This window comes from Xanthomonas hortorum, assembly GCF_024339125.1.
Lineage (GTDB): Bacteria > Pseudomonadota > Gammaproteobacteria > Xanthomonadales > Xanthomonadaceae > Xanthomonas > Xanthomonas hortorum.
This window is the reverse complement of record NZ_CP101417.1, coordinates 4,694,948-4,807,954: the sequence shown is the minus strand read 5'-3', so window position 1 is coordinate 4,807,954 and position 113,007 is coordinate 4,694,948. Positions and strand designations below refer to the sequence as shown.

The following is a 113,007-nucleotide window of genomic DNA, read 5'->3' as shown; positions in this document are numbered from 1 at the left end:
GCGCTGGCCGGCGGGCGCCGTTGCCAGGACCGGGCGTGGCGGCAGATCGTCAACATCCTCGACGCTCAGCGCCGTGGCTGCGACCTGTTCGACATCGACGAGCTGCGCGAGGAATACAGCCCGGACGCGTTCGCCAACCTGTTGATGTGCGAGTTCGTCGACGACGGTGCCAGCATCTTCCCGCTGGCGATGCTGCAGCCGTGCATGGTCGACAGCTGGGTCGAGTGGGGCCAGGACTACAAACCGTTCGCCGCGCGCCCCTACGGCGATCGCGCGGTGTGGATCGGCTATGACCCGGCCGAGACGGGCGACACCGCCGGCCTGGTCGTGCTGGCGCCACCGCAGCAGCCTGGCGGCAAGTTCCGGCTGCTGGAGCGCATCCAGTTCCGGGGCATGGACTTTGCCAAGCAGGCCGCCGAGATCGAGCGCATCACGCGCCGGTACTGGGTGACCTACATCGGCATCGACACCACCGGCATGGGCAGCGGCGTGGCGCAGCTGGTGAAGCAGTTCTTCCCGAATCTGGTCACCTTCAGCTACTCGCCCGAGGTCAAGACGCGCCTGGTGCTCAAGGCGTTCGATGTGATCCACAACGGGCGACTGGAGTTCGACGCCGGCTGGACCGACGTGGCGCAGTCGTTGATGGCCATCCGCAAGACCATGACGGCCAGCGGCCGGCAATCCACCTTCACCGCTGGCCGCTCGGAAGAGACCGGCCACGCGGACCTGGCGTGGGCACTGTTCCACGCGCTGCAGAACGAACCGCTGGAAGGGCGCACCGCGCGCAATTCCGGCTTCATGGAGATCTCTTGATGTTGACCGACCAGCTGCCCGCCACCGCGCCAGCAGTGCCCGCACGCACCGAGGCGTTCACCTTTGGTGACCCGACGCCGGTGCTCGATGGGCGCGGCGTGCTGGACTATCTGGAGTGCTGGCAGAACGGGCGTTGGTACGAGCCGCCCGTGGCGCTGGATGGTCTGTCCAAGACCACGCGCAGCAATCCGTTCCTGCAGTCCGGGCTGATCTTCAAGCGCAATATGCTGGCGCGCACCTTCAAGCCGCACCGGTTGCTCACGCGCGAGGCCTTCGAGCAGCTGTCGCTGGACTGGATCACCCTGGGCAATGGCTACCTTGAGCGGCGGCGCAACCGCATGGGCGGTGCGTTGTCGCTGGCTGCGCCGCTGTCCAAGTACATGCGGCGCGGCATCACCGAGGGCGAGTACTTCCAAGTGCGCACTTGGCACGACGAACACGTGTTCGAGCCGGGCAGCGTGTTCCAGCTGCGCGAAGCCGATGTCGATCAAGAACTCTACGGCCTGCCCGAGTGGATGCCGGCCATGCAGTCCGCGCTGCTCAATGAGTCGGCCACGCTGTTCCGCCGCAAGTACTACAACAACGGCTCGCACGCCGGTTTCATCCTGTACCTGACCGACCCGCAGCAGAGCCAGGAAGACGTCGATGCGCTACGCAACGCCATGAAGGGCGCCAAGGGGCCGGGCAACTTCCGCAATCTGTTCCTGTACTCGCCCGGCGGCAACAAGGATGGCCTGAAGCTGATCCCGGTCAGCGAGGTGGCGGCCAAGGACGAGTTCAGCGGCATCAAGGGCATCACCCGCGACGACATGCTGGCCGCGCTGCGGATCCCGCCGCAACTCATGGGAATCGTGCCGCAGAACGCTGGCGGTTTCGGGTCGATCCGCGAGGCCGCTGCCGTGTGGGCCGCCAACGAGCTGGAACCTCTGCAGGCCCGCATGTTGAAGATCAATGACTGGGTGGGCGATGAGGTGATCGCGTTCACCCCCTACGCGCCGCCAGCGGCGGCGTAATCCTTTCCCACCGCAAGACCACGCAATGCTCAAGAACCTCCGTTGTGGTGAATGCGCCCGCCTGCTGTGCAAGGCCGGTGCCTTCGATGAAATCCAAATCAAGTGCCCGCGTTGCGGCACGCTCAATCACCTGAAGGCCGAGAGCCTCACCTCCGATCGCCGCGAGCGAATCCAAGAAGGCTCTCACCATGAAAAACCAGCTCCTACAGGGCGACGCCCTGACCATCCTGCCCACGCTCGAAGCCAATTCGTTCGACGCGCTGATCACTGATCCGCCGTATGCCAGCGGCGGTCTCACTGCTGCGGCACGGGCCAAGCCGCCATCGCAGAAGTACGTCCAGGGCGGTGGCGCGCAACTGCATGCCGACTTTGTTGGCGACGAGCGCGACCAACGCTCGCACCTGAAGTGGATGCACCTGTGGTTGTCCGAGTGCGCGCGCGTGCTCAAGGACGGTGCGCCGGTGCTGCTGTTCACCGACTGGCGGCAGCTGCCGCTAACCACCGACGCGCTCCAGATCGCCGGCTTCACCTGGCGCGGCATCACTGTCTGGGACAAGACCGAGGGCGTGCGGCCGCAACTGGGGCGCTTCCGCAATCAAGCCGAATACATCGTGTGGGGCAGCAAGGGCAACATGCCGTTGGATCGCCGTGCGCCGGTGTTGCCGGGTGTCATCCGTGAGTCGGTGCGTAAGGCCGACAAGCATCACCTGACCGGTAAGCCCACCGAGTTGATGCGGCAGCTGGTACGAATCTGCGAGACGGGTGGGCGCGTGCTCGATCCGTTTGCTGGCAGCGGCACTACGTTGGTGGCTGCTGAGCTGGAAGGCTATTGCTGGACCGGCGTGGAGAAGACTGAGCACTATGCTGAGGTCACCAATAACCGAATTTCTCAGATGTAAGCACTACAAAAAATCGTAATGATTATTTAGCCGCCCTCCGGGGCGGCTTCGTTCTGCTGAAATATCGGAGTCCACTGCTGCTGCTCAATCTTTTGTTGCTTCTCGACTAGCTTGGGCATGTGTTTTGCAATCATTCCTGAGTAGTCAAGCCGACCTTCAGGGCTAACCGGTAGTCGTGCATGCTCTCGCAGTGCATTGACCACGCGCAAGGCCGTTTCGGCCAAGGTTCCATACTCGATTTGTCGCACGAGGATCGGATAATCATCGAAATCGGCCTCCCAGGCAAGTCGATCTTGCACCAACAGCTGAGCATTTGGGATGGCAAAAACGCGATCTAATAACGTGACGGGAATGGAGCGCCAGTTCACGTCTAAGGATCCAAGCTCCAACTTGGGTGACGAAACTCTTGCGACTAATTGCCCGTCAGCGTCAAAGACGCCGTCGTCATACATGACATCAATACAACCGCCAATGTATCGATCAAGGATCGCCCCAACTGTCACAGCTAGGTACCCAACGTCCGCGTTTTTCTGTTGCCGATGAAGCCACCACGAGAGTGTGGTGGGAATGCTTGCGCCGGCAAGTGATCCTGCAAGCGACGCGACTGCCGCGATTACGCCTATTGTTAAAGGTTCGCTCATAGATTCATCCGTCTGATTTCGTGGCTAGCTCATTAGTGACAAGGGTTGTGATGGTTGTAGGTCTTATGTCGCTCAGCGCGTCGCGGCATTGCGCAAGGTGATGAGACGATATTGACCGCCATCGCCATAGCGCGGTCCTTTCTTGTCGATCTCGGCGCACAGCCTGTCTTTGCCACAGGCAACGAGGTTGGCACGTGCGAGACGATCCAGAAATGCGATTTCAGCCCGGCGCTGTGCCGCCTCTGTCATAGCCTCCTTCGTGCTGTAAAGCGCGTAGCCTGCGACGATCACACTCATGACGCCTGACACCAGCAGGGCAAGTGACGCGATCCACATGCGCCGCGTTGTCGTTGTTTCCAGGGAGTGCTGTGCCTGTGTATAGCGCTGAGTGGCCTGCTGGACCGCCTGCTCTGCATTTGCCATCTTCTTGTTGAATCGCTCGGCCACCGGTTCCAGCGTCTGCGTCAGCGCCTGATTGCTCAATTGCGTCAGCCGGGGAAGTGCGTTCTCAACCACACGATTGACGCGCTGATCGGCGTTTTTGACCGCGATCTGAAGCAGCTGCAGCTGCTCCCGGACTAGATCTTCCAGTGCATGCTCTCGCCGCTGCAGCGCCCCGATCACCGCTGCCATCGCCTTGATCGATTCTTTCATTGCGCGTTCCGACTCGTTGGCATCGGGCAGCTCTGAGGTGTTCTGCATGTCCATAGTGTTCTCTTGATGATTCGACTCGCTGCACGTGTTCCGGCTATCCGCCGCCACCACCACCGCCACCAGCACCTCCACCCCCACCGCCGTCTCCGCCACCACCGCCGTCACCCTGTGGCCCGCTTTGCATTGCGGGATTGTTGGCGAACTGCGGCAGCGTCATTACCATCACCGGGCCACGGCTGGTCTGGACCTCTGTCGAGACGTCCATGCCCAGCGCCTGGCGTGCAGTCACCTGCTCCTGTGCTTCCTGCTGCGCCTTGGCTTCAAGATGTTCGTGGCCCTGCTGTGCAAGGGCATTGCTATGCGCGCTGTTGGCGACCCGGCTCAATGCCTGTTCGATCGCAAGATCGTTCTTGGAATCGAGGGCGTACAGCAGATCATCCACATCGGGATCGCCGGTGATGTTCTTGCGCGTAGGCGGTGCCCGATCGTCCTGCTCGCCAGCCGTTTGCACAACAGTGCTATCGGCATCGCGTTGCGGCGCAGCGCGTGTCGGTGCGAGCCCCGGTTGTCTCATCGCAGAGGGGCCATTCGGATCGTACCCATCACGAAGTTCCAACTCGGTAAACGGCTGCTCACCACGCTCCATACGCGCCTGCCGTGCTTCTGCGACGCGGGTTTCTGTTTCCAGATCCTGTTCGATCTGGATGCGCAGCTCTCGCATGGAGCGCGTTATTTCCTCCCAAGAGTCCGGATCTGCGAGTACAGCGATGGCAGAAGAATCCTGCTCATCTGCCTGGGGCACAGAAAGCGGCTGGCGCGCTCCGGCCGTGTCGGTGGAGCGGCCAGCGGCCGGCATGTCCAGCGATGGCCCTGCCGCTTGCACGAGGTGGCCGGACAATGGCAACGCTGCAGGGGTATCTGGTGCTTCCTGTGCTGGTGCCTGCGGCATCCGCGCCAGTTGGTCGTCGCTGCGTTCTGCGGCAACCGGTGTGGCGAGTGGTGGCGCGGTAGGCGGATTCGCTACCTGGGCCAGGTCCGCGTGCACCGCCTCACGCTGGTGCGCAGACGCATCGTGGTGCGCATCCGAGGCTTGCGCCGTGGTCGGCTGCTCGCGGCTGTGCAAGTCCGCAACCTGCTGCAGATCTGCCGGCGATGTCGGCGCGATCGCCGCGCTCTGCGCTGTCTGTTGCGGGGCTTCGTGCGAGCGCTCTTCCTGCGCTTGTTGGCCTTGCATCCGCTGCTGCGCTACGTCGGTTGCATGTGCTTGCCCATGCTCTGCCTGCTGCTTCTGGGGCTGTTGGGCGACGTCATCCTGGGTAGACCGTTGCTCGGGTTCACGCGGCGATGTGCCTTGAGTATGGAGCGGCGGCTCGCGCAAGACGCCGTCCTTCGCCGGCTCCTGCTCGCGTTGTGGAGCCGCTTGGGCTTGCAGAGGCGGTTGCTCTGGATGTTGCACATCCTGCGCCTGGAGACGTTCTTGCTGGCTCTGCTGGGCATCCTGGGCTTGGCGTGTTTCCTGCTCGCGCTGTTGCGTCTCCTGGGCTTGTTGTTGCGACTGTTCGCGCTGTTGGGTGTCGTGTACTTGGCGCTGCGCCTGTTCGCGTTGCTGGGCATCCTGTGCCTGGCGTTCTTGCTGCTCCAGCTGTTGCGACTCTTGCTGGCGAAGCTCCTGCAATGCATGCGCCTGCAGCGCTTGAGAGGACTGCGCCCGATCCTCCTGTGAGGTTTGCTCCTGCAGCGCGTGTGCGCGTGCCTGGGCCAGCTGCTGGTCTTGCGTCTGGCGTTCCTGCTGATCGCGTTCTTGACGCGCCTGGGCAGCGCTGGCTGCCTGCATTCGCACCTGCATATCCATCACCAGTTGTGGGCTGGAGGATGCGTTGGAGCTAGAGGTGTCGCTATCTGCCGATCCGTCGGTTGGGCGCGACATAGAGGCCAGCTGTTGTGTGGGGGCGCCGGGCTGCTGCCGCGCCTGCACCTCCTGCAGCGCTTGGCGGATGTCCTCGGTGCTGGTGAGCGCTGCAACACGCTCTACACCATCGGGGCCGCGTTGCAGATGGGCAATCGGGCTATCGGCGCCGAACTGACCGCCCGGCCCGCGCTGCAACTGCATCGCGCCATCGCCGGCAAGCCCCTCTGCCTCGCGGGTGCGCTGGGTCGCCAGTTCGATCGCTTCGCGCCATTGCGGCTGCAACTCCGTTCCGACGATGCGGTAGCGGTACAGCGTCTGCTCGCCCTGCAGCTCCTGCGGCGATTGCTGGATGGCAGCGATCGCCTGGGTCTGTTCGGCAAGCGCCGGCTGCAGCATCGCGCGCGTGGTGTCCAGTTCCAGCACGCGATTGCCATCGGGCGGGTCACCGTTGGTGGTCCATCGGCCCTCGATGTCGCGGTAGTAGTGCTGGCCGTTCGAGGCGGTCAACGCATCCGGGTCGGGCAACGCCTGCAGCACTGCTGGCGACATCGGCAGCCCGTCGGCGGCCCAGCCGCTGCGGTGATGTGCCAGCTCATAGCGCGCGGCGATCGCGCCCGGACTGTTGGCGATGTTGCGCGCGATGATGTCCTGGGCCTGCGCGTCCAGTTCAGCCGCGCGGGGCGGCAAGGCGGTTTCCTGTACGTAGCTGCCGCGATCGTTGGCGCCGGAAATCTCGGTCTTGACCTGGCGATGCCAATGGCCGTCCGATGCGTCACGCCGCCAGTCGGCAGTGCTCAGACTTGGCCGGTCTGTGGCGTTGGCAGGCTGGCGATACGGATCAGCGGGCGCCGGCGCATCTTTGAGGGCCAACGCTGCGGCGGTATTGGTGGCCTGGTAGTTGAGCTCGCGGGCCTTCTCGTAACTGGCAACGATCGGCGTGGAGGTGGGGTTGTTCACTCCGTCGCGGGTGGTGTCGGCTATTCCCTCGCGCGCCCAGGCGCGGCCATCGAAGGACCAGTGCGTCCCGTCGCGATCGGTCTGTTGGTAGATGGCGCGGTTGTCGAGCAACTCAGCAGCCTTCTCGCCAGCCTTGGTCATGAAGTAGGCATCGGCTGCGATCAGCACCATCGGCCCGGCGCCCGAGCTACCCAGTGCGTAGGCGGCAGCGGTACCGCCTGCCCAGCCACCGACATTGCGGCCGGCGAAATGCGCCAGCTCCGATTGCGCGGCGAGCGGGTTGTCCTGGCCGAGGAAGCGTGTGGCGCGTTGACCGGTGACGACGGTATCGGCAGCGGTAGCGAGCAGGCCGGCGCCGCGCAGTGCCTGGCCTGCCGACAGGTCGCCTGCGAGCAGCTCGGCAGTGGCGAAGCCGCGCTGCGACAGCGGGGTGTATGGCTGGGGTGCGGCGCCTGCTACTTGGCGAATGCTGCGAGCAGCACCGCCGATGTTTGACGGCGTGTCATCCAGCACTTCCTGGACCAACGCCGCATTGGACCGCGATAACGTCACACGGCCGGCCTGTTCTGCGTGGGCGATCGCCAAGCGGAACTCCTCGCGCCCAGCGATCTCGCGGACAACCGGGTCGCCTGGGGCTGCGACTAGATTGGACGAGGTATCCTTTGCGGCGCCGATCACCGCGCTAATCCGATGCTCCGAGTGGGTGATGGCGGCCCATTCGGATTCCACCTCACTCATCGAACGCAAGGCTTTTAACTGTCCCGCATGCTCTGCGCTGTACTGCTTGAGATCGGAAAATGTTCTCTGGTTCTGCGCGTTGGCCTCGACCTTGGTCAGTCGATCCGGCGTGGTCGTGAAGACATCGCCGTTGATCAAAGCAACCTTGAGGGTGTCTTGCAGTTCGGTGACCTGAGTGGCGACTTTCTGTAATGCTATTGGATCGCCATCGAGTGCAGCTAAGCCATCACTTGTGTCGGAGATGCTGTTTAGCGTTTCGACGATACCCCGTGTATATGAGCTGCGTGTCCTTCCTCGGTGCGGCGAAGTTTCAATAGCCTCAGCTAGCTTTCCGTCCACAGGCAAATAAAGGCGGTTTACCGAAGTATGCTCGTCAATCAGTCCATGGTTGACCAACTCCACCAATAGAGGGTGTCGTTGTATAAGGCTCTGCTCAATAACGTGGTGGCTTTGCAGGATGACACTGTTGGCAGGCATGTCCCTCGATCCTTAAGGTGCGTATAAAGTCGATTGACTTAACAGTCTGCAGCGTCGCTCAGCCAGACGCCGCGCGAATTGCGTCCCTTCCCAAATCCGTGTTCGATCAGTGCGTCTCGAAACAAGCGATCACAGATAACAAGCCCGCCGTTATAGGGTGTCCGGAAGACATGGGTAGCGCCTAGAACTTCTTTTCTAAAGGCGAGGCTGGCTCCCCCAACCAAACTATAGTGCTTACCTTTAGGGTAGCCCTCGGTTAGGATTTTGACTGTGGATGCTTCTTCGTCAAGCGCATCAATCTCCCTAACGACCTCGCAGAAATAATGTGGCGCGGCCTGCGATCCGTCATAAAGAGTGAATTCACATTTCGCAAAGGAAAACGCTTCTGAGTCAATTGACTCGAAAAGCTTTTTCAATGGGTCGGATACGAGCCAGTAACCTCGAAAACTTGAGTCGAGATCATTGACCATTTGATCCGGCTGACCCTGGCGCAAGCGAGGTATATCTCTAAAGCCTTTAATTCCGCTACTTGATTGCTCAAGGCTTAAATGTGTGGGCAGAGGGAAGTCTGCTTTGTTCTCGAACACTACGCCGTGGCCTTGGCTTCCACGCATGTCAGGACCGAGGGTGTAGAACTCGCCTTTCTGAGGCCTGCTCCCTGCGACTTTTCTGGCTTCGTTCATATTCATGGCCTCAATTCTCTCATCCATCGGGCACCGCTTGAAGCGCGGTCAGGTAGGACCCTGCACCTACCGTGTTGAGCCACGCCCAAGCTCAATGCGGCCGTCCAACGGCACCCCGGCGTGATGGCGCTCCGGCCCTAGGCCCTCATGTTGCCCGGCTTCTACAGCGGGCGCAGTAGGAAAACTCCGACGTCTGCAAATGGTGCTGCCCCTGGCGCGCGCAATCGTCGCCCCGCCACGCCTGCGGTCTTCATGCATGGTTTTCGCTGCACCCCTGCGGGGTAGGCCTGGGCCGCGCTGCTGCTACCGATCCGTGGGATTCAAGGGGGCCTCTCTTCCCTGCAGATCCCTGCGCGCCCGAGGACTCTGCGGGCGGGGCGCGGCCGCGTTCCGTGGCCAGGCCTCCCGGTGCGTTTCGTCAAATGACCATCGGAACCAGGTAATCGGTAATCCGCGAGCCGAAACAGGGTCTAAGGGACTGATGTCAATGGGAAATTCGGGATTACCTTTTGGGGTGATTTAAGGTAATCGGCACCCCATGGAAAAGTTATGTGATTGAAATTGAAGGATATTTTTTGGGAATGGGATTACCTCCCCAAAAGGTAATCCCATTACCTCTCAATTACCCTTTAATTACCTTTGATATTTTCTAATAAGTAATTGATAAATATGGAAATATGTGCATTGCTGGAAGCGGATTACCTAGATTACCCCCTTCCCGTGGTCATCTGAAAAATTGAGATTGGAGCGCGCTAGAGTGGGCTGCCACACCACTCGCTACGACCGATTCCCCGCAATGTCGCTGACCCACGATGCTCCGCAGGCAAACCTCGATCCCGTCGACGCGGCGGGCGGGAAGCGCTGGTGGGTGGTAGACCAGGCCGTGGCCATGCTCGAGCGCGGAAGCCAGTTGGCCAACAAGCACGGTGGTCAGCAGCACACCATATATATGTCGGTTACTGCTGCATGAGCGCGATCGATGCCGGCGATGAACCTGTGCTGCCGCCTGGCTTCCGCTGGGACAGGCCTTGGCGGGGCGCGATGGGGCCGGTGCCGCCCGGCGAGCCCTTCGCGCGTTTTGTCCAGCGCGACTGCAGTAGCTTCGATCAGGGGCGACGTGGCACCGTTATGTGGGCCACGCGGCACGAGGCGAGGATCCGAGCTGAAGTGGCCACCCGGATGCCGCGCTAGCTAAGCTTCAGTCCGCAATATTCGGGGGCAGCGGGATTTGTGTTGTGTCGATCTGTTCGCCGGCCTGCCAACCTCCGGTCTGACGATCAATGTGAAGCAGTCGGGCGCCGCCGCGCTTCGCGATGAGTAACAGGTCGATAGTGCCTTTCCACGAGCGCGTACGTTCCGGCTTCCTGCCGCGATGGAACACTACGATTCGGTCGAAAGTATCGGCGACCAGCTGCCGGGCCTTGATGCGCGCGTCATAGTCGAGTGCCTCGACTCCTGCGACGAGGCATGCCCACGCCTTCGCGGCGGCTGGCTCTGGGGATAAGGCGACGGCCGCCAACTCGTGCTCCAACGCCTCTACTCGCTTCTGCTGCTCTGCCAGCTCGGCCTCAAGCTCACGTGCGCGCCGCATGAATGCCGCCGGCGCCTGGCCGGCGTCCGAAGCCAGTAGGGCATCGGTGATCTTATCTATCCGAGTCGCGGTATCCGAGACCTGCACACGAGCAACGGTCAGCTGGCCGACGATACCGTCTGCGCGATTCCCAAAGTCTAGAAGCCTAGACAGGTTCATTTGGTCGGCGCAGAAGGTCACCAGGGCGTGCTCGATCGGGACGACGCTGCAGCTGCCGGCGACGGGGCAGCCGCCTCCTTGGGAGTTGCTGACGCAGATCAAGCGCCGATGGCCATCTTGGGGGCGTCCATCTTCCCGGCGACCACGCGTCATCAAGTTCTGAGCCACCATCGCCGCTCCGCAGTAGCCGCAGAAGGCAATCCGCATGCCAGTGATGAGCCCTGGAATCTCACCAGTGCCCTTGCGGCGTGAGCGTTGCACCGTCAGGTGCTGCAGGTCGGCGAACTCCGCAGGCGAAAGCAGGGCAGGGTAGTAGTTCGCCAGACGATATTCCTGCCCGTCGACCTCCAGCACCTTTTCCCCAATCAAGGCTCTATTCCGCACGATTCGGTATAGCTGCTGCGAGGGGTTGCCGCCGTTTGTGATCTGCAACCCCATATCAGTCAGGGTTCGCATAATTCGCACTGCACCGTGTCCCTCGCGGAACATCCTTACTGCAATGCGCACCGCTTCCCCGCGCTCAGGCGCAATTTCAAAGTGCTGGTCAACCAGACGAAGCCAATGCGGATCCTTGCCGTTGCGCACGAGTCCTCGCCATGTGCCGGCCATCCAGCCCTGGCACTGCCGATGAATCGCTGCGCGCACGCGTTTGCTCTTTGTATCGGACTCCTCGTGCGCACGGATCATGATCAGGAGGCTGTACACCAGATCCATGGGCTGGGCCTTGAGCCCTTCGCGGTTGTACTCGCGTCCGTCGCTCGCGGTCACGACGGTGATGCCGGCGTTGATGATCTGGGCGAGTTGCGCTTGGGCCTGGATAGGCTCCGCGCGGCTGAGGCGGTCTAGCCCTTCAACCACCAACACCGACCCTGCGGGGATGCGCCTGTCATCGATCGCCTGCAGGAACAGGCCAAGGGCGCCACGTGTTACATGGCGCTGGTGGTATGCCGACAGTCCAGCGTCTTGCATCGACAACTCGGAATCGAGCGTCATGCTGTGCTCGGCCGCCCAGCGCCTCGCATATTCCATTTGTCGATCAGCGCTGCTGCCGGCGGCCTGCTTCGGGTCGCTAAACCGCAAGTAGCTGTAAACTTTGGCCTTTATAGCCATAGCGCCAGGTGTCGTCGTGTCGGATAGCAGAAGTATAGGGTTTATATCATTAGGCTGCCCGAAGGCGCTCGTCGATTCCGAACGCATCCTCACCCAGCTGCGCGTGGAGGGCTACGACATCGTGCCCAGTTACGACGCCGCCGACGTGGTGGTGGTTAACACCTGCGGCTTCATCGATTCGGCAGTAACCGAGTCGCTGGATGCGATCGGCGAGGCGATGAACGCCAACGGCAAGGTGATCGTCACCGGCTGCCTGGGCAAGCGCCCGGAACAGATCCGCGAGGCCTATCCGCAGGTGCTGGCGGTGTCCGGCCCTCAGGACTATCAAAGCGTGATGGAAGCGGTGCATGCGGCATTGCCGCCGCGCCACGACCCGTTCGTGGATCTGGTGCCGGACTACGGCATCAAGCTGACCCCGCGCCATTACGCGTACTTGAAGATTTCCGAAGGCTGCAATCACCGTTGCAGCTTTTGCATCATTCCGTCCATGCGCGGCGATCTGGCCTCGCGCCCGGTCGATGAAGTCCTGCGCGAAGCCGAGCGCCTGGTGCGCGGCGGGGTCAAGGAGTTGCTGATGGTCTCGCAGGACACCTCGGCCTATGGCGTGGATCTGAAGTACGTCGAGCGCCCGTGGCGCGACCGCATGTACCAGACCCGCATGAAGGCATTGTGCGAAGGTTTGTCGGAGCTGGGCGTGTGGACGCGCCTGCATTACGTCTATCCGTACCCGCACGTGGACGATGTGATTCCGCTGATGGCCGAAGGCAAGCTGCTGCCGTACCTGGACATCCCGTTCCAGCACGCCAGCCCGCGCATCCTCAAGCTGATGAAGCGGCCCGGTGCGGTGGAAAAGACCTTGGAGCGCGTGCAGCGCTGGAAGGCGATGTGCCCCGAGATCACCGTACGCTCGACCTTTATCGTCGGCTTCCCCGGCGAGACCGATGCCGAGTTCGAATCCCTGCTCGACTTCCTGGATCAGGCCCAGCTCGATCGAGTCGGTGCGTTCGCGTATTCGCCAGTGGAAGGGGCCAGCGCCAACGCATTGCCGGATCCGGTGCCGGAAGAGCTCAAGCAGGAGCGGCTGGCGCGTTTCATGGCCAAGCAGGCAGAGATTTCCGCCGCGCGGCTGGAAGCCAAGATCGGCAGCGTGCAGCAATGCCTGGTCGACCTGATTGAAGACGATATCGCCGTGGCCCGTTCGCGCGCGGACGCGCCGGAAATCGACGGCCTGGTGCATATCCAGAACGGCGGCGAGCTCAAGTTGAAGATCGGCGACCTGGTCGATGTGGAGATCACCGACAGCGATGAGCACGATCTGTTCGGCGATGCATTGCCGGCCAATGCCCCGATCCAGCAAGGACGGTCGTTGAATCTGCAGATGGTGTAACCGGTCAGGTGTCGGGACACCGCGGTCCGTAGGAGCGCACTTTGTGCGCGAAGAGGCGTTATCGATAACGCCCCATCGCGCACAAGTGCGCTCCTGCACGTCAGCGGATGGCGATCACGCGGCTACTGGCTCGCGTAATCCACCGACACCACCACGAAGGTGTGCTTGCCGGACGGTAGCTGCGCTTCGAATTCGTCATCCACGCGTTTTTTCAGCAACGCGCGCGCCAGCGGCGAGTCGATGCTGATCCAGCCGCGTCCGGCGTCGGTTTCGTCCGGACCGACGATGCGGTAGTGCAGCAGGTCGCCGCTGTCGGCGTCTTCCAGCTCGACCTGCGCGCCGAAGAACACCGCGCGCGGGTCGGTCGGCGCGGTATCCACCACGCGCAGGGCTTCCAGCCGTTTGCTCAGATAACGCACACGGCGGTCGATCTCGCCGAGCTGCTTCTTGCGATAGGTGTATTCGGCATTCTCCGAGCGGTCGCCTTCTGCGGCGGCTGCAGCCAGCGCGCGCACCACCTCTGGCCGACGCACGCGCCAGAGATCTTCCAGCTCGGCCTTGAGCCGGGCATGGCCATCGGGCGTGATCAGCGCAGTGCTTTTTTCGGCAGGCGGGCGCCAGCGGCTCATGGGCGGTGTGTCGGTCGGCGGGGACGCGATGCTAGCGCGCATGACCTGCTTGCGCATCTGCCGCCGCACAGCGAAGCTTTGCGTTCTCGGACACGGACGCCGTCATGCTACTGATGCCGCTGCACAAAACCTGGTCGCGCCAGAACATTCCTTGGGTGACGCTGCTGCTGGTGCTGATCAATGCGGCGGTCTACCTGGGCTATCAGCGCAAGGACGACGCTTTGGTCGAAAATGCGGTGCGCTATTACGTCGACTCGGGGCTGGGTGCGTTGGAGGCGCAAGCCCATGTGCGCTATCTGGAGCAAACCCGCGACGCCAAGCTCCGCGCCGCGCGCAAAGCCAAATTGGACAGCGTGCCCACACGCCAACGCATTGCGTATCTGGCGCATCTGACGATGAACGATGTGGCGTTCGCGCAGGCATTGCGCAGCGGCACGCTGTTCAAGGACGAGGAGCGTTTGCGCGAATGGCGCGTATTGCGTGCGCCCTACGACGCGCGCCTTTCCAAGGTATTTACGCTGCGCCATCTGCAGCGTAGCTCGGAGTGGTCGCCGGCACGGATGCTGACGGCGACATTTCTGCATGGCAGTTTCGATCATCTGCTGGGCAACATGCTGTTCCTGCTGGCGCTTGGCACCTTGCTGGAAGGGGCGATCGGCAGCGGCTGGTTTCTGCTGCTGTATCTGCTCGGCGGGTTCGGCGCCAGCGCGGCCAGCCTGTGGTGGCGCTGGGGCGAGCCAGGCGGCGGGTTGGGCGCATCCGGTGCGATCGCGGCATTGATGGGCGCGTTCTGCGTGGTCTGGGGCCGGCGCAAAGTGCGGTTTTTCTACTGGTTTTTCGTGGTGTTCAACTATGTGCGCGGCCCGGCGATTCTGCTGTTGCCGCTATGGTTGGGCTGGGAGCTGTACAGCCTGTTGTCGAGCGACAATGCCGCGGTCGCCTTCGAGGCGCATGCCGGCGGGTTGGTCAGTGGCGCGCTGCTCGGTGCCTTGCTGGTGCTGCTGCGGCGCACTCGTCCCGCCTTCATGGAAGAGAGCGATGCAGTGCTGGTGGACGATCGCTGGGAGCGTGCGCAGCGGCATCTGGGGCGCATGGAAAACGTGGAGGCTGAGCGCCTATTAGCCGAGTTGGCTGGCGAGCAGCCGCACAATCTGGAGGTGGCACTGGCGCGTTATCGCACCGCACGCAACGCGGGCCATCGCCAGGACAGCTTGCGGCATGCGCAGACGCTGTTGCAGCTGCAGACGCATCACGCCGAGCAGACGCGCATCCAGCTGGCGGTCGCTGCCGAGTTGAGCAAGGCCAAGATTGATTGCGCGCTGCCGGCACGGCTGGCCTTGATCGGTGCGTGCATGCGCAATGGGTTGCTGGCCGACGCCGAGCGGCTGTTGAAAGAATGCGAACTCAGCGCGTCGCGCGCGGAGTTGGCGCAGCACTGGTTCGTGCTGGCCTTGCGCCACGGCGAGCTGCAGGACGGCGCGCAACGTACGCGCTTGTTGCAGCTTGTGCTGGAGCAGTTTCCGGAGCAAGGCCAAGCCAACAAGGCGCGCTTTCTGCTCGACAATGGGTGAGCCGGTTTGGCTCGCTGGCTTGCTGTGACAAACCGACCATTAGCGCCTATCGATTGCAGAGCGGGTGCTCTGCGGTTTGGCTGGAGGGCCCTTGCCCGCCCACCGTCGCGGGACACGCCGCAAGTACGTCCGTGTAGGCTCTTACGCGGCATCCATGCCGCGTAAGGTCCCGCGACGGTGGGCGGGCAAGGACCAGTCGGGATGGTTGGTATGCATGGTCTTAAACAAAGCAACCGATCAACTCTCTGGTGCGGTGTCCTCACCGATTGCGGGACCGTGTGGCGGCATGGATGCCGCCACCGAGCCTACATGGACGTACTTGCGGCGTGTCCCGCGAGCGGTGAGGGCACCGCGCCCTCGGTGATGCGGGTTTGCTGGAGGGCCCTTGCCCGCCCACCATCGCAGGACACGCAGCAAGTACGTCCTTGTAAGCTCTTACGCGGCATCCATGCCGCGTAAGGTCCCGCGACGGTGGGCGGGCGAGGACCAGTGGAGATGGTCGGTTTGGATGTTTTCAATAAAGCAGCCGACTAACTTTCTGGTGCGGTGTCCTCGCCGCTTGCGGGACCGTGTGGCGGCATGGATGCCGCCACCGAGCCTCCAGGGACGGATTCACGGCGTGTCCCGCGAGCGGTGAGGGCACCGCGCCCTCGGTGATGCGGGTTTGCTGCAGGGCCCTTGGCCGCATGGTCGCGAGCAGTACACGCCGCGAGACTGTCCGATGACGGAAGATCCGATTAGCTCCGTCAAAAAATTTGCCAGCCACTCAAGCCGGTTGAATCGCCACCGCTTTCAGCGCCGCTTGCAGCTTCGCGCGTAGTGCATCGTTTTCGCACTGATCAAGGGCGTTTTGCAGCACTGCACGCGCCTGGTCATCGCGGCCGAAACGTTCGGCCAGCAGCAACCCTGCGTCGAGCGACCACGTTGGTAGCATCACGTCGCGCGGCCATGCGCCGATGGCTGCTAGCAGGCCGTCGGTCGCCAGCTGGAATTGCCCGGCCATCTTGGCGCGCTCGGCCAGCAGCGTGGCTTGCTCAGGCGTCAGCGGTGTAAATGCGGGATTGCTATCCAATGCTTCGCGTTGCAAGGCGAGCGCACGGCGCTCCTGTTTTTCCTGCAGCAAGCGATTGATGTAGTGGCGCGTGTGTTCGTGCAGTTCGTCGTTGCGATGATGTTGGCGCAGCAGACGCTGATACAGCTCATGCACGGCAAGGCTCACCGCGCGTGATCGCACCGCGCCGCGCAACGCTTGAAAGGCTTCGTCGGCATGTCCGTCGCGCAGGTACTGCTCTGCTTCGTCTAGCAGGCGTTGATCCGGGTCTTCGCGCTCGACTGCCGCGCCACTGCTGGGCACATAGCCGAGTTCTTCGTGGTACTGGTACACCAGATAGCCCATCAGATGGAAGCTGGCGAACAGGCTCCAGATCGAGGCAATCACAACGGTCGCTTCCCGTACGACCGGCGGCAGATATTTCACCGCAATGAACACCGCTGCCGTGCCGCTGCCCTGGATCACATACAGCAGGCCGTATGCGGCCAGGTACGGCCAGCCGATGCGCAGCGCCATGTCGATCGACACTGCCGGGTTGAGTGCGCGGCGCAGGCTGCCGTCGATGGCCAGCGCAATCATCATGCCGGGCAGCAACAGCTGCACCACCAGATACGCGATGGTCAAGCCGGGCTTGCCGCCCAGTACGCCTGCGGCACCAATGACGATGCCCAGCGCAAGCGCCAGCAGAATCAGCCTGAGTACGGCGCTATCGAACGTGTTGTAGCCGAGTCGCGGTGCGTCGGCTTGCCCATCTGCGCTGTGGCGCAGGATGTCGAAGGCATAGGTGTAGGTCGCCATGCCCAGCACGCCGGCGATCAGCAGTTTCAGGATGCCTGGCAACACCAGCAGCGCGCTGCACAGGGTCAGCGCAATCAGCGCGTACAGCGCCGAACCGCGCAGCGGGTAGGTGGCGATGGCGGGAATGCGGGTCCAGAACGGTGCCGGCGCGGCCTGCACTGCAACCTTGCGTGCGCGAAAACGGTCTTCCATGACGCTCCCAAAGCGTGTGATGTGAAGGGATTGTGCGGTGGTGCGCGTCGCCGTGCAATTGGGATGTAACGGCGCCTGCCTGTTGAGTCCGGTGATGCACGGCAGCGGGTGGGCCTTGGCGCGTTGCCGTATGCGGAACGACACGAACTGCCCAAGGTTGGGTGCCGGTATCGACGGTTCAGTGGGCCGTGCGCTATCGAAGAAAGCGGCTGGCTCGAGGAGCACGTGATGGCAATTAGGGAACCTCTGAACAACGCACCACAGATACGCGACACTACCCGCCTGATGTTGAGGAGTGATCCATGCAACTGACGTTCGGTGACGCTGAGGGCCTGGGCAAGCGCAAGCAGACCCGGCGCGAGATCTTTCTGGCCGAGATGGAGCAGGTGGTTCCGTGGCAGCAACTGCTCGGTCTGATCGCGCCGCACTATCCGGTATCGGGCCGGCCAGGTCGGCAGCCGTACGCACTGGCGACGATGTTGCGGATTCATCTGCTGCAGCAGTGGTATGCGCTGAGCGATCCGGCGATGGAAGAAGCACTGCACGAGATCCCGACCTTGCGGCGGTTTGCCCAGCTCGGTGGCTTGGACAACGTTCCGGACGAGACCACGATTCTCAACTTTCGGCGCCTGCTGGAGACCCATGGCCTTGCCGCGCGGATGCTGGAAGCGGTCAACGCGCATCTGGCGCGCAAGGGCCAGAGCCTGCGGTCGGGCACGATCGTCGATGCGACGCTGATCGCGGCGCCCAGTTCGACCAAGAATGCCGACAACGCGCGCGACCCTGAGATGCATCAGACCAAGAAGGGCAATCAGTGGTATTTCGGGATGAAGGCGCACATCGGCGTGGATGAATTTTCCGGGTTGGTGCACCACGTCCATTGCACAGCCGCCAACGTCGCCGATGTCACGGTGATGCACACGTTGCTGCATGGCAAAGAAGACAGCGTGTTCGGCGATAGCGGCTACACCGGTGCGGACAAACGCGAAGAACTGCAGGCCTGCAAGGCTGCATTCTTCATCGCCGCCAGGCCCTCGACGATGCAAGCCCTCGGCAACAAACGCGAGCGTGCTCGGGAAAGACGTTGGGAACACTTCAAGGCCAGCGTGCGCGCGAAGGTGGAGCATCCATTCCGGGTGATCAAGCGCCAGTTCGGCTACACCAAGGTCCGCTATCGCGGCCTGGCCAAGAACACCGCGCAGGTGCTGACCTTGTTTGCGCTATCGAACCTGTGGATGAAGCGAAAGCAGTTACTGCCGACGATGGGGAACGTGCGCCTGTAACCCGGGCAACACCCTGCAAACGCGCCGGAAACGGCAAAAAAATCGAGGATCTGAGCGCCGTCAGCCTGGTCGATGTGGTTAGGCTCATCCTCCGATGCCGTTGATCAGACCATCCTTAGAGGGTTTGCAAAGCGGTGCCGGCGTTGCGTATGGATATGTGGTCGCGACACATTGCCGGTCGCGCGAGCATTGCCGACGTCGCGGTCGTGCGGTTCGTCATCCTGATGACGTACGCACTTCCGTGCTTCAGTCGACAGTGCCGCGTCGCGGTCTGAATGACCGGCAGCGTGGAATCATTGGCCTAGTACGTACTGATCGCAATGCAGGCCTTTACATGTCGATATGCGACACGTGCAGTGCTTTAGTAGATGACGTAATGCTCCGGATCTTGGTGATCGGTAGACTGTCGACCCGCCGCAGTCACTGCGGATCTTTCGAGCGACCAGACGCGCCACGTTCGTGGCACCACCGTCGCTCGCATCACAAGGAGTGTCGCTTGAATCCATCCGCCACCGGCAACCCGCAGGTTCGCATTCGCAGCATCGATGTGCTGTCGGACAATTGGTATGTGCTGCGCAAGGTCACCTTTGATTTTCAGCGCAAGGACGGCCGCTGGCAGACCCTGTCGCGCGAGGCCTACGATCGCGGCAATGGCGCCACGATCCTGCTCTACAGTCGTGCCAAACAGACGGTGATGCTGACCCGCCAGTTTCGCCTGCCGACGCTACTCAACGGCAATGCGGACGGCATGCTGATCGAAGCTTGCGCCGGCTTGCTTGACCAGGACGATGCGCTGACCTGCATCCGCAAGGAAACCGAAGAAGAGACCGGATATCGCATCGACAACGTGCGCAAGGTGTTCGAGGCGTTCATGAGCCCTGGCTCAGTCACTGAGCGCCTGTACTTTTTCGTCGGCGAATACTTCGATGGCGACAAGGTCAGCGACGGCGGCGGTGTCGAAGAAGACGGCGAAGAGATCGAGGTGCTGGAACTGCCGCTCGATACAGCCCTGGCGATGATCGGTTCAGGCGACATCGCCGATGCCAAGACCATCATGTTGCTGCAATACGCCAAGTTGCATGGCGTGTTGGCGTAGCACGATCTCGTGCGCCGCGCGAACGTTTGTCTTTGGCGGTTCCTCAGCGTGTCGCTATTTGCATGCAATGCGCTTGCGCACAGATACGACGCTGCCGCAGACCTGAATTTTGCGGCGGTCGACGCAAGCGATTCTTGTTGCTTGCGTGGCAAAACGTGCCGAGTGCAGGTTCCGCTCTTGAGTAGTGCTGGGTGCAAAGGCGCGCAACTCACCGCATCATGAATCCATGCTCAAAGATCAGCGCACACGTCGCAGCACTTTGTCCTGATCCTCTGGCGGATTACCGCTGTGGCAATTGTGGCCATCCTGGGCCAGGGCGTAGTCGGTGCGATGCGCATGGCGATCGGAGACGGTGTCTTGTTCGATGCGAAACCCGTAGATATTGGGTCCGATCATCGGATCATTGGGGTCTTCGAAGCTGAGCATTAGGCAGCTGCCGCCTATCTGGTCAACCCACCAGGATCCGACCATGGTTTTGGGTGCGGCATGTCGCGCGGCGCCAGCGATGCAGGTCGTCTTCAATGTGTAGCGTCGGCTGTTGTCGCTTGGTTTTCCTGTCTTGTGGAGAACAAGATCGGCGCGGACGGCTTGGCAGTCTTGCGTGTAGGGCTGCAGTTTGCCGGTATAGCGGCCGGTAAGCAGGTGCTGCTGTTGTAGCGGCCACGCGTCAGTTGGAGCTGGTTGCCGGGCAGTGGCCGTTGCCGCCCAAATAACCGTGCTTGCAGTCAGACAGCGGAACAGCAGTATTGTTGCGTCCTTGCTCATTGGTGTTGTCTTGTCTTTTTGTGTGTGTGGCCCCTCAGCGCTTCCCACCAAAAATACTGCCGAAAATACCGCGCACGATCTGCTGGCCGATCTTGTTGCCCACCGTGCGCGAGATCTGCTTGGCCATCGCTTCGAGCATGCCCTGGCGGCGGCTGGTGCCGAACACCGCGTCCTTGACCGCCTTGCCAAAGCCGCTGTCTTGCGCGTCGTCATCCTCGCGGGTGCGCGCCGGTGGTGCGGCGTTGTGCTCGGCCACTTGTTTGACGCGGCGCGCGAGCAGTTCGGCGGCCGATTCTCGGTTGATGGCGGTGTCGTAGCGGGTGCCCACTGGGCTGGCCGCACGCACCTGCGCGCGTTCGGTCTCGCTGATGGTGCCCATGCGGCAGCGCGGTGGGGCGATCAGGGTCTGCTGCACCGGCGCGGGCACGCCCTTGCCTTGCAGCGGCGACACCAGCGCCTCGCCGGTGCCCAGGCCGGAGATCGCGGTTGCCACGTCGAGCTTGGGATTGGCGACGAAGGTCTGCGCCGCGGTCCTGACCGCCTGCTGGTCGCGCGGGGTGTAGGCGCGCAGCGCGTGCTGCACGCGATTGCCGAGCTGGCCGAGGATGTTGTCCGGAATATCGTCGGGAAACTGCGAGCAGAAGTACACGCCCACGCCCTTGGAACGGATCAGCCGCACCACCTGTTCGATACGCTGCACCAGCGCGGCGGGCGCGTCGTCGAACAGCAGATGCGCTTCGTCGAAGACGAACACCAGCTTGGGCTGTTCCAGGTCGCCCACCTCGGGCAAACGCTCGAACAGTTCCGACAGCAGCCACAGCAAAAAGGTGGAATACAGCTTCGGCTTGAGTACCAGTTGGTTGGCCGCCAGGATGCCGATCACGCCGCGGCCGTCCGGTGCCACGCGCATCAGTTCGGCGAGCTCAAGTGCGGGTTCGCCAAAGAACTGCTCGCCGCCGTCCTGCGCCAGACGCAGCAAGGAGCGCTGGATCGCGGCCACCGATTGGCTGGAGACCAGCCCGTAACTGGTGGACAGCTCCTTGCGTTCTTCCACCACCAACGCCAGCAGCGCGCGTAGGTCGTCCAGATCCAGCAACAGCAGTCCACGGTCGTCGGCCAGCTTGAACACGATGTCCAGCACGCCGGACTGGATGTCGTTGAGTTCCAGAATGCGCGCGAGCAGGGTGGGGCCCATCTCGCTGACGGTGGTACGCACCGGGTGCCCTAGCTTGCCGTACAGATCCCAGAACACCACCGGGTTGGCGGCCGGCGCGTAATCGGTGATGCCCACTTCCGTGGCGCGCTGCAACACGCCGGCTGCGCCGTCGCCTACCACTGCAAGACCAGCCACGTCGCCTTTCACGTCGGCCAGGAACACCGGCACGCCCAGCCGCGAGAAGCCTTCGGCCAGGGTCATCAAGGTGACGGTCTTGCCGGTACCGGTGGCGCCGGCGACCAGGCCGTGGCGGTTGCCGAAGCGTCCTTCCAGCATCACCGCGATGTCGTCGGTGACGCCTTTGCCGAGCAGGAACGAGGCCATTGCGCAGATCCGGGTGGGGAAAACGCGATTCTATCTGGCAATGCTCGCCGGCAATCCCGGTGGGGCATCGTGGTGGCACAGCGAGTCCGCATGCTGGCGCGAGACGTCAAAGAGCCATGCCGCCGGGCAACTCGCAGGAGCAACGGGCGCGACTCACGGGAACCAGCCAGCAGCCATTCCAACCACTTAATCCATCGATCAATCTAACGGCCCACTGACCCTGCCGGCGGTGCCGCCTTGCCCCGGTGTCGCCCCGGCGGCTACCCTGCCTGCCTTTCCGCTGTACTGCCTACGATGCCGCTCGCTCATTTTGCTTTGCGCCCATGGCCGGTCCTGGCACTGGTGGCGCTGATGTCTGTCGTCCCCGCTGCCCATGCCATCTCCAAACGCGACACGGAGAAAGCCGCCGTGCTCGATACCCGCATGGCCGCCGCAGAAAAGCGCTACCGCGACGCGCTGGTGCTGGTGAACAACTCCGACCCCAAGGGCACTGCCGAAGGCGATGCCGCGTTGGAGGACATGGAAGACGTCATCGACGCCTGCATCAAGCAGCGCGGCTGCCTGGTCGCCAATCAGCTGGCCACCTACAAGCGCCTGCTGAAGGCGCGCGCAGACGCCGAGGCCCCGGCCGCCGAAGACCCGGAAGACGACGACAGCTTGCTGCAGGCCGACCCGGACCATTTGGGCCCGGCGAACAACGGCGTGCCAGAAGCCGCACGTGCGGCCACGCTGCTCAACGACCAGCGCCACGATTTCGACAAGATGGTGCAGTACAACCCGGCGGTGCAGGCCGGTATCCGCCGCTGGCTCACCGACATGCGCCCGGCGCTGCTGACCAGCTACGAGAACTACAGCAACCTGCGCGGGGTGATGTGGCCGGAATGGCAGAAGCGCGGCCTGCCCGAAGCGCTGCTGTTCGGCATCATGGCCAAGGAATCCAATGGCAAGGTGCACGCCAGTTCGCGTGCCGGCGCGGCCGGGCTGATGCAGTTCATGCCTGCTACCGGGCGTCGTTTCGGGCTGGGCCCGGACGGCACCGGGTTCGATACGCGCTTCGATGCACGCAGCGCCGCCGAAGCCAGTGCCGCGTATCTCAACGAGCGCATGGCCGGGCTCAACCGCAACATCGAATTGGCGCTGGCCGCCTACAACGGTGGCGAAGGCCGCGCGGCGCGCGTGTTCTCACAAAGCGGCGGGCGCGGGTTCTGGGAACAGGACGTGTACAACCAGTTCCCGGCCGAAACCAAGGACTACGTGCCGATGGTGATCGCCGCGGCCTGGATCTTCCTGCACCCGCGCCAGTACGGCGTGGACTTCGCCAAGCTCGATGCGCAGCCGGCCACGCTCAAGCTCGCCAAGTCGACGACCATCTACGAGCTCACCATCTGCCTGGGCAGCATGGGCACGCGCGACGGCTATATGCGTGCACTGCGCAATCTCAATCCGCGCTACGAATCCGATGGCTGGATTCCGGCCGGCACCGTGATCAATGCCACCAACCGTATCGCCAGCCTGTACACGCGCTACTGCGTCAACGGCCCGCGTGCGGACCTGGCGCGCACCTTGATCACTGCCGACCTCAACAGCGCGATCGTGCGCAGCAGCAGCGCCCCCGAGTACGTGCCCAGCGTGGCAGTGGGCGATGTCAGCCCGATGGCCGGCGTGCCGACTACCGTGGCCACCGGCCAGCCGGTGGTCGCCAAGCCCAAGGCCAAGCAGGCGCGCAGCTACACCGTCGCCAAGGGCGACACGCTCGGCCGCGTGGCGCAGAAGTACCAGTGCGAGATCAAGGAGCTGGCCAAGGCCAATCGCTTGAAGGCGCCGGGCTATGCGCTCAAGCCGGGGCAGAGCATCAAGCTGGCCGGCTGCGATCGCTGACCAGCGCGGGCGATATTGCGTCGGCGAGCTGCGGGCTGGACCCAACTCCTGTAGGAGCGGGCCTGCCCGCGATGAAGCCGTCCCGGTAGCTCTAGGGTGGGTGGGCGCGCTCTAAATTGGAGGCTGGGAGTGCGAAACGCGCCAGCGCACGAAACGTCATCGAGAAGTCCTCATCGCGGCCAGGCCCGCTCCTACAACGGCATCGCTAGCCACATTTGCCGATCGCCGCATTCGGAGTGAATCGTGCTGGTGCACGAACGTCATCGAGAATGCCCGTCGCGGTCAGGCCCGCTCCTACAGCGGCGGAGTCGCTCGCCGCATTCGCCGATTGCCGCGTTTTGCCGCGTTGGGTGTGAAGCCGGAGGTGTCAACGCGCCGCTGTAATCAGCTTGTCTGGCGAAGTGCGAGCGATTGTCCTAAGCGAACCGATGTCTCCGCAGCAAGTCCAGCTTCGAGCTTCGCGACACCTGGCGGCAGCAACACGATCACGGTAGATCCGTAGTTAAAGCGAGCCATCTCCGCAAAACGCTCCAATACGATTCCCTTGCCGCGGTAATCCTTACGCGTGATGCGATCGCCATAGCGCGGAATCTCCACGCCGCTCCACACCGTCTCCACGCCGGACACCAATAGCGCGCCCACCATCACCGAGGCCATCGGGCCGAAGTCGGTGTCGAAGTGGCACACCAGGCGCTCGTTGCGGGCGAACAGGCGCGGCACGTTGCGTACCGCATCCGGGCCCACGCTGAACAAACGGCCGGGCACGTGCACGGTTTCGCGCAAGGTGCCGGTCCACGGCATATGCACGCGGTGGTAGTCCTTGGGCGAGAGATAGACGGTGGCGAACAGCCCGTCGTTGAACGGCAGCGCTACCTCGGCATCGCCCAGCAGTTCGGCAGCGGTAAACGACTGCCCCTTGGCCTGGAAAATGCGGCCGTTCTCGATCGGGCCAAGCTGGCTGATACGGCCATCGGCCGGCATCAGCACGGCTGCGGGGTCGGCATCGGGCACGCGTGCGCCCGGCTTCAAGGCACGGGTGAAGAACGCATTGAAGGTGGGGTAGGCGCGCGGATCCGGCTCCAATGCCTCGCTCAGGTCCACGCCGAACTTGCGCGTCACCGTGTCGATCAACCATTGCTTGGTGGACGGCGTGTCGGAATAGGCCAACGCGCGCGCCATCGAGGACAACAGCCGATGCGGCAGCACGTAGGTCAGGGAAGTGACGAGACTCACGGAGCGGTTACCTTGGTCAGCTGTTGGAGGTCGGCGGCAATCGCCTTCGGGTCGAGCGGGGGGCGGATCAAGCCGGCCAGGCGGCCTTGTGGGTCGAGCACGGCGATGCCGGCCGAGTGATCCATGCTGTAGTCGTTGGGATTCTGCGCGAACCCCTTGCCCGGCACCTTCTGGAACACGAAGCCCAGCGCGGTGGCGAAGCGCTCCAGCGCTGGCACATCGGCGGTGGCCGCCAGCGTGTCCTTGTGGAAGGCATGCGCGTATTCGCCCAGGCGGGCGGGCGGATCGCGCTGCGGGTCCACCGACACGAACAGCACGCGCGGGCGCAGCCCATCCGGAATGCTTGCCCACTGCTGCTGTGCCACCGCCAGATCGGTCAAGGTGGTCGGGCACACATCCGGGCAGAACGTGAAGCCCAGAAACACCAGCGTCCAATGCCCTTTCAGCTCACCGGGCACCAGCTGGGTGCCATCGGACTGGCGCAGGCTGAACTGCGGCAGGGTGCGTGGCTGCGGATAGAAGGTGATGGTCTTGGTGGGCGGCCACGGCGAGCTGGGCGCGGCGCCGAGGAACTTCTGGCCCAGCAACAGCCCCAGGCCGGCGGCCAGCGCCACCAGCAGCACGATGCCGGTATTGCGATTGAACATGGCGGTTTCCACTGCAACGGACGCTCATGATACCGATCCGACCTCTATAATCGTGGGCCGATTCCTCTTTAGTTGTTGCCATGACTGCCGCCGCGGCCGACGAACTGCACACCATCATCGACCTGATCCGCTACGGCACCAGCCGTTTCAATGCAGCCGGTCTGACCTTCGGCCACAGCTACGACAATGCGCTGGACGAGGCCACCCAGCTGGTGCTGCACAGCCTGCATCTGCCGCACGATCTCGGCCCGGCCTACGGCCAGGCGCGTCTGCTGCGCTCGGAAAAAGAGCAGGTACTGGGCTTGTTCGAGCGCCGCATCAGCGAGCGCGTGCCGGCGGCGTATCTGACTGGCGAGGCCTGGTTTGCCGGCCTGAGTTTCAAGAGCGATGCGCGCGCATTGGTGCCGCGCTCGCCGATCGCCGAGCTGATCGAAGCCGGCTTCGAGCCCTGGCTGGGCGGCCGCGAAGTCACCCGTGCGCTGGACCTGTGCACCGGCTCGGGCTGTATCGCGATCGCCATGGGCCACTACAACCCGCAGTGGGACGTGGACGGCGTGGACATCAGCGACGACGCGCTGGCACTGGCGGCCGAAAACAAGGCACGCCTGCACGCCGACAACGTCACTTTGCTCAAGTCGGATCTGTTTGCCGGGCTGGGCGGTCGCCAGTACGACCTGATCGTCACCAATCCGCCGTACGTCACCAACGACGAAACCGACGCGCTGCCGCAGGAGTATTCCTACGAGCCGGAGCTGGGCTTGCGTGCGGGCGACGATGGCCTGGACCTGGTGCTGAAGATCCTGCGCGATGCGCCGCAGCATCTCAGCGAAGACGGCTTGCTGATCTGCGAAGTGGGCGAATCAGAGCAGCATCTGATCAAGCTGCTGCCGGAAGTGGATTTTGCCTGGGTCGAATTCAAGGTCGGGCAAATGGGCATCTTTGCGGTGGAATGCCGCGAATTGATCGCGCATGCTGCGCGCATCACCGAGTTGGCCAGTGTACGCTGAGTCGTCCACACCGCGGCCGCAGCTGAGCGATCTCCTGTTGCTGGTGCCGGTGTCCATCTTCGGTGTGGGCATTCCGCTCGGCTTGCTCGACGTGGTGTATCGCTTGTTCGACCCGATGTACGGCGGCCCTTCGACTCAGCGCTGGTTGAGCGCGGCGGCGGAGATTGGTTTTGGCCTAATGGCGTTTTTCGGCCTGGTGTCGGCATGGATCGTGGTTGTTAGTTCGGATGCGGCCTTGCGCGCGCATCGGCGCCGCACGCTGATCGTGGCACTCGGCCTGCTGGTCGGAATCGGCGTTGCGCTGTACCTGCTTGCCGATTGGCTGCTTAGCGGGCGTGACGCGCTGGATGTGTTTGTGCTGGTGTTCAGCGGCTTGTTGGCAGTGGCGCCGATGCTGGTGGCGGCACGTCATCTGCCGCGCATCTTGCGCGCCACGTCACCTGCTGCATTGTTGAGAGGATGCCGTCATGGGCAGTAACAGTTTTGGTCGCTTGTTGACGGTCAGTACCTTCGGCGAATCGCATGGGCCGGCGATCGGCTGCGTCATCGACGGCTGCCCTCCGGGCCTGGAGATCGCGCCGGAAGAATTCACCCACGATCTGCAGCGCCGTGCCAGCGGCAAGAGCCGGCACACCTCGGCCCGCCGCGAGGCTGACGCGATCGAAATCTTGTCTGGCGTTTACGAAGGCCGCACCACCGGCACGCCGATCGGCTTGCTGATCCGCAACACCGATCAGCGCAGCAAGGACTACAGCAACATCGCCCAGCAGTTCCGCCCCGGGCATGCGGACTACACCTATTGGCAGAAGTACGGCATCCGTGACCCGCGTGGCGGCGGGCGCTCGTCCGCGCGCGAGACCACCATGCGCGTGGCTGCCGGCGTCATTGCCAAGAAGTGGCTCAAGCAGCGCTACGGCGTGCTGGTGCGCGGCTTTTTATCGCAGCTGGGCGAGATTCGCCCGACCGGTTTCGACTGGAATGCGGTCGAAGACAATCCGTTCTTCTGGCCGCATGCCGAGCAGGTGCCGGAGCTGGAAACCTACATGGATGCGCTGCGCAAATCCGGCGATTCGGTCGGCGCGCGCGTGGACGTTGTCGCCGGCGGCGTGCCGCCGGGCTGGGGCGAGCCGATCTACGGCAAGCTCGATGCCGAACTGGCTGCTGCGCTGATGAGCATCAATGCGGTCAAGGGCGTGGAGATCGGCGACGGCTTTGCCAGCGCCGCGCAAAAGGGCACCGAACACCGCGACCTGATCACCCCGGAAGGCTTTCTCAGCAACCATGCCGGCGGCATCCTGGGTGGCATTTCCACTGGCCAGGCGATCACCGCTTCGATGGTGCTCAAGCCGACCTCGAGCCTGCGCCTGCCTGGCGCGACCGTGGATGCGGAAGGCGCAGTGGTAGATGTGATCACCACCGGGCGCCATGACCCCTGTGTGGGCATTCGCGCCACCCCGATCGCCGAGGCGATGATGGCGTTGGTGTTGATGGATCAGGCCTTGCGTCATCGCGCCCAGTGCGGCGATGTCGGCGAAGTGTCGCCGCGTATTCCCGGTCAACTCGATGTCTGAGTCGCGGCGCGCCAAGGTGTGGGTCAGCCAGCCCCTGTTCGACGATGTCGTCGCGCAGTTGGGCGAGCATTTCGAGCTGATCACCACCGCGCGCGTCACTGCCTATTCGCCGGCCGATCTGGCTGCGCAGCTGGCATCGCTGGATGGTGCGTTGATTACTCTCAACGAGCGTATCGGTGCGGCAGAAATCGCGTCCGCACCGCAGCTGCGCGCCATCGCCAATGTCGGTGTGGGCTACAACAATCTGGATCTCGATGCGCTGAGTGCGGCCGGCATCCTGGCCAGCAATACGCCGGACGTGCTGACAGAAACCACTGCCGATCTCGGCTTTGCCTTGCTGATGGCCACCGCGCGTCGCATCACCGAATCCGAGCGCTGGTTGCGCGATGGGCAGTGGGGGCAGTGGTCGTTCAAGACCATGCTCGGCGCCGATATCCACGGCAGCACGCTTGGTGTTCTGGGCATGGGCCGGATCGGGCAGGGCATCGCCCGCCGCGGTGCGCACGGTTTCGGCATGCGCGTGCTGTATCACAACCGCAGCCAGTTGCCGGCCGAGACCGAACAAACGCTCGGCGCGCAGTACGTGGATTTCGACACCTTGCTGGCGCAGTCCGATCACCTAGTCCTGGTGCTGCCGTACACCAAGGCCTCGCACCACATCATCGATGCTGAAGCGCTGGGCAAGATGCGCACCACCGCCACGCTGGTGAACATCGCGCGCGGTGGCCTGGTCGATGAAATCGCGTTGGCCGATGCGCTCGCCAATGGGCGGCTGGCCGGTGCCGGCCTGGATGTCTACGAAGGCGAACCTGCAGTACGCCCCGAGTTGCTGGCCTTGCGCAACGTGGTGCTCACCCCGCATATCGGCAGTGCCAGCCTGGCCACGCGCCGCGCCATGGTGCAGCTGGCGGTGGACAACCTGATCGCCGCGCTGGGCCACGGCCCCAACGCCGGGCATCCGCCAAGCGCACTCAATGTCGATGCGGTTGCCGCTGCCAAACAGGGCGGTGCGCGCGTGGGCGCGAGCGATGGCGAAGCGATCAAAACCGGCGCGACCAAAACCACCACGACCAAACGATAGGGAACCTCCGCGGCCAGCTTTGGAGGTTCCCCGAACCCACTGCGCAAGCGCGTTCCCCTCTTTCCTATTTCGATAAAGACAATCTCATGAGCAACGAAAACCGTCGTTTCAACGTCGCGGTCGTGGGCGCCACCGGCGCTGTCGGCGAGACCATGCTGAGCATCCTGGCCGAGCGCAATTTCCCGGTCGCCACCCTGTACGCGCTGGCGTCGTCGCGTTCGGCCGGCGGGCAGGTGGAGTTCAACGGCGGCAAGGTCGATGTGCTGGATCTGGCCGACTTCGACCCCACCGGCGTGGACATCGCGCTGTTCTCCGCGGGCGGCAGCGTGTCCAAGGAATACGGCCCCAAGTTCGCCGCCGCCGGCGCGGTGGTGATCGATAATTCCTCCGCCTTCCGTTACGACGACGATGTGCCGCTGGTGGTGTCGGAAGTCAATCCCGAAGCGCTCAAGCAGCGCCCGCGCGGCATCATCGCCAACCCCAATTGCTCGACCATGCAGATGCTGGTCGCGCTCGGCCCGATCCATCGCAAGTACGGCATCGAGCGCATCAATGTGGCGACCTATCAGTCGGTCTCCGGTGGCGGGCGTTCGGCGATGGAAGAACTGGGCAAGCAGACCAGCGAACTGCTGGGCTTCCAGCAGATCGAACCGCAGCGTTTCCCGGTGCAGATCGCCTTCAATCTGATCCCGCACATCGACGACTTCCAGGACAACGGTTACACCAAGGAAGAGATGAAGCTGGTCTGGGAGACCCGCAAGATCCTGGGCGACGAGACGATCATGGTGAATCCCACTGCGGTGCGTGTCCCGGTGTTTTACGGTCACTCCGAAGCGGTGGCGATCGAAACCCGCGACAAGATCACCGCTGTGGAGGCGCGCGCGTTGCTGGAGGCTTCGCCGGGCGTGGAAGTCATCGACGAGCACAAGCCGGGTGGCTACCCGACCCCGGTCACGCACGCCTCTGGCAAGGACGCGGTGTTCGTCGGCCGTATCCGTGAGGACCTGTCGCATCCGCGCGGTCTGAATCTGTGGATCGTCTCGGACAACATCCGCAAGGGCGCCGCGCTCAACGCCGTGCAGCTGGCCGAGCTGGTCGCACAGGAGGGCTAAAGCACGGTCGTTCGGTAGGAGCGCGCTGGCGCGCGATGAAGCTCTCCCAGTGATGCCTCATCGCGCACCAGTGCGCTCCTACCTATGCGCTGCCGACGGCCTGCTGCGTGGATGCCGCATCGCGACGGCCTGTGCACTCCGCGCGAGCTGGCCGACTTTTTCGCTCATTCAGCGGCTATATTGATGCCCATGAAACATAGGGGCGGGGGCGCGATGCGTCCGATACAAGCGATAGGTGCGTTGCTGCTGATGGTCTGCAGTGGCGCCGCCATGGCGTTGGGGTTGGGCGATATCCGGGTGCTGTCCAAGCCTGGGCAACCGCTGGTGGCCGAGATTCCGGTCATCTCCAACGAACCGGGCGAACTCGACAACGCCCGTGTGGCGCTGGCATCGGCGACCACTTTCGCGCGGGTTGGCCTGGAGCGCCCGCAGGGATTGGTCAGCAGCCTGCAGTTCCAGTTCGCGCAGGATGCGCGCGGGCGTGCGGTGATTCGCGTGACCAGCAGCCAGGTGGTCGACCAGCCGGCAATCAACTTCCTGATCGAAGTGGAGTGGGGCCAGGGTCGGCTGGTACGCGAGTATTCCGCGCTGGTCGATGCGCCCAATACGGCCGCGGCGATCGCCGGGCCGGCCATCGAAGCGCCGCGTGCCGGGGCCAACAATACGATCCCCCGCCAGTCCCCGGTGTCGGCGCCGGCTGCCGCAGGCGCCGATCAAAAAACTGCCGCTACCGCACCAACTGCACGCCGCAGTGCAAGCGCTATCGCTGCCGCGCAGGCCGGCGATGCATTGCCTGCGGTGCGCTCCGGCCAGACCTTGTCGGAAATCGCCGCCTCCGTGGCGCGCTCCAGCGGGCATTCGCTGGATCAGACCATGCTGGCGTTGTTGCGGACCAACCCCGACGCCTTCATCGGCGGCAATATCAATCGCTTGAAGCAGGGCGCCGTGCTGCGGACGCCGCAGGAAGAGGCGCTGGCACAGGTCGGTGCGGCCGAAGCGGCGGTGATGGTGCGCGAGCAGGCTGCCCAGTGGCGGCAGGCGCGCTCGGCGATTCCGCAGCCGGCCGAAGCCGGCGCGACTGCCGCGACACCGCCCACATCCGCAGCACCTGCTGCGCCCACCACTGCGGGGCCCGGCGCGCGGCTCGAGATCGCCCCGGCAGTGGCGATTCAGACCAACACCGCCGGCGCCACGTCCGGCACCAGTGCCGAAGGCGAGGGCGAGATGGCGGCCAACCAACAGTTGCAACAGGCCAAGGAAGACATCGCCACCCGCGATGCGGAATTGCAGGATCTACGCACGCGCGTGGCCGATCTGGAAAAGCTCAAGCAGCAACAGCAAGCCTTGATCGCAATGAAGAACACCGATCTGGCCGCCGCGCAGAAGCGCCTGTCGGAGACGCCGGCTGCGGCGGAGCATGGCGGCGGTTTCCCGCTGTGGTTGATCGGCGGGCTGGTGTTGATCGTTGCGGCCGTGGTCGCATGGCTGGCTGCGCGTCGCCGCAAGCCCTCGCCGCTGCCGCCGTTGCCGCGTCGTCAGTTCGACTTCGTGCCTGTGGGTGCTGCAGCCGAGACGGAAGAGCCGCAGGATGCCGAGCTCGCCACGCAGCCCAGCGAATACGACGTGGTGCATGAGACCGAATTCGAGCAGGCCAATCTGCGCGAAGACGAGCGCGCTTACGACGCGCAGCAGCCGCTGTCGGAGGTGTTGCGCCGCGAGCCGCTGCTGTCTGAGCCAGCGCCAGCGCCGGTCGTGGTCACCAGCGAGGATTGGCGGTCGTTGCGTGCAACGCCGCCGGCTCCGGCTCCGGTGGCGGTGCCGGAGTACGTCGAGCCTGACCCTGCGCCTGCGCCGGAGCCGGAGCACCCGATCAGCGATCTCCCGCCGGTAGTGCCGCAACTATCGGTTGCCGCCCAGGACAGCCTGGATTTCGAGCAAGCCCCCGTGGCTCCCGTCGCCGCGCCTGACGCACAGACGTACAGGGAATTCACGTCCGCAGGCCGCGATCGTCTGGAGCTGGCAGTGGCCTATATGGATCTGGGCGACAAGGACACCGCGCGCGGCCTGTTGCTGGAGGTCGCCGCTACCGGCGATGAGGCCACCCGTGCCGAAGCGGCCGAATTGCTGGAGCAGCTGACATGAGCCCGGCCATGGACAGCCTTGCCGCAGACAAGCGTGCCGCACGCGAGCGTCGCATCGATTACGTGGAGTTCGCCTCGATCGATCCGGACGCCAGCCGCGCGTTTTTCGAACAGGTCTTCGGCTGGCAATTTCAGGCCTTTGGCCCGGATTACCTGGCCTTCAACGACGGGCGCCTGGACGGTGGTTTCTACCGTGCAACCGCGTCGGCACCGGCTGAAGCGGGTCCGCTGGTAGTGCTGTATGCCGACGACCTGGCACCAGTGCTCGAGCGCATACGTGCTGCCGGTGGCGAGATCGTCAAGCCGGTGTTCGGCTTCCCGGGTGGCAGCAGATTTCATTTCCGCGAGCCCGGTGGCACGACGCTGGCGGTGTGGTCCGAGCGCGCCGCCGCGCAGGGCGACTGACAAACCACTGCGCTCAGCGTCAGGCGCGCGGTTGGTTCTTGGTGCGGCATCGCCGCTCGTCACACTGCGGTGCTTGCGCGCGGTTTGCGCCTCACTGACGATCGCTGGCGACGCTTTGCCGGCCGCGCTTGGTCCGCACACTCAATCGATTCAACAACAGGCAGGTTCCGATGCGTTACGCGCTGGGCGTGGAGTACGACGGCAGCGAGTTTCAAGGCTGGCAGCAATTGGGCGAACACGGCGGGCCGACGGTGCAGGCCAGATTGCAGGCGGCCCTGTCGTCGGTCGCCGATGCCCCGGTGCAGGTGATCTGCGCAGGCCGCACCGATGCCGGCGTCCACGGCGAATGCCAGGTGGTGCATTTCGACAGCGACGCACGCCGCGACCCGCGCAGCTGGACGTTGGGTACCACCGCGCGGCTGCCGCCCTCGATCGCGGTGCGCTGGTGCGTGCCGGCGGCGGCCGACTTCCATGCGCGGTTTTCCGCACGTGCCCGCCGTTATCGTTATCGCCTGCTCAATCGTCAGATACGCCCCGCGCTGTATCGGCAGACCTTGAGCTGGGAGCGTCGCCCGCTGGATGCAGATGCCATGCACACAGCGGCGCAGGCCTTGCTGGGTGAGAACGACTTCAACGCATTTCGCAGCGTGCAATGCCAGGCGCCGCATGCACGCCGCAACCTGCAGGCCATCAGCGTGCAGCGGATTGGCGAAGTGGTGGAGATGCAGGTCCAGGCCAATGCATTCCTTCATCACATGGTGCGGAATATTGTTGGCTCGCTGATCCTGGTCGGAACCGGAGAACAACCGGTCGACTGGATCGCGACGTTGCTGGCCGGACGCGACCGCTCTGTGGCCGGGCCGACGGCGCCGCCACAAGGCCTGGTGTTTGTCGGGCCGTTGTATCCCGCAGAGTGGCATCTGCCTGCTGAGGTCACCCAATGAATCGATCGCTGTACCGCACCCGTATCAAGTTCTGTGGCATGACCCGCGCCGGTGATATTCGACTGGCAGGCGAGCTGGGTGTGGACGCGGTAGGTTTCATTTTTGCGCACGGCAGCCCGCGCCGCGTGGCACCGGCCGAGGCGCGCGCGATGCGTCAGGCCACCGCGCCGATGGTCGATGTGGTGGCGCTGTTCCGCAACAATTCCAAGGAAGAAGTGCGCGAGGTGGTGCGTACCGTGCGCCCGACCTTGCTGCAGTTCCATGGCGAAGAAGACGACGCGTTCTGCCGTAGTTTCAATCTTCCCTATCTCAAGGCCGTGCCGATGGGCAGCACCGGCGTCAATGGTGAAGACGCCAACGCGCGCACCTTGCAGCTCGCCTATCCCAATACAGCCGGCTTCCTGTTCGACAGCCATGCGCCCGGCGCAGGCGGCGGCACCGGCAAGACCTTCGACTGGTCGCGGTTGCCGACCGGTCTGCATCGCCCGTTCCTGCTGGCCGGCGGCATCACGGCCGACAACGTGTTCGACGCCATCGTGGCGACGCTGCCGTGGGGCGTGGACGTGTCCAGCGGCGTGGAGCTGGCGCCCGGCATCAAGGACGGCCACATGATGCGCAAGTTCGTTGAAGAAGTGCGCCGGGCCGATTGCCACGAGATGTCGTGAGATTCGGGATTGGGGAATCGAGATTAGGGATTAGGCAAGCGGAGCTCGGGCTTGTGCCGCTGTTTTGGAGCGCTTGTCGCCGCTACACATTGCTCTTGGTCGCTCGGCTTTCCGGCTAACCATCGCTCAGCCGCTTGCTTCTTGAACGACGCGGTTGCTTGATGGCTGCACTTAGCCGTGCGCGATATTTATTGCAGGTGTCTGCACCTGATCTTCAGTCAGTGCACCGCGTAGCCAACCAGCGAGCCGCTCGATCCGCGGATCCGGGTTGCGCTTTGCGGCGCACAGCACCCAGCGCCCGCGCGTTGGCGTGAATCCCCAGGGTGCCAGCAGGCGGCCGGCGGCCAGATCCGCTGCAACCAAGGGTTGCGGTGCGATCGCAACCCCCAGGCCGGCGGCAGCGGCTTCCAGTAAATAGACCAGGTGTTCGAACTCGGTCCCGAAGCGCAGTGCCTCGGGTGCCACACCATGTGCCTGCGCCCATTCCGGCCAGGCCTGCGGGCGCGAGCGCGTGTGCAGCAAGGCGTGATCGAGCAGGGCGGCAGGGTCGTTTCCGTCGAGCTGCGTCGTGGATGCAAGCTGCGGGCTCAGCACCGGGCCGATCCATTCCACGCCCAGCTCGTGCACCTGCCACTCGCCGGGCCAGGGCGGTGTGTCCAGCAGCAGTGCCGCATCCAGGCCATCCAGGTCCGGGCCTGGCGCTTGTTCGCCGGCCGACAGATGCAGGCGAACATCGGGCAGGTCCTGCTGCAGCCGGCCCAGGTGCGGGATGACCCAGCGCGCCAGCAGACTGCCCGAACAGCCCAGCACCAGCGGCGTCTCGCTGCCAGGGCGCCTTAACAGCCCAGCCCAGGTCTCGCCGATCAAGGCGAAGCCTTCCCCGGTCGCATCGCGCAAACGCGTGCCTGCTGCCGTCAATACCAGGCCGCGGCCCTGGCGGGTGAACAGGGCAGTTCCAAGTGACTGCTCCAAGGTGCGCACATGCCGGCTGATGGCGCCATGGGTGACGTGTAGTTCCTGCGCAGCCCGGCTGACGCTTTGCAGGCGCGCGGCAGATTCGAAGGCGCGCAAGGCCGCCAGCGGCGGAAGTGGGTAACTCATTGTGTGAGTCCAGGTCACAGGTTGTGGCAATCTTATCGATTTATCGCACCGGCTTGCTGCGCTAAAGTGCGTGCTTCTCGTATGACCGCATTGCTGCAGAGGATTCCCATGTCGGCCCAGCCCATCAGTGACTTTTACGCCTATCCGGACGCTGCCGGCCACTTTGGCAAATTCGGCGGCCGGTTCGTCGCCGAGACCTTGATCGGCCCCTTGCAGGAACTGTCCGCAGCCTATGACCAGGCGCGCCAGGACCCGGCCTTCATCGCCGAGTACGACAAGGATCTCAAGCATTATGTCGGCCGGCCCAGCCCGATCTATCACGCCGAGCGCCTGAGCCGCGAAGTGGGCGGGGCGCAGATCCTGCTCAAGCGCGAAGACCTCAACCACACCGGCGCGCACAAGATCAACAACACCATCGGCCAGGCCCTGCTGGCCAGCCGTATGGGCAAGACCCGCATCATCGCCGAGACCGGCGCCGGCCAGCATGGCGTGGCCAGCGCCACGGTCGCCGCGCGGCTGGGCCTGGAGTGCGTGGTCTACATGGGCGCCACCGACATCGAACGGCAGAAGATCAACGTCTACCGCATGAAGCTGCTCGGCGCCACGGTGATCCCGGTGACCTCCGGCTCGGCCACGCTCAAGGACGCGCTCAACGAGGCGATGCGTGACTGGGTCACCAATGTGCAGGACACCTTCTACATCATCGGCACCGTCGCCGGCCCGGATCCGTATCCGCGCATGGTGCGCGACTTCAACGCGATTGTCGGCCGCGAAGCGCGCGCGCAGATGCTGGAAGACTACGGCCGTCTGCCGGATGCGCTCAGCGCCTGCGTGGGCGGCGGCAGCAATGCGATCGGCTTGTTCCATGCCTTCCTCAACGACCCGGGCGTCAAGATCTATGGCGCCGAAGCGGCCGGCGACGGCATCGCCACCGGTCGCCATGCCGCCTCGATCGCGGCCGGTCGCCCCGGTGTGCTGCACGGCAACCGCACCTATGTGATCTGCGACGACGACGGCCAGATCACCGAAACCCATTCGATCTCCGCCGGCCTGGATTACCCGGGCGTCGGCCCGGAGCATTCGTTCCTGTCCGACAGCGGTCGCGCGGTCTACCAGGGCATCACCGACGACGAGGCGATGGCCGCGTTCCATCTGCTGGCGCACACCGAGGGCATTCTGGCCGCGCTCGAGTCCAGCCATGCGGTGGCGCAGTCGATCAAGCTCGCGCGCGAGATGCCCAAGGACGCATTGATCCTGTGCAACCTGTCCGGCCGTGGCGACAAGGACGTGCACACCATCGCCGCGCGCGAAGGCGTGCAAGTCTGATGCCGCTGCGGCGTGTCACCGTGACCGCGCTAGCCGACCAGCCAGGCGAACAGGACCTGCTGTTCGCCTGGCTCGACCGCTGGGCGCCGCAGATCCGCACGTGTTCGGAAAACACCGGCTGCGGCTGCTGCCTGGACAGTTTCGACGTCGAGGTGGACGCGCAAGCGTTGACCGAACTGCCCTCAGCCATGTACCAGGACATCCATTGATGCGGTCGTACCGCAGCTAACTTCTTCAAGGTCTTTCAATGCGTCGTATCGACGAAACCTTCCAACGTTTGCGTGCCGATGGCCGCAAGGCGCTCATCCCCTTCATCACCGCCGGCGATCCCTCGCTGGAAGCCACCGTTCCGGTGATGCACGCGCTGGTGCGCGCCGGCGCCGATGTCATCGAACTCGGCGTGCCGTTTTCTGACCCGATGGCCGACGGCCCCACCATCCAACGCAGCTCAGAACGCGCGCTTGGTCGTGGCGCCGGCCTGGCCTATGTACTGGAAGCGGTGCACGAATTCCGCCGCGAAGACCCCACCACCCCGGTGGTGCTGATGGGCTACCTCAACCCGATCGAGATCCACGGCACCCGGCGCTTTGCCGAAGCCGCCGTCGCCGCCGGCGTGGATGGCTTGCTCTTGGTGGATCTGCCACCCGAAGAGGCCGCCGAGACCCGCGCCATCTTCACCGAGGTCGGCCTGGCCCTGATCGCGCTTGCCTCGCCGACCACCAGCGAGCAGCGTCTGGACATGCTGTGCAGCAGCGCCCAGGGGTATCTGTATTACGTCAGCTTCGCCGGCGTCACTGGCGCTTCGAATCTGCTCGACACCACCGCGGCGGGCGATCGCCTGCGCCAGCTGCGCCTGCGTGCCGGCGCCCCGGTGGTGGCCGGTTTTGGCATCAAGGACGCGGTCAGCGCCGCCGCAATGGCCGTGGATGCCGACGGCGTGGTGGTCGGCAGCGCCCTGGTCGCCGCCCTGGCCGAAGCCCCCGATGTCCGCACCGCCCGCGAATACGCCGAAGCGTTCCTGACCCCGCTCCGCCAGGCACTGGATCATCCCTGAAACCAGCCCAAAGCCCCTCTCGCGTCGATGCACGTGGCTTCGCCCGCACCCTCACCCCAACCCCCGCTCCGCGCCCCGGCCCGCGCTTGCGGCGCGGGCGCTCCAAGGCACGCGCGCCAGTGGCGCGCAAGCCGTGCCTTCTCGCCCCGCAGGAGAGGGGCTTTGATCCTTCTCCCGTCGGGAGAAGGTGCCCCGCAGGGGCGGATGAGGGTACGGGCGAAGCCACGTGCATCCCAACCACAAGTGCACGCCAATCAGAGTTAGGCGCAGCACAACAAACCGACCTTCACTCCAAACACCCGCGCAACCTCCCAGCACCACGCTCGCAGCCAGCCCTCCGAACTGCCACCAAGTCCCACATTCATTCCCCGCGCTACCTCGCTTTTCCCGCAGCGCGTTAGACTTATGCCCCTCTGCGGCCCGTAAGGCCGCCCTGCATGGATTGTCATACACGCATGAGCTGGCTCAGCAAATTGATGCCCTCCGGCATCCGCACCGAGAACACCCCGGCCAAGAAGCGCAGCGTCCCCGAGGGCCTGTGGGAAAAGTGCAGCAATTGCGGCAGCGCGCTGTACGGCCCCGAGCTCGAGGAAAACCTGGAGGTGTGTCCGAAATGCGACCACCACATGGCAATCCGCGCCCGCACGCGCCTGGCCGCGTTGTTCGATGTGGATGCCCCGACCACCGAAATCGCCGCCCAGCTGGGCCCGGTCGACGTGCTCAAGTTCAAGGACCAGAAGCGCTACGGCGAGCGCATCAAGGCCAGCCAGAAGGCCAGCGGCGAGTACGACGCATTGATCGCCATGCGCGGCACGCTCAAGGGCAACCCGCTGGTTGCCGCCGCATTCGATTTCGCCTTCATGGGTGGCTCGATGGGCTCGGTGGTCGGCGAGCGCTTCGCGCGTGCCGCCGAAGTGGCGCTGGAAGTCGGCTGCCCGTTCGTATGCTTCTCCGCCAGCGGCGGGGCACGCATGCAGGAAGGCCTGTTCTCGCTGATGCAGATGGCCAAGACCTCCGCTGCGCTCGGCCGCCTGCGCGAAGCGGGCCTGCCGTACATCTCGGTGCTGACCCATCCCACCACCGGTGGCGTGTCGGCCTCGTTCGCGATGCTGGGCGACATCAACATCGCCGAGCCGCATGCCTTGATCGGCTTTGCCGGCCCGCGCGTGATCGAACAGACCGTGCGCGAAACGCTGCCGGAAGGCTTCCAGCGCTCGGAGTTCCTGCTCGACCATGGCGCCATCGATCAGATCTGCGACCGCCGCGACATGCGCGACCGCCTTGCCGATCTGACCGCGATGATGATGCGTCAGCCGCATCCGCAAGAGGCGGTGGCGTGAGGTTGGTGTTCGTGCTGGCTGTCCCCGGGAAAAACGTGGTCTGCGACCTGTGGACTTCCGTCGATGGCTGCTCCTTCCAGGCCCCTGCTCCCTGGCCGCAGGTCCCGACGCTTCCGGTCACGGCTCCATGAGCGCCCGCAAGTATTTCGGCACCGACGGCATCCGCGGTCGGGTCGGGCAGGGCGTGATCTCGGCCGATTTCGTGCTGCGGCTTGGCAATGCGCTCGGCCGCGTGCTCACCGCCGGGCGCAGTAAGCGCCCGCTGGTGCTGATCGGCAAGGACACCCGCATTTCCGGCTATATGTTCGAAGCCGCTTTGGAAGCCGGCCTGGTCGCCGCAGGTGCCGACGTGCAGTTGATCGGCCCGATGCCGACGCCGGCCATTGCGTTCCTGACCAACACGCTGCGCGCCGATGCCGGCGTGGTGATCAGTGCCTCGCACAATCCGCATTACGACAACGGCATCAAGTTCTTTTCCGCCGAAGGCGAAAAGCTCGACGACGCTACCGAAGCGGCGATCGAAGCCGCGCTCGACGAGCCGTTCCACACCGTGGAATCGGAGTGTCTGGGCAAGGCGATCCGCACGCGCGATGCGATCGGCCGTTACATCGAATTCTGCAAGGCCAGCGTGGCGCGCGGTTTCACCCTGCATGGCCTGAAGATGGTGCTGGACTGCGCGCACGGGGCGACTTATCACATCGCGCCGATGCTGTTCCGCGAGCTGGGTGCGGACGTGGTGGTCATCGGTGCCGCACCGGACGGACTCAATATCAATGACGGCGTCGGCTCCACGCATATCGACAATCTCGCCGCCAAGGTGCGCGAGAGCGGTGCGCAGTTGGGCATCGCCTTCGATGGCGACGGTGATCGCGTGCTGATGGCCGACGACCAGGGCAACCCGGTCGATGGCGACGATCTGCTCTACGTGCTTGCGCGTTCCTGGCAGGCCAGCGGCCGGCTCACCGGCACCGTGGTCGGCACGCTGATGACCAACTACGGCCTGGAACAGGCGCTGGCCGCATTGAACATCCCGTTCCAGCGCGCCAAGGTCGGCGACCGTTACGTGCACCAGGCGTTGGTGGAAGGCAGCGGCACCCTGGGTGGCGAAACCTCCGGCCATCTGCTGTGCCTGGATCGCGCCACCACCGGCGATGGCATCGTCAGCGCGCTGCAGGTCCTTGAGGCCCTGGGGCGCGATGGACAGAGCCTGCGCCAGGCCTTGAGCAGCCTGAGCAAGGTGCCGCAGAAAACAATCAACGTGCGTCTGGATGGCGGCGCTGCCAAAGCGATTGTGGAAGCCGCTGGCGTGCAGCAGGCGTTGCAGCAGGCGCAAGCCGCCGTGCAGGGGCGTGGCCGCGCGTTTCTGCGTCCTTCCGGCACCGAGCCGGTGGTGCGCGTGACGGTGGAAGCCGACGACGCTGGCCTGATGCAGGACACGCTGGACCGACTCTCGGGTGCCGTGCGTGACGCGGCGTGAGTCGCTGATCATTGGCGTGTGCGTGGTCTTTGCCAAGGCCGCGACGTTCTACCTGTTGTATCGCCTGCTGTCCTGAACAGCAGGCCTTCCTTTTGACTCCTCGACTTCGACTGCAGATATCCGTATGAGCGCCCGCATCCCGACCCTGGACATCACCCGTTTCGACAGCGACCGCGACGCCTTCGTCGCCGAGCTCGGTGCGGCCTATAGGCAGTGGGGCTTTGCCGGCATCCGCAATCACGGCATTGCGCAGGCCGATATCGATGGCGCCTACGAGGTGTTCAAGGCGTTCTTCGCGCTGCCGGAAGAGGTCAAGCAGCGCTACCACGTCAAAGGCAGTGGCGGCGCGCGCGGCTACACCGCGTTCGGTGTGGAAACGGCCAAGGATTCCAAGCATTTTGATCTAAAGGAGTTCTGGCATATCGGCCGCGAGATTCCGGACGATTCGCCGTATCGCGAGGTGATGACGCCGAACCTGTGGCCCGAAGAAGTGCCCGGTTTCCGCGAGCGCGGTTACCGCCTGTACCAGCAGCTCGATCACCTGGGCTCGCGCGTACTGTCGGCGCTGGCGCTGCATATCGGCCTACCGCAGGACTATTTCGTCGACAAGACCAACAACGGTAATTCGATCCTGCGGCCGATCCACTACCCGCCGATCACCAGCGACGACATCCCCAACGTGCGTGCCGGCGCGCATGGCGACATCAACTTCATCACCTTGCTGGTCGGTGCCAGCGCGGCCGGTCTGGAGGTGCGTTCCAACGATGGCGAGTGGGTGCCATTCACAGCGGATGCCGACACCATCGTGGTCAATATCGGCGACATGCTGCAACGCCTGACCAACCATGTGTACCCGTCCACCATCCATCGCGTGGTCAATCCGCCGGGCGAAGCAGCGCGCAAGCCACGTTACTCGGTGCCGTTCTTCCTGCACCCGAATCCGGACTTCCTGATCGACGTGCTGCCTTCGTGCATCACTGCCGAAAACCCGAGTCGCTATCCCGAGCCGATCACCGCACACGGCTTCCTGGAAGAGCGTCTGCGCGAGATCAAGCTGAAGTAATCCAGCACGCGGTCCCTATCAGCGCGCGCAGCGAATAGCCGCGCTCGCAACACGGGGAATGACCGACACCACAGTTCTGTTCAAAAAATTCCGCTCGCGTCTGGTTAAAGCTTGCGTTCACCTCAGCCGATAACTCAGTCTGATCGCTAGCGCGACGTCGGATTCGCCTGGCGCCCGCTGCCGATTGCACTAGGTTTGGGGGGCGCATGCGGACGCAGTGGTTCAAACGGATAGGTGTGGTTTCGGTGTTGCTGGTGTACTGCGCCGCAAGCGCCGTGGTGGCAACGCCGGTCAGCGTGACCGTGGCCGATGCCAACGGCATGTTGGTCGATGCGGTGGTCAGTCTGGAGCCGGCGCGTCCGGCGCCACCCACTGCTTCCAAGACCGCGGAAATGGATCAGATCAATTCGCAGTTCGTGCCCGCCGTCCTGGCGGTGCGCACTGGCACCTTGGTGCGCTTTCCGAATAACGATCAGATCCGCCATCAGGTCTATTCCTTTTCGCCTGCCAAGCGTTTCGAATTGCCGCTGTTTCAGGGTACCAAGGCCACGCCGATCCGCTTCGATCAGGCGGGCCTGGTGACGATTGGCTGCAATATCCACGACTGGATGCTTGGCTATATCGTGGTGCTGGAGACGCCGTATTTCGGCAAGACCGGCAGCGACGGCCGCGTGCAACTGGATGCACCGGCAGGCACCTACACGCTGCGGGTCTGGCATCCGCGCATCAAGGGTGCCGTGGTCACCGAGCCGTTGCTGCTTGCGCGCGATGCAGTGCAGCGTCGCGTGACCCTGCAGACCACCGGCGCCGCGCCGATGGCAGCACCACCGGATGAGCGCGTGCGCGCGCTGCAGGACAAATTCCGTCGCGCCGACCCGAAGAAGCCGCATCCATGAAGTCAATGCGTCTGCATACCCGTATCGCGGCCTTGGTGGTCCTGGTCGTGCTCGCCACGCAAGTGCTGACCTTCATCGCAGTGCAGGTCGCCACCGAGCGCAGCGTCAAGGCGCAACTGGGCGAAGAACTGCAGATCGGCGAACGCGTCTGGCAACGCATCAACGTGCGCCGCGACGAGCAGCTGCTGCAGTCGGCCTCGGTGCTGGCCGACGATTTCGGTTTCCGTGCGGCAGTGGCCAGTGGCGATGTGCCGACCATGCAGTCGGCATTGCGTAACCATGCCGCGCGCATGTCGGCGCAGACCGCGGTGCTGTTGTCGCCGGATGGCGAGTTCCTGACCGGGCTGGCGGATCTGCCGCAAGCCGAGCAATTGCGCGCCGTGCAAGCCCTGCTGCAACAGGCCCAGCGCGACGGGCACGCGGTCGGGGTGGTGGCACTGGATCAGCGCATCGTGCGGCTGGCGGTAGTGCAGGTGCTGGCGCCGAACCGGGTGGGCTGGATCGCGATCGGCAACGAGTCCGGCGATGGGCTTGCGCAGGACTTTCGTACCACCACCGGGCTGGATGCGACCTTTTTCACCGATGGCCCGCCGGTGCGCGTACTGGCCTCCACCCTGGAGCCGGCTGCGCGCGCCGAGTTCCCGCAGCAGCTGCCCGCCGCCGAAGCGGGGCAGGGCGAAGCGATCCCGCTGACGCTGGCCGACGCGCGTTACCTGGTCAAACTGCAATCGATCCAGGGCGACAGTCACGTGCGGGTCGCTTTGCAGGCCTCGCTGGATCGTGCGGTCGCACCGTACCGCATCCTCAAGCTGCGCATTCTGTTGTTGGCCGGTCTGGCCACGGCCGCCGCACTCGGTGTGGCGATTTTTCTCGCGCGCAGCGTTAGCAAGCCGGTCGCGCAGTTGGTGCAGGCAGCACGACGCATCCAGCGCGGCGATTACCACACCGCGGTGCAGGTGCCGCCCGGACGTGAACTGGCCGAGCTGGCCGACAGCTTCGGGCGCATGCAGCAGCAGATCGCCAGCCGCGAGCAGCACATCCTGCATCAGGCGCGCCACGATGCCTTGACCGGCCTGCCCAATCGCATCTGGCTGCTGGAACGGCTGCAACAGGTGGTCGACCAGACCGTGGCCTCGGGTGGCACGGCCGCCGTGCTGATCTTGGATCTTGAGCGTTTCAAGGAACTCAACGACAGCCTGGGGCACGACTTCGCCGATCAGGTGCTGGTCGAAGCAGGGCGCCGCCTTGCCGAGGTCGTGCAGGAGCCCAATGTGGTCGGGCGGTTGGGCAGCGACGAATTCATGGTGGTGGTGGCGCAGGCCGATATGACCAGCGTGCAGCAGGATGCGCAGCGATTGCTGCTGCAGCTGCGTCGCCCACTGGTGTTGCCGCAGGCGCGCATCCAGTTGGAAGCCAGCATCGGCATCGCCTTGATCCCCGAACACGGCGCCGATCCGGATACCTTGCTGCGGCGCGCCGATATCGCACGTCGCCAGGGCGGCAATGTCACCACCATCGGCGCCAGCAGCGTGTATCGCCTGGGCCAGGACGAGCAGCATCTGCGCCGTCTACGGCTCACTGGCGATCTGCGCCAGGCGATTGCCAGCAACGAATTGACCTTGCGCTTCCAGCCCAAGATCTGTTTGCGCAGCGATCGCGTCGAACAGGTCGAGGTACTGGTGCGCTGGCATCACCCGGTGCTGGGGCCTATTGGCCCGGATGAATTCATTCCGCTCGCCGAGCACTCCGGTGTGATCCACCCGCTGACCCGCTATGTGCTGGACGAGGCGCTGCGGTGCCAGGCGCTATGGCGCAGCCAGGGCCTGGAGCTGGGCATGGCGATCAATCTCTCTGCGCTCGATCTGTCCGACCCCGGCCTGCCGGATTATGTGCGCGGTCGTCTGGAGCATCACGCGGTGGCGGCCGAGCGGGTCACGCTGGAATTGACCGAAAGCGCCTTGATGCGCGATGTCGAATTCGCGCTGCACATGCTGCATCAGCTGCGCAGCGTCGGCGTGCGCCTGTCCATCGACGACTTCGGCACCGGCTATTCCTCGCTGGCGCAGCTCAAGCGCATGCCGGTCAACGAATTGAAGATCGACAAGAGTTTCGTCATGCAATTGGCCGAAGGCACCGACGATGCATTCATCGTGCGCAGCACGATCGATCTGGGGCATAACCTTGGATTGAGCGTGATCGCCGAAGGCGTGGAAAACGCCACGGCGCTCGGGCTGCTGCGCAGTTATGGCTGCGACATGGTACAGGGCTATCTGTACGCGCCGCCGCTGGAAGAAGTGCCGTTTGTGGCCTGGTGCATGCGTCAACTCGATCTGGTGCCGGCCGCGCAAGCAGGAGCGCAACGATGAGCAAGTGGGTGCGTGCCGCGCGGTCTGCTGCAGTGTTGGGTTGTTTGGCGCTCACGCCGACACTGGCGATCGCTGGAGAAGGGCGTCTGCTTGCCACCGGCGGTGTGTCGATGATCGAAGGCAGCAGCGGCGGCGGCATCGTGCCGTGGGCCACGCTGTCGGGCTACGGCACGCGCGATGAACTTGCCACCGTCGTGTTCGCCACCCACGTGGACAGCGGCGATTACCGATTGGATGTGCAGGGCGCCGCGCTCACCGTCGGCAACCGGCTGGAGCTGTCGCTCGCGCGGCAACGCCTGGATCTGGGCACATTGCAGGACCGATTGGGCTTGCCATGGAATGCGCTGGGTCAGGACGTGTTCGGCGCAAAGCTACGCTTGCATGGCGACCTCGTGTACGGGAGCGCGCCGCAAGTCAGTTTGGGCGTGCAGTACAAGCGTTTGCGCAACGGCACGCTGCCCCTGGCGATCGGTGCGCGCGACGACCACGGCACCGATGTGTACGTCAGCGCCAGCCGGCTGTTGCTGCAGGGCGTTGGCGGTTATCAGCTGTTGCTCAACGGTACCCTGCGCGCCACCCGCGCCAATCAGACCGGCTTGCTCGGCTTCGGCGGCGATCGTCGCAACAGCTACCGGCTGGTGGGTGAGGCCAGCGCTGCGGTGATGCTGTCGCCCTCCCTGGCAGTGGGCGTGGAATACCGAGACAAACCCGATAACCTGGGCTTCGCGCGCGAACAAGCCTGGGCAGACGCATTCGTCGCCTGGTTTCCCAGCAAGCATGTGTCGTTCACCGCGGCCTGGGCAGACCTTGGTGACATCGCCACGCTTACCGATCAGCGTGGTCCCTATCTTTCCTTGCAGGTGGCGTTCTGATGAACCGATGGCTGCGCTGCTGCCTGCTTTGCGTGCTGGGCCTGGTGAGCGCCTGCGCCACCACGCAACCGCGCCAGACGCTCTACGACGAACTCGGCGGGCAAGCCGGGATCGAAGCGCTGGTGGAAACCATGCTGTCTCGCATTGCCGACGATCAACGCATCGTCGATAAATTCGCGCGCGTCAACATCGTCATGCTCAACGAGCGTCTGGTGCAGAAGTTCTGCCACGTCAGCGATGGGCCATGCCCGGATACCGCCAAGTCGATGAAGCAGGCGCATGCGCATCTGGCCATTCGCGAAGGCGACTTCAATGCCTTGGTCGAGGATCTGAACTGGGCGATGGATCAGCGCAAGATTCCGCGCCGCACGCAGAATCGCTTGCTCGCACAACTGGCGGCAATGCACGGCGACATCGTCAATCACTGACATCCCGTGGGGGCATGATCATGCAGTCGTGCAGAGCCGTACGCACCTACGCTGATCCACCGCTCAGCCGCCTCACTCCAGCGGACGCACCCGATGCGATCCGCGCGCCATCAGGCGCAAGGCAAGCGCATGCGGCAACACGCGCAATGCGGCATTGACCAGGCGATAGCGCCAGCCCGGAACCGCCAGCACCTGTCCGCGCTCCAGTGCTTCGATGCCGTATTCGGCCACGGCATCGGCCTGCAGCCACGCCCAGCGGGGCAGGGTGGACATCTGCTCGCGTGTGCCGGTGATGTCGTGAAATTCCGACCACGCAAAGCCCGGGCACAGCGCGCAGACCCTCACTGCGCAATCGGCGTTTTCCAGCGCCAGCGATTCGCTGAAGCGCAGCAGGAAGCTCTTACTTGCCGCATACAGCGTTTGCCCGTCGGCGCTCGGCGTCAGCGCCGCAAACGAGGCCACGTTGAGAATGCGGCCCTGGCCAGTGGCGCGGATCATCGGCAACAGCCGCCAGGTCAGCTCGCACACCGCGCCCACCATCACCTGCAAAAAACGCGCATGCGTGGCCCAGTCGTTGTGCAGATAGCGGCCCGGCACACCGTAGCCGGCATTGCCCAGGGTGCTTACGGTCCAGCCATTACGCTGGATCTGCACAACCAGCATCTCTACCGCCGCAGGGTCAGCCAGATCGGCAGGCAACACTTCCACCCGCACCAACGTCCTTAACTCGTCGGCCAGCGCTTCCAGTCTGTCCACCCGTCGCGCAGTCAGGATCAACGGCACGCCACGCCTGGCGTAAGCGCGCGCAATCTCGCGGCCGATACCGCTGGAGGCGCCGGTGACCAGCGCGAAGACAGGCGAAACGGACATGGCAGGTTCCTGCTGAAGAGGGGATGGGACAGGCAATGGACAGAAGTGTGCCGGCTGCCGACAGGGCATGGGCTATTCTGTCGCCTGTCTTCCACTCAGGAACCTGCGCCTGATGCGTCGAAAACTCGTTGCCGGAAATTGGAAGCTGCATGGCAGCCGCGCCTTCGCCACCGAACTGGTGGCCCAGATTGCCGCGCACATGCCCCTGGAGGGTGTCGATGTCGTCATCCTGCCGCCACTGCCTTACCTCGGTGATCTGATCGAGGATTTCGAGGAGCATCACCTGTGCTTCGGTGCACAGGACGTCAGCAGTAACGAGAAGGGCGCCTACACCGGCGAGGTCTCGGCCACGATGCTGGTCGATGTCGGCGCCGAGTACGGGCTGGTCGGCCACTCCGAACGTCGCCAGTACCATCAGGAGAGCAGTGAGCTGGTGGCGCGTAAATTCGCGGCCGCCATGCATGCCGGGTTGATCCCGGTGCTGTGCGTCGGCGAATCGTTGGAGCAGCGCGAAGCGGGCCAGACCGAGGTGGTGCTGCGCGCTCAGCTCGAGCCGGTGCTGGCCCTGGTCGGCAGCGAAGGCTTTGCGCGTGCCGTGCTTGCGTATGAACCGATCTGGGCCATTGGTACCGGCCGCACTGCCAGCCCGGAGCAGGCCCAGGCTGTGCACGCCTTCCTGCGTGGCGAAGTCGCAAAGGCGGATGCTAGAATTGCCGATTCGCTGCCCATCGTGTACGGGGGCAGTGTCAAGCCCGACAACGCCAACGAGCTGTTCGCACAGCCCGATGTCGACGGCGGGCTGGTCGGAGGCGCATCACTGGTCGCTGAAGATTTCCTGGCCATCGCACGCGCGGCGGTCGCTTGATTAACCCATTAAGTTTTGTCCGGGGACGGATTTCGAAATGCTGATGTTGATCCTCAATGTGGTCTACGTGCTGGTCGCGCTGGCGATGATTGCGCTGATCCTGATGCAGCGTGGCGCGGGTGCGGCAGCGGGCTCCGGTTTCGGTGCTGGTGCCTCGGGTACCGTGTTTGGTTCGCAGGGTGCGTCGAACTTCCTGTCCAAGTCGACCAAGTGGCTGGCGGTGGTGTTTTTCAGCATCAGCCTGTTCATGGCGTGGTACGCCACCCATGGCGCGCGTCCCACCGATCAGAATCTTGGCGTGATGTCGCAGTCGGCCACCCCGGCACCGGCCGCCGCCGGCGAGCTGACTCAGCCGTTGCCGCAGGCACCAGCCGCGGGCGCAGTGCCGACCGCTCCGTCGCAGCCGTCGCCTGCCGCTGTTCCGGCCGCAGCGCCAGCGCAGTCCGCACCGGCGCAACAAGCGCCTGCGGCACGCGAAGAAAACGCTTCAGAACCAGCACAAAAACGCTGAAGCCGGTTACAATACGCTGCGCACTGGGATGCCCAGCGGCGCAACGTATGCCCAGGTGGCGGAATTGGTAGACGCACTACCTTGAGGTGGTAGCGATTTAGGTCGTAGGGGTTCGAGTCCCCTCTTGGGCACCATTGTTTGGCTGCAGTTCCTGCGCATCGTGGCGGTGCCACGCGCGGGTCCTGCTTATACCCCATGCCGGCACGCGGCGCGTGCGGGCAAAGGCAAGAGAGAATCGCTGTGCTGGCCGAATATTTGCCGAGTCTGCTGTTTCTGATCGTCGCCACCGGTATCGGCATCACATTGATGTTGATCGGCCGGTTCCTCGGTCCGCGTAGCCCCGATGCACGCAAGCTCTCGCCGTACGAGTGTGGCTTCGAGGCATTCGAAGACGCGCGCATGAAGTTCGACGTGCGCTACTACCTGATCGCGATCCAGTTCATCGTGTTCGATCTGGAAATCATCTTCATCGTGCCGTGGACGCAGGTGTTCATGGAGATCGGCGCACGTTCGCTGGTCACCATGGGGCTGTTCGTCGGCATGTTGTTCCTCGGTTTTATCTACGTCTGGAAGAAGGGAGCGTTGGAATGGGAGTGATTCAGACCCTCGATCGTCTGATGACCAATCCGATGCCGGAAGGTCGGTTGGACGACATCCTGCGCCCGGAAGGCGAGAACCCGCTGCTCGAAAAGGGCTACGTGACCACCAGCGTCGACGCGCTGTTGAATTGGGCGCGTACCGGTTCGATGTGGCCGATGACCTTCGGTCTGGCCTGTTGCGCAGTCGAGATGATGCACGCTGGTGCGGCGCGCCTGGACCTGGACCGTTACGGCGTGGTGTTCCGCCCGTCGCCGCGCCAGTCCGACGTAATGATCGTGGCCGGCACGCTGGTCAACAAGATGGCGCCGGCGCTGCGCAAGGTCTACGACCAGATGCCGGATCCCAAGTGGGTCATTTCGATGGGTAGCTGCGCCAACGGCGGTGGCTATTACCATTATTCGTATTCGGTGGTGCGCGGTTGCGACCGCATCGTGCCGGTGGACATCTATGTCCCGGGCTGCCCGCCGACCGCCGAGGCGCTGGTCTACGGCATCTTGCAGCTGCAGAAGAAGATCTGGCGTACCCAGACGATCGCGCGCTGATACCCGTCTTCTTCTACCGAGAGCAGCCAAGCCCCCATGGCAGAGCAAGCATCCTCCTTCACTGACCGACTTGCGGCACGTTTCGCCGGTGCGCAGATTGCCGTGGCCTTGCCGCGCGGCGAAGTGACGCTGGAAGTCGCGGCTGCCGATTGGCACGCCACCTGTCTGGCCTTGCGCGACGAGCTCGGTTTCGAGCAGTTGAGCGATCTGTGCGGCGTCGATCACCTGGGCTATGGCAGCGACGAGTGGGATACCGCGGACGTGTCGTCGCAGGGTTTCAGTCGTGGTGTCGAAGGCAAGGCGGTCGGTCGTTTCGCCTGGGGTGAATTTCCCAGCCAGGAAAGCTCCGATGGCGCCCACCCGCAGCACATGCCCAAGCAGCGTTTTGCGGTCGTCGCCCAGCTGATTTCCTACCAGCACAACCAGCGTCTGCGCGTGCGTTGCTACGCCCCGGACGAGCAGGTGCCGGTGGTGGCCTCGTTGACCGATATCTGGCCGGGCGTGAACTGGTTCGAGCGCGAAGCCTTCGACCTGTTCGGCATCGTGTTCGACGGTCACCCGGATCTGCGTCGCATCCTGACCGACTACGGATTCGTCGGCCATCCGTTCCGCAAGGATTTCCCGCTGATCGGCAACGTCGAAGTACGTTACGACGAAGAAAAAAAGCGCGTGGTGTACGAGCCGGTCACCTCGGTCGAGCCACGCGTCGGTGTGCCGCGCGTGATTCGCGACGATGCCCGTTATGAGGCTGCCGCTGGTGAAGTGGGCAAGTCGGAGACTGCCAAGTGAGTGAGTTCCACCAGGCGACTGCCGCCTTCGCTAGCAATCCTGTCGAAAGCAAGCAGGAAATCCGCAATTACACGATGAACTTCGGCCCGCAGCATCCTGCGGCGCACGGCGTGCTGCGCTTGATCCTGGAAATGGACGGCGAAACCGTGGTGCGTGCCGATCCGCATATCGGCCTGCTGCACCGTGGCACCGAGAAGCTGGCCGAGTCCAAGCCGTTCAACCAGTCGGTTCCGTACATGGATCGTCTGGATTACGTGTCGATGATGTGCAACGAGCATGCCTACGTGCGCGCGATCGAGTCCCTGATGGGAATCGAAGTGCCCGAGCGTGCGCAGTACATCCGCACGATGTTCGATGAAATCACCCGCATCAAGAACCACCTGATGTGGCTCGGCTCCAACGCGCTCGACCTGGGTGCGATGGCGGTGATGCTGTATGCGTTCCGCGAGCGCGAAGAGTTGATGGACGTCTACGAGGCGGTCAGTGGCGCGCGCATGCACGCCGCCTACTATCGCCCCGGTGGCGTGTATCGCGATCTGCCCGATCGCATGCCCAAGTACAAGGAATCGCGTTGGCACAAGGGCGGGGCGCTGAAGAAGCTCAACGCCGCGCGCGAAGGCTCGATGCTGGATTTCCTCGAGGACTTCACCAATACCTTCCCGTCGCGTGTGGACGAGTACGAAACGCTGCTGACCGATAACCGTATCTGGAAGCAGCGCACCGTCGATGTCGGCATCATCAGCCCGGATCTGGCGCGTGCCTGGGGCATGACCGGCCCGATGCTGCGTGGCTCCGGTATCGAGTGGGATCTGCGCAAGAAGCAGCCGTATGCCAAGTACGACGCGGTGGATTTCGATATCCCGGTCGGCACCAACGGCGACTGCTACGACCGCTATCTGGTCCGTGTTGCCGAGATGCGTGAATCCAACCGCATCATCAAGCAGTGCGTGACCTGGCTGAAGGCCAATCCAGGCCCGGTCATGGTCACCAATTTCAAGGTCGCTCCGCCAAGCCGCGAAGGCATGAAGGACGACATGGAAGCGCTGATCCATCACTTCAAGCTGTTCAGTGAAGGCTATTGCGTGCCGGCCGGCGAGACCTATTGCGCCGTCGAAGCACCCAAGGGCGAGTTCGGCTGCTACCTGATGTCCGATGGCGCCAACAAGCCATTCCGCCTGCATCTGCGCGCGCCGGGCTTTGCGCATCTGTCCTCGATGGACGCGGTGGTGCGTGGCTATTTGCTGGCCGACGTCGTGGCGATGATCGGTACTTACGATTTGGTTTTCGGTGAGGTTGACCGATGAAGGCGACGGGTAATTTCGAAGCGGCGCGCGACGTCGATCCGCAGGTAGTGCTGAGCGACAAGACGCGCGCGCACATCGATCATTGGCTGAGCAAGTTTCCGCCCGACCGCAAGCGTTCGGCGGTGCTGCAGGGCCTGCATGCTGCGCAAGAGCAGAACCAGGGCTGGCTCACCGATGAGTTGATCGTCGGCGTGGCCAAGTATCTGGAACTGCCGCCGGTGTGGGCCTACGAGGTCGCCAGCTTCTACTCGATGTTCGAGACTGAAAAGGTCGGCCGCCACAACGTGGCGTTTTGCACCAACATCAGCTGCTGGCTCAACGGCGCCGAGGATCTGCTGGCGCACGCCGAGAAGAAACTGGGTTGCAAGCTGGGGCAGTCCACGGCCGATGGCCGGGTCTACCTCAAGCGCGAAGAAGAGTGCCTGGCGGCCTGCTCTGCAGCGCCGATGATGGTCATCAACGGCCATTACCACGAGCACCTGACGAAAGAGAAGGTCGACGCGCTGCTGGACGGGCTGGAGTAAGACATGGCACATCATCACGCACCCTCAGGCCCGGTCGGTCCGGCGCCGTTGCCGCATCAGGTCGTCTACACGACGCTGCACTACGACACCCCGTGGTCGTACGAGAGCTACCTCAAGACTGGCGGCTACGCCGCACTGCGCAAGATCCTCGAAGAGAAGATCGCGCCGGCCGACGTCATCGAAATGGTCAAGGCGTCGAACCTGCGCGGCCGTGGCGGCGCGGGCTTCCCGACCGGCTTGAAGTGGTCGTTCATGCCCAAGGGCACGATGCAGAAATACATCCTGTGCAACTCGGACGAATCCGAGCCGGGCACCTGCAAGGACCGCGACATCCTGCGTTACAACCCGCATTCGGTGGTGGAGGGCATGGCGATCGCCTGCTACGCCACCGGTTCGACCGTGGGTTACAACTATCTTCGTGGCGAGTTCCATCACGAGCCGTTCGAGAACTTCGAACTGGCGCTGGCCGATGCGTATGCCAACGGCTGGTTGGGCAAGAACATTCTCGGCAGCGGCGTGGATATCGATATTTACGGTGCGTTGGGTGCCGGCGCCTACATCTGCGGCGAAGAAACCGCGCTGATGGAATCGCTGGAAGGCAAGAAGGGCCAGCCGCGTTACAAGCCGCCGTTCCCGGCGAACTTCGGCCTGTACGGCAAGCCGACCACCATCAACAACACCGAGACCTACGCGTCGGTGCCGGCGATCATTCGCAACGGCCCGGAGTGGTTTCTGGGGTTGAGCAAGACCAAGAACGGCGGCCCGAAGATCTTCTCGGTGTCCGGCTGCGTACAAAAGGGCGGCAATTTCGAAGTGCCGCTCGGTACCACCTTCGACGAACTGCTGGAAATGGCCGGTGGCCTGCGTCCGGGCCGTACCCTCAAGGGCGTGGTGCCTGGCGGCGTTTCGATGCCGGTGCTGAAGGCCGACCAGGTCGCCGGCTTGCAGATGGATTACGACACCTTGCGTGCATTGGGGACCGGTCTGGGTTCGGGCGCGATCGTGGTGTTGGATGACAGCGTCTGCTGCGTGCGTTTTGCCTGCCGCATCTCGCAGTTCTTCCACAAGGAATCCTGCGGTCAGTGCACGCCGTGCCGCGAAGGCACCGGCTGGATGCACCGCGTGCTGGAGCGCATCGTCGCCGGCAAGGCCACGATGGAAGACCTGCACCAGTTGCGCACCGTTGCCGGCCAGATCGAAGGGCACACCATCTGTGCGTTCGGCGAAGCCGCGGCGTGGCCGATCCAGGGATTCCTGCGCCAGTTCTGGGACGAGTTCGAGTACTACATCGTCAACGGTCGTTCGATCGTCGACACGCACGTCGGAGTGGCCGCATGAGCGCCCAACCAGTGAACCCGAACGTGCCACCGGACCATGTCACCGTCGAAATCGACGGGCAGTCCCTGGTGGTGCCGAAGGGTTCGATGATCATCCAGGCGGCCGACAAGGCCGGCATCCCGATCCCGCGCTTCTGCTACCATGAGAAGCTGCCGATCGCGGCCAACTGCCGCATGTGCCTGGTGGACGTCGAAAAATCCCCGAAGCCGTCGCCTGCCTGCGCCACGCCGGTGATGGACGGCATGAAGGTCACCACGCGTAGCGAAAAGGCGCTGAAGTACCAGCGCAGCGTGATGGAATTTTTGCTGATCAATCACCCGCTGGACTGCCCGATCTGCGATCAGGGCGGCGAGTGCGAATTGCAGGACGTTTCGCTCGGTTACGGCCGTTCGGTCAGCCGCTTCAACGAGCGTAAGCGCGTGGTGCCCGACGAGGACATCGGTCCGCTGGTCGCCACCGAAATGACCCGCTGCATCCAGTGCACCCGTTGCGTGCGCTTCACTGCGGACATCGCCGGCACCTACGAGTTGGGTGGCATGTATCGCGGTGAAAACCTGCAGATCGGCACTTACGACGGCAAGCCGCTGACCACCGAAATTTCCGGCAACGTCATCGACGTCTGCCCGGTCGGCGCGCTGACCAACAAGGTGTTCCAGTTCCGTGCCCGCCCGTGGGAGCTGATGGCACGCGAATCGCTCGGCTATCACGATGCGATGGGCTCGAACCTGTTCCTGCACGTGCGTCGCGGCGAAGTGCTGCGTACCGTGCCGCGCGAGAACGAGGCGGTCAACGAGTGCTGGCTGTCCGATCGCGATCGTTATTCGCATCAGGGCCTGTACTCGGAAGACCGTGCGGTCAAGCCGCTGAAGAAGGTCAACGGTGAGTGGACCGAGGTGAGCTGGGCCGAAGGGCTGGCTGCCGCCACGCAAATCCTGCGTGACAACGCTGGAGATCAGCTCGGCGTGCTGGTGCATCCGTCCACCTCCAACGAGGAAGGTGCGCTGCTGGCCCGTCTGGCCGAAGGGCTGGGTAGCGGCAATCTGGATCACCGTTTGCTCAATCGCGATTTCTCCGATGCTGCGGTGGCCGAAGAGTTTGCCACGCCGTTGGCCGAGATCGAGCAGGCCGATGTGGTAGTGCTGTTCGGCACCAACGTGCGTCACGAACTGCCGCTGCTGCATGCGCGTCTGCGCAAGGCCAACATCCAGAACGGGACCAAGATCCATTCGGTCAACCCGGTCGATTTCGATTTTGCCTTTACCCAGGCAAGCCGTACGGTCGTTGCGCCGTCGCAGCTGGCTGGTGCACTGGACGATGCGGCATTGCGCGATGCGGTCAAGGGCGCCACGCGTGCCGTGATCGTGGTCGGCGCATTGGCTGAAAATCATCCGCAGGCTGCCGCGTTGCGTGCTGCCGCACGTGACTTCGCTACTGCAACCGGTGCCTCGCTGTGCCGTATTCCGCAGGGCGCCAATGCTGTCGGCTTGGTCTCGCAAGGTGTATTGCCGACCGCACGCGATGTCACCGGCATGCTGACGCAGCCGCGTCAGGCGTATGTGCTGTATGGCATCGAGCCGGGTCTGGATTTCGCCGATGCAGCGGCTGCACGCAGCGCGCTGGCGGGTGCCAAAGTGGTGGCCTTCAGCCAGTTCGCCTGTACTTCCACGCGCGATGTGGCCGATGTGATTCTGCCGATCGGCGCATTGCCGGAAATCGATGCCTCGCTGACCAATCTCGATGGTCGCGTGCAGACCGCACGTGCCGCCGGCCGCTTGCCGGTGGAAGCGCGCGAAGGTTGGCGCGTGTTGCGCGCACTTGGTGGGGAGCTGGGTCTGGCCGGTTTCGAATTCATCGATCTGGTCGGCCTGCGTGCCGGCATGCAGAACCGCAGCGTGACGCCTGCAACCTCCGCACAGCCAGTGGCTGCGAGCGAGGGGCTGGAAGTGGCCGCGACCGCTGCGATCTATCGCACCGACGCAGTGGTACGCCGCGCCGCTGCACTGCAGTCGCATCCGCTCAACATCGCGCCGTGTGTGGTCATGCACCCAGAGCAGGCAGCGCAGTTGCAGATTGGCGCAGGTCAGATGGTCAAGGTCGGCACCGATGCCGGTAAGGCAACGCTGCCGGTGGTGCTGGACAAGCGCGTCGCGCCGGGGACGGTGTGGATCGAATCCGGCCATGGCGCAACCGCGCCGCTTGGTGCCGGTCGGGTAACGGTGGTGGCTGCATGAACGAATTGCTGTTGAATCTGGTCAATCCTTTGCACCAGTGGTTCGTCGGGCTGGGCGATGGCGGCGTGGTGCTGTGGACCGTGCTGAAGATCCTGCTGATCGCGGTGCCGGTGATCGTGGCGGTGGCGTTCTTTGTGGTCTGGGAGCGCAAGCTGATCGGTTGGATGCACGTACGCCACGGGCCGATGTACGTGGGCATGGGCATCTTTCAGGCCTTTGCCGACGTGTTCAAACTCCTGTTCAAGGAGATCGTGCAGCCGAGTAGCGCGCACAAGGCGATGTTCATCATCGCGCCGCTGCTGACGCTGGCGCCGGCCTTCGCGGCCTGGTCGGTGGTGCCGTTCGATGCGCAGCTGGTGCTGTCCAACGCCAATGTGGGGCTGCTGTATCTGCTGGCGATGACCTCGTTGGGCGTGTACGGCATCATCCTGGCCGGCTGGGCCTCCAACTCCAAATACGCGTTTCTGGGTGCGATGCGCTCGGCCGCGCAGGTAGTCAGCTACGAAATCGCGATGGGCTTTGCGCTGGTCGGCGTGATGATCGCGTCGGGCAGCGTCAACCTGAGTCAGATCGTGTTTGCGCAGGGCGGTAGCTCGGGCGTAGGCGATTGGTTCCTGATCCCGCTGTTCCCGTTGTTCATCGTGTACTGGGTGTCCGGCGTCGCCGAAACCAATCGCGCGCCGTTCGACGTGGTGGAAGGCGAATCGGAAATCGTTGCCGGCCACATGGTGGAGTACTCGGGCGGTGCGTTCGCGCTGTTCTTCCTGGCCGAATACGCCAACATGATCCTGGTCAGCTTCCTGATCTCGATCTTCTTCCTTGGCGGTTGGTTGAGCCCATGGCCGCAGGCTTGGGGCAATCCGGATATCTCGCCGTGGGTCGATTGGCTGTGGAAGGGCGGTTGGCCGTGGCTGTTGATGAAGGTGTTCTTCTTCGCCAGCGCTTACATCTGGTTCCGTGCCAGTTTCCCGCGCTACCGCTATGACCAGATCATGCGTCTTGGCTGGAAGGTGTTCATTCCGCTGACGATCGTGTGGATCGCAGTGACGGCGTTGATGGTGTTTTACGGCGTGATCCAGAAGGGCGTGTAATTGATGAACAAGATCACCCATTACTTCAAAAGCTTGCTGCTGCTCGAACTGCTCGGAGGCTTGTGGCTGACGTTGAAATACACGTTCAAGCCCAAGTACACCGTGCTGTATCCGATGGAGAAGTTCCCGCAGTCGCCGCGCTTCCGTGGCGTGCATGCGCTGCGTCGTTATCCCAACGGCGAAGAGCGTTGCATCGCCTGCAAGCTGTGCGAAGCGGTGTGCCCGGCGCTGGCGATCACCATCGACTCGGCCAAGCGCGAGGACGGTTCGCGTCGTACCACCCGCTACGACATCGATCTGTTCAAGTGCATCTTCTGCGGCTTCTGCGAAGAAAGCTGCCCGGTGGATTCGATCGTCGAGACGCACCTCCTCGAGTATCACTTCGAGAAGCGCGGCGAAAATATTCTTAACAAGCCGCAGCTGCTGGCGATCGGAGACCGGTTCGAAACCGAGATCGCCGAGCGTCGCGCTGCCGATGCCGCCTTCCGTTGAGGTCATGATGGACTGGGTCAAAATTGCTTTCTACGCGTTCTCCGCCGTCGCGGTTGTCTCTGCGGGTGCGGTGATCAGCGTGCGCAATCCGGTGTACGCCGTGTTGTGCCTGATCCTCACCTTCTTCTCGATGGCGTGCATCTGGTTGCTGGTCGGCGCCGAGTTCCTTGGCGTGACGCTGGTGCTGGTCTACGTCGGTGCGGTGATGGTGCTGTTCCTGTTCGTGGTGATGATGCTGGACATCGACACCAGCCGCCTGCGCGAGGGTTGGGTCAAGTACATGCCGGTCGGCGTCATCGTGGCGGTCGCCATGTTTGCGCAGATGGTCACCCTGATCGGCGTAAAGGCACGTAGCGCCACGCCGTTCCCGGCAGACAACGCTGCCGCGCAGGCGGCCGACGTGTCGAACCTGACCTGGTTGGCCAAGAGCCTATACACCGAGTTCCTGCTGCCATTCGAATTTGCCGCAGTGATTCTGACCGTGGCGGTGGTGGCCGCCGTGATGCTGACCTTGCGTAAGCGCACCGGCATCAAGCTGCAGAACGCTGGTGATCAATCGCGGGTGAAGGCGGGTGATCGTCTGCGCATGGTCAAAATGGCGGTTGAAAAGCCGGTGCAGGTCGCGCCGAAGCTCGATGCGGCTGACGGACAGGAGGCGAAGTCTTGATTACCTTGGGCCACCTGCTTGGACTGGGCGCGGTGCTGTTCTGCATCTCGCTGGCCGGCATCTTCCTCAACCGCAAGAACGTCATCGTGTTGCTGATGTCGATCGAGTTGATGCTGCTATCGGTCAACGTCAACTTCATTGCGTTCTCGCGCGAGCTCGGCGACCCCGCAGGCCAGTTGTTCGTGTTCTTCATCCTGACCGTTGCCGCTGCGGAGGCTGCGATCGGCCTTGCGATCCTGGTGACTCTGTTCCGCACGCGCCGCACGATCAATGTGGCCGAAGTCGATACGTTGAAGGGCTGACCTGTAGATGGAAATCACTCTCTCCAAGAGTCTGTTGATTGCGGTGGTGCTTGCACCGCTGGTCGGCAGCATCATCGCCGGCCTGTTCGGTCGCCAGGTAGGGCGCAAGGGCGCGCAATACGTCACCATCCTGGGCGTGGCGGTCAGCTGCGTGCTGTCGTGCCTGACGCTGTATCAACTGGTGGAGCAGGGCGCCAGCCCGTTCAACCAGAACCTGTACACCTTCTTCGACGTCGGTAACTACTCGGCGCATGTCGGCTTCATGGTCGACCGCCTGACCGCGATGATGATGGTGGTGGTGACCTTCGTGTCGCTGCTGGTGCACATCTACACCATCGGCTACATGGAAGAAGACCCGGGTTACCAGCGCTTCTTCAGCTACATCTCGTTGTTCACCTTCTCCATGCTGACGCTGGTGATGAGCAACAACTTCCTGCAGCTGTTCTTCGGCTGGGAAGCGGTGGGCCTGGTGTCCTACCTGCTGATCGGTTTCTGGTTCAAGCGCCCGACTGCGGTGTTCGCCAACATGAAGGCGTTCCTGGTCAATCGCGTCGGCGACTTCGGCTTCATTCTCGGCATTGCCGGTGTGCTGCTGTGGTTCGGTTCGCTGGACTACTCCACCGTGTTTGCCAACGCGACCACCATGGCCGGTGCCAAGGTGCAGCTGTTCGCCGGCCACGAGTGGAGCGTGATGACGCTGATCTGCATCTGCCTGTTCATCGGTGCGATGGGCAAGTCGGCGCAGGTGCCGCTGCATGTGTGGCTGCCGGACTCGATGGAAGGACCGACGCCGATTTCGGCACTGATCCATGCCGCGACGATGGTGACCGCCGGCATCTTCATGGTCGCGCGCATGTCGCCGCTGTTTGAGCTGTCGGAAACCGCACTCAACTTCATCCTGTTCATCGGTGCGACCACGGCCTTCTTCACCGGCCTGATCGGCATCGTGCAGAACGACATCAAGCGCGTGGTTGCGTATTCCACGCTGTCCCAGCTCGGCTACATGACCGTGGCGCTGGGCGTGTCCGCCTACTCGGCGGCCGTGTTCCATCTGATGACGCATGCCTTCTTCAAGGCGCTGCTGTTCCTGGCAGCCGGCTCGGTCATCATCGGCATGCACCACGAGCAGGACATGCGCAAGATGGGCGGCCTGCGCAAATACATGAAGGTGACCTACTGGACCAGCGTGATCGGTACGTTGGCACTGGTCGGTACGCCGTTCTTCTCCGGCTTTTACTCGAAGGACACCATCATCGAGGCAGCTGCGCATCATGCCCACGAGTCGCATAGCTGGATCGCGACCTATGGCTACTGGGCGGTGCTCGGCGGCGTGCTGGTGACCAGCTTCTACAGCTTCCGTCTGCTGTTCCTGACCTTCCACGGCAAGGAGCGCTTCCGCGACGCCCATGCGCACGATGCCCATGCACACGATACGCATGGCCACGATGACCACGGTCATGGCCATCACGGTGCCCATGAGCCGCACGAGTCCAAGTGGGTGGTGACGCTGCCGCTGATCCTGCTGGCGATCCCTTCGGTGGCGATCGGCTTCTTCACCATCGGCCCGATGTTGTTCGGCACCGATTGGCAAGGTCACCACGCGGCGCATGCCATCAAGGGGCAGGCTGTCTCGTTCTTCACCGGTATCGTCGATTTCTACGATCCGGCACGCGACACCGTCGGTGCACTGGCCGAAGAGTTCCATGGTCCGGTGGCCTTCGCGCTGCACGGCATGATGGCGGCGCCGTTCTTCCTGACCGTTGCCGGTCTGTTGCTGGCCGCGCTGTTCTACCTGTGGATGCCCGACCTGGCCACCAAGTCGCGCAAGGCGTTCGCGCCGGTCGTGTGGCTGCTGGAAAACAAGTACGGTTTCGACAAGCTCTGGATCAATGGCTTCGCCGGTGGCGGCGTGGTCCTTGGCAAGGCGTCACGTGCCATCGATACCCATGTGGTCGACGGTGTCGTCGTCAATGGTTCTGCCCGACTGATCGACCTGGCTGCAAATCTGCTGCGTCGCACGCAATCCGGTTTCCTCTATCACTACGCCTTCGCAATGATCATCGGTTTGATCGCCTTGTTGGCGGTACTGATGCATTTCTGGCGTTGACCTGTACGGAATAAGAAAACGTGTCGAACTGGCCTTTACTGTCTATCTTGATCTGGCTGCCGATTATCGGTGGCGCCCTGATCCTTGCGTTGCGCAACGCCGAGACTGCCCGCTGGGCGTCGCTGGCGGTGGCGGTGGCGACCTTTGTGCTGAGTCTGCCGCTGCTGGGCTACGACACCGCCAATGACGCCCTGCAATTCGTCGAACTGCATGCCTGGATCCCGGCCTACAACATCGGCTACAACCTGGGCGTGGATGGCATCGCGGTCGCGTTGATCGTGCTGACCACACTGGTGACGGTGCTCGCCCTGATCGGCGCCTGGCGCTCGATCGACAAGCGCGTCAATCAGTACGTTGCGGCGTTCCTGATCCTGGAAGGCGTCACGCTGGGCATCTTCGCTGCCACCGACGCGATGCTGTTCTACGTCTTCTTCGAAGCCATGCTGATTCCGATGTTCCTGATCATCGGTGTCTGGGGCGGCCCGCGGCGTATCTATGCGGCGATGAAGTTCTTCCTGTACACCTTCCTCGGCTCGGTGCTGATGCTGGTGGGCCTGGTCTACCTGTATCTGAAGGGCGGCAGCTTCCAGCTCGCCGACCTGTACGCGCTGCAGCTGACCGCCAAGGAGCAGACCTGGATCTTCTTCGCGTTCCTGATCGCCTTCGCGGTCAAGGTGCCGATGTTCCCGGTGCATACCTGGCTGCCCGATGCGCACGTCGAGGCGCCGACCGCCGGTTCGGTGATCCTGGCCGCGATCGCGCTGAAGATTGGTGGCTACGGCTTCCTGCGCTTCAACCTGCCGATCGTGCCGGATGCCAGCCATGAGTTCGCCTGGTTGGTGATCACGCTGTCGCTGATCGCGGTGATCTACGTCGGCCTGGTGGCGTTGGTGCAGGACGACATGAAGAAGCTGGTGGCGTATTCGTCCATCGCGCACATGGGCTTCGTCACTCTCGGCACCTTTATCGCCTTCACCCTGGTGCGCGACTACGGCAGCACCGACGCCGCACGCCTGGGCCTGCAGGGCGCAATGGTGCAGATGATTTCGCATGGTTTCGTGTCCGGTGCGATGTTCTCCTGCATCGGCGTGCTGTACGACCGCATGCATACCCGCCGCATCGCCGATTACGGCGGCGTGGTCAACGTGATGCCGTGGTTTGCCACCTTCGCCATGCTGTTCTTCATGGCCAATGCCGGCCTGCCGGGTACCAGCGGTTTCGTGGGCGAGTTCATGGTGATCCTGGCCAGCTTCCAGAAGCACCCGTTGATCGCCTTCGGCGCGGCCACCACGTTGGTGATCACTGCGGCTTACACCTTGTGGCTCTACAAGCGCGTGTTCTTCGGTGAAGTGGCCAACGCTCACGTGGCCGAGTTGAAGGACATCAATGGCCGTGAGGCATTCGTGCTGGGGGTGTTCGCCGCTGGCGTGCTGGCCCTGGGCCTGTATCCGAAGCCGCTGACCGATCTGATGGAACCATCGATCGCCAAGCTGGCTACCCAGATTGCCGCGACCAAGCTGTAACTGCTTGCCGTACGTACCGATTTTCAGGATTTGATGATGACCACGCCAACGCTCGCGCCGTTGACCACCGCTGACCTGGCTCCGCTCGCACCGGAGCTGGTGCTGATCGGCGGCGCCTTTGCTCTGTTGATGCTCGATCTGTTTATGAGCCAGCGGCACAAGGTCTGGACCCACCTGTTCTCCGTGGCCGTGTTGGCCGTGGTGTTCGCGTTGCTGGCGACCGGAACGGGCGGGCAGGGCGAAGCCTTCCACGGCATGTTCGTCCGCGACACCGCAGCCGACGTCATGAAGACGGTGATCGTGCTGGTCAGCGGCCTGAGCCTGGTTTATGGCTGGACGTACCTGCGCGAGCGCAATCTCTATCAGGGCGAGATCCCGGTGCTGGTGCTGTTCGCCACCGCCGGCATGATGCTGCTGGCCTCGGCAGGCAGCCTGCTGATGGTGTATCTGGGTCTGGAACTGCTGGCTCTGTGCTCGTACGCCCTGGTCGCGTCCAATCGCGATAACGGCCTGGCCACCGAAGCGGCGATGAAGTATTTCGTGCTCGGTTCGCTGGCGTCGGGTCTGTTGCTGTACGGCATGTCGCTGGTCTACGGCGCCACCGGCACCTTGAGCCTGGCGGGTATCCACGGCGCGATCGAAGGCTCCAACGAGCGCACACTGCTGCTGACCGGCACCATCTTCATGATCGCCGGCGTGGCCTTCAAGCTGGGTGCTGCGCCGTTCCATATGTGGCTGCCCGACGTGTATCAGGGTGCGCCCGCACCGATCGCGTTGTTCATCAGTTCCGCGCCCAAGTTGGCTGCCTTTGGTATGGCCTATCGCCTGCTCGAAGTCGGCATGGGTCCGTTGTCGCCGCAGTGGCATCTGTTGATCGGCGGCCTGTCGGCACTGTCGCTCGTGATCGGCAACCTGATGGCGATTGCGCAGACCAATCTCAAGCGCATGCTCGCGTATTCGACCGTCTCGCATATCGGCTTCCTGTTGATGGGCGTGGCCGGTGGCGGCGAAGAAGGCTATGCTGCGGCGATGTTCTACGCAGTGAGCTACACCATCATGTCGACCGCTGCGTTCGGCGCCATCATCGCGTTGTCGCGTAACGGGTTTGAAGCCGAGAACATCGACGACTTCAAGGGGCTCAACGCACGCAATCCATGGATGGCCGGCCTGGTGCTGTGCATCATGGCCTCGCTCGCAGGTATCCCACCGTTCCTTGGCTTCTGGACCAAGCTGGCCGTGTTGGGCGCCGCGGTGAAGGGCGATATGTTGTGGCTGGCGTTGGTCGGCGTGCTCTGCGCGGTGATCGGTGCGTACTACTATCTGCGCGTCATCAAGGTCATGTACTTCGACGAGCCGGTGGGTGAGCCGTTGCCGGCCAACAACGACCGCGTGCTTGGTACCGTCCTCGGCGTCAACGCACTCGCACTGCTGGCACTCGGTCTGGCCTGGAGCCCGATCATGGTGTGGTGCCAGCGCGCATTTGCGGGGCTTGCGTAAGACTTACGTGCCTGCATACCGTTGTGGGCGCGTGCGTCAGGCGCGCCTTTGACGCGTTATTGAAATAAAGTCGTGATTGCTGTTTCGTTTTTGTTGCAATGCGGTTATCATTTGCCGCGACGTTGAAGACCTCCAAGGTTTTCAATCGATGAAAAACTAGGGCTTGCAATTGCCGCTCAAGTTCTTCATAATTCCGCTTCTGCTGCGGGGTGGAGCAGTCTGGCAGCTCGTCGGGCTCATAACCCGAAGGTCGCAGGTTCAAATCCTGCCCCCGCTACCAAGTTTGAATTGCTGCTTTAATGCAGTTTGCTTTAGGGCATCAGTTCATGTTCTTGGATCGCAAAGACGCATGTTCCCGTCTTTGCGCCGACCCTGAGAGGTCGGGCTTTTTTCACGCAAGGGGCCCATCGGGCCCCTTGTTTTTTCCGGAACCGGAAAGTTTGCTGCCGGTTGCCGGGGTTCTACTGGCAATCATTTGATCAGGGCAGTCTGTGAGCGAAAAAGCGACCGAAATCGCGAATCTGCTGAGTCCAACGGTTGAGTCCTTGGGCTTGGAACTGCTGGGTGTGGAATATCTTCCCGCTCCAGGTGGCGCCACGTTGCGTCTGTATATCGATGTGCCGCTGACCGAACAGCCCGAGCGTGTGATCAACGTCGATGACTGCGAGCGCGTGAGCCGCGAAGTCTCCGCCCAACTCGACGTCGAAGATCCCATCACCGGTAACTACACGCTTGAAGTGTCTTCGCCGGGTGTGGACCGTCCCTTGTTTACGCTTGAACAGTTCGCACGTCATGTCGGCGAGTCCGCAAAGATCGTGTTGAAGCTGGCGCAGGATGGTCGGCGCCGCTTTCAGGGCAAGATCCTGCGGATCGAGGCTGAGGCCGACGCCGTGGTGTTTGCCATCGACGGCAAGGACGTGCAGATCGGCTTCGACAACATCGACAAGGCGCGCATCCTGCCGGATTGGGTCGCTTTGGGCCTGGCGCCGCAAAAACCGAATAAGCCCGGCCCGAAAAAACCCGGGCACGAGAAGAAGAAACCATCCAACGAGTCGGCGGCTGGCAAGCCGCGCGCGGAGTGACTAAATGAGCAAGGAACTTTTGCTGGTAGTGGATGCGGTGGCCAACGAAAAGGGCGTGCCGCGCGAAGTGATCTTCGATGCGATCGAGGCCGCGTTGGCTTCCGCAGCGAAGAAGCGCTATCCCGACCAGGACGTGCTGGCGCGCGTGACCATCGACCACAAGGACGGTAACTACGAAACCTACCGTCGTTGGGAAGTGGTTGCCGACGATGTAGTGATGGAGTCGCCGGATCGCCAGGTGCGTCTGATGGATGCCATCGACGAAGCCGACGGCGTGGATGTGGGCGACTACATCGAAGAACAGATCGAAAATCCGGATTTCGGCCGTATCGCCGCACAGGCCGCCAAGCAGGTGATCGTGCAGCGTGTGCGCGAAGCCGAGCGTCAGCAGGTTGTGGACGCTTGGAAGGATCGCGTCGGCGAGTTGATCACCGGTGTGGTCAAGCGTGCCGAGCGCGGCAATATCTTTGTCGATCTGGGCGGCAATGCCGAAGCCTTCATTCCGAAGGACAAGGGCATCCCGCGCGATGTGCTGCGTCCGGGCGACCGCGTACGCGGCTATCTGGCCGAAGTGCGTTCCGAACCACGTGGCCCGCAGCTGTTCATCAGCCGCGCCGCGCCGGAATTCATGATCGAGCTGTTCAAGCTCGAAGTGCCGGAAGTGGGCCAGGGCCTGGTCGAGATCAAGGCCTGCGCACGCGATCCGGGCGACCGCGCCAAGATCGCCGTGATTGCGCACGACACCCGCACCGATCCGATCGGCGCGTGCATCGGCATGCGTGGTTCGCGCGTGCAGGCGGTGTCCAACGAGCTCAATGGCGAGCGCGTGGACATCGTGTTGTGGAACGAGAATCCGGCGAACTTCGTCATCAATGCGATGGCGCCGGCCGAAGTGCAGTCGATCATCGTCGATGAAGACAAGCATTCGATGGATCTGGCCGTGGCAGAAGATCGCCTGGCCCAGGCGATCGGCAAGGGCGGCCAGAACGTACGTCTGGCCAGCCGCCTGACCGGTTGGCAGCTCAACGTGATGACCGCCGACCAGGTGGCCGCCAAGTCCGAAGCCGAACAGACCTCCGCGCGCCAGTTGTTCATGGATCGCCTGGAAGTGGACGAAGAAATCGCAGCGATTCTGGTGACCGAAGGTTTCAATACGGTCGAAGAAATCGCCTACGTGCCGGTCGGCGAGTTGCTGGCGGTGGAAGGCTTCGACGAAGACATCGTCGAAGAGTTGCGTGCCCGTGCCCGCGATGCGCTGCTCAACGCCGCGCTGGCCGAGGAAGAAGGCCTGGAAGGAACTCAGCCCACCGAGGACCTGCTGGCGCTGGAGGGGATGGACGAGGAAACGGCCTTTGCTCTGGCCGAGCACGGCGTGCGCACCAGCGAGGATTTGTCCGACCTGGCAGCGGACGAGATCGTCGACTTCGGCATCGAGGGCTTGACCCAGGAGCGCGCCGCGGCGCTGATCCTGGCGGCCCGCGCCGAGGAGATCGCCCGTTTGGAGCGCGGCGAATGAGCCGGCAATGAACCGCGCCCTGACCCCATCAGGGCTTAGAATCAGCGCTTCCCTTGCTCTGGGCGAGGGGGCGCCAACCAGATCATAGGATCCGAATGTCGCAGCAAACCACCATCCGCAAGCTTGCCGAACTGGTCAATACGCCGGTCGATAAACTGCTGGTTCAACTGGCCGAGGCCGGAATGAAGTTCAGCGGTCCCGACCAAGTCGTGACCAGCACCGAGAAGATGAAACTGCTTGGCTTCCTGCGTCGCACGCATGGCAAGGCCGAGACGCCTGCCGAAGCGGCAACCGAAGCAGCCAAGAAGATCACGCTCAATCGGCGCAAGCTGCAGGAAGTCACGGTCAGCGCCGGCCGCACCAAGACCACGGTCAACGTGGAAGTGCGGCAGAAGCGCACCTACGTGAAGTCCGAAAATGAAGGCAGCGGCCGTGCCGCGCCGATGACGCCGGACGAAGAGCGCGCTGACATCCTGGCCAAGCTCGCCGCCTCGCGTCAGCGCAATCTCGACGAGCAGCAGGCGCTTGCCGAAAGCGACCGCGTGCGCGACGAAGCGATTCAGCGCAAGCGCGATGAAGAGCAGGCCGCGAAGGACCGTATCGAAGCCGAGCGCAAGGCTGCCGAGGAAGCCGCTGCGGCTGCCAGTGCGCCGGCGCCGGTTGCTGCCGCGCCTACGCCGTCTTCCGCTCCTGCAGCACGTGCGCCGTCGTCGCCGTCTTCTGCACCGCGTCCGGCCCGTCCGGCTGGCGCATCGCCCGCCTCGCGTCCGGCCACGCCGGCACGTCCGGACGATCGCAATAATGCGGCCAAGCACAAGACGCGCGGTTCGCACGTCATGGTGGCCGGCGTCGAAGACGACGATGCGACCAAGCGCTTTGCCGGGCAGTTGCATCTGTCCGCTGCCGATCGCGCGCGTCGTTCCAATGTACGTAGCAAGCCGACCGGTCGTCCGGGTTCGTCTTCTTCGCGCCGTGGCAACGACAGCGGGCGGGGCGGCAACCAGGGCAACAGCGGCCCGCACGGGTTCGAGCGTCCGACCGCACCGGTGGTGCGTGAAGTGGCGATCGGCGAAACGATCACTGTGGCCGATCTGGCGCAGAAGCTCGCGCTCAAGGGCGGCGATGTGGTCAAGGCGTTGTTCAAGATGGGCGTCATGGCGACCATCACCCAGAGCATCGACCACGATACCGCCTCGCTGGTGACCGAAGAACTCGGCCACAAGGCCACGCGCGCCGACAATGCCGACTTCGAGGATGCGCTGCTGGCGCATGCCGAAGGTGCCGAAGGCGATGCCGTGCAGCGTCCGCCGGTGGTGACCATCATGGGTCACGTCGATCACGGCAAGACCTCGCTGCTGGATTACATCCGTCGCACCAAGATCGCCTCGGGCGAAGCCGGTGGCATCACCCAGCACATCGGTGCGTATCACGTCGAAACCGGTCGTGGCGTCATCAGCTTCCTGGATACGCCCGGCCATGCCGCGTTTACCTCGATGCGTGCACGTGGCGCCAAGATCACCGATATCGTGGTGCTGGTCGTCGCTGCCGATGACGGCGTGATGCCGCAGACCAAGGAAGCGGTGGCGCATGCCAGGGCGGCGGGCGTTCCGTTGATCGTGGCGGTGAACAAGATCGACAAGGCCGGCGCGGATCCGCTGCGGGTCAAGAACGAATTGCTGGCCGAAAACGTGGTGGCCGAAGACTTCGGCGGCGACACCCAGTTTATCGAAGTGTCGGCCAAGCTCGGTACCGGCGTGGACACGCTGCTGGATGCGATCTCGCTGCAGGCCGAAGTGCTGGAACTGAAGGCGCTGTCGGAAGGCCGCGCCAGCGGTACCGTCATCGAGTCGTCGCTGGACAAGGGCCGCGGCCCGGTCGCCACGGTGCTGGTGCAGCAGGGCGCGCTGAAGAAGGGCGATTACCTGGTCTGCGGCATCCAGTACGGCCGTGTGCGCGCGTTGTTCGACGAGACCGGTCATCAGCCGACCTCGGCGGGCCCGTCGATCCCGGTGCAGGTGCTCGGCTTGTCCGGCGTGCCGGAAGCCGGCGACGACTTCGTGGTCGTCGACGACGAGCGTCTGGCCAAGGACGTGGCGCAGCAGCGCGAAACAAAGCGTCGCGAGTCGCGTCTGGTGGCCTCGGCAACCAACCGCATGGAAGACATCCTGGCGCAGATGGGCAAGGGCGAAGGCCAGCAGGTGTTGAACCTGGTGATCAAGGCCGACGTGCAGGGTTCTGTGGAAGCGCTCAAGCAGTCGCTGGTGGCGTTGTCCAACGACGACATCCGCATCAACGTGATCCACTCCGGAGTCGGCGGTATCACCGAGTCCGATGCCAATTCGGCCGCTGCTTCCAAGGCGACGATGATCGGCTTCAACGTGCGTGCGGATGCATCGGCACGCAAGATCGTCGAATCCAACGGCGTGGATCTGCGTTACTTCTCGATCATCTATGACGTGATCGATCAGGTGAAGCAGGTCGCCTCCGGTCTGCTCGGCGTGGAAATCCGCGAAGAGATCATCGGTATCGCGCAGGTCCGCGACGTGTTCCGCAGCTCCAAGTTCGGCGCGGTTGCAGGCTGCATGATCATCGAAGGCGTGGTGAAGCGCAGCAAGCCGATCCGCGTGCTCCGCGACAGCGTCGTGGTGTTCGAAGGCGAGCTGGAATCGCTGCGTCGCTTCAAGGAGAACGTCGAGGAAGTGCGCAACGGTACCGAGTGCGGTATCGGTGTGAAGGCATACAACGACGTCAAGGCCGGCGATCAGATCGAGTGCTTCGAGCGTATCGAAGTCGCGCGTACGCTGTAACGGCTGCGGCTGTTATGGCGACCGGGGCCTGCGGGCTCCGGCGTCGGCAAGCTGGAGTCGGTAACGCCCGATTTTTGGACAGCACGTTTTGCAAGGCGAGGGCGGCATGGCCGCCCACGTTCGTTTTTGGCTTCGGTGCCATCTGGCCCTCCGAATCAACCAGGTCCACGACCATGCCAACCAAATCATTCCATCGCACCGACCGCGTCTCGGCGCAGGTGCGTCGCGACCTCGGCACGATCGTGCACGCGGCCGTGCGCGATCACGGCCTGCCGTCAGTCAGTGTGTCCGATGTCGAAGTCACCCGCGACCTTGCACATGCCAAGGTGTTCGTCACCGCGCTGCAGCAGGAGCGCTCGGTCGAAGCGGTCAAGGGGCTCAAGGAAATCGCCGGTCAGCTGCGCACGCAGTTGGCGCGTGCGATGAAGCTGCGCCACGTGCCCGAGCTGCACTTTCATTACGACGATTCGGTCGATCGCGGCGAACGCATCGACAATCTGCTGCGTGACCTGGACGACATCGGCCCCGAGGCCGCCTCCAGCGACGAAGACGCCGAGCAGCGCTGAGCGCTGTCTGGGACGGCCGCCTCTTTCTACGCGGCCCTGATTTCAACGGGCGCGCATGGCGCCTGATTCGAGCACTGATCTTTTGAAACCCCGCATCGTCTATCGCCCGTTGCACGGCATCCTGTTGCTCGACAAGCCGGCTGGAGTCAGCTCCAACACCGCATTGCAGTCCGCACGCCGTTTGCTGCGCGCCGAAAAGGGCGGCCACACCGGCAGCCTGGATCCGCTGGCCACCGGCTTGTTGCCGTTGTGTCTGGGCGAGGCCACCAAGATCGCCGGCGTGTTGCTTGGTTCGGCCAAGGCCTATGACGCCGAGGTCGTGCTGGGCGTCACCACCGATACCGACGATGCCGATGGCGAACCGCTGCGTGAGCGTGCGGTGCCCGAGTTGAGTGAAGACGCCTTGCGTGCGGCGCTGGCGCCATTTATGGGCCGTATCGCCCAGCAGGCACCAATCTACTCGGCACTCAAGCAGGGCGGCGAGCCGCTGTATGCCAAGGCACGCCGCGGCGAGATCATCGAGGCACCGGTGCGCGAAGTCGATGTGCACGCGATCGAACTGATCGGATATGCCGCGCCACGCCTGCAACTGCGTGTGACCTGCGGTTCGGGCACGTATATCCGCAGCCTGGCGCGCGATCTGGGCGAGGTGCTTGGGTGCGGCGCGCATATCGCCTCGTTGCGTCGGCTCTGGGTCGAGCCGTTCCGCACCCCGCAGATGATCACGCTGGAAGCGCTGTCTGCGGCGCTGGACGCCGGTACCGATGCGCAGGAATTGTTGCTGCCGATCCGGGCCGGATTGGCCGATTTTGCGCGGATCACCCTGGACCAGGCACACACGGCCCGTTTCCGCATGGGCCAGCGCTTGCGCGATGCCGCATTTCCGGATGGCCAGGTGGCCGTGTTCGGACCGGACGGAATCCCCCTAGGCCTAGGCCTGGTGGACATGGAAGGGCGGTTGTCGCCCCAGCGGTTGTTCAATGGACTGAACGAAGCCCAGGCTTGTTAAGTTTTAGTCAACTTGTCCCCGGGCTCGCACGACGTTACAATTTCGCGGCCCCGTTCGGGGCACCTCCAGTGCCAAGCGCGCTCATCCCAAGCAAACGGCGAGTCCGGCGGTGCGTCCTGCACGTTCCTGTCGACCACGCATCTATCGAGAAAACACATGTCCGTCGATACCCAGAAAGTTATTGAAGACAACAAGCGCAGCGCCCAGGACACCGGCTCCCCGGAAGTGCAGGTCGCTCTGCTGACCGCCCGCATCGAGCTGCTGAGCGGTCACTTCAAGACCCACAAGAAAGATCACCACAGCCGTCGTGGTCTGCTGCAGATGGTCAACCGTCGCCGCAGCCTGCTCGACTACTTGAAGAAGAAGGACAGCGAGCGTTACAAGTCGCTGATCGAAAAGCTCGGCCTGCGCCGCTAATCGAGTCCTACCACCGCGGTGCAGCGATGCGCCGCGGTTTTGTTTTGGTCGTTCGCATTCCGTTATTTGCACCAAGTAATTCATGGGCCGGAGCCTCCCGGCCGCCCGTTCTCGGCATGGGTCGACGACGGTCCAACGAAGACAGCAACACCTAAGGAAAAAACCTCCGTGGCAAAAATCACCAAAACCTTCCAGTACGGCAAGCACACCGTCACCCTGGAGACGGGCGAAATCGCTCGCCAGGCAGGCGGCGCCGTCATCGTCAAGTTCGACGACACCGTACTGCTGGTCACCGCCGTCGCCGCGAAGAGTGCGCGCGAAGGGCAGGACTTCTTCCCCCTGACGGTTGATTATCAGGAGAAGTTCTATGCCGGCGGCCGCATCCCGGGCGGCTTCTTCAAGCGCGAAGGACGTGCGACCGAGAAGGAAACGCTGATCTCGCGCCTGATCGACCGTCCGATCCGTCCGCTGTTCCCGGAGGACTACAAGAACGAAGTACAGATCATCGCCACGGTGATGTCGATGAACCCGGACATCGACGGCGATATCGCCGCGCTGATCGGCGCATCGGCCGCACTGTCGCTGGCCGGTACCCCCTTCAACGGCCCGATCGGCGCCGCCAAGGTGGGCTACAAGAACGGTGAGTACATCCTCAACCCGACCATCTCCGAGCTGAAGGATTCGCAGCTGGAGCTGGTGGTTGCCGGTACCGCCAATGCGGTGCTGATGGTGGAGTCGGAAGCGGCGCTGCTGTCTGAAGAAGTGATGCTGGGCGCGGTCACCTTCGGCCATCGCGAGCTGCAGAAGGTCATCAACGTCATCAACGAGCTGACCGTCGAAGCCGGCACCAAGCCCAGCACCTGGGTTGCGCCTGCCAAGAACACCGCGCTGATCAATGCACTGAAGGAAGCGGTCGGCGCGCAGCTGTCCGGCGCCTTCCAGGTGCGCGACAAGCTGCAGCGTCGCGACGCGATCTCCGCGATCAAGAAGGACGTGCTCGAGTCGCTGGCCGGCCGGGTTGCTTCGGAAAGTTGGAGCAGTGCCGAGCTGTCGAAGGAATTCGGCGAGCTGGAATACCACACCATGCGCGACTCGGTCCTGGAGACCAAGGTGCGTATCGACGGCCGTGCACTGGATACGGTGCGTCCGATCTCGGTGCAGGCCGGCATCCTGCCGCGTACGCATGGCTCGGCGCTGTTCACCCGCGGCGAGACCCAGGCGATCGTGGTCACCACGCTGGGCACTGCCCGCGACGGCCAGGTGATCGACGCGGTCAGCGGCGAGTACAAGGAAAACTTCCTGTTCCATTACAACTTCCCTCCGTACTCGGTGGGCGAGTGTGGTCGTTTCGGTGCGCCGAAGCGTCGCGAAATCGGTCACGGCCGTCTGGCCAAGCGCGGCGTGCTCGCGGTGATGCCGAGCCTGGAAGAATTCCCGTACACCATCCGCGTCGTCTCGGAAATCACCGAGTCCAACGGTTCTTCGTCGATGGCGTCGGTGTGCGGCAGCTCGCTGGCGCTGATGGACGCCGGCGTGCCGGTCAAGGCACCGGTGGCGGGTATCGCCATGGGCCTGGTGAAGGAAGACGACCGCTTCGTGGTGCTGTCCGACATCCTGGGTGACGAAGATCACCTGGGCGACATGGACTTCAAGGTGGCCGGTACTGCCGAAGGCGTGTCCGCGCTGCAGATGGACATCAAGATCGAAGGCATCACCGAAGAGATCATGAAGCAGGCATTGCAGCAGGCCAAGGCTGGCCGTCTGTACATCCTGGGCGAGATGTCCAAGGCGCTGACCACCCCGCGTCTGGAGCTGAGCGACTACGCGCCGCGTCTGCTGACCATCAAGATCCACCCGGACAAGATCCGCGAAGTGATCGGCAAGGGTGGCTCGACCATCCAGGCGATCACTAAGGAAACCGGTACCCAGATCGACATCCAGGACGATGGCACGATCATCATCGCCTCGGTGAATGCGATTGCCGCGCAAGCTGCGAAGTCGCGCATCGAGCAGATCACCTCGGACGTGGAGCCGGGCCGCATCTACGAAGGCAAGGTCGCCAAGATCATGGACTTCGGTGCGTTCGTCACCATCCTGCCGGGCAAGGACGGCCTGGTGCACGTCTCGCAGATTTCCAGCGAGCGCGTGGAGAAGGTCGGCGACAAGCTGAAGGAAGGTGATCTGGTCCGCGTCAAGGTGCTGGAAGTGGACAAGCAGGGCCGCATCCGTCTGTCGATCAAGGCAGTGGAAGAAGGCGAGGGCGTGCCGGCTTCGGCTGAGTAATCGCTGCTGTTTGATGCATCACTTGAGTGATGCGTGACGAAAAAGCGGGCTTCGGCCCGCTTTTTTGTTGTCTGCGATAGCAACACGTTCCTTCTCCCTCCGGGAGAAGGTGCCCCGCAGGGGCGGATGAGGGTACGTGCGAAGCCTTGTGCAGTTGGAGCGACGCGAGGGCTTCGCCACGTACCCTCACCCCAACCCCTCTCCCGCAGGAGAGGGGCTTTGATTCCTTCTCCCATCGGGAGAAGGTGGCGCGTAGCGCCGGATGAGGGTGCGGGCGAAGCCTAGTGCGGTTGAAACGACATAAGGGCTTCGCCACGTACCCTCACCCCAACCCATCTCCCGCAGGGAGAGGGGCTCTGATCCTTCTTACCCAGGCTGCTGCGTCGGCGCAGGTTGCGCTTCGGGACGCGGTGGTACAACACGCGGAAAACCCGGCGGCATCGGTTGATCTGCGGGCAAAACGGAAGGCGCCGGCAATGGCTCACTCGGTGGTGGCGCGGTCATTACCGCATCAGGACGCAGCTTCAACAAGGCAGCCCAGTCGCGTCGATTGAAATCGCACAGTTCTTCGTGCGCTGGCGTGCATTCGCTGGCGATGCCCAGGCTGTCTTCGTTCTGGTCCTGAGCCGTGTCGGACTGCGGCGTCGGCAACACCACGCGGCCAGCGCGATCCAGCGGCATCTTGCGCATCATCACCGTGTTGAACACATTGCCGCCGATCAGATACAGCGTGCGGTCGCCACCGACGTTGGCAGCTATCACCACATCGCAATGCGATTGCCACGGCATCGGTGTGCTACCGCCAAGCGCGGCCTTGAGGCCTGCATAGCCGAGCGACACACTGCGCCCGCGCAGCAGGCAGAGCATATCGCCAGGGGCGGGTTTTTCCACTGCAGGGTCGGTGAACCGATACGGGCCGCTGGCGCCGTCGTTATAGGCGCTGCGGATGTAATCCAGATGGCGCGCGGAGCGATGGAAGCCGCTCAAGCCGGCTTGCGTCATCACCCATGAGATGAAAGCCGCCGACCAGGGATTGTCGACCACAAAGGCGCGGCACTCGCTGGCGGTATAGCGCGTGCCATCCAGCGCTGCGCAATTGGATGCGCCTGGGCGACCGCCCATCGATGCCAGCGTACCGCTGTCGCGCCAGTAGCCTGCGACGCGTTGCCATGCGACCACGCCATGGTCGGCGAGATAGCCCGATTCGGCTTCGGTCACGCCAAGACTGGCCAGGCGACCTTTGGTATCGATGAAGGGGTGTTGCCACAAGCGGTGTTCGTTGCAGGCGCTGCGCACGATGGCGATCGCTGCCGGGCTGGTGCCGAACCGTGGCGGCATGTCGCACACTTCCGCAGCAGCCGCGCTGCCGCCCCATCCTGCCAGCAACACGCAGATCCACGGCCAAGGTTTTACAGTCATCGCAGATCCAGTACTGAACAATCGCAGCAGGCTGACAGAGCTGCCTGCGGGCACACGTGAAATCTAGTGTGGGGGCGGGCCGAGTTTGAGCGACAGATCCACCGCCTGCACGTGCTTGGTGAGGCCGCCGATGGAAATGCAGTCCACGCCATCGTTGGCAATCGCGGCAATGCCGGCCAGATCCACGCTGCCTGACACTTCGATCGGAATGCGTTGTCCCAGTGGCAGGGCGGCAACGATACGCACGGCTTCGCGGCGCATTGCCGGGTCGAAGTCGTCGATCAGGATGCGCGTGCAGCCCACCTGCAATGCTTCGCGGAGTTGCTCCAGCGTTTCCACTTCGGCCACCAGCGGCAACTGCGGTTGCTGCGCACGTGCGGCATGCACGGCGGCGCTCAACGAGCCGGCGGCGCGGATATGGTTTTCCTTGAGCATCACCGTATCGAACAAGCCGATGCGGTGATTGTCGCCACCGCCGCAGCGCACCGCGTATTTCTGCGCGGCGCGCAGCCCCGGTAGCGTTTTGCGGGTGTCCAGAATGCGCGTGCCGGTGCCGGCTACCGCAGCGACATACGCAGCAGTGGTGGTCGCGGTAGCCGAGAGCGTCTGCATGAAATTGAGCGAGGTGCGTTCAGCGCTGACCAGGCTGCGGCTGCGGCCATGCAGGAGGGCCAGCACGGTGCCGGCACGCACGTGCTGGCCTTCGTGCACGTGCCAATCGATGCGCACCTGCGGGTCGAGCGCACGATGCGTGGCGTCGAACCAGGGGCGGCCGGCGATCACCGCATCCTGCTTGCACAGCAGATACGCGCTGTCGGCCTGATCGGGCAACAGCGCGGCGGTGACATCGCCGGTGCCGATGTCCTCGGCCAGCGCGCGTGCCACATCGGCATCCACCAGCGCGGCGGGTGGCGCCTCCGGCACGATCGTGCGCGCGGAAGAACTCACTTTTCGGGGAAGTCGGCGATCTGCGCAGTGCCGATGGCTTCCTCAGCCAGCAGCACCGGAATGCCGTCGTCGACGCGGAAGATCTGCTTGCGGTCGCGGGTGATCAGCGCCTCGCGCAGCGGCTGTGCCTGCACGGTGCCGTCGGCACGCTGCAGGTTTCCGCCGGCGATGGCGGTGTTGAGTGCCTCCAGGCCCTTGCCGTCGAGCAGCGAAAGCGGTTGGCGGGTGTCGGGCGAGCACAGCAGGTCGAGCAGTTTGCGATCCATCGAAGTCTTGTCTTGCGTGGAGATTGGCTAGAATACGTCTTTACCGCAGGGCAGGGCCATGACCTCCAACCACTCCGCGCCGCTGGTCGGCATCGTGATGGGCTCCCGTTCGGATTGGGAAACCATGCAACACGCAGCTCAAAAGCTCGATGCGTTGGGCGTGCCTTACGAAGTCAAGGTGGTCTCGGCGCATCGCACCCCCGATGTGTTGTTCACCTATGCCGAGCAGGCGGGCGAACGCGGCCTGCGCGCGATCATCGCTGGTGCCGGTGGCGCGGCGCACTTGCCGGGCATGTTGGCGGCCAAGACGGCGGTGCCGGTGCTGGGTGTGCCGGTGCAGTCCAAAGCGCTCAACGGCATGGATTCATTGTTGTCCATCGTGCAGATGCCGGCCGGGATTCCGGTTGCCACGTTTGCCATCGGCAATGCCGGTGCCGCCAATGCGGCGTTGTTCGCCGCAGCGATGCTGGCACCCGAGCAGGCGCAGATCGGACTGGCATTGGCGCAGTTTCGTGCCAAGCAGACCGACGATGTGATAGCCAGCGACGACCCGCGCCAATGACCACGGTTGGTATTCTGGGTGGCGGCCAACTGGCGCGCATGCTGGTGTTGGCCGGCGCGCCGTTGGGGCTGCGCTTTGCGGTGTTCGACCCGGCAGCAGATGCCTGTGCAGGGCAGGTGGCACCGCTGCAGGTCGGCGCATTCGACGAGACCGCTGCGCTTGCCGCATTCGCCGCGCAAGTAGACGTGATCACTTTCGATTTCGAAAACGTGCCGGCCGCCAGCGCGCAGCAGTTGGCCGCGCAGGTGCCGGTGTTTCCCAGTGCTGCCGCATTGGCGGTGGCGCAGGACCGGCTCAGCGAAAAAACCTTGTTCCGCGAGCTTGGCATTCCGGTGCCCGAGTTCGCCGCGATCGACGACCGTGCGGGACTTGATGCCGCATTGGTGCGCATCGGTACGCCCTGTGTGCTCAAGACGCGCCGCTTCGGCTACGACGGCAAGGGCCAGTTCCGCATCAGGACGCCGGCCGATGCCGATGCCGCATGGGACGCGCTCGGCGCGCAGGCGGCGAACGTCGGGCTGATCGTGGAAGCCTTCGTGCCGTTCCAGCGCGAAGTCAGCGTGGTGGCGGTGCGCGGCCGCGATGGCGAGTTCCGCGCCTGGCCGCTGACCGAAAACTGGCATGTGGACGGCGTGCTGTCGGCCAGTCTTGCGCCTGCAACTGTGGGTGCCGAGTTGCAGGCGGCAGCCGAGGCGCATGCGCGCGCGATCGCCGAGCGCCTGGACTATGTGGGCGTGTTTGCGCTGGAACTGTTTGTGCGCGATGGCGAGCTGCTCGCCAACGAGATGGCGCCGCGCGTGCACAACTCCGGCCATTGGACCATTGAAGGCGCAGAGACCTCGCAATTCGAAAATCATGTGCGTGCCGTGCTTGGTTTGCCGCTCGGCAGCACTGCGATGCGCGGGCACGCCTGCATGCTCAACTGGCTGGGTGCGATGCCGGACGCTGCTGCGTTTCTGGCAGTGCCCGGCGGGCACTGGCACGACTACGGCAAGCAATCGCGTGCAGGTCGCAAAGTCGGCCATGCAACGCTACGCGCCGATACGCCGTTGCTGCTTGCGCGCGCATTGGTCAATGCGGGCAGTGCCTTGCAGCGTGAGACGCAGGTTGGGCCGGTGGTTGCACGCTTGAGTGAAGCGTGATCTTCAAGGCGTATTAGCAGTGGCGCGGCAAAGTAGCGGCAAAACGCGCGACTCGTACTTAAGCCTTGTCGCGCAGCTCGATAACCTTGTCGCGCAGATCAATAGCCGCCACGCGCGGCTCTGCAGCAGTCGATCGATCTATTCACCGCGACCACAACTACTCACCGCTGAGCCCAACTGCATGGCTAGGGATGGTCTGATCAACGGCATCGGAGGATGAGCCTAACCACATCGACCAGGCTGACGGCGCTCAGATCCTCGATTTTTTTGCCGTTTCCGGCGCGTTTGCAGGGTGTTGCCCGGGTTACAGGCGCACGTTCCCCATCGTCGGCAGTAACTGCTTTCGCTTCATCCACAGGTTCGATAGCGCAAACAAGGTCAGCACCTGCGCGGTGTTCTTGGCCAGGCCGCGATAGCGGACCTTGGTGTAGCCGAACTGGCGCTTGATCACCCGGAATGGATGCTCCACCTTCGCGCGCACGCTGGCCTTGAAGTGTTCCCAACGTCTTTCCCGAGCACGCTCGCGTTTGTTGCCGAGGGCTTGCATCGTCGAGGGCCTGGCGGCGATGAAGAATGCAGCCTTGCAGGCCTGCAGTTCTTCGCGTTTGTCCGCACCGGTGTAGCCGCTATCGCCGAACACGCTGTCTTCTTTGCCATGCAGCAACGTGTGCATCACCGTGACATCGGCGACGTTGGCGGCTGTGCAATGGACGTGGTGCACCAACCCGGAAAATTCATCCACGCCGATGTGCGCCTTCATCCCGAAATACCACTGATTGCCCTTCTTGGTCTGATGCATCTCAGGGTCGCGCGCGTTGTCGGCATTCTTGGTCGAACTGGGCGCCGCGATCAGCGTCGCATCGACGATCGTGCCCGACCGCAGGCTCTGGCCCTTGCGCGCCAGATGCGCGTTGACCGCTTCCAGCATCCGCGCGGCAAGGCCATGGGTCTCCAGCAGGCGCCGAAAGTTGAGAATCGTGGTCTCGTCCGGAACGTTGTCCAAGCCACCGAGCTGGGCAAACCGCCGCAAGGTCGGGATCTCGTGCAGTGCTTCTTCCATCGCCGGATCGCTCAGCGCATACCACTGCTGCAGCAGATGAATCCGCAACATCGTCGCCAGTGCGTACGGCTGCCGACCTGGCCGGCCCGATACCGGATAGTGCGGCGCGATCAGACCGAGCAGTTGCTGCCACGGAACCACCTGCTCCATCTCGGCCAGAAAGATCTCCCGCCGGGTCTGCTTGCGCTTGCCCAGGCCCTCAGCGTCACCGAACGTCAGTTGCATGGATCACTCCTCAACATGAGGCGGGTAGTGTCGCGTATCTGTGGTGCGTTGTTCAGAGGTTCCCTAGCCCAACCGGCTAGCCACAAACTCCCAGTTGATCAGCTTCCAGAACGCGTCCAGGTAGTGCGCGCGATCCTGCTGATAGTCCAGGTAGTACGCGTGTTCCCACAGGTCGCAGACGAGCAGTGGCGTGTCCGGCCCGGTCAGCGGCGTGGACGCATTCGGCGTGGCAACGACCGCCAAGGCGCCGTCTGGGCGCTGCACCAGCCACACCCAGCCCGAGCCGAACGTACCCAGCGCAACACGGTTGAATTCCTGCCTGAAGTGCGCAAAGTCGCCGAACGATGTAGCGATGCTGTCGGCCAGCCGGCCCAGTGGCTCGCCGCCGCCGCGTGGGCGCAGGCATTGCCAATAGAAATTGTGGTTCCAGACCTGCGCGGCCAGATGAAACAGCGTGCCTTGCGCCTGCGCGATGATCTCTTCCAGCGTCAGCTCGGCGAACTCGCTGCCTTCGATGCGCGCATTGAGCCGTTCGACCTCGCTGCGATGACAGACGCCGTGGTGCGCCTCCAATGTTGCGGATGAGAGATGCGGCTCCAGAGCGGCGCGGGAGTAGGGCAGTGCAGCGTGTTCGATCGGCATGATGGCAAGGGCAGCGAAGGGAGTGCGGCGACAGGTCGCGCTGAAGGCTTACAATGCGCGCCTTTGCGGAAGTCTATCCGACCCGGCGGTCGGGCCTGCCGCTCCCAGTCAGGAGAGTCCAATGCCGGTGATGGAACGGATCCAGGCCGAAGTCGAACAACACCCGATCGTGTTGTTCATGAAAGGCACCCCGCAGTTCCCGATGTGCGGGTTTTCCAGTCGCGCAGTGCAGGCATTGGTCGCTGCCGGCGCCAACCAGCTGCGCACAGTCAACGTGCTGGAAGAACCCGAAGTGCGCGCAAATCTGCCGCGCTATTCCAACTGGCCGACCTTCCCGCAATTGTTTATCCACGGCGAGCTGATCGGTGGCTGCGACATCACGCTGGAACTGTTCGAAGCCGGCGAGCTCAAGCGCATCGTCAGTGAGGCCTATCAGCCGTGAGTGCGTTGCAGGGCCAGCCCGAGGCGGCTGCGCTGGCTGAGCGCGTGGTGCTGATTACCGGTGCCGCCGGCGGCCTGGGCGCTGCCGCTGCACAGGCCTGCGCATCTACCGGTGCGACCGTGGTGCTGCTCGGTCGCAAGCTGCGCCCGCTGGAGCGCGTTTACGATACGGTTGCCAAGCTCGGTCCGGAGCCGTTGCTGTATCCGCTGGATCTGGCCGGCGCTACGCCAGACGATTACATCGCACTTGCGCAACGGCTGCAGTCCGAGCTGGGGGGGCTGCATGGCCTGCTGCATTGCGCCGCCGACTTCGCCGGCTTGACTCCGGCCGAGCTCGTGGCGCCTGCGGACTTCGCACGCAACCTCCATATCAATCTCACCGCGCGCGTCTGGTTGACCCAGGCCTGCCTGCCGCTGTTGCGGCAGCAAGGCGATGCGGCGGTGGTCTTCGTCGTCGATGACCCTGCACGCGTTGGCCAGGCGTATTGGGGTGCCTATGGCGCTGCCCAGCATGCACAGCGTGGCCTGCTCGCCAGCCTGCACCACGAAACCGCCGCCGGCCCGGTGCGTATCAGCGGCCTGCAGCCCGGGCCGATGCGCACTGCCTTGCGCGCACGTGCTTTCACCCATCAGGAAGATAGCGAAGCGGTCGACCCCGTGCGCTATGCGTCCGCCTGCGTCACATTGCTGTCCATGGCGGGCGCTGCGCACCGTGGTGCGATCTGGAGTCCTTCCGTATGACCATCTTGTCGGCAGCCTTGCTGCTGTTCCTGATTCTCGACCCGCTGGGCAACATCCCGGTGTTTCTCAGCGTACTCAAGCCGCTGCCGCCGAAGCGCCAGCGCTTCGTGCTCGCGCGCGAGTTGCTGATCGCCTTGTTTGTGCTGATGGCATTTTTGTGGGGCGGCAAGTACGCGCTGGAGTTGATGCATCTGCGTCAGGAATCGGTGGCCATCGCCGGCGGCATCGTGCTGTTCCTGATCGGCATCCGCATGATCTTCCCGCGCCCGGAAGGCCTGATGGGCGAGATCCCCGATGGCGAACCCTTCATCGTGCCGCTGGCCATCCCGCTGGTGGCCGGCCCGTCCGGCATGGCTGCGGTGATGCTGATGGGCAGCAACGAACCGACCCGGTTATGGGATTGGAGCCTGGCGCTGATGATTGCCTGGGTCGGTGCATCCACGATCCTGGCCTCGGCCCCGCTGTTGTACAAACTGCTCGGTCATCGTGCACTGACCGCGATCGAGCGACTGATGGGCATGCTGCTGGTGGCCATTTCGGTGCAAATGTTCTTGGACGGCTTGGGCACTTACTTCAAGTTGCCGGTGTCGATTTAGGGCGAGCTGGGGCAGGGCACTAGGCGTGCGTGGATAAAGTTGGTGCGGCCGGCGGTTGACTGGAGCCCAAGCGCAAGATTGATCCGATGTACTAGCTGTCCCCCACTCCGGGAGTTGCGTGCAGCTTGATCTGGGATGTTGCTCATTCGGCCCGGCTCGGCTGCAGGCTTAGCGATGAGCGGTCTGCGCCGTGGCATGACTCCGCATCAACCTGGTAGACGGCTTCACATCGCATCCGATGCGTAAAGCGGCGCTCATCCGACATCGCACGCATCGAATCACGTGCGCGCTTCATTCGAGACCCACGTCTCGCTCCCTCTGCGACTTTGCACAATATGGCGTTTGCGCCTTCACATGCGAAGTTCATGTTGCACTGCGCGAAGTTTGTCACGCCGCCGTCACAATCAGGCCTTAGCGTGTTAATCTGTTGTTAACCGTTGCGGCAGCAACCAGCCGCGCGGCGAGGGACCCCAGATCATCGGCAGCCCATCCCCGGGAACGGTTGGGCTGACTGCGCCTTTTTGTCACTGCCCAACCTGTATCGAGGCTACCGAAATGACCCACCCCCGTTGTCTTCGCATGTCCAAGCTGACGCTTGGCCTTGTTGCCGCACTTGCCGCTGCTCCCGTATTTGCCCAGAGCACCTCTGCCGGCGTCGCCGGTGTGGTCACCAGCAGCGCTGGTCAACCGGTGCCGAATGCCGAAGTGACGATCACCCACGTCGAATCGGGCACCGTCAGCCGCGCCACCACCGATGCCAGCGGACGCTACAACGCGCGCGGCCTGCGTGTGGGTGGGCCGTACACCATCACCATCACCGCTTCCGGCGCGGGCAATACCACGCGTGAAGGCGTGTACTTGAACCTGGATAAGGTCAATCAGGTCGATGCAGCCCTGGGCGGAGATCTGGCCACGCTGGGCACCGTGCAGGCGATCGCCGGCAACTACGGTTCGGCGATCTTCAGCGCCAACAAGATGGGCACCGGCACCAACGTGACCCGCGAAGAAATCGAGTCGCTGCCGTCGATCAACCGCAACCTGCAGGACTATGTGCGTCTGGATCCGCGCGTCGCGCAGACCGATAAGGCGCGCAACGAAATCTCCATCGCCGGCCAGAATCCGCGCTACAACGCGATTCGCGTTGACGGCATCAGCACCAACGATGCGTTCGGCCTGGAATCCAACAGCCTGCCGACTCCGCGCCAGCCGTTCTCGATGGACGTCATCGATGAAATCTCAGTGGACGTGGCCAATTACGACGTCACGATCAGTGGCGGCACCGGTGGCGTGATCAATGCGGTCACTAAGTCGGGCACCAACGAATTCCACGGTTCGGTCTATGGCACCTATCGCGAGAACGATTGGTCTGGCAAGAATCAGAACGACATCCGTCCGCAGCTATTTGATCGCGAGTCGACCTACGGTCTGACCCTGGGTGGTCCGATCGTCAAGGACAAGCTGTTCTTTTTCGCAAACTACGAAAAGTACAAGGGCAAAGGTGTTTTCACAGGTAACAGCGGCTTTGGCCCGACAGGTTCTGGCGCAAGCAATACGGTAAACATCACCCAGGCGCAGGTCGACGAGATCGCTGATATTTCGCGCAATGTGTACGGTTTTGATCCCGGAACCTTGACGTTGCCTGCATTGGATTCCGACTCCGAGGAAAAGGGCTTCAAGCTCGACTGGAACATCAGCGACAAGCACCGTGGCTCGTTTCGTTACGGCAAGTCCGAGCAGAGTACCGCTAATCTCAATGGTTTCAGCACCAGTTCTTTGGCTCTGAACTCGTTCCATTACGCTCGCGATTTTGAGTTGGAGACCTATACCGCTCAGTTATTCAGCGACTGGACCGAGACCTTCTCCACAGAGGCCAAGGTGTCTTATCGCGACTACTCGGCTGTGCGTACTGCAGCGTCGCAGCTGCCGGCCATCAATGTTCGCGCGGGCGCAAACTCGGTGAACCTCGGTACCGAAGCAAATACTCAGGCCAACGAGTTGCGCACTGAAACATGGAACGCTTTTTTCGCTGGCAACTTGTTCCTCAACGATCACACGGTGAAGTTCGGCTTCGACTACGAAGACAACGATATTTTTAACCTGTTTGGTCCGCGCGTTTTCGGTTCCTACAACTTTGATTCGATCGCTGCTTACCGCGCCAATCGTCCTGTGTCTTACCGGTATTCGTCTTCGAACACCGGCAATATTGATGACATCGCAGCCAAATGGGGCCTGCGCAACCTCGGCCTGTTTGTTCAGGATACCTGGGCAGTCAACAACAACCTGACGTTGACTTTCGGCCTGCGCTACGACAAACAGATGGTTCCGGACAGCCCGCAGTTCAATCAAGCCGCGTTCAACGCCTTCGGCGTGCGTAACGACGCCACGCTCGATGGTAACGATCTTTGGCAGCCGCGCTTTGGCTTCAATTACACGTTCGATGCCGAGCGTCCCACCCAGTTACGTGGTGGTGTTGGTCTGTTCCAGGGTGCTGCCGCATCTGTGTGGCTGTCCAATCCATTCTCCAACACCGGTCTGGCTTATACGGACTACAATTTCCGCAACGCGAACGAGATTGCCACTGGCGGTATTCGCTTCACTCCGGATATTAACAACCAGCCCACCGGTACCGGCGGAGCGACCCAATCGGTCGACTTTGTTGACAAGGGTCTTGGGCAGCCATCGGTGTGGAAAGCCAACTTGGCATTCGATACCGAATTGCCGTGGTACGGCATTATCGGTTCGTTGGAAGGCGTGGTTACTAAGGTCAATGAGGCTATCTACTACCAGCAACTCAATCTTGGTGCCCCGACTGCGGTTGGTCAGGATGGTCGTCAGATCTACTGGAACGCAGTTGGTCGCAACCGTGCGAGCTGGGATAGCTTGGGCCGCTTCACTGGCAACGCGCTGACACGTGCCAACAGCAATCAGGGCTTCAACGATGCAATCATTGCGCGTCCAACAGACCAGGGCGGTACGCAGAGCTTCACCGTCGGTTTGAATAAACCTTTCAACGACAGCGACTGGTCGTGGAGCCTGGCTTACACGTACTCGAACGCGAAGGAAGTGAGCGGCCTGACTAGCTCTACGTCGGGCTCGCAGCTGTTGAATGTAGCGACCTTCCAGGCGAATGAAGAGGTCAACGCTACTTCCGCTTACGAGATCAAGGACAGCATCCTCGGTACACTACAGTGGAAGCACAACTTCTTCGGTGACTACGCCACCAAGCTTGGTCTAATTTATCAGGGGCGTAGCGGTCGTCCGTATAGCTATACGTTCGATAACGATGCCAATGGTGATGGCCGCGCCAATGACCTGCTCTACATTCCGAATGGCCGTGGCGATGTGCTGTTCGGAAGTGCGGCTGAAGAGAATGCCTTCTGGAGCTACGTCAACAACGACAAGTATCTGTCTTCGCACCAGGGACAGTTGGCCGGTCGTAATGCCGTTCGCAACTCCTGGGTGAATCAGTTCGATCTGCATCTCGAGCAGGAACTGCCTGGCTTCTTCGATGGCAACAAGGCGCAGATCTGGGTCGATGTCATGAACGTGGGCAACCTGCTCAATAAGAAGTGGGGTCGCGTCGACGAGTACGGGTTCCCAGGCTTCAAGGGCGTTGTTGAGTACGGCGGTATCGATGCTGCAACCGGCAAATATGTCTACCGCTTCAACGAACCGGACTTGTCCACCGTCTACGACGACAAGGGCATCTCCCGTTGGGCGCTGCAGTTGGGCTTCCGCTACCAGTTCTAAAGCTGGCTAGAGTGTCGAAGTCTGCAAAAACGGCCGGGTTCTCCCGGCCGTTTTCTTTTGGGCGGGTGAGTACGCTAAAGTTCCGGAGATACGACAGGAGCAAGCTATGGAACTCAGCAGTACGGCAGCACGGGCGCTGCCGGTGGTGGATGCGCGGATCTATCCGCGTGGCGGTCTGGATGTGTTGTCCAAGGCAGAAGTGGCGCGCTTGCGCGATGCCTCCAGTGGCGGCATGCACGAGCTGTTGCGCCGTTGTGCGCTGGCCGTGCTCACCAGCGGCAGCGCGTCGGACGACCCGCGCGCCGCGCGCGACCTGTATCCGGATTTTGATATCCAGGTGAACCAGCAGGATCGCGGCATCCGCATCGATCTGAGCAATGCGCCAGCGATGGCGTTTGTCGATGGCGAGATCATTCGAGGTGTGGCTGAGCTGCTGTTCGCCGTCGTGCGTGATCTGGCCTACATGGCGATCGAGCTCGAAGCGCAGCGCGCCGATCTCGATACCAGCGAAGGCATCACCAACGCAGTGTTCGGCCAGCTGCGCAACGCACGCATCCTGCAGCCGTCCGACCCAAATCTGGTCGTGTGCTGGGGTGGCCATTCCATCTCGCGCGACGAATATCTCTATACCAAGCAGGTGGGCTACGAGCTCGGCTTGCGCGGCCTGGACATCTGTACCGGCTGTGGCCCGGGCGCGATGAAGGGGCCGATGAAGGGTGCCACCATCGCCCACGCCAAACAGCGCAAGCACCACACCCGCTACATCGGCGTCACCGAGCCAGGCATCATCGCCGCCGAATCGCCGAACCCGATCGTCAACCACCTGGTGATCATGCCGGACATCGAGAAACGCCTGGAGGCTTTCGTCCGTATCGGCCACGGCATCCTAGTGTTCCCCGGTGGCGTCGGCACGGCGGAGGAAATCCTTTATCTGCTCGGCATCCTGTTGCGCGAAGAGAACGTCGCTTTGCCGTTCCCGCTGATCCTGACCGGCCCGACCATCGCCGCGCCGTATTTCGAGCAGATCGACCGCTTCATCCGCCTCACCCTGGGCGAAGCTGTCGCGTCCCGCTACGAGATCATCGTCGGCGACCCGGTCGCGGTGGCGCGTCGCATGGCCGAAGGCATCCATGAGGTGCGCGCGCACCGCAAGGACCAGAAGGACTCGTACTACTTCAACTGGTCGGTGCACATCCCGCTCGAATACCAGCAACCGTTCGAACCCAGCCACGAGGCCATGGCCGCCCTCGACCTGCACCACGGCCGCCCCGCACCCGCATTGGCCGCGGACCTGCGCCGCGCCTTCTCCGGCATCGTCGCCGGCAACGTCAAGGAAGACGGCATGCGTCGCATCGAAGAGTTCGGCCCCTTCGAGATCCACGGCGACCCGGACATCATGCAGGCACTGGATGAGCTCCTGCGCGGGTTTGTCGAGCAGCGGCGGATGAAGATCTCTGGGGATTATCGGCCTTGTTATCGGGTGGTGACTTGAGATGACTGCTGGCCTCGCTTGGCACGGGCGAGGCCAGCCTAAATTCCCGCGCAATTGCTAAAATCATCTGCCTGCTGGCATGTGGGGCAGTGGAGCAGGTCGTTTTACGAAGAGAATCTTGGGTCCCAGACATGCAGGCGGTAGGACAGTCGTCTGCCTGAAGGTGCGAGCCTCAGCGTCTGCGATGACGTTCGTCGGTCGGTTCCTGCCGTTTGTCAGTGAACGGTTGCGGCCATACCGAACGTCTTCCACTCTACATCCATCAACGCTGGGGAGCGTATGGATGAATGACTCGCGTGCCCGTGGTTTCACTCTTGTGGAACTTCTCGTCACGATCTCGGTAGTGGCTGTCCTGGCAGTCATTGCGCTGCCGTCGTTTCAAGGCGTTATTCGATCCAACCAGGCAGCCACAACCGCCAACGAGCTGGTTGCTTCGCTTGCGCTGGCCCGAAGCGAGGCAATCCGTAGTACCCGAGGTGGTGGTATCTGTCCGAGTTCGGATGGGCTGACCTGTAGCGGTCAATGGTCCAATGGCTGGATCTCCTGGGCGGATGCCAACGCAAACGGCGCCTATGACTCAGGCGAGACAGTCTTACGTTATGCCAAGGTCAACCCAAATATGACCGTCAGTGCCCCCGGCGTTACGGCCGTCGCGTTCGACTCCAGGGCGCGACGCGTTGCTGGCGCAGATCAAGTTATAAGTCTGCGTCCGACGAAGTGCCCTGCTGGCCAACCAGTGGTACGAACCTTGACCGTTACCAGCACCGGCAACGTGCGTGTCACGAAGAGCAACTGCCCATGATCAAGCGTAATAGACGAGTATTCTCCTCTCGCCAAGTATCGGGCTTCTCCCTCTTGGAGGTGCTGATTGCACTTTTAATTCTTGGCGTTGGACTGTTGGGCTTCGCGCTTCTGCAGACGACAAACGTGCGTTTTACCAAAAGTGCTCAGCAACGAACGATCGCCAGCAACCTCGCGTACGAGGTGATCGATTTGATGCGCTCGCAGCGCAGCATGGTCGGTTACTACACGGCGATCACCTACGGCAGTTTTGACGCTGTGACTGGGGCCGCCTGCGAAAGGCCGGTCGAAAGCTCGCCGACCAAGTTGATGGAGCGCTGGAGATGCGATGTCGTCAAGGCGCTTCCTGACGGCAAGGCGCAAGTGAGCCTGCAAGCGAACGGAGAAGTCACCGTCACCGTTCGATGGGGTGACCAGCACTGGGAAACCGATGTTGCCAAGCAAGTAACTGCCCTCAGCGTGACGAGCCGCTTATGAAGAACAACGCAGGCTACCGGCATACGGCCGCGGTCGCAGGTCTTTCTCTGATCGAATTGATGATAGCGCTACTGATCAGTTCCATTCTCCTGATTGGTGTAATTCAGGTGTTTGCGGCATCGCGAACGGCGTATCAACTGTCTCAGGGAATCGCGCGGAATCAAGAAAACGCGCGTTTTGCGATGGACTTTCTCACGCGGGATATACGCATGGCTGGTCATGCCGGTTGCGTCAACGACCAAGTGTTGTTGAGTGCCGATGCCAGCGGCAATCCAACCGGTGGAAACATTCGCTCGTTGTTTCTATCGGCTGACGATCGCAATAAAAACACTGTCGCCAACCTGCCGTTCCCGTTGCGATTTGATGTATCGATACAGGGATTCGAAGCAACCGGAACGGACCCGGGCGACGCGTTGACCTTGCCTGCAACTCCAGTTGCGGGGCTGGCTGGTGACTGGAGCCCGAAGCTACCCGACGAACTAGCGGGCCTTAGTCCGATCAAAGGAAGCGATATCATCGTGCTGCGTACCTTTTCTCCGATCGAGGAGATGGTTACCGGATTTGCACCTGCCAGCAATCCATCGATTTCGTATCCCGACGAGTCGGCTGCAGGCAGTACAAAGGTCGCCACCGAAGGTGCGGGACTCTACGCGATCGCAGACTGCAAGGGCGCAACGGTCTTTCAGGCAAGTGCGGCGCCAACCGCCACTGGGATGAGCGTAACAAAAAATGGTTTGAACAAGACCGACCTGGCATTTCTCGGTAAGTACGATGGCGCGCTTGCATTCCGCCCTGGCAATGCGTCGCTTTTTCGCGCCGAGTCGGTTGCCTATTATGTTGCACTGAATGCTCAGACCAATACGCCTTCGCTTTATCGTGCAAGGTGGACCTCGGCGCCAGGAGCTGTCAGCCTGACCAGGACATCGGAAGAAATGGTTGAAGGCGTGGAATTGCTGCAGCTGGCTTACGGCGAGGACAGCGCGCCTTTGACCGGCCCGCCCACTGGTTACATCAGCAGTACGAACACGGCAGACATCCTTGGTGGGATTGAAAATGCATTGCGCTGGCGCCGTGTGGGTACTGTGCAAGTCGGCTTGCTGGTGCGAGGAGCAAGTTCCGAAACCGCAGCGACCCAGCAAGCCGCGGTGAATCCTTCGGTGCTCGCTGTGATAGTCACGCCTCCCTCGGATGGGCAATATCGATCCGTGTATGAGACGACCGTGGCGCTTCGCAACAGACTATTCGGTAACTAGTGATGAAGATTCCTTCTTTCGGCAACATTGCTGCTCAGCGGGGCGCCGTGCTTTATGTCGCACTGATCATGCTGATCTTGTTGGCATTGATTGGCATCGTCGGCATGCAGGTCGCAACGATGCAAGAACGGATGTCATCCAATTATATGGCCGCCAACGCTGCTTTTCAGCAGGCTGAACTGCGCGTGCGTGAGCGAGAGGCATCAATTAACAGTGGCCTTGAATACGACTATGAGAACTGTCAGGTCCCCTATGATCCTGCGGCATGGGCGCAAGGAGTGGGAGATAGCGTTGTTTCAGTCGTACGGACACGCAACATCAGTATCTGTACCCAACAGTGCAGCGCTGGTAGCGGTGTAGATCAATCCGAAAGTGGCTGCAATATGTTCAGAACCACTGTATTTAGCCGTGATCGTGACTCGGTGGAAGCCTCCTCGTCACTATCTGCTGTCGACACGATCTTCGTCAGGCCCTGATCATGAAAACCACTTTATTGAAATACCTCATCCCGGTTGGCGTCCTTGTTGCCCTGGGTTTTTTGATCCAGGCCGGCTTCTCTGCTCCCGGCCCACTGAATATTGCGCAAGCACCACTGTTTACGCGTAATGTTATTCCGCCGCTCAATATGCTGGTCATGGGGCGGGATCACAAGTTGTACTACGAGGCATACAACGACGCTTCTGATCTGAATAACGACCGCGTCCTAGATGTCGGCTACAAGCCGGATCAAATCACCTATTACGGCTACTACAACTCGAACGTCTGTTATCGGGCGGCTGGCGATATGTTTCAGCCGAGTTCCGTTGCGACGGGGGATAACAAGAAGCAGTGTTCTGGTGCATGGAGTGGCGACTTTCTTAACTACGTCACCACTTCGCGAATGGATGCTCTCCGTAAAGTGCTATTCGGTGGTTACCGAGACACAGACACGACGACCCAGACGATTCTGAGGGCTTCCTTCACGCCACAGGATGCTCACAGCTGGGGGAAGGAGTATGCGAGCGTTGCTCGGGATGGCTATGACATCTCTAATTATACGCCGCTCAGTCAACCGGCTTCTGGGCGTTACCACCTATTCGCTGTCACTACACTATCTGACAATGGCATCCCGCAGATGCGGGTCCTGAATAATTCGACATACCGGATATGGAACTGGGTCTCGATTGAACGCCCGGTTGCAGGTAATGATTGTTTCACGGTGAATAGTACCAGAGTGAATTGTCTAACCTCGACTGAAAACTGGGAGTTGGTCCCTGCGTCAAGCTATCGCAACCTTACGATGACCACTTGGCGGTCTAATTCTACAGCGAATGATGCAGCCCAGATGATGGCGAACTTTGATGGGTTTGGGCGGTCTCAGTTATGTGGTACTGGTTCAGTAGCTGATATTAATAAGAGTGGTGCTAACAATAACCCCTTTGTTACGCAAGCTAATAGTTGTAGGCAGGATAATTATTCAACGCAATTCTCTGGAAATATCGTCATTCCTTCTTCGGGTACCTATCAGTTTGCGGTCAACGGCGACGACGCTGTGGAAGTGCAGGTTGATGGAAAGGTCGTCGTGGGCTGGTATGGCGGTCATGGACAAAATAGCAGTGTGGATTCGCTCAATTCACATTCTGGTTCCATTGCATTGAACGCAGGCACCTACACGCTGAGGTTTCGGCATCAGGAAGGCACCGGAGATGATAATTGGCAACTTTACTGGAAGAGATCGCCTGAGGGTGGCGCCACTGCATTGACTGAATTTCCATTGCGCGTACAGGTGTGTCCGGATAATGCCGCTTTGCGTGACTCAACGTGCAAAGTATACGCGAACAATTCTTCGTACAAGCCGACCGGTATCTTGCACGACTACGGTGAAACCGACCGGATGTACTTCGGGTTGTTGACGGGCTCCTATGGTAGTAATACCGCCGGCGGCATTCTACGTAGCAATATGGCGAGCTTCTCGCGCGAGGTGAATCCGAACACCGGGCAATTCTGTCTTAACGCCAATTGCCCTAATGGGGATGTCAAGGGAATTGTGCACACCATCAGCACGTTCCGTACGCTGGATTTCTCGTACAGCAATTACACCTACGGTTGTGGATGGATCGTTGACCGTCCGGTCAAGGCGGGTGAGTGCTGGATGTGGGGTAATCCGGTGGGCGAGATGATGTACGAAACCCTCCGCTACTTCGGGGGTGCAAGTGGTCCCCGTACGGAATATGACATTCCTGCCACCTCCCCGGACGTCGCCACGCTGCAACTTTCCAAACCGAATTGGATATCGCCCTACAAGGGGACGACAGACGGCGGTGGCGGTTATCCAACATGCGCACAGCCGACAATGACGGTGCTGAGCGATATCAACCCCTCCTACGATTTCAAGTTGCCTGGTTCAAATTGGTCTGCCATCAGTGGTTCCGGCGATCCAGCCTCACTGCAAGGGCTGAATGTTTCCACTGAAGCGAACGCTATCTGGCAAGCTGAAGGCGGTGGGAGTCGTCAGATATTCATCGGTGAATCCAATGGGGTGGCGGACAATGCGCCCACTCCCAAGGTCGCGTCCAATATGTCCACGTTGCGTGGGCTTGCGCCCGAGGAACCCAGTAAGCAGGGTACTTACTATTCGGCGGCCGTTGCGCGGTACGGTGCGAATAACAAGATCGGGGGCGACAAGCGTGTCCGAACCTATTCGGTGGCGCTGGCATCGCCATTGCCCAAGTTTGATTTTCCCGTCGGTAACGGGCGCGTGACCCTGGTGCCTTTTGCTAAGTCCGTGGGCGGTGGCGCGATCTCTGCTACCAGCGCGTTCCAGCCTACCGATCAGATCGTTGACTTTTACGTCCAACGCGTTGCCAATACGTCCGGCACATCCGGCAGAGACTACGACGCAAACCTCAATGGAGGACGTCCTTATGCGGAGTTCCGGATCAATTACGAAGACGTAGAGCAGGGCGCCGATCATGATATGGATGCCATTGCGCTTTACACCTTGTCGGTAGATCAGACGAATCAACTTCAGGTGACGCTCAAATCCGAATATGCCGCCGGTAGTTACATCCAGCACATGGGCTATGTCATCTCAGGTACGACTCAGGATGGCGTCTACCTTGAGATCTGCGATTTGCGGGACGGCACCGCGAATGATGGCACGCGTAATAGCTGTGCCAGTCAGACCGCATATCGCTTCAACACGCCGCCAGGGCGTGCTCCTGGTTACTGCAACACGGCATCTATGCCTTCGGATTGCACAGGGTTGCCGCCGACCACGACGCGCGCCTTCTCGGTCGGGACAACCGCTGGTGCCACATTGTTGAAGGATCCACTATGGTATGCAGCCAAGTACGGTAACGACCAGGGTGTAACGGTGGACACGGACGGCAATCCAACCAACTATTTCTTGGTCAGCAATCCGCTTGATCTCAAGAATCAGCTCGGCAAGGCGTTCGACTCCATCCAGAATCAGGCAGGCAGCAGCGGCTCGATCGCTCTTGCGGGCGCGCGAGTCTCGGCGGGTTCCTTTGGCGTGGTCCCCACTTACTCAACCACGAACGATGGTCAGGACTGGGTAGGCAATCTGAATGCGTACCAGGTCAATCAAAACGGCACGCTGGGCAATGTCTTGTGGTCTGCGAGCACTGCCATGCCAACTGATAGCGCCGGTGTTGCCAAGAAAAAGATTTTTACAGCGCTTTCCAATGTCACCAGTGCCAACCGTGAATCTGCGGTGCGTCTTTTCGAAGCCTCTAATCTGATCGCAAAGACGAGTGGGGATTCTAATAAGGACGCGTCGGACATGTTTAACAAGCTCGGCTATACGGCGGGACAGGTGACCGCCAATTTCGGTGGCAAGGTGACCCCCGCACAGCTGGTCAACTATCTGCGCGGCGAAAAATCGATGGAAGGTACAACGCTTGACACCGCGCCGTTCCGTCGGCGGAGCGGGCCATTAGGCGACATCATCAATTCGTCGCCGGTCATTGCCACGCGTCGCGCCAACTACGGTTGGGCTGCGGCTACCGGGCTTTCCGACTCCGCGCGAAGCACATATGCCACTTTTGTGAGTACGCGTACTGCTTCGTCAGCGCGCGAAAATGTATTTGTCGGGGCGAACGACGGCATGCTGCACGCTTTCGATGATACCGGTGCCGAAAAGTTTAGCTATCTACCTAATGGCGTCTTGAATCAAATGGCGTACCTGGCGGACCGTAGCTATCAGCATCGCTATTACGTCGACGGGAAGCTTACGCTTGGTGATGCGTTAATCAATGACAGTTGGCGCTCGGTCCTGGTGGGCGGTACCGGTGCGGGTGGCCGGTCGATCTTCGCGCTCGACGTGACTGCGCCGGAAACCTTTGCTGCCAGCAATGTGCTTTGGGAGCTCAACAGTACCAGCGATGGCGACATGGGTTTCACCATGGGCAAGCCGCAGATTGTGCCTCTCCAGAATGGAACATGGGCAGCGATCTTCGGAAACGGCTACAACAGCGCCAATGGGAGGGCGGTCCTCTTTGTGGTCAATCTCGCTACCGGCGAGGTGATCAAGAAGATCGAAGTGCGAGACGATCTTGATAAAGCCACTGCAACGAGTATCTCCAATCTTGGATATAACGGCTTGGGTAATCTCGCAGTGGTCGATACCAATGGCGACGGCTTGGTAGATACCGTCTATGGTGGAGACCTGCACGGTAATATGTGGAAGTTCAATCTTGGTGGCAATGACACAGCCAAGTGGGCAGTCGCTTATACGGATGGCTCGAAGAACCCGCTTCCGCTATTTGTCGCACGTGACAGTGCTGATAATCGCCAGCCCATTACCGGCGGCGTTGAGGTGGCGGTTGGTCCGGGTACCGGATACATGGTCTATTTCGGAACAGGGCGCTACTTTGTCGTCGGTGATAATGGAAGCAATAATGTGGGTGCGTTGTATGGCATCTGGGACAATGGCGCGGCTGTGACTACTGCCGGGCGCAGTAGTCTGGTCGAACAAACAATCTCAGTAACTGCGGGGAGTGCTGCAAGCAGTCGTGAAATTACGCGCAACCCGGTGAACTATCTCACCAGTCGCGGGTGGTATATCGATTTGGTCGTGGACAAGCAGGATCCAAAGGGCGAGCGCTTCATCGGTACTCCGTCGATCCAGGGGGGGCGCGTTTTCTTCCCCACCTATGTGCCTGGCGTCAGTGTCAACTGTAATCCCGGCGGCACGAACTGGCTTTATATCCTCGACGCGACGACCGGTGGCGCTGCGGTCGGTACCGTCACGCTTGCCAGTGGATCTAAGGCCGGTGGAACAGGTACAGGCGCGATTGCTACAGGTGGTGACGCACCAAACCAGAGTATTGGAATCACGCGCCCCGTTCCCAGCGGTCCAGCCTTTTGCACCCCAGGTGCGCCAGGATGCCCGCTGCCCGTGACGCCGGGAGCTCCGGCTGATTCGCGCTGCAGCGAAGTGGTGCTTGATCCAAGTGATCCGACGAAGTCGATTTCAATGTTGCGTGCTTGCGGGCGCCAGTCCTGGCGACAACTGAGGTGATCCGAATGCTCAAGAACACGAAGTTGTTGCCCACGCGGGTTCGGTCGGCTCAAGGGTTCACCTTGATCGAACTTATGATCGTGGTTGCCGTCATCGCAATCCTAGCTGCGGTGGCTTATCCGTCATACCAAGAGCAGGTGCGCAAGGCGCGACGGGGGCAGGCAAAGGCGGACCTAGTCGAATACGCCCAGTTGGCCGAGCGCTTCAGGACCGTCAACAACACCTATGTTGGATATGCGCTGCCAGCTGGTTGGTCTCCCAGAGAGGCAAGCGCCCTAACTGCCGCACATTACGCTGTGTCGTTCGTTGGTGACCGGACCCGGTCTACCTTTGTGATTCAGGCTGCTCCTAGGGCTGGACAGTCGAAAGACAAGTGCGGAACGCTGACCATCGATCAGGCCGGCCGCAAAACTGGCACGCTGTCAGATTGCTGGTAAGGCCGTATGCAAAGATGTTGCACACCTCCAGGAAGGTCGGTACAATTCGCCTCCCCGCCCGAATAGCTCAGCCGGTTAGAGCACTTGACTGTTAATCAGGGGGTCGTTGGTTCGAGTCCAACTTCGGGCGCCAAGATGTTCAAAAAGCCGCGACGTGTCGCGGCTTTTTGTTGCCCGCTCATCGGGCTGCACAGCTCACGGAGCTGGTGTATCGCACGGTGCGTGCTCTTCCGGAGTTGTTGACCACCACGTCAGCGAGTCGTCGGGCATTGCTGCATAGGCTGATGGTGATGTTTGTCCCGCTGCTCCGGCCGTTCGGCAGGAAGCGGACGATGGACCTTCCAACTGTACTGGTGATGTCGATGCCGCCGGTGGCGGAGACGTGTTCCACTCTCAGGATCGACGCGGCATGTGGCGGCTGCCCGTCGCGTTCCGGATCCTTGAAGAGAATCCATCCGTAGCTCCAGTCGCGATCTAATTGGCAACTTGTGCCGTCCGCAGAAGGGCAAATGCTGACTGGCGCGCCCTGGGTAACGGCTAGACTTCTCGCCATCGCAAGGTGTGCAGTCAGCAAGTGCACCCGTGTCGTTGCCCGCTGCCACTCCAGAAGTCCCTGAAAGCTGGGCATGCCGATGGCTGCGCCGATTCCGATGATCGCCATCACGATAAGCAACTGGACTGCGGTGTACCCTTTCGCGCTCGAATGAGCTGCTGCATCCATGGCGCTTCCCCCTTCAGGTGGAGCAAGCAGTCTCAACATTGGTTGCCTGCCAGGTAACGCTGTCTCCACTTGCATGAGTGTCAGAGTTTTACCGACGCTGGCCTCCGTAAATTCGTGCAGCCTTCCCCCGAGACTCGCTCCATGACCGACCGTTTCCAGCTCGTATCCCCGTACTCCCCAGCCGGCGACCAGCCGGCAGCCATCGACAAGCTGGTGGCCAACTTCGAAGCAGGCCTGGCCAAGCAGACCTTGTTGGGCGTGACCGGCTCGGGCAAGACCTACACCATCGCCAACGTGATCGAGCAGGTGCAGAAGCCGACCCTGGTGATGGCGCCGAACAAGACGTTGGCGGCGCAGTTGTACGGCGAGTTCAAGTCGTTTTTTCCAAACAACGCGGTGGAGTACTTCGTCAGCTACTACGACTACTACCAACCCGAGGCCTACGTGCCGTCGTCGGATACCTTCATCGAGAAGGACAGTTCGATCAACGAGCACATTGAGCAGATGCGGTTGTCCGCCACCAAGACCTTGCTGTCGCGTCGCGATTCGCTGGTGGTGGCCACGGTCTCGGCGATCTACGGTCTGGGCGCGCCGGAAGACTATTTGTCGCTGCGCTTGATCCTCTCAGTGGGCGAGCACATCGATCAGCGCAAGTTGATCCGTCATCTCAGCGATCTGCAGTACACGCGCAACGAATTCGAGCTGACGCGCGGCGCGTTCCGCGTGCGTGGCGAGGTGCTCGATGTCTTCCCGGCCGAGTCGGACACCGAGGCATTGCGTATCGAGTTGTTCGACGGCGACATCGAGCAGCTGACCTTGTTCGATCCGCTCACCGGCGAAACATTGCGCAAGTTGCAGCGCTACACCGTGTATCCCAAGACGCATTACGCGACTACGCGCGAGCGTACGCTCAGTGCGGTGGATACGATCAAGGAGGAGCTCAAGGAACGGCTGGAGCAGTTGTACTCGCAGAACAAACTGGTCGAAGCGCAGCGCCTGGCGCAGCGCACCCAGTTCGACCTCGAGATGATGGCTGAAGTCGGCTTCTGCAACGGCATCGAAAACTACTCGCGGCATCTCACCGGCAAGGCGCCTGGCGAACCGCCGCCGACGTTGTTCGACTACTTGCCGCCGGATGCGCTATTGGTCATCGATGAGTCGCATGTGACCATTCCGCAGATCGGCGCGATGTACAAGGGAGACCGTTCGCGCAAGGAAACGCTGGTGGAGTTCGGCTTCCGTCTTCCCTCCGCGTTGGATAACCGGCCGCTGCGTTTTGAAGAGTGGGAAGCGCGCTCGCCGCGCAGCATCTACGTGTCGGCCACGCCGGGTCCATACGAACTGCGTGAGTCTGCAGGCGAGATCACCGAGCTGGTGGTGCGCCCGACCGGCCTGATCGACCCGGTGGTCGAAATCCGCCCGGTCGGCACGCAGGTCGACGACCTGATGTCCGAGATCCATGAGCGCATCAAGCTCGGCGATCGCGTGTTGGTGACCACGCTAACCAAGCGCATGTCCGAGAACCTCACCGAATACCTGGGTGAGCATGGCATTCGTGTGCGCTACCTGCATTCGGACATCGACACCGTTGAGCGGGTGGAGATCATCCGCGATCTGCGCCTTGGCAAATTCGACGTGCTGGTCGGCATCAATCTGCTGCGCGAAGGTCTGGACATGCCGGAAGTGTCGCTGGTGGCGATCCTGGATGCCGACAAGGAGGGCTTCCTGCGTTCGACTGGTTCGTTGATCCAGACGATCGGGCGCGCCGCGCGCAACCTGCGTGGCAAGGCAATCCTGTATGCCGACAAGATGACGCGTTCGATGCAGGCGGCGATCGACGAAACCGACCGTCGTCGCGAGAAGCAGGTCGAGTACAACCTCGAACATGGCATCACGCCGAAATCCGTGCAGCGCCCGATCTCCGACATCATGGAAGGCGCGCGCGAGGATGCCGCCGAGAAGAAAGCCGGCAAGGGTCGTTCGAAGTCACGTCAGATCGCCGAAGACACTGTCGACTACCGCGCGATGGGGCCGGCCCAGATCGCCGGCAAGCTCAAGAGCCTGGAGCAGCAGATGTACCAGCACGCCAAGGATCTTGAGTTCGAGGCCGCAGCGCAGATTCGCGACCAGATCCAGAAATTGAAGGCGGCGAGCCTGGCGTAAGGCGGGGCAGGGTGCTCACGTGCAGGGAGGGCTTGTGGCCCGCAAAACCCTGCGCTAGAATGCGCGCCCTGCACAGCGCAATGCTGACGCAGGAAACGGGCGGTTAGCTCAGCGGTAGAGCACTACCTTGACATGGTAGGGGTCACAGGTTCGAACCCTGTACCGCCCACCACTCAAGCCTATGAAATCAGGGCCAAAAGTGGAAACGAAGAAAGCCGGCCATGAGCCGGCTTTTTGTTGTCCTGCAACCGTCCTGCAAACTGCGTTGTTACCTGCCTCGTCCGCCTGGGGAGAACAGTCCACCGGGCCGCATCTGCTGCTGAAGCACATTCACCACGACGGGCTGAATCATTTGCGACAGCGCGCGCATCATTGCGTTCTCGTCGCCCTGTGTTGTCGTGGTGGTAGTGCCGTCGCTTTGAATAACGTTGCTGATATTCACGGTGACGCCGCCAGCTGCTGCCGAGTTCACCTCGCCCACGGTGCGCCCTGCAGTGATCGGCACCACGCGGCCACCCTGGTTGCCTGGGATCATGTAAGTCTTGCCGCCGGCCTCGTACATCTCCGGCCGTCCGCCTTCGCCCACCTCGTAGATGGATCCGCCAGCCACTGGGCCACCGCCAGCACGCTGACCGGCGACGGCAGCGCCGATCGCAGCAACCCAGCTGTTGCCGGAACTCGCCGCCATCGTGCCCAGGGCCTTCAGTAGCTGCGAGGCGGCCAAGTCGGCCATCATCCGCTGGATGGTCTTGGCGAAGCCCTCGACCATTCCGCCCAGCCCCTCATCGAACGGCTCGAATAGGAAATCGGCGAACGCGCCCTGCATACTTCGAGCGGCCTCCAAGCCGAACTCCTTCATCATGTCGTTGCCTTCCTTGGTCTTGGCGATCATGGCTTCATAGCTCTCGTCGTAGATCGCCGCGTAGTCGTCCATAGCGTCCTTGGTGACGGCATAGCTCTCCAGCAGCCGCGCCTGCTCTTCGCTCAGCGCGCCGAACGCGCCGGTGCGGATGTCATAGGCGACCTTCGCGGCCTCGCCGATCTGCCCGTGCAGCGCCAATTCGCGCTCCAGGCTCGCCAGGTAGGTGTTGGCCTTTTCGTCGGTCGCGCCGTAGATGGCCGCGATGTCTTCGTTGACGTCCTTGATCTCGGCCAACTGCAGCAGGCTCTGCGCCTGCGCGCCGGTGATGCCCTTCAGCGATCCGCTTTGGAGCTCGTACAGCACCTTGGCGTATTCGGTGTTCTGGCCGGTGAGCGCCAATTGCTTGGCCAGCTCCGCCGACATTGCGGTGTAAGTCTTCTGCAGCTCAGCGGCAGCCTTGCCCGCCTCCTTGTCGGTGTATTCGAAGGTCGCCGTCTTGGTGGGCCGCACCAGCGCCGCATCGTCCGGCAGCGCGCCGTTCTCCAGCAGCTTCACTTCAGGCCGGTTGCGCTTTGTGATCTCACGCTGCAAGGCCAGCTGTTGCCGCAGCAGATCGTTGAGCTGCTCCTGCTTCTTGAGCGACTCCGGCTCAACGGCCTGGACGAGTCGCCGCTGCGCAGACACCACGCCCAGCTGCTCGTTAAGTCCACCAGTGGATGCATCGCCCAAAGCCGATGCGTCTGCGCCTTCAAGTGCCCGAAGCTCACTTACGCGGCCGATGTAGTTGGCCACCATTACGACGCCGGCAGCCATTTCGGCAGTCAAGCTGCCGACGAATCGCGTGATCGAGACAAACGCTGATTTGGTGCTGTCCGAACCCAAGAACGCCGTCAGCTCCTTGACCTGCGGCAACAGCTCGGCACCAACCTGATTCCTCAGACCCTGGAACGCCAGATCCATCTCTGCTGTCTGGACGCGAAGCTCCTTCAGCGACTTCGTGGTCTGCGCATCCAGAACGACACCCAGCCGCTCGGCTTCGTCGCCCCACTTCCGGAAGCCCTCACCATTCTTCGCCAGCAGCGGCGCCAACAGCGTGGCATCGTTCGCGATCGCCTCAAGGTAGGTGACCATGTCGGCCTGCGGCACGCCAGCCTTCTCGAGGGCGCTGTAGTACTTGCCCAGCGCCTCTGGCCCGCTGAGGTTGCGGAACTCCTTTGCGGTCAGCCCGACCTTGGGCGCGATGTTGGTGAAAAAGTCCGTGAGCTCTCCGCCGCCCGTTTGGAGAAAGTCGCCGATCTTCTCTTGCGTGTCTTTGAAGATATCGGACAGCTTGTCCTGCTGGATGCCGACCGTCGACGCGCCGGCGGCGAGCCGCTGGAACGTCTGCTCGCTGGTGCCGGACAGCCGGGCGAATCGCTCGATCTCAGCAGACGAGTTAGCCAGCTGCCGCGTCCAGTTGAGGACAGCAGTGCCGGCAACTGCCAGGCCGCCCACTACTGCACCACCGATCTTGCCGAATGCTGCACCGACTTCGACGGCGGTGGTCTGCGAGTCCTTGCCGAACTTGCGGACCTGCTTGCTCGCGCGATCAGCATCGGTCTCGAACGAGCCGGTCCGCATGAGTAAATCAACGACAATACTTCCAGCCGTACCCATCAGACTTGGTCCTCGGCGAAGATGCCGCCACTGATAACGGCCGAGCCAGTCCAGGTATCGCCGTATGCCACAGGCACTGGATTGCCCTGCGCCTGCATGTTCACTGGTCCGTTGAACGCATAGCTTGGGCGGTTATCGGGACTGTCTTGCGTGCCCAAGCCTTTCTGCGTTGGCGAGAGCATCTGCACGACACCTCCAAGCACCATCGAGACACCCGCGCTGATGAGGGGTGCGCCGAAAGGTGTGGCGATGGCGATGAATCCAGCAACGATCAAGACGGCGCCGATGATGGTCTGCAACACGCCGCCGCGCTTTGCACCCTGCAGTACCGGCGCGATGCGGATTGCGTCATCTCCGGGCGGGTCGTGCAGCTGATCTTTGTTGAGGTTGCGGCGACCGTTGAATACAGCGAACGTCAGGCCGCGGTCCTTGGCGCCCATCAAGAACGCTTGAAAGCCTGGCAGTTGGACTGACAGCGCGCGGATGGCCTCGGCCGGCGACGCCACTGCCAGCCGGAACTCCTTGCCGAATTTGGCCCTCAGGACGCCATAGAGGCGGACAGTGCGGACCTTGGGAATATCCATCATCTTGCCGGCTCCGAGTTTTCGAATTGAGCGGAGTGAATGCGATGCAGCCAGCGATTAGGAGCAATCTCCACATCCCAGCTACCATCGTCGTGGTTGAACTTGGCGCGCTGCTTCGGCTGGCCGCTTGGCAGCTCCCTGGTGAGGAAGCGGGCAGGGTTCAGACCGCGCTCACCGGTGCCGCCGGTGGCGAACGGATCCGGGGAGCTGTCGCGGCGCGCGAGGGCCTCTAGGCTGTAGTTCTGCTGCTGCAGGTAGACGCTGTCGCCGCCAGTGAGCGGAGAGAGCCCGAAGCGGCGGCGTGCTTCGTTGGGCGCTTCGATGCCAGCGCCGGTGAGCGCTGCATGCACTTCCGCCTGCTTGCCGAGATCCATGCGCAGTAGCGGCTCCAGATTGAGCTCCACGCCGATCTCATCACCCAGGCCCAACGCCTGGTCCAGACAGTCCTCCATCGCCTCGATACGCGCCTGCAGAGCGTCGGCGTAATACATCTGGTTGAGGTCGTCGACCTTCATGCCGGCGGGGATACTGCCGATGCCGACCTTGAACGGTGGGATGCCGAATGCATGCGCGATCTGCTCATCGGAATAGCGCAGCTGCTCCACCATCTGCGAGTCGATCGCCTTGAAGGCGAACGATGTGAACTTCATGTCCGCGCCGATCACCGCGACCTTGCCAGCGTTCGCCCCCTGGAAGTTGGTGTTCCAGTATTCCTTGACCGCCTGTGCGTCGGTTTCCGACATGCCCGCAGGTGCCGTCAGGATGCCGCCCGGGTTCGCTCCGTTTGTGAAAAATTTGGTCGCGTCTTGCTGGATGCGAATGTTCTTGTTCGCGGCCAAGGTGGCTGCATCTAGGGAACCTCTGAACAACGCACCACAGATACGCGACACTACCCGCCTGATGTTGAGGAGTGATCCATGCAACTGACGTTCGGTGACGCTGAGGGCCTGGGCAAGCGCAAGCAGACCCGGCGCGAGATCTTTCTGGCCGAGATGGAGCAGGTGGTTCCGTGGCAGCAACTGCTCGGTCTGATCGCGCCGCACTATCCGGTATCGGGCCGGCCAGGTCGGCAGCCGTACGCACTGGCGACGATGTTGCGGATTCATCTGCTGCAGCAGTGGTATGCGCTGAGCGATCCGGCGATGGAAGAAGCACTGCACGAGATCCCGACCTTGCGGCGGTTTGCCCAGCTCGGTGGCTTGGACAACGTTCCGGACGAGACCACGATTCTCAACTTTCGGCGCCTGCTGGAGACCCATGGCCTTGCCGCGCGGATGCTGGAAGCGGTCAACGCGCATCTGGCGCGCAAGGGCCAGAGCCTGCGGTCGGGCACGATCGTCGATGCGACGCTGATCGCGGCGCCCAGTTCGACCAAGAATGCCGACAACGCGCGCGACCCTGAGATGCATCAGACCAAGAAGGGCAATCAGTGGTATTTCGGGATGAAGGCGCACATCGGCGTGGATGAATTTTCCGGGTTGGTGCACCACGTCCATTGCACAGCCGCCAACGTCGCCGATGTCACGGTGATGCACACGTTGCTGCATGGCAAAGAAGACAGCGTGTTCGGCGATAGCGGCTACACCGGTGCGGACAAACGCGAAGAACTGCAGGCCTGCAAGGCTGCATTCTTCATCGCCGCCAGGCCCTCGACGATGCAAGCCCTCGGCAACAAACGCGAGCGTGCTCGGGAAAGACGTTGGGAACACTTCAAGGCCAGCGTGCGCGCGAAGGTGGAGCATCCATTCCGGGTGATCAAGCGCCAGTTCGGCTACACCAAGGTCCGCTATCGCGGCCTGGCCAAGAACACCGCGCAGGTGCTGACCTTGTTTGCGCTATCGAACCTGTGGATGAAGCGAAAGCAGTTACTGCCGACGATGGGGAACGTGCGCCTGTAACCCGGGCAACACCCTGCAAACGCGCCGGAAACGGCAAAAAAATCGAGGATCTGAGCGCCGTCAGCCTGGTCGATGTGGTTAGGCTCATCCTCCGATGCCGTTGATCAGACCATCCCTAGCGGGCCCACACCAATCAGCTGATGGAAAAGCGCCATCTCTCGATCATGGATGATCTCGGTGGCCGGCACGATCAGCTCATCGCCCGAATATTTTTCGGGCAACAGGTTCTCCGGCCGGCCATATCGCAGCTGGTAGAAGACGTCGCCCGTTGGGGCGATCAATGATTCCACGCGACTCGGGTCCAGCACCCACAGATGCGTAACAGCACCGCTGCTGTTCCGGCCTTTCAGCACGTAGGTATTGCCGTGGCTGAGCTTAGACAGGATCCAGGCCTCGCGGAACTGCGCGGGCGTCTGGTAGACATTCTGCCGCCGTAGCAGCGGGCTGATGGTCTGGTGCCGGTCAGCGCCCCAAAGGCCGTTTGCGTCGCGCCGCTTAAGCGTGAAAGGCAGCTTGCCGATATCGCTGGAAATGCGCGACATGCACGCGTACACCGTGCTGTACGTCTCCAGCTCTCTGGGCGTGGCGATCGACTGGTTGCGCTGCCAAGCACCGGTGAAAGGCTCCAGAATATTGCGCCAGCCGCCGCCCCCGGGTGGTGCGACTGCAGTAGCGGCTGCCGGCGCGCGCCGAGTGACCAGCGACATCAGTCGATCAGCGATACCCATCGAGCACCCCACGCATGTACTGCCGAACGATGTAAGCAACACCCTCTTCGATGCTGAGCCGCTGGGAGATCACTGCCCGCGCATCGTGTTCGATGCGCACGCGCCTCTCATCCGTCCAGGGATCGCCGCCCAAAGCCAGCGGCACCCAGCACTCGGTGCCGGTTGCATCGAACGTGGCAGTGACTGCGATCATGGTGTTGCCTTGAATCAGGCCGGCGGACACGTGGAAGCTGCAGCAGTCCTCGCGGTATGCGCGCGCCACCTGTTCGGCCAAAGCTTTCAGCGCCTCTTGGTAGGCGGTTCCGATCAATGGTTGGCTCACGGGGCAGGCTCCTCACCCACCACCACCATGGGGGATGCAGCGGCGAGGTGGAAATTGCGCTCTGCGAGCAGTGCGATGCTGTTGGTCTGAAAAAGGGACACCATCTGCGCTGGGCTCGTCGGCGTATCGGCCAGGCTGATCAGCGCGTGGCCCGCGCTGCGCACCTCGAGCCCCTGGTCGCGGATGGCGATGCGCGAAGCCGGAATCACGTACATGTCTGCAATTTCGTCCATCGCGACGACCTGCACGCCCGGGATGAAGGTGCCGCCGCGCAATCCCATGCCGCCGCGATTTTCCAGCCGTGTCGCGAGGTCCATCACGTCCACCGCCGGCGCGGCGACCACGTACCCATCCGATGGTCCAGCAGCGAACATGCCTGCGCGAAGATTGGCCAGAGGGTCACCGCTGGGCGCGACATATCTCGGTGCGTTGTCGAGCAGCTGCGCCAGCACCGAAGAGTTGATAGCGCGAGTCACGCTCTTGCGCAGCTCGCTTTCGAAGATGGTCTGCCCGCCGATTGCGCGGACCAGTTCTTGTGTCATGACCACGATCGCGGCCGCCTTCTGCAGCTCCACGTCTTCCGTGCCGAGCTGCAGGTTCTTGACCACCTTCGGGTCCCCTTCCTTGGTGACGTTGGCGCTGTAGCCCGTGCCGACCAGCACGCTTGAGACGTTGAGCGGCAGCACGGAGCCGTAAGGGATGATCTGGTCGAGCAGAGAGCCCTCAGCGATGCTTCCGATATAGCTAGCGGCCAGTGCCGCAGCATTTTGGTTCTGCCACACCTCGCCGAAAGTGGATTCCGCCACAGCCTTCTGGACCAACGCGGACGGGTGAGAGGCGAGGGCGGTGCGGAAGTTCTTGCCGTTGAGCATCATGCCAAGAGCAATTTCGACGAACGCCTTTGCCCTGGCAGAGCTGCATTCGTTGGCCACCGCCACGTCGAGAGCGGTGCGGGCGCGGGAAAGGGCAGCAAACTGCATGGGGTCCATCTGGGGCGTCTCCGGTAGTTGATGGGTCCACCGTACCGAGGCCGCTTAAAATCAATCGCTATCGTGCGATTTTCCGGAGTTGCTCGATTTCGTCCGGCACTACGGCCAGTTCAGGCACTGCGGGGCAGCGCTCGCGCAGGTGATCCAGCACAGCGTTGGTCGCCACGTACCAGGTCGCCGCCTGCACCCCTGCGAGCCGTTTCTTGTCGATCCCGTTGGCGAGGCGCATCGAATCGCATGCCGCGTGCGCGATCACGGTGGGGACCGCGCTGGCAAGCTCAAGGTAAATCTGCTGGCGCTCGCCGGCCTGCCGCCATTGCAGCACCTTTGCGGGATCGACCAGCGCCGCATGGCCGCGCCCGCGGTGGCCACGGTGGACCACCGGACAGCCTTGCCGCACCCAGCGCCGTAGCGTTCCAGTGGGAATGCCCAACTCGGCGGCGGCCCGATCAAGCGGAACCCCATGCATGGTGGGCCTGTCAGGGTCCAAAGTGCCTCCCCATATTTTCAAAATCTAATTTTGACGGTGCAAAAATTTGCCTGAGCGGCCGGTGTCCGATGGGGGCGATTTGAATTTTTCGCACGCCCCCCCGGGGCCGCTCGGCTGTCATCGATCAGGTCCGCACGCGGCGACCTTGCCGGCGCGTCGGTGGTTGGCGGACGTAGTGCGGCGCGGTGCTCGCCAATGGGTAGGCTCTGGCTCGGCGAGGCCGGGATGCACCAGCTCGCCGTAATGCAGCAGGCTGGCGGCGGCCAAGATCGAGCGCATGGCGCGTGGAAGCCTGAGCAGCACCGTGGCGATGGGCAGCGTTGCGGCTTCCTCGCGTGCCTCGCTGCTGGCGCCGGTGCGTTGCAGGTGCGCCCTCAATGCATCGCGTGCTGCTGTGTCCAACCAGGCGGCTCTGTCAGTTGGTGTGTGTGTGCTGGTGCTCATGCTCGCCTCCGCAATGCCGTACGTCCGTAGTCCATGGGCGGCACAGGCAGGCAGATGCCATCCCATCGCTTGCTTGCCATGCCGGTTGAGTAGAGCTCTGCCAGTGCGCACTGCAGGCCGAGCGCATCGGTGCAGCAGTAGGTCGCCAGCCGATTGAGGTCTGGCAAGTGAACAAGGCCATCGGGATCCGCGCTGTCTGCCAGCAGCACCAGCAGCAACTTGGAGTCAGGGCTGGGTGCGAGTTGGCCGAATGCCCAGGCCAATGCTTCAGTGCTCATGGCTGCCTCCCTGTGTGGGCGCCGACGAAAAGCCAGAGCAGATGCGCTCCGCTTGGTTTAGATCTATAGAGCTGTACACATAGCGACCTCAAACCGCTGTGGATAACCGCCCGACTGGTACACATAGCGACCTCTGAGGTCTGTATGCGGGCTAATCCATAGGCCAATTGGCCCGCATAGCGACCTGATTGGCCCACATAGCGACTACGCATTGCGTTTTTGCTGCCAGAGATTGAGTGGCAGAGTTGTTGCCCGCTCTGTGTGCTTTTCTGACTCGTCGATTGCGTAGTAACTGATGGCATACAGACTGCACAGATGCTTGCCACCCTTGCGTGTTTCGACGACCCAACCAGACTCCAGAAGCTCAAGCTTCGCGGCGTGTACCGTCGCTTTGCTGCGCCACCCACGGTTGTGCAGCAGCGACCACGGGATACTGAGATCGCCGTTCTTGCCGGGTCGGTATTGCCTGGCCAGCTCGAGCAGCAATTTGACTGCGTTGCCGGAGAGGCGGCCGAATTCCTCGCTGTCAGCGATGCGGTGCTCGATCGCCAGGAACGGCGCGCCCTTGCTGCGCCCCTTGAACTTGGCGCGTTTGTTTGCCGCGATTGGCTTGCGGTACTCATCGGGCATCACGCTCACTCGTTGCCATTGCATTGGCTTGCGCGCGCAGCTGCATCCGCCGACGTGCGAAGGGGCTGTTCGGATCGGCGTCCAAGCGCTCTAACGCCTCCACCAGCAAATCAACGCGGCTGGGAGAGCGGGGCGGTAGCTGGCGCACGACGCGCGCAGAGGGGAAGGGCAGCACGGTGGCGCTCATGCATCACCGCCTTTCACCGCGCGATAGGCGGCCTTGTAGCGGTAGGCAGTGGCGCGGCTCATGCCCCACCGATCCATCATCTCGCTGGCGGTCGCTTTCTGCCGGCGCGCCTGCATCCACTGGGTGAAGCGCAGGGCGAACTCGATTTGCGATTGCACGCCCGGGCATTCGCCGAACCATTGGGGCTTGCGGCCGCTCATGCCTGCCACCCCAACTGCGCCTGCACGGCATCGCGGTACTGCTGACCGAAGCGGCCAGCGCGCGTTACGATCCAGCTCAGAATCAGCTCGCGCGGCTCGCCGTCCGGATGGGACTCGGCGCTGCTGCGATTGCACTCGCGGCACAGGATCCAGCTCAGTTCGCCGAACGCGAACGCCCTGGTCGACCTGTTGCTCTCGAAGTAGCCGATCGGGCGGTTGCAGCAGTCGCAGGCGATCGGGTCACGGCGCGTCGGCCTGGTGGCGTAGGTGTTGCCTGACAGCAGGGAGGGGTGGCTGCCAGTTGCGGCAGCGCGCGGATGATGTACAGTTGTGCTCATGGCTTGATCGTTCCTCGTTAGGGTTCGGGCTTGTCTTCTACGGCTCGGGCGTTGGCGCGCTCGGGCCGTTTCTATTTGCGGGGTCAAGCAAGACTCCGGCGGGATGCTTCGCTCTCCTGCGCCTCGATGAATTGCTGCAGCGCGCGTGCCGACACCATGCGGCGCTTGCCCAGCTTGAAGGTCACCAATCCAGCCTTGCTGATTGCCTTGTAAAACGCGCTGCGGCTCATGCCGGTGGCGGCAATGGCCTGTTCGACGGTGTAGCTGAGTTTGATTGGCTGGCTCTGATTGATCATTTGTGCTCCGTTGCGTTGTGGTGTTTTGTGGTGGCTTATAGCCATCATCTGGCTATTAGCCATCAATGTCAACTAGCCATCATTCCCGTAAAATTCCGGCCATGAACAAGCCCATACAGCCACAAGAGAAATTTGTGATTCGCTTCCCCGATGGGATGCGTGATCGCATCGCTGAGGCGGCAGACAGGGCAGGTCGATCAATGAACGCCGAGATCGTCCATCGTCTGGAACAGTCGTTCGGTGAGCAGCGCAGCGAACCTGTGGATATCGATCCTCAGCGGGTCGTACATGACGCCTATAGGCGCATGGCTGATGTCGTCCACGCGCTTGAAAGATTCCAAGCGGACAACAAAGCGCGGCTAAGTAAGCTCAAGCCGCGATCGCAGGATGCAGTGGCGCTTCAATCAGAAGTAACGAAGGGTGACCAGGTACTTGAGCTCTACCAATTGGAGCTGCAAAGGCTCTTCACCTTGTTGGGAGAAATAGCTATTGAAAAAGCGCGTGGTACGGATGCAGATAGCAAGTGGATTAAGACGCGGGCGCGCCAGTTGAAACTGAGCCTGTTCGAGCCTGTCTAGGCTTCTCGGCCAATGCCGGGTATGTCGGACATGCCGGGATTCGAACCCTGGGCGGGCTTATCCACCGGTGGTGGGAAAGCAGCAACTGCCGGAATCCCGGCAGTTGGTCCAGACGCCGGATATGGCGTTTGCCCCCCTTCTCCTCACGTTGAGGAAAAGCCCTGCACGCCGCATGTCCTCAAATTGAGGAGATCTCCGCCAACGGCGGAAATCCCCACCGGTGGTGGAGATTACCCGCATTGCAGGTAAAGCCCGGGATACCGGGGATTCCCGGTATCGCCGATAGCGGATTTCCCTTATCGGTCCGTCCGCCGCCGGCGGTTGGATGCGGTCAGAGCCTGGCCACGGCCTCGGCCAGCTTGTCCGGCGCCAGGTGGGCGTAGCGCAGCGTCATGCGGATGTCGGAGTGCCCCAGCAGCTCACGCACGGTGTTGAGGTCGACGCCGGCCATCACCAGGCGGCTGGCGAACGTGTGCCGCAGATCGTGGAAGCGGAAGCCGGGTAGGGCGATCGTGTCGCATAGCTCCTCCCAACTGCTGCTGATGTTGTCCATGCGCCGGCCTGTCCTGGGCGATGGGAACACCAGGCCGATGCCGGCGCCTTGTTCGCGCCAGCGCGCGAGCGTGTCGTGTGCCTCGCTGTTGAGGGGGATGTGGCGGGCCTTGCGGCTCTTCGCGTTGGCCACGGTGACTGTGACGAGCTTGCCCGGCAGGTTGACGTCTGCCCAGTCCAGGCCGAGCAGCTCGCCGCGGCGCATGCCGGTGTTCAGCGCCACCAGCACCATCGGCAACAGGTGAGGGGCGCGGCCTTGGCTGCGCTGCTGCAGGCCGGCGCGTAGCTGGCGTTCCTCTTCGTGCGTCAGGTACCGCACGCGGCTGTCATCGGCGCCCTTTGCTTGCTTCACCGTGCGCATGGGGTGCTGGTCGATCATTCCCCAGTCGACCGCACGCGACAGCGCGCCACGGATGCGGGAGAGATCGCGGTTCACCGTCGACGGCTTGATGCCGGCTTTCAGGCGCTGCGACTTGAACCGCTCCAGGTCGAACGCGCAGATGGCGCTGAGCGGCTTGTCTACGATCTCGGTGAAGTGGGCCGCGATCGCGTCCACGGTGGCCTGGCCGGCCTTCTGGTTGGCCTTGGCCCATGGGCCGTAATGGTCCCGCACGAATGATCCCAGCGTGGCCGGCTTCGGCCTGGCCGCCTCGATCACCGCCAGCGGCGCGCCGTGTGCGGCGATCTCGCCGGCGAGTTTCCTGGCGCGCTCGCGAGCACTTTCGAGGGGCAGGGCGGGGTAGTCGCCGAAGATGCGTTCCTGCCCGCGGCCCCACACGATGGCCCAGCAACGCGCACCAGTGGCAGAGACACGCAGCACCAGGCCCGGCACGGTCGCATCGCGCATCCGGTAGGCTTTGCCTGTTGCCTTCGCGCTATCGACGGAACGCCGCGTCAGCGGCTCGCGGGTGATCTTCGGCATGGCTTCCTGCAACGCTCCTGCAAAAAAGCAAACGTATATGGACGCACTCGCATCCAATGAGACGTTTAATCAAGGCTTTGCAGGCTAATGCCTTACTACAGCTACCCCTAGAATCCCGTTGACATGGTAGGGGTCACAGGTTCGAACCCTGTACCGCCCACCACTCCAAGTCCGGATGCACGGCGACTTGAGTGGTTTGAACACGATCATCTTGTTGCGATCTCAATATAGCCATCGGCACGCGTCGTTTGCATAAGGCTGGTCTGCGGATCTGTCAGCGTTGTTGAAACCGCTTTCTCCATCACACGTCTTGCTTTAGCATCGCTTCCGCGCTGACGAAAGGAAGGCTGGCAATGGACGAGTATCAGCACACCGTGCTGACCAGAGGGAGATACCGTGTGGTGGCAATCACCCGGGAAGAAATCTACGCGCCTGACACGGTGGTGGCATATGCCGTTGTGACAGACGCCGGTACCCGGATAACGCCGGATCTCTCCCTGGATCAAGCCAAGGTCTGGATCGACTCGCTGGTCGAGAGCGAAAGCGGCGGGCGCAAGTCAGATCTGATCGATCACAAGCCGGTTGTCCGTCGCTAGACGTCCGTCGAGATGTAAGCCTAAGGAGTAGGGTCGCGTGTCCAAAGCTAAAATAATTGCAATCGCCACTGCGGTGACGTTGCTCGTTGGATATGCCCTGTCCGGGTATCTGACATTGCTGCTGTTGCGACTCGATACCGGGTTGTATTCCTGGGACACCTACTACCGCTACGTCAGCGCGTTGGGATTGCCGGAAGTGGCGCCTTACGCGACCAAGATCAAGATGGCTGGCGTGCTCGGCTTTGGTCTGCCGGGGATCGTCTGGGCCATTACGGTTGTGCTTGTGCTCAAGCCAAAGCCACGTGCGCTGCATGGTGACGCGCGCTTTGCCGGAGCCGCAGATCTTTCCAAGCACGGGTTGTTCAAGCCGAGTGGTAATGGAATTGTCGTCGGCAAGTTCAACGGCAAGCTGGTGCGACTAAGCGGGCAGCAATTCGTGATCCTTGCCGCGCCCACGCGCTCCGGCAAGGGCGTTGGTGTAGTCATCCCCAATCTGCTCGAATATCAGGAATCGATCGTTGTCCTGGACATCAAGCAGGAAAACTTCGACCTGACCAGTGGCTGGCGCGCCAGCCAAGGGCATGAGGTCTTTCTCTTCAATCCGTTTGCGGAAGACAGGCGTACCCACCGCTGGAATCCCCTGACCTACGTGTCGAACGATCCCGCGTTCCGCGTGTCGGACCTGATGAGCATCGCGGCCATGCTGTATCCAGACGGATCGGACGATCAAAAATTCTGGGTCAGCCAGGCGCGCAATGCGTTCATGGCGTTCGCGCTGTACCTGTTCGAAAACCAGGATGAGGAACTGTCACTTGGCTTCCCGGGCGGCGCAGGTGCGCCCACGCTCGGCGGCATTTATCGGCTGTCGTCCGGAGATGGCACAGACCTGAAGAAATATCTGAAGTCACTCTCCGAGCGCAGATTCCTTAGCAGCAACGCACGCTCGGCGTTTGCCAACATGCTGTCACAAGCCGATGAGACCTTTGCATCGATCATGGGCACCTTGAAAGAGCCGCTCAACGCATGGATCAACCCCGTACTGGATGCGGCAACCAGTGCTGACGACTTCATGCTGACCGATCTTCGCAAGAAGAAGATGACCATCTACATCGGCATCCAGCCCAACAAGCTCGCCGAAAGCAGGCTGATCATCAACCTGCTCTTCAGCCAGATCATCAACCTCAACACGCGGGAGCTTCCGAAGTCCAATCCGGAACTCAAGTACCAGTGCTTGTTGTTGATGGACGAATTCACCTCAATCGGCAAAGTCGACATCATCGCGACCGCGGTCGCGTACATGGCGGGGTACAACCTCAGGCTGCTGCCGATCATCCAGAGCATGGCGCAGCTGGATGCGACATACGGTAAAGACCTGTCGCGCACCATCATCACCAACCACGCGCTGCAGATCCTGTACGCGCCGCGCGAGCAGCAGGACGCGAACGATTACTCGGAGATGCTGGGTTACACGACGATCAAGAAGAAAAACATCACCCGGGGCCGAGAGACGACCCGTAGTGTTTCCGAAGAGCGGCGTGCACTGATGCTTCCCCAGGAGCTCAAGGCAATGGGCAACGAGAAAGAAGTGTTCCTGTATGAAGGTATTCCGCATCCTGTGAAGTGCGACAAGATCCGCTACTACGAAGATCGTTACTTCACCGCGCGACTGCTGCCCAAGACGGACGTGAAAACGCTTTCCATTAGAGTGTGATATCCATCACGTTTTGGGTGCATGTGTGGATGGGTAATTCTTGACTCATGTGTCCGTTAAAGGCAAAGTTACCCGAAATTCCTGCATTGTTGATTTTTTGTTAAGGGGCGGCGCCGGACGGGGTCGTATAGGAGTAAGGCTATGGATGGTTCTTCTGTGTGCTCATCTTTGTCTACGCGTATGCGCTGCACTGCTTCGCCCGCTTGGGCGGGTCATGTGCGCCTCGCGTTTCCAACCGGTTTCTCAAAGCCCTCATAGCTCCGCCACTGTTAGGTGCGCGGGGCTGCAGTGCTGCCCATCATCAAGCCCGAAATTTCCTGAGTTGGAGAAGTCAGAGTGAATCCGATGTATGTGTCCAAGCTGTCATTGGTGTTAGCGGCTGCCATGTTGGCTGGCGCCTGCGCGACCAAGCCTGCTCCTGACTTTGGCGGGCGCTGGAAGCACGTCAATCACTTTGACGAGGCCCCGACCGAAATTCCGCTCTACACCTCCTACACGTATCAGGCCACGCCGATGGATGGCACGCTGAAGACAATGCTTGAGCGTTGGGCCGCAGACTCCAACATGCAGTTGTCCTACAACTTGCCGTC

The 113,007-nt window shown here is 62.4% G+C and carries 105 protein-coding genes and 4 tRNA genes (2 of these 109 only partly in view); 75 read left to right on the top strand and 34 right to left on the bottom strand.

The window, feature by feature from the left end; genetic code table 11:
• The 4 genes in view from NMB96_RS20600 to NMB96_RS20585 are tightly spaced (at most 25 nt apart) and all read left to right on the top strand, a layout consistent with a single transcriptional unit that may run on beyond the window.
• Nucleotides 1-813: the 3' portion of a terminase ATPase subunit family protein gene (locus NMB96_RS20600; protein WP_183086716.1), read on the top strand. The gene continues 951 nt to the left of window position 1, outside the view; only the last 813 of its 1,764 coding nucleotides appear in the window; its start codon lies beyond the left edge, outside the window; the stop codon is at nt 811-813.
• Nucleotides 813-1,826 (top strand): phage portal protein, encoded by a 1,014-nt coding sequence (locus tag NMB96_RS20595; protein WP_023904829.1) that lies wholly within the window; start codon nt 813-815, stop codon nt 1,824-1,826. The genes NMB96_RS20600 and NMB96_RS20595 overlap by 1 nt, the downstream gene beginning before the upstream one ends.
• Before the next feature lie 25 nt (nt 1,827-1,851).
• Nucleotides 1,852-2,097, top strand: coding sequence for a Com family DNA-binding transcriptional regulator (locus tag NMB96_RS20590; RefSeq protein WP_043889377.1), 246 nt, complete (start codon nt 1,852-1,854; stop codon nt 2,095-2,097).
• Nucleotides 2,015-2,725 (top strand): DNA-methyltransferase, encoded by a 711-nt coding sequence (locus NMB96_RS20585; protein WP_023904828.1) that lies wholly within the window; start codon nt 2,015-2,017, stop codon nt 2,723-2,725. The genes NMB96_RS20590 and NMB96_RS20585 overlap by 83 nt, the downstream gene beginning before the upstream one ends.
• Before the next feature lie 26 nt (nt 2,726-2,751).
• Here the strand turns inward: NMB96_RS20585 and NMB96_RS20580 are convergent, their stop codons facing one another.
• The 4 genes from NMB96_RS20580 to NMB96_RS20565 all read right to left on the bottom strand — a co-directional run bounded on the left by NMB96_RS20580 (nt 2,752) and on the right by NMB96_RS20565 (nt 8,790).
• Entirely contained in the window at nt 2,752-3,366 is a 615-nt protein-coding gene (locus NMB96_RS20580) for a hypothetical protein (RefSeq protein WP_152025576.1), read from the bottom strand.
• 72 nt (nt 3,367-3,438) lie between these two features.
• A complete protein-coding gene (locus NMB96_RS20575; RefSeq protein ID WP_374728738.1) occupies nt 3,439-4,074 on the bottom strand; it encodes a hypothetical protein in 636 nt (211 codons plus the stop codon).
• A gap of 40 nt (nt 4,075-4,114) precedes the next feature.
• Nucleotides 4,115-8,101: a hypothetical protein gene (locus tag NMB96_RS20570; protein ID WP_023904495.1), complete on the bottom strand. Its 3,987-nt coding sequence runs from the start codon at nt 8,099-8,101 to the stop codon at nt 4,115-4,117.
• A 38-nt stretch (nt 8,102-8,139) separates the two neighbouring features.
• Entirely contained in the window at nt 8,140-8,790 is a 651-nt protein-coding gene (locus tag NMB96_RS20565; RefSeq protein ID WP_043889831.1) for an imm11 family protein, read from the bottom strand.
• Between the two features lie 790 nt (nt 8,791-9,580).
• Here NMB96_RS20565 and NMB96_RS20560 point away from each other — a divergent pair.
• Nucleotides 9,581-9,754: a hypothetical protein gene (locus NMB96_RS20560; RefSeq protein WP_183086718.1), complete on the top strand. Its 174-nt coding sequence runs from the start codon at nt 9,581-9,583 to the stop codon at nt 9,752-9,754.
• A gap of 228 nt (nt 9,755-9,982) precedes the next feature.
• Here NMB96_RS20560 and NMB96_RS20555 read toward each other — a convergent pair whose 3' ends face one another.
• A complete protein-coding gene (locus NMB96_RS20555) occupies nt 9,983-11,644 on the bottom strand; it encodes a recombinase family protein (protein ID WP_225970111.1) in 1,662 nt (553 codons plus the stop codon).
• 16 nt (nt 11,645-11,660) lie between these two features.
• On the opposite strand from NMB96_RS20555, the gene rimO reads away from it, so the two are divergent.
• On the top strand, nt 11,661-13,031 hold the full coding sequence (gene rimO, locus NMB96_RS20550; RefSeq protein ID WP_255085529.1) for a 30S ribosomal protein S12 methylthiotransferase RimO: 1,371 nt from the start codon (nt 11,661-11,663) through the stop codon (nt 13,029-13,031).
• Between the two features lie 122 nt (nt 13,032-13,153).
• On the opposite strand, the gene greB is transcribed toward rimO, so the two are convergent.
• Nucleotides 13,154-13,660: a transcription elongation factor GreB gene (gene greB / locus NMB96_RS20545; RefSeq protein ID WP_104552379.1), complete on the bottom strand. Its 507-nt coding sequence runs from the start codon at nt 13,658-13,660 to the stop codon at nt 13,154-13,156.
• 104 nt (nt 13,661-13,764) lie between these two features.
• On the opposite strand from greB, the gene NMB96_RS20540 reads away from it, so the two are divergent.
• The gene (locus NMB96_RS20540) at nt 13,765-15,231 is read left to right on the top strand and encodes a rhomboid family intramembrane serine protease (RefSeq protein ID WP_255085528.1); all 1,467 of its coding nucleotides are present in this window, start codon (nt 13,765-13,767) and stop codon (nt 15,229-15,231) included.
• 766 nt (nt 15,232-15,997) lie between these two features.
• Here NMB96_RS20540 and NMB96_RS20535 read toward each other — a convergent pair.
• A complete protein-coding gene (locus tag NMB96_RS20535; protein WP_255085527.1) occupies nt 15,998-17,272 on the bottom strand; it encodes a hypothetical protein in 1,275 nt (424 codons plus the stop codon).
• 302 nt (nt 17,273-17,574) lie between these two features.
• Between NMB96_RS20535 and NMB96_RS20530 the strand changes: the two genes are divergently transcribed.
• Nucleotides 17,575-18,555 (top strand): IS5 family transposase, encoded by a 981-nt coding sequence (locus tag NMB96_RS20530; RefSeq protein WP_183086593.1) that lies wholly within the window; start codon nt 17,575-17,577, stop codon nt 18,553-18,555.
• Nucleotides 18,556-19,051: 496 nt separating this feature from the next.
• Nucleotides 19,052-19,651: a GDP-mannose pyrophosphatase NudK gene (gene nudK, locus NMB96_RS20525; protein ID WP_115040463.1), complete on the top strand. Its 600-nt coding sequence runs from the start codon at nt 19,052-19,054 to the stop codon at nt 19,649-19,651.
• Nucleotides 19,652-19,888: 237 nt separating this feature from the next.
• Here the strand turns inward: nudK and NMB96_RS20520 are convergent, their stop codons facing one another.
• Nucleotides 19,889-20,416, bottom strand: a complete 528-nt coding sequence (locus tag NMB96_RS20520; protein ID WP_255085526.1) for a hypothetical protein — start codon at nt 20,414-20,416, stop codon at nt 19,889-19,891.
• 34 nt (nt 20,417-20,450) lie between these two features.
• Complete coding sequence (locus NMB96_RS20515; RefSeq protein WP_255085525.1) at nt 20,451-21,956, bottom strand: helicase HerA-like domain-containing protein; 1,506 nt, start codon at nt 21,954-21,956, stop codon at nt 20,451-20,453.
• 294 nt (nt 21,957-22,250) lie between these two features.
• On the opposite strand from NMB96_RS20515, the gene NMB96_RS20510 reads away from it, so the two are divergent.
• Nucleotides 22,251-23,834: a transglycosylase SLT domain-containing protein gene (locus NMB96_RS20510; protein WP_023904486.1), complete on the top strand. Its 1,584-nt coding sequence runs from the start codon at nt 22,251-22,253 to the stop codon at nt 23,832-23,834.
• Between the two features lie 384 nt (nt 23,835-24,218).
• Here the strand turns inward: NMB96_RS20510 and asd are convergent, their stop codons facing one another.
• A complete protein-coding gene (asd, locus tag NMB96_RS20505) occupies nt 24,219-25,067 on the bottom strand; it encodes an archaetidylserine decarboxylase (protein ID WP_255085524.1) in 849 nt (282 codons plus the stop codon).
• Complete coding sequence (locus NMB96_RS20500; protein WP_006450476.1) at nt 25,064-25,714, bottom strand: SCO family protein; 651 nt, start codon at nt 25,712-25,714, stop codon at nt 25,064-25,066. Before NMB96_RS20500 ends, asd begins: the two co-directional genes overlap by 4 nt.
• 80 nt (nt 25,715-25,794) lie before the next feature.
• Here NMB96_RS20500 and prmB point away from each other — a divergent pair, with 80 nt between their 5' ends.
• The 9 genes from prmB to NMB96_RS20455 all read left to right on the top strand — a co-directional run bounded on the left by prmB (nt 25,795) and on the right by NMB96_RS20455 (nt 34,640).
• Nucleotides 25,795-26,721 (top strand): 50S ribosomal protein L3 N(5)-glutamine methyltransferase, encoded by a 927-nt coding sequence (prmB, locus tag NMB96_RS20495; RefSeq protein ID WP_255085523.1) that lies wholly within the window; start codon nt 25,795-25,797, stop codon nt 26,719-26,721.
• Nucleotides 26,711-27,199, top strand: coding sequence for a hypothetical protein (locus tag NMB96_RS20490; protein ID WP_255085522.1), 489 nt, complete (start codon nt 26,711-26,713; stop codon nt 27,197-27,199). The genes prmB and NMB96_RS20490 overlap by 11 nt, the downstream gene beginning before the upstream one ends.
• On the top strand, nt 27,189-28,292 hold the full coding sequence (gene aroC, locus NMB96_RS20485) for a chorismate synthase (RefSeq protein ID WP_255085521.1): 1,104 nt from the start codon (nt 27,189-27,191) through the stop codon (nt 28,290-28,292). Before NMB96_RS20490 ends, aroC begins: the two co-directional genes overlap by 11 nt.
• Nucleotides 28,285-29,373, top strand: coding sequence for a 2-hydroxyacid dehydrogenase (locus tag NMB96_RS20480; protein ID WP_255085520.1), 1,089 nt, complete (start codon nt 28,285-28,287; stop codon nt 29,371-29,373). Before aroC ends, NMB96_RS20480 begins: the two co-directional genes overlap by 8 nt.
• 86 nt (nt 29,374-29,459) lie before the next feature.
• Nucleotides 29,460-30,485, top strand: coding sequence for an aspartate-semialdehyde dehydrogenase (locus tag NMB96_RS20475; RefSeq protein ID WP_023904479.1), 1,026 nt, complete (start codon nt 29,460-29,462; stop codon nt 30,483-30,485).
• A gap of 213 nt (nt 30,486-30,698) precedes the next feature.
• Complete coding sequence (locus NMB96_RS20470; RefSeq protein WP_255085518.1) at nt 30,699-32,627, top strand: motility hub landmark protein FimV; 1,929 nt, start codon at nt 30,699-30,701, stop codon at nt 32,625-32,627.
• Entirely contained in the window at nt 32,624-33,031 is a 408-nt protein-coding gene (locus NMB96_RS20465) for a VOC family protein (RefSeq protein WP_255085517.1), read from the top strand. Before NMB96_RS20470 ends, NMB96_RS20465 begins: the two co-directional genes overlap by 4 nt.
• A 170-nt stretch (nt 33,032-33,201) precedes the next feature.
• The gene (truA, locus tag NMB96_RS20460; protein ID WP_104551445.1) at nt 33,202-33,975 is read left to right on the top strand and encodes a tRNA pseudouridine(38-40) synthase TruA; all 774 of its coding nucleotides are present in this window, start codon (nt 33,202-33,204) and stop codon (nt 33,973-33,975) included.
• Nucleotides 33,972-34,640: a phosphoribosylanthranilate isomerase gene (locus tag NMB96_RS20455; RefSeq protein ID WP_168957723.1), complete on the top strand. Its 669-nt coding sequence runs from the start codon at nt 33,972-33,974 to the stop codon at nt 34,638-34,640. Before truA ends, NMB96_RS20455 begins: the two co-directional genes overlap by 4 nt.
• Before the next feature lie 171 nt (nt 34,641-34,811).
• On the opposite strand, the gene NMB96_RS20450 is transcribed toward NMB96_RS20455, so the two are convergent.
• Nucleotides 34,812-35,741: a LysR family transcriptional regulator gene (locus NMB96_RS20450; RefSeq protein ID WP_255085515.1), complete on the bottom strand. Its 930-nt coding sequence runs from the start codon at nt 35,739-35,741 to the stop codon at nt 34,812-34,814.
• Nucleotides 35,742-35,849: 108 nt separating this feature from the next.
• Between NMB96_RS20450 and trpB the strand changes: the two genes are divergently transcribed.
• From trpB to NMB96_RS20400, 10 genes are all read left to right on the top strand, one after another.
• Nucleotides 35,850-37,067, top strand: coding sequence for a tryptophan synthase subunit beta (gene trpB, locus NMB96_RS20445; RefSeq protein WP_043889309.1), 1,218 nt, complete (start codon nt 35,850-35,852; stop codon nt 37,065-37,067).
• Nucleotides 37,067-37,276 (top strand): hypothetical protein, encoded by a 210-nt coding sequence (locus tag NMB96_RS20440; RefSeq protein ID WP_255085514.1) that lies wholly within the window; start codon nt 37,067-37,069, stop codon nt 37,274-37,276. Before trpB ends, NMB96_RS20440 begins: the two co-directional genes overlap by 1 nt.
• 38 nt (nt 37,277-37,314) lie before the next feature.
• Complete coding sequence (trpA, locus tag NMB96_RS20435; RefSeq protein ID WP_023904472.1) at nt 37,315-38,121, top strand: tryptophan synthase subunit alpha; 807 nt, start codon at nt 37,315-37,317, stop codon at nt 38,119-38,121.
• Nucleotides 38,122-38,576: 455 nt separating this feature from the next.
• Nucleotides 38,577-39,461 (top strand): acetyl-CoA carboxylase, carboxyltransferase subunit beta, encoded by an 885-nt coding sequence (accD, locus tag NMB96_RS20430; RefSeq protein ID WP_043889308.1) that lies wholly within the window; start codon nt 38,577-38,579, stop codon nt 39,459-39,461.
• A 127-nt stretch (nt 39,462-39,588) separates the two neighbouring features.
• Nucleotides 39,589-40,938, top strand: a complete 1,350-nt coding sequence (gene glmM, locus NMB96_RS20425; RefSeq protein WP_255085513.1) for a phosphoglucosamine mutase — start codon at nt 39,589-39,591, stop codon at nt 40,936-40,938.
• A gap of 124 nt (nt 40,939-41,062) precedes the next feature.
• Nucleotides 41,063-42,001, top strand: a complete 939-nt coding sequence (locus NMB96_RS20420; RefSeq protein ID WP_023904468.1) for an isopenicillin N synthase family dioxygenase — start codon at nt 41,063-41,065, stop codon at nt 41,999-42,001.
• A 206-nt stretch (nt 42,002-42,207) separates the two neighbouring features.
• Nucleotides 42,208-42,897 carry a methylamine utilization protein gene (locus tag NMB96_RS20415; protein ID WP_255085511.1) on the top strand — a complete coding sequence of 230 codons (690 nt, stop codon included), beginning with the start codon at nt 42,208-42,210 and terminating at the stop codon, nt 42,895-42,897.
• Nucleotides 42,894-45,263: a putative bifunctional diguanylate cyclase/phosphodiesterase gene (locus NMB96_RS20410; protein WP_023904466.1), complete on the top strand. Its 2,370-nt coding sequence runs from the start codon at nt 42,894-42,896 to the stop codon at nt 45,261-45,263. The genes NMB96_RS20415 and NMB96_RS20410 overlap by 4 nt, the downstream gene beginning before the upstream one ends.
• On the top strand, nt 45,260-46,135 hold the full coding sequence (locus NMB96_RS20405) for a DUF3034 family protein (protein ID WP_255085510.1): 876 nt from the start codon (nt 45,260-45,262) through the stop codon (nt 46,133-46,135). The genes NMB96_RS20410 and NMB96_RS20405 overlap by 4 nt, the downstream gene beginning before the upstream one ends.
• The gene (locus NMB96_RS20400) at nt 46,135-46,563 is read left to right on the top strand and encodes a group I truncated hemoglobin (RefSeq protein WP_023904464.1); all 429 of its coding nucleotides are present in this window, start codon (nt 46,135-46,137) and stop codon (nt 46,561-46,563) included. Before NMB96_RS20405 ends, NMB96_RS20400 begins: the two co-directional genes overlap by 1 nt.
• Nucleotides 46,564-46,635: 72 nt before the next feature.
• Here the strand turns inward: NMB96_RS20400 and NMB96_RS20395 are convergent, their stop codons facing one another.
• Nucleotides 46,636-47,433 (bottom strand): SDR family NAD(P)-dependent oxidoreductase, encoded by a 798-nt coding sequence (locus tag NMB96_RS20395; protein WP_255085509.1) that lies wholly within the window; start codon nt 47,431-47,433, stop codon nt 46,636-46,638.
• A 112-nt stretch (nt 47,434-47,545) separates the two neighbouring features.
• Here NMB96_RS20395 and tpiA point away from each other — a divergent pair, with 112 nt between their 5' ends.
• The 25 genes from tpiA (at nt 47,546) to pnp (ending at nt 73,496) form a co-directional block, all read left to right on the top strand.
• Nucleotides 47,546-48,298 carry a triose-phosphate isomerase gene (gene tpiA / locus NMB96_RS20390; protein WP_023904462.1) on the top strand — a complete coding sequence of 251 codons (753 nt, stop codon included), beginning with the start codon at nt 47,546-47,548 and terminating at the stop codon, nt 48,296-48,298.
• Nucleotides 48,299-48,335: 37 nt separating this feature from the next.
• Nucleotides 48,336-48,809: a preprotein translocase subunit SecG gene (gene secG, locus NMB96_RS20385; RefSeq protein WP_023904461.1), complete on the top strand. Its 474-nt coding sequence runs from the start codon at nt 48,336-48,338 to the stop codon at nt 48,807-48,809.
• 49 nt (nt 48,810-48,858) lie between these two features.
• A tRNA-Leu gene (locus tag NMB96_RS20380) sits at nt 48,859-48,943 on the top strand.
• Between the two features lie 106 nt (nt 48,944-49,049).
• The gene (locus tag NMB96_RS20375) at nt 49,050-49,406 is read left to right on the top strand and encodes an NADH-quinone oxidoreductase subunit A (protein ID WP_006450567.1); all 357 of its coding nucleotides are present in this window, start codon (nt 49,050-49,052) and stop codon (nt 49,404-49,406) included.
• A complete protein-coding gene (locus NMB96_RS20370; protein WP_006450566.1) occupies nt 49,397-49,951 on the top strand; it encodes a NuoB/complex I 20 kDa subunit family protein in 555 nt (184 codons plus the stop codon). The genes NMB96_RS20375 and NMB96_RS20370 overlap by 10 nt, the downstream gene beginning before the upstream one ends.
• A 36-nt stretch (nt 49,952-49,987) precedes the next feature.
• Complete coding sequence (locus NMB96_RS20365; RefSeq protein WP_255085508.1) at nt 49,988-50,740, top strand: NADH-quinone oxidoreductase subunit C; 753 nt, start codon at nt 49,988-49,990, stop codon at nt 50,738-50,740.
• Entirely contained in the window at nt 50,737-52,044 is a 1,308-nt protein-coding gene (locus NMB96_RS20360) for an NADH-quinone oxidoreductase subunit D (protein ID WP_023904458.1), read from the top strand. The genes NMB96_RS20365 and NMB96_RS20360 overlap by 4 nt, the downstream gene beginning before the upstream one ends.
• Nucleotides 52,041-52,568 carry an NADH-quinone oxidoreductase subunit NuoE gene (gene nuoE / locus NMB96_RS20355; RefSeq protein WP_011037655.1) on the top strand — a complete coding sequence of 176 codons (528 nt, stop codon included), beginning with the start codon at nt 52,041-52,043 and terminating at the stop codon, nt 52,566-52,568. The genes NMB96_RS20360 and nuoE overlap by 4 nt, the downstream gene beginning before the upstream one ends.
• 3 nt (nt 52,569-52,571) lie before the next feature.
• The gene (nuoF, locus tag NMB96_RS20350; RefSeq protein ID WP_023904457.1) at nt 52,572-53,906 is read left to right on the top strand and encodes an NADH-quinone oxidoreductase subunit NuoF; all 1,335 of its coding nucleotides are present in this window, start codon (nt 52,572-52,574) and stop codon (nt 53,904-53,906) included.
• On the top strand, nt 53,903-56,137 hold the full coding sequence (gene nuoG, locus NMB96_RS20345; protein ID WP_023904456.1) for an NADH-quinone oxidoreductase subunit NuoG: 2,235 nt from the start codon (nt 53,903-53,905) through the stop codon (nt 56,135-56,137). Before nuoF ends, nuoG begins: the two co-directional genes overlap by 4 nt.
• A complete protein-coding gene (nuoH, locus tag NMB96_RS20340) occupies nt 56,134-57,228 on the top strand; it encodes an NADH-quinone oxidoreductase subunit NuoH (protein ID WP_023904455.1) in 1,095 nt (364 codons plus the stop codon). The genes nuoG and nuoH overlap by 4 nt, the downstream gene beginning before the upstream one ends.
• 3 nt (nt 57,229-57,231) lie before the next feature.
• Nucleotides 57,232-57,720 (top strand): NADH-quinone oxidoreductase subunit NuoI, encoded by a 489-nt coding sequence (nuoI, locus tag NMB96_RS20335; protein ID WP_006450559.1) that lies wholly within the window; start codon nt 57,232-57,234, stop codon nt 57,718-57,720.
• Between the two features lie 4 nt (nt 57,721-57,724).
• Nucleotides 57,725-58,387 (top strand): NADH-quinone oxidoreductase subunit J, encoded by a 663-nt coding sequence (locus tag NMB96_RS20330; RefSeq protein WP_172839317.1) that lies wholly within the window; start codon nt 57,725-57,727, stop codon nt 58,385-58,387.
• Entirely contained in the window at nt 58,384-58,689 is a 306-nt protein-coding gene (gene nuoK / locus NMB96_RS20325; RefSeq protein WP_006450557.1) for an NADH-quinone oxidoreductase subunit NuoK, read from the top strand. Before NMB96_RS20330 ends, nuoK begins: the two co-directional genes overlap by 4 nt.
• Before the next feature lie 7 nt (nt 58,690-58,696).
• On the top strand, nt 58,697-60,796 hold the full coding sequence (nuoL, locus tag NMB96_RS20320; protein ID WP_255085507.1) for an NADH-quinone oxidoreductase subunit L: 2,100 nt from the start codon (nt 58,697-58,699) through the stop codon (nt 60,794-60,796).
• Between the two features lie 20 nt (nt 60,797-60,816).
• Nucleotides 60,817-62,319 (top strand): NADH-quinone oxidoreductase subunit M, encoded by a 1,503-nt coding sequence (locus NMB96_RS20315; protein ID WP_023904453.1) that lies wholly within the window; start codon nt 60,817-60,819, stop codon nt 62,317-62,319.
• 36 nt (nt 62,320-62,355) lie between these two features.
• A complete protein-coding gene (nuoN, locus tag NMB96_RS20310; RefSeq protein WP_023904452.1) occupies nt 62,356-63,816 on the top strand; it encodes an NADH-quinone oxidoreductase subunit NuoN in 1,461 nt (486 codons plus the stop codon).
• 203 nt (nt 63,817-64,019) lie between these two features.
• Nucleotides 64,020-64,096, top strand: a tRNA-Met gene (locus tag NMB96_RS20305).
• Nucleotides 64,097-64,307: 211 nt separating this feature from the next.
• Nucleotides 64,308-64,898 (top strand): ribosome maturation factor RimP, encoded by a 591-nt coding sequence (rimP, locus tag NMB96_RS20300; protein WP_023904451.1) that lies wholly within the window; start codon nt 64,308-64,310, stop codon nt 64,896-64,898.
• A 4-nt stretch (nt 64,899-64,902) separates the two neighbouring features.
• Nucleotides 64,903-66,414: a transcription termination factor NusA gene (gene nusA, locus NMB96_RS20295; RefSeq protein ID WP_006450552.1), complete on the top strand. Its 1,512-nt coding sequence runs from the start codon at nt 64,903-64,905 to the stop codon at nt 66,412-66,414.
• Nucleotides 66,415-66,509: 95 nt separating this feature from the next.
• On the top strand, nt 66,510-69,221 hold the full coding sequence (gene infB / locus NMB96_RS20290) for a translation initiation factor IF-2 (RefSeq protein WP_043889306.1): 2,712 nt from the start codon (nt 66,510-66,512) through the stop codon (nt 69,219-69,221).
• Between the two features lie 173 nt (nt 69,222-69,394).
• Complete coding sequence (rbfA, locus tag NMB96_RS20285) at nt 69,395-69,787, top strand: 30S ribosome-binding factor RbfA (RefSeq protein WP_006450550.1); 393 nt, start codon at nt 69,395-69,397, stop codon at nt 69,785-69,787.
• A gap of 82 nt (nt 69,788-69,869) precedes the next feature.
• Entirely contained in the window at nt 69,870-70,796 is a 927-nt protein-coding gene (gene truB / locus NMB96_RS20280; RefSeq protein ID WP_043889305.1) for a tRNA pseudouridine(55) synthase TruB, read from the top strand.
• A gap of 156 nt (nt 70,797-70,952) precedes the next feature.
• Nucleotides 70,953-71,213 carry a 30S ribosomal protein S15 gene (rpsO, locus tag NMB96_RS20275; protein WP_006450548.1) on the top strand — a complete coding sequence of 87 codons (261 nt, stop codon included), beginning with the start codon at nt 70,953-70,955 and terminating at the stop codon, nt 71,211-71,213.
• Nucleotides 71,214-71,381: 168 nt separating this feature from the next.
• On the top strand, nt 71,382-73,496 hold the full coding sequence (gene pnp, locus NMB96_RS20270; protein ID WP_023904448.1) for a polyribonucleotide nucleotidyltransferase: 2,115 nt from the start codon (nt 71,382-71,384) through the stop codon (nt 73,494-73,496).
• A gap of 366 nt (nt 73,497-73,862) precedes the next feature.
• On the opposite strand, the gene NMB96_RS20265 is transcribed toward pnp, so the two are convergent.
• From NMB96_RS20265 to NMB96_RS20255, 3 genes are all read right to left on the bottom strand, one after another.
• Entirely contained in the window at nt 73,863-74,915 is a 1,053-nt protein-coding gene (locus NMB96_RS20265; protein WP_043889304.1) for a DUF2272 domain-containing protein, read from the bottom strand.
• 63 nt (nt 74,916-74,978) lie between these two features.
• Nucleotides 74,979-75,863 carry a carboxylating nicotinate-nucleotide diphosphorylase gene (nadC, locus tag NMB96_RS20260; RefSeq protein ID WP_043889303.1) on the bottom strand — a complete coding sequence of 295 codons (885 nt, stop codon included), beginning with the start codon at nt 75,861-75,863 and terminating at the stop codon, nt 74,979-74,981.
• On the bottom strand, nt 75,860-76,129 hold the full coding sequence (locus NMB96_RS20255; RefSeq protein ID WP_023904445.1) for a Trm112 family protein: 270 nt from the start codon (nt 76,127-76,129) through the stop codon (nt 75,860-75,862). The genes nadC and NMB96_RS20255 overlap by 4 nt, the downstream gene beginning before the upstream one ends.
• Nucleotides 76,130-76,187: 58 nt before the next feature.
• Here NMB96_RS20255 and purE point away from each other — a divergent pair, with 58 nt between their 5' ends.
• Nucleotides 76,188-76,691 (top strand): 5-(carboxyamino)imidazole ribonucleotide mutase, encoded by a 504-nt coding sequence (gene purE, locus NMB96_RS20250; RefSeq protein WP_023904444.1) that lies wholly within the window; start codon nt 76,188-76,190, stop codon nt 76,689-76,691.
• The gene (locus NMB96_RS20245; RefSeq protein WP_255085505.1) at nt 76,688-77,833 is read left to right on the top strand and encodes a 5-(carboxyamino)imidazole ribonucleotide synthase; all 1,146 of its coding nucleotides are present in this window, start codon (nt 76,688-76,690) and stop codon (nt 77,831-77,833) included. Before purE ends, NMB96_RS20245 begins: the two co-directional genes overlap by 4 nt.
• 304 nt (nt 77,834-78,137) lie before the next feature.
• Here NMB96_RS20245 and NMB96_RS20240 read toward each other — a convergent pair whose 3' ends face one another.
• Entirely contained in the window at nt 78,138-79,118 is a 981-nt protein-coding gene (locus tag NMB96_RS20240) for an IS5 family transposase (RefSeq protein WP_183086593.1), read from the bottom strand.
• 63 nt (nt 79,119-79,181) lie between these two features.
• On the bottom strand, nt 79,182-79,760 hold the full coding sequence (locus tag NMB96_RS20235; RefSeq protein WP_074057144.1) for a superoxide dismutase: 579 nt from the start codon (nt 79,758-79,760) through the stop codon (nt 79,182-79,184).
• Between the two features lie 121 nt (nt 79,761-79,881).
• On the opposite strand from NMB96_RS20235, the gene grxD reads away from it, so the two are divergent.
• The 12 genes from grxD (at nt 79,882) to NMB96_RS20175 (ending at nt 95,405) form a co-directional block, all read left to right on the top strand.
• The gene (grxD, locus tag NMB96_RS20230) at nt 79,882-80,202 is read left to right on the top strand and encodes a Grx4 family monothiol glutaredoxin (RefSeq protein WP_023904441.1); all 321 of its coding nucleotides are present in this window, start codon (nt 79,882-79,884) and stop codon (nt 80,200-80,202) included.
• Complete coding sequence (locus NMB96_RS20225; RefSeq protein ID WP_023904440.1) at nt 80,199-80,942, top strand: SDR family NAD(P)-dependent oxidoreductase; 744 nt, start codon at nt 80,199-80,201, stop codon at nt 80,940-80,942. The genes grxD and NMB96_RS20225 overlap by 4 nt, the downstream gene beginning before the upstream one ends.
• The gene (locus tag NMB96_RS20220) at nt 80,939-81,538 is read left to right on the top strand and encodes a YhgN family NAAT transporter (RefSeq protein WP_115040429.1); all 600 of its coding nucleotides are present in this window, start codon (nt 80,939-80,941) and stop codon (nt 81,536-81,538) included. Before NMB96_RS20225 ends, NMB96_RS20220 begins: the two co-directional genes overlap by 4 nt.
• Before the next feature lie 555 nt (nt 81,539-82,093).
• Entirely contained in the window at nt 82,094-85,288 is a 3,195-nt protein-coding gene (locus NMB96_RS20215) for a TonB-dependent receptor (protein ID WP_255085504.1), read from the top strand.
• A 106-nt stretch (nt 85,289-85,394) separates the two neighbouring features.
• A complete protein-coding gene (gene ppnN / locus NMB96_RS20210) occupies nt 85,395-86,780 on the top strand; it encodes a nucleotide 5'-monophosphate nucleosidase PpnN (protein WP_023904438.1) in 1,386 nt (461 codons plus the stop codon).
• A gap of 79 nt (nt 86,781-86,859) precedes the next feature.
• Nucleotides 86,860-87,582, top strand: a complete 723-nt coding sequence (locus tag NMB96_RS20205; RefSeq protein ID WP_318768393.1) for a GspH/FimT family pseudopilin — start codon at nt 86,860-86,862, stop codon at nt 87,580-87,582.
• A complete protein-coding gene (gene pilV, locus NMB96_RS20200) occupies nt 87,579-88,058 on the top strand; it encodes a type IV pilus modification protein PilV (RefSeq protein ID WP_023904437.1) in 480 nt (159 codons plus the stop codon). Before NMB96_RS20205 ends, pilV begins: the two co-directional genes overlap by 4 nt.
• The gene (locus tag NMB96_RS20195) at nt 88,055-89,311 is read left to right on the top strand and encodes a PilW family protein (protein WP_023904436.1); all 1,257 of its coding nucleotides are present in this window, start codon (nt 88,055-88,057) and stop codon (nt 89,309-89,311) included. Before pilV ends, NMB96_RS20195 begins: the two co-directional genes overlap by 4 nt.
• A gap of 2 nt (nt 89,312-89,313) precedes the next feature.
• Nucleotides 89,314-89,787, top strand: coding sequence for a pilus assembly PilX family protein (locus NMB96_RS20190; RefSeq protein ID WP_043889301.1), 474 nt, complete (start codon nt 89,314-89,316; stop codon nt 89,785-89,787).
• A 2-nt stretch (nt 89,788-89,789) separates the two neighbouring features.
• Nucleotides 89,790-94,835, top strand: a complete 5,046-nt coding sequence (locus tag NMB96_RS20185; protein WP_255085503.1) for a PilC/PilY family type IV pilus protein — start codon at nt 89,790-89,792, stop codon at nt 94,833-94,835.
• Nucleotides 94,836-94,840: 5 nt separating this feature from the next.
• The gene (locus NMB96_RS20180; RefSeq protein WP_043889300.1) at nt 94,841-95,272 is read left to right on the top strand and encodes a type IV pilin protein; all 432 of its coding nucleotides are present in this window, start codon (nt 94,841-94,843) and stop codon (nt 95,270-95,272) included.
• 56 nt (nt 95,273-95,328) lie between these two features.
• Nucleotides 95,329-95,405, top strand: a tRNA-Asn gene (locus NMB96_RS20175).
• Between the two features lie 45 nt (nt 95,406-95,450).
• Here the strand turns inward: NMB96_RS20175 and NMB96_RS20170 are convergent.
• A complete protein-coding gene (locus NMB96_RS20170) occupies nt 95,451-95,993 on the bottom strand; it encodes a GspH/FimT family pseudopilin (protein WP_043889299.1) in 543 nt (180 codons plus the stop codon).
• Nucleotides 95,994-96,134: 141 nt separating this feature from the next.
• Here NMB96_RS20170 and uvrB point away from each other — a divergent pair, with 141 nt between their 5' ends.
• The gene (gene uvrB / locus NMB96_RS20165) at nt 96,135-98,156 is read left to right on the top strand and encodes an excinuclease ABC subunit UvrB (RefSeq protein ID WP_023904433.1); all 2,022 of its coding nucleotides are present in this window, start codon (nt 96,135-96,137) and stop codon (nt 98,154-98,156) included.
• 97 nt (nt 98,157-98,253) lie between these two features.
• Nucleotides 98,254-98,328: transfer RNA gene (locus tag NMB96_RS20160), tRNA-Val, on the top strand.
• 96 nt (nt 98,329-98,424) lie between these two features.
• Here NMB96_RS20160 and NMB96_RS20155 read toward each other — a convergent pair.
• Genes NMB96_RS20155 through NMB96_RS20145 form a run of 3 tightly spaced genes read right to left on the bottom strand, consistent with a single transcriptional unit; the run spans nt 98,425 to nt 102,097 of the window.
• Nucleotides 98,425-100,638 carry a phage tail tape measure protein gene (locus tag NMB96_RS20155; protein WP_052334185.1) on the bottom strand — a complete coding sequence of 738 codons (2,214 nt, stop codon included), beginning with the start codon at nt 100,636-100,638 and terminating at the stop codon, nt 98,425-98,427.
• Nucleotides 100,639-100,673: 35 nt separating this feature from the next.
• Nucleotides 100,674-101,261, bottom strand: coding sequence for a tail assembly protein (locus tag NMB96_RS20150; RefSeq protein WP_255085501.1), 588 nt, complete (start codon nt 101,259-101,261; stop codon nt 100,674-100,676).
• Nucleotides 101,258-102,097 (bottom strand): phage portal protein, encoded by an 840-nt coding sequence (locus tag NMB96_RS20145; RefSeq protein WP_255085500.1) that lies wholly within the window; start codon nt 102,095-102,097, stop codon nt 101,258-101,260. Before NMB96_RS20145 ends, NMB96_RS20150 begins: the two co-directional genes overlap by 4 nt.
• Nucleotides 102,098-102,175: 78 nt before the next feature.
• Here NMB96_RS20145 and NMB96_RS20140 point away from each other — a divergent pair, with 78 nt between their 5' ends.
• Complete coding sequence (locus NMB96_RS20140; RefSeq protein WP_183086593.1) at nt 102,176-103,156, top strand: IS5 family transposase; 981 nt, start codon at nt 102,176-102,178, stop codon at nt 103,154-103,156.
• A gap of 104 nt (nt 103,157-103,260) precedes the next feature.
• Here NMB96_RS20140 and NMB96_RS20135 read toward each other — a convergent pair whose 3' ends face one another.
• From NMB96_RS20135 to NMB96_RS20085, 11 genes are all read right to left on the bottom strand, one after another.
• Nucleotides 103,261-103,863 carry a phage portal protein gene (locus tag NMB96_RS20135; RefSeq protein ID WP_255085499.1) on the bottom strand — a complete coding sequence of 201 codons (603 nt, stop codon included), beginning with the start codon at nt 103,861-103,863 and terminating at the stop codon, nt 103,261-103,263.
• 7 nt (nt 103,864-103,870) lie between these two features.
• Nucleotides 103,871-104,194 (bottom strand): hypothetical protein, encoded by a 324-nt coding sequence (locus NMB96_RS20130; RefSeq protein ID WP_023904429.1) that lies wholly within the window; start codon nt 104,192-104,194, stop codon nt 103,871-103,873.
• Between the two features lie 8 nt (nt 104,195-104,202).
• Nucleotides 104,203-105,195, bottom strand: a complete 993-nt coding sequence (locus tag NMB96_RS20125; protein ID WP_023904428.1) for a hypothetical protein — start codon at nt 105,193-105,195, stop codon at nt 104,203-104,205.
• 58 nt (nt 105,196-105,253) lie between these two features.
• Nucleotides 105,254-105,664: a terminase small subunit gene (locus NMB96_RS20120; protein WP_255085498.1), complete on the bottom strand. Its 411-nt coding sequence runs from the start codon at nt 105,662-105,664 to the stop codon at nt 105,254-105,256.
• A gap of 138 nt (nt 105,665-105,802) precedes the next feature.
• Complete coding sequence (locus NMB96_RS20115; RefSeq protein WP_255085497.1) at nt 105,803-106,129, bottom strand: hypothetical protein; 327 nt, start codon at nt 106,127-106,129, stop codon at nt 105,803-105,805.
• Nucleotides 106,126-106,407 (bottom strand): hypothetical protein, encoded by a 282-nt coding sequence (locus NMB96_RS20110; protein WP_255085495.1) that lies wholly within the window; start codon nt 106,405-106,407, stop codon nt 106,126-106,128. Before NMB96_RS20110 ends, NMB96_RS20115 begins: the two co-directional genes overlap by 4 nt.
• A 204-nt stretch (nt 106,408-106,611) precedes the next feature.
• Nucleotides 106,612-107,037 (bottom strand): hypothetical protein, encoded by a 426-nt coding sequence (locus NMB96_RS20105; protein ID WP_255085493.1) that lies wholly within the window; start codon nt 107,035-107,037, stop codon nt 106,612-106,614.
• Nucleotides 107,027-107,224 carry a hypothetical protein gene (locus tag NMB96_RS20100; protein WP_255085491.1) on the bottom strand — a complete coding sequence of 66 codons (198 nt, stop codon included), beginning with the start codon at nt 107,222-107,224 and terminating at the stop codon, nt 107,027-107,029. Before NMB96_RS20100 ends, NMB96_RS20105 begins: the two co-directional genes overlap by 11 nt.
• A complete protein-coding gene (locus tag NMB96_RS20095; RefSeq protein WP_255085489.1) occupies nt 107,221-107,424 on the bottom strand; it encodes a helix-turn-helix domain-containing protein in 204 nt (67 codons plus the stop codon). The genes NMB96_RS20100 and NMB96_RS20095 overlap by 4 nt, the downstream gene beginning before the upstream one ends.
• Nucleotides 107,421-107,762, bottom strand: a complete 342-nt coding sequence (locus NMB96_RS20090) for a hypothetical protein (protein WP_255085488.1) — start codon at nt 107,760-107,762, stop codon at nt 107,421-107,423. Before NMB96_RS20090 ends, NMB96_RS20095 begins: the two co-directional genes overlap by 4 nt.
• Before the next feature lie 83 nt (nt 107,763-107,845).
• Nucleotides 107,846-108,121: a helix-turn-helix domain-containing protein gene (locus NMB96_RS20085; RefSeq protein WP_255086997.1), complete on the bottom strand. Its 276-nt coding sequence runs from the start codon at nt 108,119-108,121 to the stop codon at nt 107,846-107,848.
• Between the two features lie 38 nt (nt 108,122-108,159).
• Between NMB96_RS20085 and NMB96_RS23635 the strand changes: the two genes are divergently transcribed.
• Nucleotides 108,160-108,636 (top strand): Arc family DNA-binding protein, encoded by a 477-nt coding sequence (locus tag NMB96_RS23635; protein ID WP_425520898.1) that lies wholly within the window; start codon nt 108,160-108,162, stop codon nt 108,634-108,636.
• Between the two features lie 331 nt (nt 108,637-108,967).
• Here NMB96_RS23635 and NMB96_RS20075 read toward each other — a convergent pair whose 3' ends face one another.
• Nucleotides 108,968-110,110, bottom strand: a complete 1,143-nt coding sequence (locus NMB96_RS20075) for a site-specific integrase (RefSeq protein WP_255085486.1) — start codon at nt 110,108-110,110, stop codon at nt 108,968-108,970.
• A gap of 353 nt (nt 110,111-110,463) precedes the next feature.
• Here NMB96_RS20075 and NMB96_RS20070 point away from each other — a divergent pair, with 353 nt between their 5' ends.
• The 3 genes from NMB96_RS20070 to NMB96_RS20060 all read left to right on the top strand — a co-directional run.
• Nucleotides 110,464-110,706: a hypothetical protein gene (locus NMB96_RS20070; RefSeq protein WP_023904420.1), complete on the top strand. Its 243-nt coding sequence runs from the start codon at nt 110,464-110,466 to the stop codon at nt 110,704-110,706.
• A 37-nt stretch (nt 110,707-110,743) separates the two neighbouring features.
• Nucleotides 110,744-112,417, top strand: a complete 1,674-nt coding sequence (locus NMB96_RS20065) for a type IV secretory system conjugative DNA transfer family protein (protein ID WP_255085483.1) — start codon at nt 110,744-110,746, stop codon at nt 112,415-112,417.
• Between the two features lie 345 nt (nt 112,418-112,762).
• Nucleotides 112,763-113,007, top strand: the 5' portion of a protein-coding gene (locus NMB96_RS20060) for a TcpQ domain-containing protein (RefSeq protein ID WP_006449256.1). The gene runs 166 nt beyond the window's last position; 245 of the gene's 411 nt are visible here — the first part of the coding sequence; it begins with the start codon at nt 112,763-112,765; its stop codon lies off the right edge, out of view.

Excerpts from the sequence above, each read along its gene's own strand:
- NMB96_RS20595 (WP_023904829.1), top strand. The coding sequence starts at position 813 with ATGTTGACCGACCAGCTGCCCGCCACCGCGCCAGCAGTGCCCGCACGC.
- NMB96_RS20590 (WP_043889377.1), top strand. The coding sequence starts at position 1,852 with ATGCTCAAGAACCTCCGTTGTGGTGAATGCGCCCGCCTGCTGTGCAAG.
- NMB96_RS20585 (WP_023904828.1), top strand. The coding sequence starts at position 2,015 with ATGAAAAACCAGCTCCTACAGGGCGACGCCCTGACCATCCTGCCCACG.
- NMB96_RS20580 (WP_152025576.1), bottom strand. The coding sequence starts at position 3,366 with ATGAGCGAACCTTTAACAATAGGCGTAATCGCGGCAGTCGCGTCGCTT.
- NMB96_RS20575 (WP_374728738.1), bottom strand. The coding sequence starts at position 4,074 with ATGGACATGCAGAACACCTCAGAGCTGCCCGATGCCAACGAGTCGGAA.
- NMB96_RS20570 (WP_023904495.1), bottom strand. The coding sequence starts at position 8,101 with ATGCCTGCCAACAGTGTCATCCTGCAAAGCCACCACGTTATTGAGCAG.
- NMB96_RS20565 (WP_043889831.1), bottom strand. The coding sequence starts at position 8,790 with ATGAATATGAACGAAGCCAGAAAAGTCGCAGGGAGCAGGCCTCAGAAA.
- NMB96_RS20560 (WP_183086718.1), top strand. The coding sequence starts at position 9,581 with ATGTCGCTGACCCACGATGCTCCGCAGGCAAACCTCGATCCCGTCGAC.
- NMB96_RS20555 (WP_225970111.1), bottom strand. The coding sequence starts at position 11,644 with ATGGCTATAAAGGCCAAAGTTTACAGCTACTTGCGGTTTAGCGACCCG.
- greB (WP_104552379.1), bottom strand. The coding sequence starts at position 13,660 with ATGAGCCGCTGGCGCCCGCCTGCCGAAAAAAGCACTGCGCTGATCACG.
- NMB96_RS20540 (WP_255085528.1), top strand. The coding sequence starts at position 13,765 with ATGCTACTGATGCCGCTGCACAAAACCTGGTCGCGCCAGAACATTCCT.
- NMB96_RS20535 (WP_255085527.1), bottom strand. The coding sequence starts at position 17,272 with ATGGAAGACCGTTTTCGCGCACGCAAGGTTGCAGTGCAGGCCGCGCCG.
- NMB96_RS20530 (WP_183086593.1), top strand. The coding sequence starts at position 17,575 with ATGCAACTGACGTTCGGTGACGCTGAGGGCCTGGGCAAGCGCAAGCAG.
- NMB96_RS20520 (WP_255085526.1), bottom strand. The coding sequence starts at position 20,416 with ATGAGCAAGGACGCAACAATACTGCTGTTCCGCTGTCTGACTGCAAGC.
- NMB96_RS20515 (WP_255085525.1), bottom strand. The coding sequence starts at position 21,956 with ATGGCCTCGTTCCTGCTCGGCAAAGGCGTCACCGACGACATCGCGGTG.
- NMB96_RS20510 (WP_023904486.1), top strand. The coding sequence starts at position 22,251 with ATGCCGCTCGCTCATTTTGCTTTGCGCCCATGGCCGGTCCTGGCACTG.
- NMB96_RS20500 (WP_006450476.1), bottom strand. The coding sequence starts at position 25,714 with ATGTTCAATCGCAATACCGGCATCGTGCTGCTGGTGGCGCTGGCCGCC.
- prmB (WP_255085523.1), top strand. The coding sequence starts at position 25,795 with ATGACTGCCGCCGCGGCCGACGAACTGCACACCATCATCGACCTGATC.
- aroC (WP_255085521.1), top strand. The coding sequence starts at position 27,189 with ATGGGCAGTAACAGTTTTGGTCGCTTGTTGACGGTCAGTACCTTCGGC.
- NMB96_RS20480 (WP_255085520.1), top strand. The coding sequence starts at position 28,285 with ATGTCTGAGTCGCGGCGCGCCAAGGTGTGGGTCAGCCAGCCCCTGTTC.
- NMB96_RS20475 (WP_023904479.1), top strand. The coding sequence starts at position 29,460 with ATGAGCAACGAAAACCGTCGTTTCAACGTCGCGGTCGTGGGCGCCACC.
- NMB96_RS20470 (WP_255085518.1), top strand. The coding sequence starts at position 30,699 with ATGCGTCCGATACAAGCGATAGGTGCGTTGCTGCTGATGGTCTGCAGT.
- NMB96_RS20465 (WP_255085517.1), top strand. The coding sequence starts at position 32,624 with ATGAGCCCGGCCATGGACAGCCTTGCCGCAGACAAGCGTGCCGCACGC.
- truA (WP_104551445.1), top strand. The coding sequence starts at position 33,202 with ATGCGTTACGCGCTGGGCGTGGAGTACGACGGCAGCGAGTTTCAAGGC.
- NMB96_RS20455 (WP_168957723.1), top strand. The coding sequence starts at position 33,972 with ATGAATCGATCGCTGTACCGCACCCGTATCAAGTTCTGTGGCATGACC.
- NMB96_RS20450 (WP_255085515.1), bottom strand. The coding sequence starts at position 35,741 with ATGAGTTACCCACTTCCGCCGCTGGCGGCCTTGCGCGCCTTCGAATCT.
- trpB (WP_043889309.1), top strand. The coding sequence starts at position 35,850 with ATGTCGGCCCAGCCCATCAGTGACTTTTACGCCTATCCGGACGCTGCC.
- NMB96_RS20440 (WP_255085514.1), top strand. The coding sequence starts at position 37,067 with ATGCCGCTGCGGCGTGTCACCGTGACCGCGCTAGCCGACCAGCCAGGC.
- trpA (WP_023904472.1), top strand. The coding sequence starts at position 37,315 with ATGCGTCGTATCGACGAAACCTTCCAACGTTTGCGTGCCGATGGCCGC.
- accD (WP_043889308.1), top strand. The coding sequence starts at position 38,577 with ATGAGCTGGCTCAGCAAATTGATGCCCTCCGGCATCCGCACCGAGAAC.
- glmM (WP_255085513.1), top strand. The coding sequence starts at position 39,589 with ATGAGCGCCCGCAAGTATTTCGGCACCGACGGCATCCGCGGTCGGGTC.
- NMB96_RS20420 (WP_023904468.1), top strand. The coding sequence starts at position 41,063 with ATGAGCGCCCGCATCCCGACCCTGGACATCACCCGTTTCGACAGCGAC.
- NMB96_RS20415 (WP_255085511.1), top strand. The coding sequence starts at position 42,208 with ATGCGGACGCAGTGGTTCAAACGGATAGGTGTGGTTTCGGTGTTGCTG.
- NMB96_RS20410 (WP_023904466.1), top strand. The coding sequence starts at position 42,894 with ATGAAGTCAATGCGTCTGCATACCCGTATCGCGGCCTTGGTGGTCCTG.
- NMB96_RS20405 (WP_255085510.1), top strand. The coding sequence starts at position 45,260 with ATGAGCAAGTGGGTGCGTGCCGCGCGGTCTGCTGCAGTGTTGGGTTGT.
- NMB96_RS20400 (WP_023904464.1), top strand. The coding sequence starts at position 46,135 with ATGAACCGATGGCTGCGCTGCTGCCTGCTTTGCGTGCTGGGCCTGGTG.
- NMB96_RS20395 (WP_255085509.1), bottom strand. The coding sequence starts at position 47,433 with ATGTCCGTTTCGCCTGTCTTCGCGCTGGTCACCGGCGCCTCCAGCGGT.
- tpiA (WP_023904462.1), top strand. The coding sequence starts at position 47,546 with ATGCGTCGAAAACTCGTTGCCGGAAATTGGAAGCTGCATGGCAGCCGC.
- secG (WP_023904461.1), top strand. The coding sequence starts at position 48,336 with ATGCTGATGTTGATCCTCAATGTGGTCTACGTGCTGGTCGCGCTGGCG.
- NMB96_RS20370 (WP_006450566.1), top strand. The coding sequence starts at position 49,397 with ATGGGAGTGATTCAGACCCTCGATCGTCTGATGACCAATCCGATGCCG.
- NMB96_RS20365 (WP_255085508.1), top strand. The coding sequence starts at position 49,988 with ATGGCAGAGCAAGCATCCTCCTTCACTGACCGACTTGCGGCACGTTTC.
- nuoE (WP_011037655.1), top strand. The coding sequence starts at position 52,041 with ATGAAGGCGACGGGTAATTTCGAAGCGGCGCGCGACGTCGATCCGCAG.
- nuoF (WP_023904457.1), top strand. The coding sequence starts at position 52,572 with ATGGCACATCATCACGCACCCTCAGGCCCGGTCGGTCCGGCGCCGTTG.
- nuoG (WP_023904456.1), top strand. The coding sequence starts at position 53,903 with ATGAGCGCCCAACCAGTGAACCCGAACGTGCCACCGGACCATGTCACC.
- nuoH (WP_023904455.1), top strand. The coding sequence starts at position 56,134 with ATGAACGAATTGCTGTTGAATCTGGTCAATCCTTTGCACCAGTGGTTC.
- nuoI (WP_006450559.1), top strand. The coding sequence starts at position 57,232 with ATGAACAAGATCACCCATTACTTCAAAAGCTTGCTGCTGCTCGAACTG.
- NMB96_RS20330 (WP_172839317.1), top strand. The coding sequence starts at position 57,725 with ATGATGGACTGGGTCAAAATTGCTTTCTACGCGTTCTCCGCCGTCGCG.
- nuoL (WP_255085507.1), top strand. The coding sequence starts at position 58,697 with ATGGAAATCACTCTCTCCAAGAGTCTGTTGATTGCGGTGGTGCTTGCA.
- nuoN (WP_023904452.1), top strand. The coding sequence starts at position 62,356 with ATGACCACGCCAACGCTCGCGCCGTTGACCACCGCTGACCTGGCTCCG.
- nusA (WP_006450552.1), top strand. The coding sequence starts at position 64,903 with ATGAGCAAGGAACTTTTGCTGGTAGTGGATGCGGTGGCCAACGAAAAG.
- infB (WP_043889306.1), top strand. The coding sequence starts at position 66,510 with ATGTCGCAGCAAACCACCATCCGCAAGCTTGCCGAACTGGTCAATACG.
- rbfA (WP_006450550.1), top strand. The coding sequence starts at position 69,395 with ATGCCAACCAAATCATTCCATCGCACCGACCGCGTCTCGGCGCAGGTG.
- rpsO (WP_006450548.1), top strand. The coding sequence starts at position 70,953 with ATGTCCGTCGATACCCAGAAAGTTATTGAAGACAACAAGCGCAGCGCC.
- NMB96_RS20265 (WP_043889304.1), bottom strand. The coding sequence starts at position 74,915 with ATGACTGTAAAACCTTGGCCGTGGATCTGCGTGTTGCTGGCAGGATGG.
- NMB96_RS20255 (WP_023904445.1), bottom strand. The coding sequence starts at position 76,129 with ATGGATCGCAAACTGCTCGACCTGCTGTGCTCGCCCGACACCCGCCAA.
- purE (WP_023904444.1), top strand. The coding sequence starts at position 76,188 with ATGACCTCCAACCACTCCGCGCCGCTGGTCGGCATCGTGATGGGCTCC.
- NMB96_RS20245 (WP_255085505.1), top strand. The coding sequence starts at position 76,688 with ATGACCACGGTTGGTATTCTGGGTGGCGGCCAACTGGCGCGCATGCTG.
- NMB96_RS20240 (WP_183086593.1), bottom strand. The coding sequence starts at position 79,118 with ATGCAACTGACGTTCGGTGACGCTGAGGGCCTGGGCAAGCGCAAGCAG.
- NMB96_RS20235 (WP_074057144.1), bottom strand. The coding sequence starts at position 79,760 with ATGCCGATCGAACACGCTGCACTGCCCTACTCCCGCGCCGCTCTGGAG.
- grxD (WP_023904441.1), top strand. The coding sequence starts at position 79,882 with ATGCCGGTGATGGAACGGATCCAGGCCGAAGTCGAACAACACCCGATC.
- NMB96_RS20220 (WP_115040429.1), top strand. The coding sequence starts at position 80,939 with ATGACCATCTTGTCGGCAGCCTTGCTGCTGTTCCTGATTCTCGACCCG.
- NMB96_RS20215 (WP_255085504.1), top strand. The coding sequence starts at position 82,094 with ATGACCCACCCCCGTTGTCTTCGCATGTCCAAGCTGACGCTTGGCCTT.
- ppnN (WP_023904438.1), top strand. The coding sequence starts at position 85,395 with ATGGAACTCAGCAGTACGGCAGCACGGGCGCTGCCGGTGGTGGATGCG.
- NMB96_RS20205 (WP_318768393.1), top strand. The coding sequence starts at position 86,860 with ATGTGGGGCAGTGGAGCAGGTCGTTTTACGAAGAGAATCTTGGGTCCC.
- pilV (WP_023904437.1), top strand. The coding sequence starts at position 87,579 with ATGATCAAGCGTAATAGACGAGTATTCTCCTCTCGCCAAGTATCGGGC.
- NMB96_RS20195 (WP_023904436.1), top strand. The coding sequence starts at position 88,055 with ATGAAGAACAACGCAGGCTACCGGCATACGGCCGCGGTCGCAGGTCTT.
- NMB96_RS20190 (WP_043889301.1), top strand. The coding sequence starts at position 89,314 with ATGAAGATTCCTTCTTTCGGCAACATTGCTGCTCAGCGGGGCGCCGTG.
- NMB96_RS20185 (WP_255085503.1), top strand. The coding sequence starts at position 89,790 with ATGAAAACCACTTTATTGAAATACCTCATCCCGGTTGGCGTCCTTGTT.
- NMB96_RS20180 (WP_043889300.1), top strand. The coding sequence starts at position 94,841 with ATGCTCAAGAACACGAAGTTGTTGCCCACGCGGGTTCGGTCGGCTCAA.
- NMB96_RS20170 (WP_043889299.1), bottom strand. The coding sequence starts at position 95,993 with ATGGATGCAGCAGCTCATTCGAGCGCGAAAGGGTACACCGCAGTCCAG.
- uvrB (WP_023904433.1), top strand. The coding sequence starts at position 96,135 with ATGACCGACCGTTTCCAGCTCGTATCCCCGTACTCCCCAGCCGGCGAC.
- NMB96_RS20155 (WP_052334185.1), bottom strand. The coding sequence starts at position 100,638 with ATGCGGACCGGCTCGTTCGAGACCGATGCTGATCGCGCGAGCAAGCAG.
- NMB96_RS20150 (WP_255085501.1), bottom strand. The coding sequence starts at position 101,261 with ATGATGGATATTCCCAAGGTCCGCACTGTCCGCCTCTATGGCGTCCTG.
- NMB96_RS20140 (WP_183086593.1), top strand. The coding sequence starts at position 102,176 with ATGCAACTGACGTTCGGTGACGCTGAGGGCCTGGGCAAGCGCAAGCAG.
- NMB96_RS20135 (WP_255085499.1), bottom strand. The coding sequence starts at position 103,863 with ATGTCGCTGGTCACTCGGCGCGCGCCGGCAGCCGCTACTGCAGTCGCA.
- NMB96_RS20125 (WP_023904428.1), bottom strand. The coding sequence starts at position 105,195 with ATGGACCCCATGCAGTTTGCTGCCCTTTCCCGCGCCCGCACCGCTCTC.
- NMB96_RS20120 (WP_255085498.1), bottom strand. The coding sequence starts at position 105,664 with ATGCATGGGGTTCCGCTTGATCGGGCCGCCGCCGAGTTGGGCATTCCC.
- NMB96_RS20115 (WP_255085497.1), bottom strand. The coding sequence starts at position 106,129 with ATGAGCACCAGCACACACACACCAACTGACAGAGCCGCCTGGTTGGAC.
- NMB96_RS20110 (WP_255085495.1), bottom strand. The coding sequence starts at position 106,407 with ATGAGCACTGAAGCATTGGCCTGGGCATTCGGCCAACTCGCACCCAGC.
- NMB96_RS20105 (WP_255085493.1), bottom strand. The coding sequence starts at position 107,037 with ATGCCCGATGAGTACCGCAAGCCAATCGCGGCAAACAAACGCGCCAAG.
- NMB96_RS20100 (WP_255085491.1), bottom strand. The coding sequence starts at position 107,224 with ATGAGCGCCACCGTGCTGCCCTTCCCCTCTGCGCGCGTCGTGCGCCAG.
- NMB96_RS20095 (WP_255085489.1), bottom strand. The coding sequence starts at position 107,424 with ATGAGCGGCCGCAAGCCCCAATGGTTCGGCGAATGCCCGGGCGTGCAA.
- NMB96_RS20090 (WP_255085488.1), bottom strand. The coding sequence starts at position 107,762 with ATGAGCACAACTGTACATCATCCGCGCGCTGCCGCAACTGGCAGCCAC.
- NMB96_RS20085 (WP_255086997.1), bottom strand. The coding sequence starts at position 108,121 with ATGGCTAATAGCCAGATGATGGCTATAAGCCACCACAAAACACCACAA.
- NMB96_RS23635 (WP_425520898.1), top strand. The coding sequence starts at position 108,160 with ATGAACAAGCCCATACAGCCACAAGAGAAATTTGTGATTCGCTTCCCC.
- NMB96_RS20075 (WP_255085486.1), bottom strand. The coding sequence starts at position 110,110 with ATGCCGAAGATCACCCGCGAGCCGCTGACGCGGCGTTCCGTCGATAGC.
- NMB96_RS20070 (WP_023904420.1), top strand. The coding sequence starts at position 110,464 with ATGGACGAGTATCAGCACACCGTGCTGACCAGAGGGAGATACCGTGTG.